The following is a 115,343-nucleotide window of genomic DNA, read 5'->3' on the forward strand; positions in this document are numbered from 1 at the left end:
AAGCATTGAGCAACATCTGAGATGAAGTCTGCTGAAATTTTCTTAGGTGCGACACAGTTAAGAATAAAGCTATTGTATGGTGTTTTATAAGTTGTCTCTTTTCCGACAATTGAGTACTCAAGCTTGAGTCCCATCTCGTGGGCCGTAAAGAGTAGTTCCTTTAAAACATTTTGATTTTCACTTTTTTCTTTTCCTACTTTGATAACAAAAGAAAGCGAAAGTAAATTATGGGTGATGGCCTGGTTGATATCTGTTATATCAGTTTTATTTTCGCTGATTACCTTCATCAGGCTTGCAGTAATACCAGGGCGGTCTTGTCCTGAGACAGTGATAATAATTTCTTTTAAGCTATCTTCCATGATAATTAATCCTTCACTTTTGTTTTCGCTCTTTTCTGACTTCTGAAATTTTCTTAAAAAGGCCAAAGGTATAGACGAGGGCCGAGAAGACTGAAAAGACGAATGAAAGGTAAATGAGTATTGTTCCCACTAGAGGAAAAGAAAAGCCAAATGGTTTATCCCAGGCCATTAGCATTGGAATGGCCATCATTTGAAATGTTGTCTTCCATTTACCAAGTTGGTTAACACTTACTTTAAGACCTTTTTCCATCGCTAGTAAACGAAGGGCCGTCATATACATTTCACGCAGAACTAGAACAATGACAACAATCACGTTGACGCGATCAAGGGCCTGTAAAAGAATAAGAGATGAAACAACGAGGAATTTATCAGCAATTGGGTCAAGAAACGAACCAAAGACAGTAACGATATTTCTTTTTCGGGCAATATAACCATCAAAGAAGTCCGTTACCGAGGCCAAGACAAATGTCCAAGCTGCAATATAGCCAAGTGTTTTTACTGTGGCCTTAAAAATATTTTCTTCGAATAAACAGAGGTAAAGAGTCAGACAAATGACTGGAATAAGTGCGACACGAAAGATTGTGAGGCGATTTGGTAGATTATCGATTTCCCATTCGCTGAGGATTTCTTTTTGTGAGACTGTATTTTGCGTATTTTTTTCTGACATATTTACTCAATGAAGATTTTTCCTATTTATTAAACTTTAAACCTTCGGCCCATAAACGTCTATAATAATTAACATAAATTACTTAAATCGAATAAAAGGATAACTCGAGTTATGAAAAAGCATCTCAATCTTATTAAGACAGGTCACCAATCTATTGAAAAGCGTGTGTTTCCACGTTTTCCGTTCAGTTACTTAGTTTTTAAAAGAGAAGATAATTCAAAAAATTATCAAGTTCGAGATATTTCATATGGTGGAATGAGCCTAACGCTAAGTGATGGTGATCTGGGTGCTCAGATGGATGAAAAGTTCTCTGGTGAGATCCATTGGTATGACCAAAAAGTAAAAGTAAAATGCCAAGTAAAAAGAGTTGAAAAAGACAATCTTGGGATTGAATTCATTAAAGATGATATCTTCGATAAAACCTTATTAAATTTTCTTTCAATAGCAAATGTGTCGAAAAATCTTAGACCGATTCACGAATATGACGAGCAGCTTGAGCTACCTGGTGGGCTTAAGACATGGCTGCGTTGTGATGGGCCATTTGAAATCTTTATTTGGCATCATAGAGACGGCGAAATCTCTAAGATCCAAATTCTTATGATGGATTCTATTCTTGAGTGGACTGATGGTGAAGGGATTCAAACTGGGAAAGTTCTCAATGTAAGAAGTTCTGATAAGCCGTTGACTCATGAAGAAGAATTCGAGTTCTTAATTGATACTCCAGTTGATCAAGACCGTTTAGACTTTGCTCGTGAGCTTGTTGCACATGTTCCAAAGAATCTTATTTCTGAAGGAGATCTTGAGTTTCTAACGCGAAAGGTTATTGGTTAATTTCCACTAAACTGCTTATTAGTTAGATTAAATTATTTATTTCAAAACGATGCTTTTCAATTGAAGTTTAACTCCTTAAAATAAAGCTAAATGTTTTGAATTAAAAGGATTGATAATGAATAGAAACCTCGCTTTGGAATTTGTAAGAGTAACTGAAATGGCCGCTATTAGCTCAGCTAGGCTAATGGGACGTGGTGACGAAAAGGCTGCAGATCAGGCGGCCGTCGATGCGATGAGAACGATGCTTGACTCTGTTGATTGCGACGCTACAGTTGTTATCGGTGAAGGTGAGCGCGATGAAGCTCCAATGCTCTACATCGGTGAAAAAGTTGGTTCTGGTAATGGGCCTGAGCTTGATATCGCCCTTGATCCACTTGAGGGAACAACAGTTTGTGCAAACGGTGGTTGGAACTCAATTGCTGTAATGGCCATTGCTGAAAAAGGTAACTTTCTAAACGCTCCTGATACATATATGGAAAAAATCGCAGTAGGTCCTGAAGGAAAGGGACTTATTAATATTGACGATACTCCTGCTGAAAATTTGAAGAGATTAGCAGAAGCAAAAAAATGTCGCATTCAAGACTTAACTGCCGTGATTCTCGATCGTCCACGCCACGAAGAATTGATTAGACAAGTAAGAGATGCTGGTGCTCGTATTCAGCTTATTGGTGATGGTGATGTTTCAGCTGCTATTGCTTGTTCAGAGCCAGATAGCGGTATTGATATTCTTTTTGGTACAGGTGGTGCTCCTGAAGGTGTTATTGCTGCCGCAGCACTTCGTTGTATTGGTGGAGACTTCCAAGGAAGACTTAAGCCAAGAAATGATGAGGAAATTGCACGTGCTAAAACAATGGGAATTGACGATATTAATAAGATCTACACAATTGATGAGCTAGCTTCTGGTAATGTTATGTTCTGTGCAACTGGTGTAACAGATGGAAGTTTCCTAAATGGTGTTAAGTTCAAGTCATGGGGTGCTGTGACTGAATCAATCGTTATGAGAAGTCAGTCGGGAACTATTAGAAGGATTACTGCTGAACATCGTTTTGATACAAAACCACGCTACTAATTATTTGATTACATACAAGGAAGTTGATTATGGCCAAGGCAAGCCGCACTGAAGTTTTTGATATTGATATTAATAAACTATATGACGTTATTGTTGACTTTGAATCATACCCAGAATTCGTACTAGGTGTTAATGATATCAAGGTTCATGATATGACTGATGAAAGTGGTGTTGTTGAATATTCAATTGATATGATAAAAAAATTAAATTATCACCTCGATATGGAAATGAGTAGGCCAAGCAAGGTTGCTTGGAGATTCAAGAAAGGTGATCTTTTTAAGATAAATGATGGTGGCTGGGATCTAAAGGATCTTGGTGATGGAAAGACAGAGGTAACTTATAGCTTAGAGATTGAAGTGAAGGGCTTTATTCCTGGATCTAAGATGATTGTAAATAAGTTAACTGAAACTTCTCTACCATCAATGATGAAAAGCTTCTACGAGCGTGCAAAAGGTCTGTGAGTCAATCATGAGCGAGTCTAAGAAAACAGATAAATCAGATGGAATTTTAGGTGATACGATAAAGAAAGTTGTCTCAATTGGTATTGGGGCAGCTTTTATGACTGAGGAATCAGTTAAGAAAGTCTTAGAAGATCTACCACTTCCTAAAGATATTGTTTCTGGGCTTGTAACTAATGCCAAGAAAACCAAAGAAGACTTTGTTGTTTCTGTTCGTGAAGAGCTTCGTAGTTACTTAAAGAACGTCGATCCGAAAACAATCGTTGAATCAATTCTTGAAGACTATGAAGTGACTGTAAGTTTTAAGAAAAAAGAAAATAAATCTGAAGAATGATCTCTGAAAATTATCAAAAAATTCTCGCGCAAGTAGGGGACAAGAATAAGCTCTTGGCCGTAACCAAGTATAGTGAATTTGAAGATATAAAAACAGTCTATGACCTAGGCCATCGAGACTTTGGCGAGAATCGTGTTGAGTCTCTTATGCCTAAGGCCCAAAGAGCGCTTGAGCTTGGCCTTGGTGATATTAGATGGCACTTTATTGGGCATATTCAATCAAATAAGATTGCAAAGATTTGCCAAGTTCCAAATCTTAAAAGTGTTCAGTCCCTTGATAACTTAAAGCATATGCGTCTTTTTAATGAAAAACTTAATTCCCCTTGTGACTTCTATATTCAAGTCAACACAAGTGGTGAAGAGCAAAAGGGTGGACTCTGGGAGCTTGAATCAGTTAGAGACTTCATTAACCAGGCCAAGGATATGGCCAATATTCGAATCGTGGGCCTAATGACCATGGCCGCTGCTGATGGCCTAGCTCCTCGTTTAAGCTTTCAAAAATTAGTGGATATTCGTGACGCTATTGATAAGGACTTAAAATTATCAATGGGCATGAGTGGTGATATGGACGATGCCCTTGAACTTGGCAGCGACTGTATTCGCGTTGGTAGCGCCATTTTTAAGGGATAATTATTGTATCCTTACTATCTAATTTCTAAAATTTACGCTCTATCTATCTGTAATTACAAACTGTATTAGCTTAAGCTTATAGCTAGCATTATTGACTTTAATTTATTCGAGCTGTAATTAATTTTTATCAACTTAATTAATCCGACTTGAACAATGGAGAGTCATTATGAGTACAGCAAATAATAATGAAAGAAAGGTTCCTGAATTAAGCCTAACTTCTTACACTCAAGGCTCAACTGCTGAGCAGATTAAATTTGTGGACGAATTAATGTATGGCCTTAAAGAGTACGGTTTTATTATTCTTGATAACCACACGGTTGATCAGAATAAAGTTGATGAAGCCTACGATATGGTTAAGAAGTTCTTTTCTCTACCTGTAGAAACAAAACTAAACTACCAAGGTCAAAATGGTGGTCAACGTGGTTACACTCCATTTGGAATGGAGCACGCAAAAGATAGCAAGCACCCAGACTTAAAAGAGTTCTGGCACGTAGGGCGCGAGCTTGCAGCAACTTCACAGTATAAAGGTATTTACCCTGAAAATATTTGGCCGGCAGAAGTACCAGGATTCAAAGAGAAATTCCTTTCTCTTTACGAATCAATGGATGCTACGGCAAATATTCTTTTAGAGGCAATCGGTAAGGGACTAGATGTTCCTGCAGGTTTCTTTGAAGAGATGGTTAATGATGGAAATTCAATTTTAAGAACGATCCATTATCCACCAACAACTGGTCACGATACAACAAATTCAATCAGAGCAGGTGCTCATGAGGATATCAACTTAATCACAATGCTTGTTGGTGCAACATCATCTGGACTACAGCTGCTAGACCGCGATGGAACTTGGCTAGACGTAGATTCTAAACCAGGACAACTTGTTGTTGATTCTGGGGATATGATGGCAAGACTTACAAATAACGTACTTCCTGCAACTACTCACAGAGTAATTAATCCAGATAACTCTGGTGAAGAAAGATACTCAATGCCATACTTTGTCCACCCACACTCAAAAGCATCTCTAGCATGCCTAGAAAGCTGTATCGGTGAAGGTAAGAAGTGGGAAGATATCACGGCAGGTGATTTCCTAAACCAACGTCTTAGAGAAATTGGTCTAATTAAGTAAAGAAATGGTTGGGGAACCAGAACAACAATATTACGAGTAATACGATTTAGAAGAGGCCTCGCATTGCGAGGTCTTTTTTTATTTTGATGTTCACTAAATAGCTGTATGTCTAAATAGTGAACACTTTCCATTCTCTAAATGCTTATAATTTAATCATAAGTAGTGGCACTAGCTTTGCATATTAATTGCCATGCTATACCTAAAGAAAACGACTTTATTAAAGTTTGTCTCTATTCTTTTACTCAATCTCTTGATTGTGGCCTCGCCTACAACAGAGTTTCACCGCGAAATTCTTTCCATGAAAAGGGCCTCGTCAAAAGTTCTTTCACGCCTAAGAAATATGTCCAGAGTTAACCACTCTGAGTTTCGTCGAGATGAGTACACTTCTGCGTATTATCAATTTGAAAATATTCATACGGCCATTAGAAAGTTTCATAAGAGAGTTTTAAAGAAGGGCCAATTAGGTCGTGATAAGAATGGTGAGTACTCAGATGAGCTTGCTTATAAAGAAACTCAAGAATTCATTAAGTACCTTGATGGCCTAATACCTATTTTTGTAAAAACCAAAGGCCATGACAAATTACCTTCATCTCGTAAGATCCTTGTTTCACAAATTTCCGCAAGTGCCCTTGCTCTTGTTGATTACTTAAAAGAAGAAGATATTTATGTCCAAGTTTCACGCTCGTTAAAAAATGTTGCAAAGACCTATCAGAAGCAACAAGAGTTTATTGCGCAAAAAGAGGAGCTACTAGCAGACTTCTATGATGCTCAAGATGAATTAGAAATTTCAATGACAAAAATGATTGATCACTTATCTCAATTTATTAGACGCAATCATATGTCCAATCATGATCGTCGTCACGAGCGCTATACTAGGTCATCTTATGATTACCTAAAGCATAGAAAGATTTTTGAAAAAGTAGAAGATATGCTTGAAGACTTTGATATTAACGATGAGGCCAAGTTTATAAAGCTTACACAGCTTATGTCAGAGACTAGACAGTTAGTAAATCTTACAAAGACCAATACAAAAAGCGCTCGCATCCTCCTATCTCGTGTATACAAGGCATTCAACTTATTTTCTTTAGAGGCGAAAGACCTAAATAGTAAATTAGTTGTAACAAAACAAGATCCAACACTTGGGCTTAAAGAGACTGAGTATAAGTTTTATCGCGCAACACAGGCATGCTCTCTACTTGGAGGGCCTGGGAATATTCTTTTGAGAAGATCGATCGAAAGCGATATTGATCTTTTCGAAGATTTTAGTCCTCGTACTTCTGGAGCGATCAAGCTTATTGAATTTTTAAAATTTAATGATCGCAGCCTTGAGTTTAGACACGCTGAGATTATTACAGAAATAGAAAGAGATACTCGTATCAATACAATGGGATTTTACCCTCTAAGCTTTAACTGGGGTAAGGATGAAGAAGATAAGATGCCTCCATTTGTTGAGATCAAAAAAGGGTATCGAAAGTGTCACTCAGATGGTTGTGATACTTATGACGATTACCGCACGAACTTTGCTTGGCTAAGAGTGAATGAGAAGAGTGCAAAGAAGATGACTCGTCGAAAAGAGAAGGCCTTAAAGAAGGTCGAGAATAAAGAAGATTATGGAAAACTAGGTGTGTGTTCGGATTTTGTAAACTGGGCATTTGGTAATGTGATTACTTCAAATTGGAATCAAATTCCAATTGTAAGAAATCTTATTCAAATTATCTATCCACCAGAAGGACTACAGACGCCGGATAACCTCTATGACTCATATAAGACAGATGTCATTTGTGAGGTTGAGCGTAGAAAACTTAAGTACCCACACTATGTGAATGCTCATCATTTAAAAGAGCAGGTCTTAAGAGATTTAAACTCGCAAAATATTGCAATTAGTAATCACGCGAAGAAGACACTAAATGAATTAATTAAGAAAAATATAATGGATAACGAATTAAATCTGAACTATGACGTTATTAATTTTGAAACAAAGTAAGAACGAAAAGGAGAGAAGAGAATGAACAACAAAAAACAAAAACTTCTAGTTGCTGCATTTCTAATGTCGCAAGCTCCAGCAGTAATCGCTGGTTATTACAATTCATCAATTGAAGGGATTTCTCTGGATGGGATTTATACTCCAGAGAACCTAAGTAATATCTCAAAGACTGTTTGTAAGAAAGTCTATGATGATCCAAATATGGATAAAGAACATACTCAAATGTGTGAGCGTGGAGTTCAGTCTGCTCAGCGTATGGCCGCTGTATACGCAGCTGGAGAAGGGACTCACCTTGGTTGTGTTGATGGTTACCAACAAGGTCTTTACCGTGGATTCAACATGACTTCAAATCCTTCAGTGGATATCCTTAGAGATGAGCAACGTGCACTAAAAGGTGTAACAATTGAAAACGCAGTAGCTCTTGGTAAGAATAAGGCAGCACAAGACTCTCGTTACTCAACTGAGTCGGAAATCATTTCTCGCTTCAGAGATAATGTTAGAGATGATGCTTCACAAACTGTGACAGCTCCTTCAAGAGATTATTCAGATGTGTTAAAAGTACCTCGCTTTGAAGGTTTCGATGATGGTTACTCAAGAGATGGTAAAGGTGGATCTTTTAATGATGTTATCAATGCTGGATGGGTTTCTTCTTCATCTGCAATCGGAAAGAGAATTCATGCTCGTGCAGTCGCTAGACAATTTGGTCTTAGATCAAGCCTAGCTGATAAGTGTTCTTCAACTCCTATTTTATTCGATAAAGGTCTTCACACTGTTTCAATGTGGGATCTCTTCTCTGCTTACGGAGAGTATAATTTTAAAGATTATGGTTGGAAGTCAACATCTCGTGCATGGAATAAGTTCAAGGCATCAGATGAGCAAGAGGCAATTGCTTATCGTAATATTCAAGATGTTAAGGAAGCCTACCAGTATAAAATTGGTTACCACCAAAAAAGAGTCATCGTTGAAGTTGATGTTCTTGACGCCAATGGACAACCGACTGGGGAAAAGGAGCCTAAGAAAGACGCCAACGGACAATATGTTTATGAGGAAGTTGATGATTTAAACCGTCCAATCTTTGAAACACGCTACCGTACAGTTTCTGGAAAATCTGCACAAGACCTAAAGAATGTTTACGCAGATGCATTCTCTGAGTCATATAGAAATCTTGCTAAAGAACACTTTGGTAAGGCGTTCGTATCAACGCATACAATGGCACGTAACCTTGGTGAAGACTCTGGTAAGGCAGTAGGTCTAATCGTTGCTCGTGATCTTGCAAAACAACAAGCATATGATGAAGTTTATAAGGCACAATCTGCAACTTCATTTGCTAAAGAATATGAAAACCTATTTGTTTCCTCTTGGAATAAGAATTTCGAGTACTTCGTAAATAATCCAATGGTTGAGATTACAGGTTTTGATCTATCAGGGGATGGAAATGGAATCTTTACAAGAGGTGAGTCACTTAAGTCTGTTCTTGGTTTAAGAAACCTTGGTCTTAAGTCTGGAAATATCAAAGTTTCTCTTGATTCTTCATCTTTTGAATCAGGTTCAGCTCGCTCTGAATATGTAACGGCACCAGCTTCACTGAACTTTACTCACAAGTCTGCAAGTGCTCAAGGTAAGCTTTCAAATAACCTAAGCGTATTTGATACAGCATACTTAACTGTTAGTATCGACGGAAGCGATATCAAAAAGGTTTATGAGCTTAAGAGTACTGACTCTAAGAGAATCGAGATCCTTGATGTTGCTCCAGTATATCAAGCAGAAACTCGTATCAACTCTGTAAACAGTGGGGATGCAACAGTATACGTTACAGTTAAGAACCCATCAAACTCAGAAACTTCAGCTTCAGTTGATATCTCTGTGGCAATGAACGATGGTAAGACTTATGCAGCTACTGCTTCAGCTCTAAAAGCTGGTGAATCAAAGAGAGTTCCTGTTCGTGTAACAGGAGTTGATCCATTATTTATCATCCAAAATGGGCTTTCTGGTAATGCAACATCAAAAGTTGGTGGAAGAGTTATGAATTCACGTAGAGCATCTGGTGCAAGCGTGAACTTTGATAAAGCAGTTGCAGATTACTTCAACTCAATCCTAACGAACTCAACAACTAACTTTGGTGATGATGGATACAAAGAAGATAGAGTTGAAACATTAATCTCTATCATCTTAACTGCTACTGAAAGAGAAATTAAAACTGATTGGGATAACAACGCAAAAGTTGCTAACACAATGATCGGTGCTCTTCAAAAAGAATATAAGGCCTCAGCAGCCGCTGGAAAGCTTAATGAAGAAGCAAAAGAAACATATAAAGTACTGGCCCAAGAGTTAGAGGCTTTATATGACTCAACATTTGGATACAAGGATTACATCAATCAACTTAAAGTATTCAATGGTGATCTTGAGACTCGTTCGAAGAAAGATCGTAAGAAAGACTAATCTTTAAAAATAGTCCAGAAATAAGAAGGGCCCGCATCTTGCGGGCCCTTTTATTTAGTCATAATTTTATTCAAATTATTGTGCTTCAACTACAGCTTGACCAGGCTTGAACCAACATAGTGGTCTTAGTCCAGTTGTGAAGTTCTCAGTTCTGTTACAAGTACCGATGTTAGCATCATTTTGATCTACATCTGTGTAAGCGTCAACAGTACATAGAGCACCTTGGAAGTAAGTATCTAGACGACACTGTGGTGCTGGGTGATTGTCATTAGTTTTAGAAACTACAGCTGGGTCTGGAGTGTCAAACTTAAGCTCAGTTGTCATGTTTCTTAGTGCTCTGAAAAGGTTAGCTAGTGACATACCTGCCATTGAACCTCTTAAACACATTGCATATTCATTTTCGTTAACAAAGTTTGTCTCACAGTTCTTAACTGCTACAGCTGGAACTTTAACTTCGCTCATGATTGAAGCGTTGTCGTCATTTTCCATAAACTTTCTTAGACACTTAGAAGTTGCGAAGTAATCAGCTTGACCTTCGTTTGAAGCCCAAGAAGATCCCCACCAGCTTGCTTTCTTTGGTGCTCCACCTAGGTGGTGACCAAGCTCGTGACATACAACAGATGCAAATCCGTCTCTAGTAATTGTTTCGTGTCTTGCTAGACCACCAAACATACTAACACGCCAAGTGTTACCAATTTGCTGAGCGTATGCGTTTACAGTTCCATCTTCCCATTTTCTTTCGATTTCTAAAGTCTTACCTTTAGCAGCGATAATTGGTGCATAGATCGCTTCAATCTTATCGATGATTTCATTGAATTCACCTTCAGAAATTGTGTTGATACTTTTAACATTTGAAGGAATCCATAGGTTGTTGTCTTCTACGATTCCTGTTGTTCCGTGCTCGTCACATGCGAAAGAAAAAGTCGATACACATGCAAGTAGTAGAGCTAAAATTCCTTTTTTCAAATCAGTCCTCCCTGAAAAGTATATTATTGATTTGCCAATTCTTTTTCTGGTTTAGCGTAGATATGATTTTTCTGAATTTTTTACACTATGTAAAAGTCTTTTTTTGATTTGGGCCTTAATGTAAGAATTTGTTGGTTTCTGAATGCTGTGATGCATTGTGAATGTGGTGGGATTTTTGCTCTGAATGTGTCTAACTTATTAAAATTATGATAAGATTTTATAGATATGAAGAAGCTAATTTTTATCACATTTTTTACACTCTCAGCTGTAAGTTATGGCCAAGGTAATGATCCGCTTGTTGATCAGATCATGCAGATGCGTGATGAAATGATGAAGCAGATGCAGGCAGGTGATAGCTTTGATTCTGAAATACAAAAGATGTTTGAGAGAATGCAGAAGATGGGACAGATCCAAGGTCTGCCTGATCGCTTCAATCGTCACGTCAATATGGTTGAATACTTTTGGCAGGATGCTGACACACTTGTTATCAAAGTATCTAAGGACGATGAGGTCAATATTGAAGTTAAAGAAGGACTTGTCATTATTAAAGGCCAAAAAGTTATCAAGTCGCCAAATGGTATTTCAAAATCATCTTTTACACAGTCGGTTCAAATACGTGCTGGCCTTGATTCAACATCTGTGAAGATGAATGTGAAGGATGGAAATATCGTTCTTGATTTTAAGGCATTAAAGAAAACTAAGCAGCGATAATCTCACCATTTAAATTTTCAAGAATTGAATAGAGCTTATGATTAAAGTCCTGAACGTTAAAAGGCTTGGTTAGGACTTCCTCTACATTTAACTTGGAAGCATCATGAATTTTTTCAACGTCAATATCGCCAGAGATTAGCATAATATGAGGGTAGTTCTCCTTCCTCTTTCCTTCCATGCTATTTACGCCGTAGAGCTGCTCGATATACTGAAGGACTTCTTGGCCACCCATTTCCGGTAGGTTTAGGTCAATGACGATAAGATCATAATTATCGTCTCTTATCATTTTGCAGGCATCGAGACCATTTGAGGCCATTGACACATTTGCGAAGTAGCCACTACTTGCAATAAGTGACTTTAATGATTCTGATATTGTTCTTTTGTCGTCAATGATGAGTGCCTTCATGTTGATTTCCTTGTCTTGATTTCCGTATCAATTAAAATCGCAAAGTTGCTCTTAAATCTATAAACAATATGTCCTTATTTTAGTGCCACCGATAATTTTTTATAACTAAATTAATTCATAAGATTTATTAACGTTCTTAAACCATTGAAATAACGACTAAAGTCCTCAGCTAAGTTTGAGTAGAGGACTAAAGTATCCCTCCTAAGTTACCGATAAATAAATTATGAAAAGCTTCGCTGTGACGTTAATTACATTGATTGTGACAACTTATGCCTTTGGAATTAAGGAGACTTATTTCCATAAGCAAGAGTTTGATATTCCAAAAAGAGACTTGTCGATTATCGCTACTGACAAAGGTTTTTTTCCTTCGAAAGTAACAGCATTTGTAGGTGAGAAGCTTAATCTCTATGTCACTTCAGCGACAAATTTACCAAGTTGTCTTATTTTGAAAGAGCACGAAGTATACGTTGAGGCCAAGAAGGGTGAAGTTAGGGAAGCTTCTGTTTTTCTTGATACCCCTGGCCGCTTTAAATTCTATTGCCCATCAGGACAGATAAGTGGGACTTTAACTGTCATTGAGCATCCACGTGAAAAGGCAAAGAAAGACGAACAAAAAAGAGAGATTGCATCTCGTGAAAGTGAACGAGTGCGCGTATGGCGTCCAAAAGACGACTAGAGTAATTTATAAAAAGTGATTGTGAGGGATTATGTCTTCGGTATTTAGCGATGCGATTAAGAATTTACTTTATCCAATTGGTGACCTTCTGGAAGATGAGGGTGTATCTGAAGTTATGATCAATGGCCCTCATGAAATCTTTGTTGAAAAGAAAGGACTTGTTTTCAAAGTTCCAAATCAATTTGAAGATGAATCATCCCTAATCTCAGCAATGCGTGCCATTGCCCAATCAGTAAACCGTACAATTGATGAAGACAATCCTCGTCTGGATGCTCGTCTTCCAGACGGTTCTCGTATTCACGTTGTTCTGCCTCCAATGGCAAAGAATGGAACAACTGTGGCCATTCGTAAATTCTCTAAAGACAGCTTAACACTAAAGGATATGATTTCATTCGGTTCAATGTCTGATGTTGCTGCAAGATTCTTAGATATTTGTGTTTACCTTGGAAAGAATATTCTCGTTTCAGGGGGGACTGGTTCTGGAAAGACGACGATGCTCAATGTTTTAGGGGGACGAATTCCTAAAACACAACGTCTTATCATTATTGAGGATGCGGCCGAGCTACAAGTTGATGCCGAACACGTTGTTAATTTTGAAACAAGAAAGGCAGATGAATTAAAGGGGATTGAAGAGGTTTCAATTCGTGATCTTGTTATCTCTGCCATGAGACTTCGCCCTGATAGAATTATTGTAGGGGAAGTTCGTGGAGACGAGGCCCTAGATCTTGTGCAGGTAATGAATACTGGTCACGATGGTTCAATGGGAACTGTTCACGCCAATAACCCAATTGATGCTTGTACACGTCTTGAGACGCTATGTCTTATGGGTGACACAAAGATTCCACCTGATGCCGTTAGAAAGATGGTAGGAAGTGCCCTACAGATTATCGTTCAATGTAGCCGTTATCATGATGGTGGACGTCGTACTTCACATATTTCAGAAGTTCTTGGTGTCGATAATAATGGAAATTATATTGTTCGTGATATTTTCCGTTGGGTTCAGACAGGTAAGGATCCACAAACAGGAAAGTATATTGGAGAGATGGTACCGTGTAATTACGTGCCAACTTTCTTTGAAGATATCGTAGTTCACAAGCTACCATTTCCTAAGTCAAATTTCTTGGCCCCTGACTGGGTTAAGGATATGGTTAAGAAGAAAGCAGCTTAGAGATACAGAAGAAGGCTTCTAGATATCGACTTCAATTCCGTCTTCATAGATTTCTACAATAAATCGATCCTGATCTAGCTCTTTAGTCTTTTCGACGATTTCTTTGATGTCATCTACCTCTAGTTCTGGCTCAAGCTCCATGTCGGCGCTAAATACCTTAATGATAGCAATACTCATCTTAAAGTCACTTAAGTCACTGAATTCAGATAGGGGGAATGTCACTTTGTAACCCCCTGAAAACTTGTCAATATCCACATCTATTTTCATATAATTAATTGTAATTACATTGGATTAAAATGCAATAAAATTTAAACTGCGTAGATTCCTGTAGGTGTGTCAAAAATTTAGTGCATAGAAAATGAACATGGCATTACTATTTTTCAACTAAGCACAAAAGAACACTTTCCACTGATATTATTGAAGGCGTCAGTTAGCCTAATTTTATTTTTGAGGGAAAAATTAAATGAGAAATAGAACGAAATCATTCATCAAATCAACTCTAATGATGACAGCAATTGCTCTTTCTGCAAATACTTTTGCAGTTGAAACAATTCAAGATGATATTGATTCAATTCGTTTTCAGCTTAAGTCTGAACAGATCTATACTTTCAAAAATTATGGACAAGGACAGTATAAGGAATTGGCCTTTACAAGAATTGAGCGACCGAGACTACAAGTTGGCCTTAAGAAGAAATCCTCAACAGAGACTTTAGAAGTCGCTATTGACGAATCTCTTTTAGTCGAAAAGAACTCACTCGTTAATATCAAATTAGAAAAGAATAACTTAGTTAATATTGAAAGTGCAGCAAACGCAAAGTCTTCAGTTTTGACTAAACTAAAGAATCACAAATTAGGACTTGATAAGAATCAGGCAGCAAAAATTCTTAAAAAAGATATTATCGCAAACCTTAATCGTGTGATTGCAAAAATTGGTTTTCGTGATAACACAAAGGTTCGTTATGAGATTAAGAATCTTGCTTTTAATTGTCCTTCTCTAAAAGGGCGCATTACAAATTGTCGTGGTAAGTATGATGTTGTTGCGACTTTAAAGAATGAAAAGAAGAAGACTTCAAATCTTTCTGAGATTCTTATTAACTCGACAAAGAACTTAAACTCTTTTGGAACGGAGATTGAAATTAACACTTATATTGGAGAGCTTCGTTCAATCAATAAACAACTTAATAAGCTATCTGAAGGAAAGCCTAAGGGCGTTGATCTTAAAAAGCTTTATGCTCTTAAAAAAGATGTACAGTCAGAAATCCTAGATTCTTACCAGTACACGGCCATTGCTACCACAAGTGCACAGGAATTTTTAACAAAGCTTAATTCTAAATTTAATTAGGAATTAATTGATACTTTGTTTTAAGCTAACAAATAAATTAATAACTTCATTTAATACATCATTATGAAGCTGACTGAAGTTGGCTTCATATTTTTTTGCCTGAGAGTCAAACTCTGCACGATTCTCTTTATTCTTAACTTCCAGTTTTAATTGATCCGCAAGAAAAGTTAATTTGATATCAAGATTATAAATCATCACTCTTAGGATAGGTGACTCTTCCCATTGTCCAAAGAAAACCTTGTAACTTAAGATTGTGCTTCTGTGATCAATGCGAGCAAGAGACTTTTTCAGAGTAAGTAGTGTTACCTTGAGCCACTCAAGTGACTTGTCTTCATTTAATCCGCTCTTAGGCGAAATCGTTTTAAGAGAATCAATTGAGCCATCGATCATGGCCTTAATTGCCAGGTGTTCGTATTTTTTTGCATCAAAGTCTAAGACTTCTTTTTGGTATTCGATAAATTCTTTGTCCACTAAGTTCAATATACTCATTTGATCGAAGTGCATTAATAAGTTGCTATCTTGTGCTTCAGTGTGGAGGTAGATATCGTGAAGGTTTTTACGATCCTCACGTAATGGAGACTTTTCAAAATTATTATGGGCCAAGCAGATTCGCACCGGATTTTGTAGTGAGTCTTGCATAGACTTTAAGATCTTGTCTCTGCTATCATCATTAGATAGACGATTTTTATTAATTCTAGTGAAAAAGTTTACAAATTTATTTTTAATACCCATATGAGATAAAATAACGACTTTTTTAGGGATGTCTAGCATTTAAGGTGAAATATTGAAGATAGGGATTTTTGATTCAGGCATTGGTGGGCTTAGCGTATTGCGTGAGGTCGCAAAACTTATGGATCGTTGCGAAATTTATTACTTTGCAGACCGTCTAAATGCACCTTATGGTAATAAGACAAAAGAAGAAGTGTTTAGCTTTTGTCGAAATATTGTTGATGACTTCATCTCGCACGGTATCGATACAATCTTAATTGCCTGTAATTCCGCAACGGCCATGGCCATTAATGAGTTACGCGCAAATTATCCTTCTATTCGATTCTTTGGAATTGAGCCATTTATTAATGTGATTAACCTAAGACCTGAGCTTAAGCAGCAAAAGGGAGTTGTTCTTACAACCAAAATTACGGCCGACTCGATGCGATTTCAGAGCTTAAAAGATCGTTATGATCCCGCAGGTCACTTGGTGTATCGTGTCTCAAAGAATCTTGCAAAAATTATTGAAGATAGCTTTGATAGTGGTCGATTAAATGAAGAAGAAATTTCTAAAGAGATTGTCGAGTCTATTTTTCCTTCAAGTGAGAAGGAGAGTTATGATTATATCATTTTGGGATGCACTCATTATCCATTCGTAAAAGATCTTTTTAAGGCCAGTGTTGGGGCCCATAGTATCTCTCCTTGTTATCATGTGGCCAAGCATATGGCCGATCAATGTGTCATAACTAATGATGGCGACATTGTTGATTTTTTCTACTATCGCGATAGTCGAAGTCCTGATTTATGGCGCAAAGTTAAAAAACAAAATTTAGAAGGTTTTCCCTTTTTCTAAGTGACGATCCTTAAAAGCGTAAGTTAAAATATGGCAAATTTTAAACTAACGAAGGATTGGTATATGTCTAAAATTAAATCTATAACTCCACGTCAAATCTTAGACTCACGAGGAAACCCAACTGTTGAGGTTGACCTAGTAACTGAAAATGGTTTCATGGCCCGTGCAGCGGTTCCTTCAGGGGCATCAACTGGCTCTAAAGAAGCTTTAGAGTTAAGAGATGGTGATAAGTCTTACTACCTTGGAAAGTCTGTTAGAAAGGCAATTTCAAATATCAATGAATATATCGCACCAAAAATCATCGGAATGGATGTTTTTGATCTAAGAGCGGTTGACCAAGTAATGCTTGATGTTGATGGAACTGAAAATAAAGAAAAGCTAGGTGCTAATGCGATCCTTGCTGTTTCAATGTGTGTTGCTCGTGCAGGTGCTCTTGAAAAAGGAAAGTCACTATACGCTTACTTAAGAGAAGACTTAGGTGTTCCAGTAGCAAGTGATAAGTACCGTCTTCCAACACCAATGATGAATATTATCAATGGTGGTGAACACGCTTCAAATAATCTTGATATTCAAGAATTCATGATTATTCCTCATATGAAAAAGTCATTTAGTGAAAACCTAAGAGCTGGTGTTGAAACTTTCCATGCTTTAAAAAGTGTTTTAACTGAAAAAGGATATTCAACAAATGTTGGTGATGAAGGTGGTTTTGCACCATCGCTTAAGTCACACGAAGAGGCCCTCGATCTAATCCTAAGTGCAATTGAAAAAGCTGGGTATAAACCAGGTCAAGATATCTCAATTTCTCTTGATGCTGCAGCATCAGAGTTCTTTAAAGATGGTAGTTACCAAATGCAAGGTAAGAGCTATTCAAGTGAAGATATGGTTGAATATTACTCAAATTTAGTTTCAAAATATCCGATATATTCAATTGAAGACGGGCTGGACGAAGCTGACTATTCTGGTTGGGTAAAGCTGACTGCTAAGTTAGGGGATAAGTGTCTACTAGTTGGTGATGACTTATTTGTAACGAATAAGAAGATTCTAGCTGAAGGTATTGAGAAGAAGCAAGCAAACTCGATCTTAGTTAAGATCAATCAAATCGGATCTCTAAGTGAGACATTTGATACGCTAAAGCTGGCCTTTGAAAATGACTTCAGAGCAATTATTTCTCACCGTTCAGGAGAAACAAGTGATGCATTCATTGCTGATCTTGCGGTAGCAACTTCAAGCGGACTAATTAAAACAGGTTCTGCTTCAAGAAGTGATCGTCTTGCAAAATACAATCAACTACTAAGAATTGAAGAGGCCCTTGGTAGTGAAGCAAAGTACGACGGATTAATCTAAGTAAGAAATAATAAGGCCTCTAAAAATAGAGGCCTTTTTATGTCTGATTCAAAATTAAAAGAAAATAATGAAGCTCTTCATTTCCTTCATGATCTTCTTAACCATACGCATGGGCTAAAATTATATCTGGAGTCTCGTGATGGGCAGATGGATCAGGCCGGCCTAGAAGTCATCTATAATGAAGTTGCGGCACTGGAAAATCAAATCACCTCACAATTTAATCGTTTAAAAGAAAATGGCCCCTATCGATTCGCCGACTTAATTCAAACATGTCAGACGCAATTTGAGATCTATCAGCTCAGTGTGGATTTAGTGATTGAGGCCTCTGGGCGTGAGCTGGCCCCTATCGAATTTTCTTGTGATAAACAAATTTTTGAACGACTCATAAAAAATATTTCAAAGAATATCTACCTATGGTCTAGGCCTGAGGGGAAGATTCACTGTCATATCAGTGATATTGGTGAAAAGATTCAAATCATTCTTTCCAATGAAATTGATCAGCATGCTGATTTAGATAAGGCCTCTAATGGTATTGGCCTTTTGTCGATGAAGCGGGTTGCAAGTGAGAATGGGATTGTCTTTCAAAGTTACTTGGCCGAGAAAAAGTGGTGTACGAAAATCTTGATTGATAAACTCGGGATAAGACAGCAAAATATCGCCTGCTAGGTAAAAGAATTCTATCTATATTAAAAAGTAATAAAGAAGGTTATTCTATATAACATATGGAATTTATAAAGATCTTTATTACGTTAACGACTTTACTTGCCGCTGGGCCGCTTGCCTTGGCAAATCCTCGTATCTATCAATCAGATGCCACAGCATTAAATAAGGGTGCATCGAGAGTTAAGATAGAGGGAAGTTTTTCTTCAACTCTTTCTCAGGTTGATAGCGATGGAAATGAAGTCGTTTATAATGATGACGTAAGCTACAATCTTCTTGATGCTAATCTTGATTACCAATATGCCATCATGTCAAAATTTCAGCTTCTAGCAGGTCTTAAAGGCCGCTATGTTAGTAGTGGCGATACAAATGAGACTCAAACCACAGCAGGACTTGAATCTTTTTATATTGGGGCCTTCTATGGCCTAGATAAAAAACGCGGAAGAGATTTTGCTCTTAGTGCAATCTATCGCTTCAGACCTTACACTGTCGATACATACTCTGGTTCAGCTCCAAGTGATGAGTTAATCCTAGGTGATGGTGGAAATGATATCAAAGTTAATTTCCTGGCAAAATTTGAATCAACTAAGTGGACGTCATACGATTTTAAGATCGGTTATCGTATCCCTGGGGCCCCTATTTCATCTGAAGTTACTTTTGATGCTCGTCTTGTTAAACACTATGTTGACTGGGCCTTCTGGTTTTCTGCTAATGGTGTTTATTCACTCGGTGGAGATGAATACACAGACAATCCTAATTCAAAACCTATTGTGGCAAGTGGCTACACTTCAAGATGGAATTCCATTAATCGTCAATTTGTAAATCTTGATGCTAGTGCACAAACGATATTTGGTAATAAGTACCTTGCCTACGCTACTGTTGGGACAAAGGTTTTAGGAACTTCAACAGATAAAGATTTCTATACAACGATTGGCCTAAGTTGGACCACTGGTGGTGTGACAGCACAACAGAAATTTGAAGAGAGTTTTAAAGAATACTCTGTTGAGGCCAATGTTATTAAGGTTTCACCAAGAGGTGTTTTTATCAAGATTGATCATGGATCTCTTGATGACATCCAGGCCGGAAATATTGTTGATATTTACAAGACTGACTACTTTGGTGGCAATATCTTAGTTGCCCAAGGAAAGGTTTATGAAGTCTCGAGTGCATCGGCCATTGTTAAGGTAGTAGCTCGCTATCGTAAGGTGCCAATAGAAAAAGGCTTTGCTGCTAGGATTAAGTAGCTGAAATGAGGAAATATTTAGTAATTGATATAATTGTAAGTTAAGCTAAAATATTGAATATAAACATAAAAAGGATATTATCGATGATGAAGCAAATTTTAATTGCTTTCTACCTACTGGCAACATCAGCTGTAATTGCGAAACCTTATACTTCTAACTTTCTTGAGTTCGAACTACCAAATGGTTGGGAATGTTCGATAGAGGGAAGTGAGTATGTTTGTCAGTCCACTAATGACAGAAGAAAGAAAGAGGCCATCATTATTTTCGCGGCAAAGCACCGTGGTAAGCAAGATGATCTTATTCAATACAAGGCATATCTTGAGCAGGCCAAAACATTTAAACTACCTGGTGGTAAAACACAAATCTCTGAGCCTTCATATACAAGAATGAAGAAGATTCAAGGTCAAGGTCACACTTGGGTAGACTCTCTTCACTTATCAAGTGAAGTTCCTGGCTTTTTTACTCGCTACCTTGCGACAGTAAAAGGAGAGTTAGGAGTTGCGGTAACATTCTCTGTTGCTAAAGAACACTACCAAACTTATAAGCCAATCTTTGATAAGATCATCGAAACAATGCAGGTGTTCTCTCGTATTAAGAATAATGCTGATGGGCTTAAGCTTGCAGGTAACAAAGGTGAAGCTGTTCCTGGTGCCTCGGGTGACTTCTTAGATAATGAAGCTGGCCTTAATGATATTGGTGTTGGTGGGCAAAGACAAAAAGGTAAAGGCTCTGGTGGCGATGATATGACACTTTATCTAATCATTGCACTTGTTGTTGGAGCTGGTGTCTTCATTGCTAAGAATCGAAAAAAGAAAGGTTCTAAAAAGAAGAAAGGTAAAAAGAAGAAAAAGAAATCATAGAAAATAAAAGCCTCTCAATTGAATATATGAGAGGCTTTTTTTTATTCTGATTTTAAACAAGCTTGAATGGCCGTCTTAAAATTAAGATTCGTGGCAACACTCGTACCGAGATTTGTTGCATATCCATAATGACTATTTGAACAACCCCCATGAGAGTGTACGCCAATAATTTTTCCTGATTTTAAGTTAATGATACTTGAGCCAGAATTCCCTCCTGTAGTATCAACTTTATGGCGGATAACTCCAGTTCTTCCGACACTTTCTAGGTAACCAATTCCATTTTGTTGAGCAAATGATCTTTCTACTTCTACATCGTAACCATGGCCGGTAATCGATATAAGGGCCTTGCTTTCAGGTACTGTATAGTCTAGCTCATAAAAGCCTTGGGCCGCTCCTGCGTATTTTTGTGTATGAGCATTTGGGAGTAGCTTCATAACGGCCCAGTCATTTCCAGGGCCAGCGTTACTATAGATCACAGAGCTCTCATCTACCTTGTAGACATCTTCCTTTGCTGAGTAATTAATTCCTTCTTCATCGGAGGCAGGCGTATTAAATTCAACGAGTTTAAAGTATTTATGACAATGTCCTACCGAGATAGCGCAGTCTTTAGAAATCATGGTTACAGTGCAGCCATCAGTTGCTGTTTCACTATAGAGTGCGCGACCTACTTTTAGATCATGTGAAGGGATTCGATCATCAATTCCGCAAATTGATTTTTCTAAGGCGAATATTGAAGGCGATAACAATAATAAAAAGATAGGTGTTAATCTATTCATGGAAATCCTTTGCGTGTTGCGATGGGTCAACTTAAGGGATTTCTGAATTCTTATCAATGCTTTGTGTAGACTTTATAGATAAAAAAAGGCCCAATGAGGGCCCTTTTCGATATAGTAAATATTAAGTATTTAATCTATTCACTTGCAAGGCAGTTCTCAACTGCTGCTTTAAATTCTGGGTGTAGTTGAAGTACCGTTCCAGCATTTGCATTAGATTCGTTACTTCCGTAACAACCACCATGAGAGTGTACACCAACAATTTCACCAGTGTTTAAGTCAAGGATACTTGAACCTGAGTTTCCACCCATTGTATCAACTCTGTGGTTTAAAATTGCAGGCCTATGGCTTCCATAGTAGTCACCACCAATTTCAGTTAATGGCCCAATATTATTTTGTTGAGCAAATTTTCTTTCAAACTCATTGTCATTTCCATAACCAGTGATTGAAAGAAGTGTACCTTCAGCTGGAGCTTCTTTTGCAATAGGGTAGAAGCCTTGTGCTTGACCTGGAAGAAGTCCAGTTGTTTTGTGTGGTTTAATTTTAAATACGGCCCAGTCATCACCTTGGCCATTGCTCTTATATTTGATTGTCGCTTTGTCAGCTTGATAGATATCTTTTGGATCAGGGTGTGCAATACCTCTTCTTGTTGAAGGAGGTGTATTGAATTCAATAACATTGAATGTGGCGGCACAGTGACCTACTGAGATTGCACATGAATTTGATACTAATGTAACTGTACAACCGGCCTTATCTCTTGCTCTTTCTAGAGAGCGTCCTACTTTTGGATCACTTGATGGTACGCGCTCATCCATTCCACAAATTGTCTTATCCATGGCAAAGATTGAGAATGGCAATAATGCGCTTATGATTAATTTTTTCACTATTCTCTCCTTAGTTCGTGAAGAAATATAGTAGGGCCTTGGAGAGTAAACGACAAATCTGTAATTGAGTTAGTAAGAAGTTGTTAGAAAGTTAAGATTTGAATATTTTTTTAAGAAGATTTAAATAATTTTCTTCATTCATGAAATGTATATTGTGTGAAGCATTCTCTACGATGTAGCTCTGGAAGTCGACGTGATCAGATGCAATATAGGTATCGCAATACGTTTGGTATTTCTTGTCTAATTCTCCACATAGGTAATGATAGAAGGTTCCTTGTGGTAATTCGTTCAAGTCTCTTAGATCTCTTTGATTGGCAACAGAAAGCATTTGCGAGACTTGAGACCAGCTCTCAACATATTTAACAAAATCAAATTCTTTTTGCTTTAACATTTTAGGTGTACGAGGTGAGAGCTTGATATTTTTAAAGACACCTTGGTCATACCATTTGTCAAAGAATGTTTCGGCCTGTGCATCTTTAAATAAATTTGAATCATGTTGTAGACGTTTTTGTCGTTCTTCTTGGTTGCCTGTAAAACCTGGTGCTCCCGATTCATTAACAAAATTCTTTATGGCCTTGGTATTTGCCAATTCCTTGTCACGTAGGATTTCATTGAAAAGGCGGCCAGACATTGAATACGTAATGAAGTGGATCTTTTTATCTGTCTTCTTATCAATTTCTACGATTGAAGTGATTAATCTTTCTTTAAAGAGATCAAGAGATCTTAGCTTTTGATTCTTTCCATGTCCTGGAAGATCGATATAAATGAGTAAGTAGTCATTGGCCAAGTGCTTTGTTACTTCTTCTAATTCAAGAGAATTTCCCATGAAGCCATGACTAATGAAGATAATATCTCCGTGAGGATTACCCTGGGCACTTATGTAGATATCTTCATTAAATTGCATGAAAAGCATATTCATGAGTAACTTTATTTTTTCTCGACCGATTTTAACACCGACTTGCAGCTCTTTTAGGTCACGGGCCTTGTATAGTAAGTGAGGCCTTTCAAATGAGATGAGTTCATCTTCTAGAATACTTTGGGCCTGTGCAAGAGAGTGATCATCGCAGAAGGTGAGAGCAATAAGGTTTTCATACTTATCATTTTTAATTGGGGCGATATAAGCATTGCTGAAATGCCTTGATAATTTCTCTTCAATAATTTCTGGATTTATATTTTCCGCGGCCTTTTGAAAAACAAAATCACTTCGGCCCAAGATTGTATAATTGCCATATTCATCAAGTTTTATAAGATCATTGGTAATGTACTTTTGATTGAAGTCATCACCGTTTAAGTATCCAATAGCGATACTCTTACCTTCTAAGACACACTTTGAATCGACAATACTTACGTTACCATCCATTGGCCTACCACATGTGCTTAGGAGTTTGTTATCTCTAGTAAAGGGCGTTGCTAGAAATTGTGCACAACTTTCACTGGCGCCAAAAGAGTTTGAGAGATTGATACCAGAGCTTGTGGCCTTTTGGATAAGAGCACTTGAAACCTTAGAACCCCCAAGAACAACTCCTTTTAGTTGACTCATTCTTTTGATCATTTTTTCAGATTCCATGAGCCTTGCAAGTTGCAGTTGAACGAGTGAGCAAATTGTGATTTGTGAGTTATTTAAGAGGTCATTTTCGAGTTGACCTGCATCGACAATTGTTAAAGAGCTTCCCGCCACTAGGCTTCGCCATGCAATCATGATCCCACCAATATGAAAGAGTGGGAGGGATAAGGCCCAGTTGTCTTGTTGATTAATTTGATAGTGATTAACAGTTGCTCTTGCACTATTTAAAAGTGACCCTAGGCTTAGCTTTACGCCCTTAGGTCTACCTGTAGAGCCCGAGGTGTAGATGACACTTGCACATGAGTTGAGTCCCTCTATACCAGTAAATTTGGCCTTGGCCAGGCCCTGTAGATCATAGTCGGATGCAGAGGACTCAAGTCTTCTGTGATCAACTAGAATTGGTGTTAGTCCATTCTCAATTAAACTAAAGTAATTAACGAGAAAAGAGATATTGTCATCTGGCAGCCATGAAAGAACTTTAAAATTTGAGGGATCGTTAGATTTCTTAGACTCTTTTGAAATCTCTTGGCGTAGTTCTTCGTATGTGAGAACACATCTGCCATCTTGATAGATAAATGGCCCACTCGCATCTTTAATAAGCTTAGAAATAAAACCAGATTTATTCATAACTGCGCATTAGCCCAACAACCACGCCTGCTATACGGAAGTCATTAGCTTCTGTAATGACAAAAGGTGAGAGGCGATCATTTGCTGGATGGAGCTCAACTGAGTTCTTCTTTTTAAAGAAGTTTTTAACAGTTGCTTCATTATCAACAAGGGCAATAACTGTTTGTCCTTGATTGGCATTTTCTTGGGCACGACAAACAAGGATATCACCTTCGTGGATACCATCATTAATCATTGAGTCTCCCTGTACGTTTAGGGCAAAGTACTTACCAGGACGGGATACCATGTGATTTGGTACAAGAGTGTGCTCACTTGGATTCTCAATGGCCTCAATAGGGTTTCCGGCCGCTACGTCTCCTAAAAGTGGGACTTCACTAAAGTGCGCATTTGAGTTCGTCATTGCTGATAGCTGCTGGTCAAGATCTTGTGATGAAAGCTGTTCTTCGTCTAAAATCTTAATTCCACGGCGAGCGTTCCAGTCGACCTCAATTTTTCCGGCCTCTTGAAGATAGTGCATATATTTATTTACGGAACCGAAAGACTTTAGTCCGAAGTGTTCCTTAATCTCTTTCTGAGTAGGAGCATAACCTTCTGCCTGAAAGTAATTCTTTATATAGAGGTAAACTTGGTTTTGTTTCTTTGTTAATGCCATATCAATATGTTATGCGTAAGATTTGCGTAAGTCAATATAAGTTTTATTCACATTATTTGTGAACATTTTTCACGGTTTTTGTGAAAAAAACTTACAATCAAAATTCATCCCTTTCCGCAATTGACGTAGGGCCTTGAAATAGCTACTTATAGGTCATCAAATTTAAGGGAGGGTTCATGAAATCGTTTACATGTTTAAGTCGTTTGGCAGTTATCGCTACATTACTATTTAGTACGAATGCATTCTCTCTAGATGCTGGAGCGCTGAATAAAGCAAAGTTCGAAAAACTCGATACAAGAGATCAAGAGCAGTATCTTGAAATTGTTGATCGTGAAGTAACTGAAGTTTATCCTCGTTATGATCTAGTTTATAACAAGCTGGTTAGTGAGAAGAGTAGCGCAGGACTTGGTGAAGTCTTTATGACAGTTGATAAAATCTTGGCCCTAGGGCAAAAGATTTGGAAAATTGTCGATGCTGGAAAGCCAGTTAGCAGCACTAAATTTACAAAGCCAATTAGTATCATTCCAAATATGGATGATGTTAATGGAACATTCTCTTCAATGTCTCACTGGAGAGCACCTATCGTTCGCTCATTTAAAGTTGCTTATCGCAATGGATTTGGATCAGAAGTTATTTCATTTGTTTACACTGTTGTTTTTCAATACGGTGGAAAGTTCGAAGGGAAGGGCTCTTATATCACAGGGCTTTTTGTAAGCGCTAGTAACGTAAGTGTTTCTTGGGGATTCAACTTCTCAGCTTCAAGTGAGATTATGTCGATTGCCAACCAAGGAAGCATGGATTCACCAGTAGCTTCAGCAGTAGTTAATATCAACTACAAAGCTTCATCAGTTCTAAAATCAATTGATGAAACGGATATCTTCTACGTAAATGGTGATGGCCTACTACAAAGAATGAATTAAGAATTAAAATAGAAAAGGCTTCCATTGGAAGCCTTTTTTTATAACTTGTTTGCCTCTTTCAAAGCATCCGTTAACATTGATTTAAATCGATCAAGTCTTTCTTCTTGCTGATTCTTATGCTTCTTAGATGATGCCGCTTCTGCACTTAAATTACGTCCTTCAATTGCAGGAGCAATAATCTCTCTAATCATATACTCTCGAGCACGAACGCCTGTTCTTGTTCTAGTGATTTTAGACCACTTAAAATCCTTCTTATCGATGATATTAAAGAGATCTCCCGCATTAATCGTAAACTCTCTAAAGAAACCTCGTAAACCTCGAGAGCGCTTCTTCATACGGTTAAGTTCAGTTTGAACAAGAGCATAGGAGAGTTGGTCTCCAAATGATCCGTCGCTTGTATCTTTCGTTAATGCATTTGCTAGTAGCTTTCTTAGATTTGGATCTTCGGCAATATTATCGATTGCTCCTTCTTCAACTTTCTTGAGGATATACTCTTTTAGTTCACGTCCCTCACGTGTTCTCATAATATCCGTTAATAGACGGTTGTTAGTGATGTCATCTATTTTATCTAGCACAAGATTATCTGGCCCATTATAAGTGGCCAGCTCTTTTTTAAAGACCTGGTTTAGGTTCATACCTAATTGGGAAGTGATAAGATTTTCTAACATCTCACTTTCCATGAGGGCCTGTGTGTTCTGAGCAGTCGTTGAGCTTGGGTTATCAAGACTATGTCTTTGCATGGCAATGGTTGTATTGTGAATTGCTTGATCACAGATTGCCGTATTATTATCACATGAATACTTAAGTGTTGATCCAACTAACTCAAGTGTTGAAATGAGTTGGGCATTAGGCATTCCGTCACTAGAACCTTCCTCTTTAAAACCTGTCTCTTGCGACTTTGCTGGAATTGTTAAAAGAATATCCATGACCTTGCCAAGCTGATCAGGGTTCTGATCACCATAGACTTGAACAAAGCGGCCCTTCACTTCTTCCTTGGCCTGCTCTTCAAGTTTAGTCACACACGTATTCATATTCTCTGTGGCCTCTTCAAGACTAGGCTTATTTGGCCTTTCAATACATCTTTCAAATTCACGGTAAGCTTGAGATTTTGTGAGATCTTCTAACGTCTCATTTGGGTTTGCAAATTTATTAAGATCAGTAAGTAGTGTTCTTGCAATTGTCTTGGCAATATTTCCGATCTCACCACTTAGGCAATCCTTAGCGTTTTCTTGTGCCTTCACATCGTCTTCGACTGAATCAAGACACTTCATTAAATTTCTTGAAGATGACTCTGTTAGTGCTTTCACCTTATTTGGCTCGCCATTAAAGAGGGGTGCAATCGTTTCTTCGATTATTTTTGGTGCAAGAGAGCGGTATGCATCCTTTACCGTAACTGACATACAGACACTTGCTGCCTGTGTTGCATTGACTTCATCATTACTTTCTTTTTCCTTGAGGGTTTGATCAAGACAAGAGTTTAGTTGTGTACTGATCTTATTCTTAGCATCTTCGAATTGTTCTTTCGTGAATTTAGATTTAAAGTCCTCTAAAGTTTTATCAATAGCACCTGGAGCGACACGCTTAATTAGAAGTGGCGTCAGTGTATCAACATTACTGTCAAGATTTTCTGGGCCGCTATTATTAATATGATTTTCAATAAAACGATTAAGAGAGCTCAATTCAGTTGCCGGCAAGTTAAAATCTTTTACTTGTCCATGGGCCATCTCTTTTGCAATTAGCCCAATTACACTTCTTTGGGTTTTGAATGTACAAGATGAGATCGTTTCATTCATATTTTCTTGATAAGAGCTTAGCTTAGTATGCTTAGCTAAATCATTTTCAAGACATGACTTCATACCGTTTTGAACACGTGTAAGCTCTTGTGAAGAGATTGCAGAGTTTACAACGCTATCAGCGATACCTTTATCACTTGTGGCCTTATAAATACTATCTTTTAAGATCGAGCCAGATAGGGAAGTAATGGCCCCTGTTAAACACTGGTTTATAAGATTCTCATTTACATCTTTTGTTAGGTCACGATAAATTTCACGCTTAGCATGTTCGATGCAAACCTCGTAATCTTTTATAATTCTTTGTGAAAGCTGAGCTCTTTTTACTTCATCGATACCAAGAGAGTCAAATTGTTTATCAAATTCGATGGCCAGTATAGACTTGGCCGCTTGTGCTGTTGCCATGGCCGTAATAAAGACAGAGCATTCATTTCCATCAGTTGTCTTCTTAGCACTCATACATGCCGGAAGATGCTTGGTCTTAATCTCTTCAATTAAAAGATTCTTCTCATCTTGCGATAAGCTCTCTGATATTTTTGGGTTTGTTAAGATGGCAATTTCAACAACATCATAAGTGGCACTTACTTTTAAGCTATCAATACATTCACCAATAGTTTTCGTAAATTGCTCGGTACTCATTTTAGCAAGAACCAAATACTCTTGAGGTGTTTGTCCTTTTGAGTTAACAATTGGAGCATAGCTACAGTTATTCGACTTTCTTAAGATATCTCCAACGATAGCATTATTCTCAGATCTTCCTGTATATGCCTTTATCGCATCATTAACACGTCCAGCACGTGTGCGATGATAACTTTCAAGGATACCTGTATAAACACAGCCTTTGACAACAGAAGTGGTATCGATGACTTTTTCAAACTTATTGAAGTTCTCATTCACACACTTCATATAAGCATTCGTTGATTTTGACTTTAGTGTCGGTAATCCATCTTCTGGTGTGAAGTTAAGTCCAATTTGTTTCTCTAATTCTTTTTCTCCAATTGAAAGAGCGATATTATTGGTGAAAACATTGGAACACTCAATTACTTGATCCTTACGAACTGCTTTTTCTAAACACTTATCAAGGTCTTTAAGATAGGGGGCAACGAATGCCTGCTTCTCTTGGGCACTACTGAATGTTTTCATATCGTCTAATAAGAGATTTACGACTTCTTTTGAATATGCACTTGCTAGACTTCTAATCTTATCAAAATTTCCAATATCTTGTTTATTGATATCATCAAAGATTTCTTTAATTCTAGCATCACTTAAGTTCTGAGAAATTGCACCAATATTCTTGAAAGTCGTATAGAGGAATTCTTCTTTATCAAATGGATTTATGCTGCCAAAGAAATTGAAGACGCCAATGGCCCCTCTTTCGATGACACCCATGGTTTTATCGCCAAGGTCTGCTTCTTCAATATTTGAATAACTTAATTTGGCCTGGAGAGACTTACGGTGACATTCTTTTTCTAGCTCGCGAAATTCATTAGTAAGCTGCTCTCTTTCTTTTGCGATTGATGTTCTTTCGTATCCATTTAATTTTGAGATAATTTCATTTAATTGCTCATTAAGCTCAATTGCAGGTGTGATAAGATTAGCAATACACTCCGAGGCATTATGACAAACCACTATAGCAGAGTCTTCACTATAAGCTGTATCTTCAAGTGTTGACACAAAATCTGATTCAAGTTGGTACTTCTCTTGTAATTCACTTATTGGGATAAATTTACCATCACTGGAAACAACTCCAGCGAGAAGCTCTTCTTTTGTATTCGATTCACTCTTGCAGATAATAGGTGCAGCGCTGGCCGTTTTAGAAAGACTAAGCTTTGCAATATCACTTGCTAGGTGAGTTGCTCTTATCTGCGCAGTTCTATTTGCTGATTTTATTGTACAGTTAGATAGCTTTTCATTTGTATGATGCTTTGTTGGAAAGTAGGCAATAGGCACATCAAGTTTTAAACTCTTATGCTTTGCATCTCTTTGGCTATATCTTGCTGCCGGGACTTTGTAGCTAATACTATCGTTATGACAAGAAACGAAGTAACTAGTTAGCTGTAGCGCTCGCGGGTTAGCGACTCGAGTACAGCTTTGCTCATAGATAATAGTGTTACGATCTAGAATGGTAGCACTGCATATCGGTTGGGCCGTTTGTGCTGTTGCTTGAATATTGCCACGCTTTAACACACAGGCCGACAGCTCGTCTGAAGCGTAGACTTGAATGGATGCTGTGATGAATATGAATAAAGTAACAATAAAACGATACATTTCATTGATCTTTTCGGAATATTCTTTTTAATACTTGAGGAAAATGTTGAGGTATTTAGAATAAATTTGGGCCAGAGATCGAATCTAAGTAGCTAATAATTCCTTTGGCCGAATACTTTGCATAGAGATGGTGGAACCAATCATCAAGAACGAGGGATGCTTCATTAGAATTTGTTAAAAATCCGGCCTCTAATAAGATGGAAGGTCTTTTTGAAAGGGCCAAAACATAGAATAGGCCAGGCTTTAGGCCTCGGTCTTTCATTTTGTAATTCTTTGTTAAAAGCTTACCAAGTTGATCATGGACTTGTGTCCCAAGCTTCTTCGATTCTGGTGCAACTCGCTCAACCACAAGGTCTGTAAGGATATTATTGATAATGACCTGCTTGCCTTCAAGGTCGCGGTTTTCAACAGCTTCAATCTTTGCAATGGCCGCATCTTGGTGATTATTTAAGTAGTAGGTTTCAAAGCCACTTGAGCTACTATCTTCGGCCGCATTTAGGTGAATCGAGATGAAGATATCGGCCTTGATAATATCGGCCATGTCAGCTCTTTTTTGTAGTGAAACAGTTTTATCAATTGTTCTTGTTAGGTAGGCACGATGCCTTTTAGTTTGATTGATATATTTCTTAAGCTTTAGAGCAATTTTTAAAGCGACATCTTTTTCGCAAATAATATTTAATTTCTTCTTTCTCCATACTTTTGCCTTGGCACCACAGTCCTCTCCACCGTGACCTGGGTCAATGAGGACAGTCGCTGAAAACGTCTGCGTTGTAAGTATTATGGAACAAAGAAGAAGTAAGTTTTTAATCATGTATAGTTATTATATGGATAACGTTCTAGCTGTGCAAATGGATTTTATAAAGCTTGTGTATCTTTTGGTCATGAAAGTCTTCGGGGATGCTCCATCTCGTCATATCCTTGACTTCAAAGCTTTGTTGAACACTCTCGCTGAGCTTGAAGCTACGTAAATTATTTGAAAAATAAAGGACACCACCATCATTTAATAGTTTTGAACAATGCTCAACTAACATTTCATGATCTTTTTGTACGTCAAAGACTACATCCATTTTCTTAGACTTAGACATAGAAGGAGGATCGAGGATGATGACATCATATTTCTGTTCTTGTTTTTGTGCTTCATCGTTTAAATACTTCAAAACATCTTCTCTGATAAAAGAATGTTTATTGATATCTATTTCGTTTAATTTGAAATTCTCTTTTGCCCAGTCGAGGTAGGTATTAGACATATCAACACTTGTAACCGAGGCCCCTGCATAAGCGCTTGCAACTGATAGGCTACCTGTATAACAAAAGAGGTTTAAAACACTCTTTCCTGAAAAATTTTCTTTTGCAAGAAGTTGCCTTAGTGGCCTATGGTCGAGGAAGAGCCCAGTATCGATATACTTATTTAAAAGAAGCTTGAATTTTAGATCACCTTCTTGAGAAACAAGTGGAGTTTCTCCTTTAGATTTTTCATATTGAAAGTCTTGTCCTTGAACCTTTCTTTCCTTAATAAAGATATTCTCTTCATTTAATTGGGTGTGTTCCTTGATTGCCTCAATTAAGAGGGGAAGGTGGTTCTTGTCAGCATCAATCTTATCAATACTTCGCTTATAGATAACACAATATTGCCCGTGAATATCAACGATAAAAGGGAAGTCTGGGATATCTCGATCATAGAGTCGAAATGAATCGATATTATTTCTCTTGGCCCATTTCTTCTTATGTCGATAAAGCTTTTTGATACGGCCGTTAATTGCGCTCATGAGAGATCCTTTATGAATTTTAAGCAACTGATATCACAACGATTATGCTTAAATTTTAATATTTTACAAGTACCCGATTAAAGTATTCGGTTAAGTTTTCCGTTAAGTATGACGATATTACGAAAGCTTATCAATTTTAACATATATATAATTGATTCACATTTTTTTCGTGAGGAGAGTTTAATGAAATTTATGGGAAGAAGTATGCTTGCGCTTTATGCGTTTGTAGCAATTTCTGGAAGTACTTATGCAAGTATCTTTACTTTTGGCGAGCTATTATTAAAGCCTGTCTCTATCAAATCTAAAATTGTAAAAGAAGGCGTTTCTGGTGGCTCTATCACTAGTTTAAAAGACTCTATTCACAATAGTGTTGCTTCTCTTTCACATGGCCATGTAAGCCTAAGTGATGGCCTTGCTGCTGTCAAAGCAGATGCAACAAAAGAAGATGCAGCAAAGATTGGCCGTATCCAGGCGGCGTTAAAAATGAATCATGACTCTGTTACGGGACAAGAATTCAAAGATATCGTTAACGACCTTGCTTATATCGCTTCTGTCTATGGAGAAGATTCAAGTAAGCTACTTAATTGTACTTATTGTAAGTCTGATCAATTAGCTAGTCTTGGTTTTAAGTCAAATATTACAGTTATTGCTGATCCTAGTTTGAAAAGACTAGTTTCTCGACTTCCTAAAAGTTCAACAGCGATTAGTCGTTATATAAGTAAAATGAGCCGAAAGGGGAATGCGAAAGATATTTCTCGCTACCTCGATTCTGGTGATCGTAAAACACTTGCTCTATTTTTTAGCTTCAATGATCGTGGTGCTAAGAAAGAATATAAGCAATTCTATGAGGCCGTGGCCAAGTACAACTCTGATAAGGGTGGCAATGTGACTTTTGCAGGCCCTACAGCGAAAGGTACTTTTTGGAAAATTATCGACGGTAAATTTTCTCCTCAAAGAGCTGCAAAACTTGCTAAGGCAATTAATGAAGCGGCCAAGAAGCCTGTCTCTAAAAGAGAAGATGAGTTTTATAAGCAACTTTACAAAATCAGCGACAAAACTCCTGAGACGGCAAATAGTATTGAAGAGCTAAAAGCTAAAAAGTGTTTTTTCAAATAATTAATTTAAATAATAAAAGATAAAGGTATAGCGTATGAGTGATACTAATAAAAAATTTAAAGATCTTTATTTGCCAGTTCTCGGAACTGTTGCAATTGGGACTGCAGCTTTCTTTGGGGTTTCTCAATTAAAGCATGGCGATTATCGAAATCCATCTTCAGATGGAAATTTTAAAACGGCCTATGAGGCATGGGCAGATCTTCAGTATTCAGGAGCATCTTATAGTGCCAAGGCGCTTCTTGTTGATGATCAAACACTTCCAGGAATGCTTGGAGGGGTTACTTACGGTGCGGAAAAAGAAGCCTCGTCTTCTCTTCTTACTCGTGTTATGTCCCCATCAACGGCCATCATTAAAAAGAATATCGATACACTTTCAGCTGAAAATAAGGAGAAATTCTTTCGTGACTTCTTAGAGAATTACGCAAAGGATTCCAATGGTTATCGTACTTATAAAGACGTCACAACAGGCAAGAAAATTGATCTTGCAAGAGATGTTGTAGACGCCGAAGGTAACCCTAAGGTTATTGACTTAACTGAGCTTAAGGCCACTGATGTTAAAGCAGCTGACTTAGCCACTTTAGAAAAAGTTTTCTATAATCTGTTTGAGCAAATGGAAGATCGTGCAATGACTTTCATTAAGCCGACTGTTAGGCGTAAGTTTTTTACTGGAAACCTTCCTGGTCTTCCAAAGATTGTTAAGCCAGAAGGTGGTGGTTGGTATAGTAAGCCACATAAATTTCTTGGTAACAAGCAAGACTACCGTGAGTGGAAGCCTAACTTTGGTAAGGCCGAAAAATTCCTAACAGATGCCCATGGCCACGGTGGTGGTAATGGCGGTTGGGAGATTAACTTCAAGGCCCAAGACACTTATGGAGAGTTTGAAGAGATGGTTGCATGGTTTAGAGAATCACTTTCTCAAGTCGTGCGTGATCCTTTAACTGGCAAGAATAAGGTTCAATTATTCCAAGCACCAGGGCATCAAAGAATTGTTTTTAGAAAACACCCTGATCTTGATGAAGGAAAGCTTTCTGAGTTCTACCGTGCAATTCAATCTTATATTGTTTTAAATGGTATTAAAGGAAACTCTGGAATCGAGTTTGCAAATTATAAAAATGTACAGACAGAATCAAACCTTACTAATCTCTACCACGGTGGACGTGGGGTAATTAGACCAGATGACCAGTGGAAGCCATGGGTACAAAATACTGGTGGTTTAGGTATTGAGTTTAGGGCAGGTACGAAAAACCTTGCACCAGCTAGATTCTATCAAACAACTCTAGCTGCTCGTATTGGGGCCAATGACTTTAGTGGCATTGCAAGTATTTCTGACTATAACTTAAATAGCCCTGCATTTAGAGAGCCTGAGAGTATTGCATCTCGCTTTGGAATTGAACAGGATATCGTTCAACAGGCCCTAGACAATATGCAAAAAGCCGGAATTAAGGCCGACTACCGTGTGATGTTCTGGGGATGGACTGAACCTGAAGTTGCCTTTATTGGTGATACAAAAAGAGAGATCATTAAAAATCTTGTTAAAGATTATACGCAAAAAGTTGCTCTTCTTGACCCGAATATGTCTCAAGACAAATTAAAACAAGAAATTCGTGAGATGAATCGTACATGGGTTTCAGCATCAAAACTAATTGATGATCTTGAAGCTTATATGCGTCCTAAAAAGATGGACTATAACGAGCTTACAATGGACTTTAAGGCCAATGTTGATGCTCCTAATAGAGTCGCAAATCCGGTTGATGTTAACAAAATTGACCTTGGTATTGAATACTCAGGTAAGTTTCCACTAAGGCTTAAGTCGATTACTTCTAAAGATCGTCTTGAAGATGGAAAACGCGCTTGGGTACAAACTGTTATCGACTTATCGTCTGAAGAGCGTGAAGCAATCATTAAACGAGTTGCTCAAGACCTCTATAATGAGATTGGTGGTGAAGAAGGTGAAGCCCCTGTTAAGTTAGAAGTTGACGGACACGGGCACGGCCTTGACGTTGCCTATGCAATCCGCGACAACCAAGGCCGTAAGTGGCAAGTTGAGTGGGATGGTATTGGACGCTCTTATACTCCTTCTGGTGAGATCATTGCTGATTCTCCGCGTGGGGGAACAATTGAGCTCATTACACCTAAGTTCACTCCAACAATCGATGAGGTTGCTGGTGTTTATAAGGCCTTTGAAAAGAATAATGTTCTACCTTCTCTAATGGCCGGTGGGGGTCACGTAAATATTGACCTTGCTGCCTTTGATGGAAACCCTAAGGCCCTTGCAAGATTCTTAACAATCTTCCACGAGCATAGAGGAATCATTTCATTAATGTTCCAGCATATTAACCGTACTCACACTTCTGAGCCTGTTGAAGTTAGTGAGACACTTAGAAAGGCACTAAAAGATTTTAATGGATCTGAAGAAGAGCTTAAGAAGCTTCTATACAATGAAAGGTACTTTAACACTCGCTTTGGACGTAAGACTCGTTACATCCAACTTGATGTTTCGGCTTACTTCCAGGATGTTATTCCAGAAGAGTTTGTAACAGATGACTTTGACATTTCTAATCCGACAACAGATTGGAGAAGAACATTTAGAGTCGATCCTAAAATCAGAAAGGGTGAGTTTAGAATGTTCAATGCTCCTCGTGATGCCGCTGAATCAGCAATGCAGATTCAGTTAGTAAGAGCAATGCTTGATAAGGCCCTAAATAGTACTGAAGAACTATCAGGTGAAGTTGATAAGACGACACATGTCGATTATGTGAAGAAGCCACAAATGGCAGAAGACGATCTGAAAAAGCTATGTGATGATTTAGGTCTTGACGTCAATCAGTTCCGTACTGCTGCAATGGAAGGTTTATCAATTTCTCAACTAGAGTCACAAAAAGTGTTCTTTAGAAGTATTGATGAGAAAATGGCCATTCATCCAAACCAACCAGGTTGGGGAAAAGCAGTTGATGCAAGAAGTGCAGAAAATGCTCTTAATTCAACAGGACGTGAGTGGACTCCTGGGCCTGCGGATGAGCTGAATACGATGAACAATGATCACCGTATTCGTGCTGCACTAGCTGCTCAAGAGATGAGACAAGAGATTGTTCCAGCTCGTGAACTACCAGGTGAATTTGTCCGAACAAATAGTTGTGAAGAATTATTAAACGAAATTTTATAGAAATAAAAAGGGCCTCGATGGAGGCCCTTTTTTTATGCTTGTAAATCTTGAATATAATCCATAAAGACTTGATGACGAATTGGCTTATAGAGAATGTCATGAGCACCTAATTCTTTAACTTCATCAAGAGAGACTTCTTGGTGGGCCGTCACAAAAATAAATTTTTTAAAGTCTAGGCCTTCGATAATTAAATTCTTTAAGAAGTCGATACCATTCATCTTAGGCATACGAATATCCGAAAAAATATAATCAAATTTTCCGTTTTTTACTTTTTCAAGAGCTTCTTCACCATTATAAGCGACTTCATAATCGAGACCTATGCGATCAAACATATATTGATAGAGCTCTACTAATTCAACTTCATCTTCGACAAATAAAAACTTCAATCTAAAAATCCTGTTGTGCTGTGCTGTGTTGTCTTAACGACAATACATCATAGTTAATTTTTATTTGTTTATCAAGCAATTTAGTTTGATTAGATTAACTACTTGAAATCATTTGTCTTGAAGAACTCAACATCCTCAAATTTTTCCGTAGCAAGTTTTAAATCCCATTCCGTACGGTAAATAAAGCACGGACGGTCCTTAATATCAAAGGCAATATTAGCACTATAGCGCGAGATGAATTCATCCTTAATCTTATCGCTAGGGAACTTAATCCATCTGATACCATTATATGGGAAGCCTTCGTATTCACCTTTTACATTGTATTCATCTTCAAGACGGCGTTGGACAACCTCAAATTGCAGGGCTCCTACGGCACCAAGAATTTTTTCAGTTGAATTATGACGTCTAAATAGCTGAACTGAACCTTCTTCTGAAAGTTGTTGCAGACCTTTATCAAGTTGCTTTCCTTTCATTGGATCTTTTAGGAGAACTCGTTTGAAAAGCTCTGGAGCAAAGCTTGGAATACCGGTAAATTGCATAATTTCACCTTCTGTGAAAGTGTCTCCAATTTGTAGCTTTCCTGAGTCATGAATACCGATGATATCACCTGGTATTGCGTATTCTGTGATTTCTCTATCTTGTGCTTGAAAGATAAGTGGCGTTGCAATTTTTAACTCTTTGCCAGTTCTTGCTAGAGTAACTTTTTGTCCTCTCTCAAAACGACCTGAACAAACGCGAATAAAGGCAACACGGTCACGGTGTTTCTTATCCATATTGGCCTGAATTTTAAAAACAAAGCCGCTAAATTTTTTCTCACTTGGATCAACTGTACGAGTTTCGCCGTTTTCAATTGGCGCAGTGATAACTTCACGTTTTCCAGGCCCTGGTGCATATCTTGAGAAAGTATCAAGAACTTCTTTAACACCAAAGTTATTAAGTGCTGAACCAAAGTACATTGGTGTCATAATTCCTGCTAGGAACTCTTCTTCGTTAAACTCTGGCATAAGCTCACTGATCATCATGAGGTCTTCTTCAAGTTTTTCTAAAAGGGCCTCGCCGACAAATTCTTTAATATGAGCTGCACTTAAGTCACTAGCATCAATGATATTAGGGCTAAATGGATCTTCAGCGTCTTTAAAGCTCATGATTGTTTTATTTCTAAGATCGTAAACACCCTTAAAGTCGACACCTGAGCCAATTGGCCAAGTCATTGGGACACATTGGATTGAACATGTCTTTTCAACGTCATCAATTAGTTCAAATGGATCAAGAGCATCGCGGTCAAATTTATTACAAAAGGAAACGATAGGTGTGTCACGCATACGACAAACTTCCATTAGTTTCTTTGTCTGTGTCTCAACACCTTTGGCCGAGTCAATCATCATAAGAACACTTTCAACTGCCGTAAGTGTACGATAAGTATCTTCAGAGAAGTCCTTGTGACCTGGAGTGTCGAGAAGGTGCATGGCACGTTCGTTATATGGAAACGACATAACTGATGATGTAATTGAGATACCACGCTCTTTTTCCATCTCCATCCAGTCTGATTTCGCGTAATTACCTTGCTTGCTCTTAACCATACCTACGCTGCGCACAACTTGTCCAAACCATAAAAGCTTTTCTGTCATTGTTGTTTTTCCTGCATCAGGGTGAGAAATAATCGCAAAGGTCGCTCTTTTTAAATCTTCCATTTAATCTGTATCCTAATCTTATAAATTTATGATGCGACACTGTAACACAGTGTGAATAAATTGAATAGCTTACTTCAAATCTTATTTGTTTTTTAAATTTACTTAATTGTGTGTTTTAGGCATACTTTTATCAACAATTTCTTTGTAGAACAGTTAATAAAATTAACAATTTAAGGAGAACTGATGAAAGGTTTTAAATCTTTAATTGGTCTTGTTTGTGTTGGTGCTATTTCATTTAGTGCTCAGGCCGCAAAAAAGCCAAACTTTTTAATTATCTGGGGTGATGATATTGGTGTTGAAAATATCTCGGCCTATAGTCACGGAATTATGGGGTATAAGACTCCAAATATCGACCGCATTGCTAAAGAAGGGATGATGTTCACTGACTACTATGCTGAACAATCATGTACAGCAGGTCGATCTGCTTTTATTACTGGTCAAGCAACTCTAAGAACGGGTCTTTCAAAAGTAGGACTACCTGGTGCAAAAGCAGGTCTGCAGGATCGTGATATTACAATTGCTGAAGTACTAAAGACTCAAGGATATGTGACGGGGCAATTTGGTAAGAATCACCTAGGTGATCGTGACGAATTTCTTCCTACCAGACACGGATTTGATGAATTCTATGGAAACCTTTATCACCTAAATGCTGAAGAAGAGCCAGAAGATCCAGACTATCCAAAAGATAAGGCATTCAAGAAGAAATTTGGGCCACGTGGTGTTCTTCATTCATTTGCCGATGGAAAAGTGAAAGATACTGGTCCACTTACTAAGAAGAGAATGGAAACAGTTGATGAGGATATTGTTAATCGTTCCATTAAATTCATCACAAATGCAGCTAAGAAAAAGAAGCCATTCTTTGTTTGGGTAAACACTACAGGAATGCACTACCGTACTCACCCTCGTCCTGAAGCAAAAGGTCTTTCTGGTCAAGGTGACTATAACGACGTATTTGTTCAGCACGATATGTATGTTGGCCGTTTACTTGATTCTTTAGAAAAGAATAAAGTTAAAGATAATACTTTTGTTATGTACTCAACTGACAATGGTGTCCACTACAATACGTGGCCAGATGCTGGTATCACAAAGTTTAGATCAGAGAAAAATACAAACTGGGAAGGAGCTTACAGAGTTCCTGCTCTTGTTATGTTTCCTGGAAAAATCAAGGCCGGTGAAGTTTCAAATGAAATTGTATCGACTCTTGATTGGATGCCAACAATTGCGACATGGGCCGGTGTTAAAAACTTAAAGAAAGACCTGCTTAAAGGTAAGAGAATTGGTAAGAAGAAAGCTAAGCTTCACCTCGATGGTTATGACTTATCGAGATACCTTGAAGGTAAAGAGAAGAAGTCACCTCGAAAAGAATTTATCTACTTAGATGATCAAGGGGTTCCTGTTGCTGTTCGTATGGGGGATTGGAAAGTCGTCTTCTCTGAGCAAAGAGCAAAGACAATGGCACTTTGGGCAGAGCCTTTTGTTGATCTTCGTGTTTCAAAAGTATTTAACCTACGTCGTGATCCTTATGAAAGAGCAGACCAGAACTCGAATACTTACTGGGATTGGATGCAGTACAAAGCGGCCTATGTTTATATGGCCATGGATGTAACAGCGAAATTTCTTGAAACATTTAAGAAGTATCCTGCAAGTCAAACTGCTGACTCATGGAGTATGAAGGATATTACAAGAAATATTCTTCAGCAAAATAAAAAGAAATAACTCACTTCATATGGCGAACCAAGTGTTCGCCATATTTATTTTTGGAATGATCATGTCTGTTTTAAATGAAGTTCATAATATCCAAGCTCAATTAAATAACCGAATTATTGGTCAGGAAGAGATTATCGAAAAGATTATTCTTGCTGTTCTTTGTAACGGAAATATTCTCCTCGAGGGGAACCCCGGTACTGGTAAAACCACAACTGTTAAACACCTTGCCGCTCTAATAGGCGCCGATTTAGGTCGTATTCAATTTACTCCTGATCTTCTTCCATCTGATGTTGTGGGTTCAGAACTATACTTAACTGATGAGAACGGTAAGGGCCGTTTTGAATTTAGTAAAGGACCTGTGTTTAACAACCTTCTTTTGGCCGATGAAATTAACCGTGCTCCTTCAAAAGTACAATCTGCTCTATTAGAGGCCATGGAAGAGAGACAAGTTACAGTCAATGGTGTGACTCATAAACTACCTCAGCTTTTTATGGTTTTAGCTACGCAAAACCCAATTGAGCAGGACGGTACATATCCACTACCTGAAGCACAATTGGATCGTTTCATATTCAAACTCATTCTAAATTACCCAAGTAAAGAAAATGAGATGAAGATTATGCAACTAATTAGGGAGCAGTATCATGCACCAGAAGTTAGAAGCATTACTAATGAAGAGACAATTTTTTCTGCACGTAATGAAATTCAAAAAATTAAGTCATCTGCATCTATTGATCAGTATATTGTCGATATTGTTGATGCAACAAGAAGTCATGAAAAACTTCCTGCAGAAACTCAAAAGTATCTAACGATGGGGCTAAGTACTAGGACATCACTATCTCTGGATATTGCAGCTAAAGCAAAGGCCTGGCTATCTGGAAGCGAGTTTGTTACTCCAGATCATGTGAGATCGATTATAAAACCGGTACTTAGGCACCGTTTATATATTAGTTATGAGGCAATTGCTGACGGTGTGTCGGCCGATAATATAATTGATCAAATAATCGATTCGGTTGCTATCTTATAAGTAAGAATGAATCAAGAAAACTCGATTTATATTTCCAAGAATTACCTAGTGGATCTTAAGTCTAAGATGGTTCATTTTCGTGCCTTCATTGATCGACCAATTCGCAATAAGTATGTCGGTCGCTTTGCTTCTAAAATCAAGGGGCAGGGTCTGATCTTTGAAGAGATGGATAATTATCGACTTGGAGATGATATAAGAAATATGAATTGGAAACTTAGCCAAAAGCTTGCTAGGCCAATTGTTAAACGATTCACTGAAGATAAGGAGAGACCAGTTTATCTTGTTGTCGATCAGAGCTCGACTATGTTCTTTGGCTCTAATTATAAGATGAAGTCTGTGGTTGCTTGTGAATTAGCAACAATTTCTTATTGGAGTGTGGTGGAGAATCAAGACCCGATTGGCGCATTCATTATTTCTAATGATGGCCATTCATTTATTAAAGCAACTAAGTCGACAAAAAAGTCTATGGCCATTTTAAATGAACTTGAGGTTGCTAATAAGAAACTTGATATTAACTCCTTATCTAATAAAGTAGCATATGTTGAAGGAGCACTTAAGAGGCTTAGGCATGAAGTAAAGCAAAACTCATTAATCATTTTTATTTCAGACTTCTTAGAATTCAACGATGAAGCATATTCTCAGCTAAAAATGCTTGCGAGTAAACATGAGCTGGTTATAGGTCATATTGTTGATCAAAATGAAGAAGAGCTACCTGCCGTTAGTAATTTTGTGATCTCTAATAGTAAGAGTGAAATCTCAATGAATTCTAGAGATCAAAAAATAAGAAAAAAATATAGAGAAAAGTGGGAGGCCCATATTAATAGGCTTCATGAATTATGTCGTAAATTATCATTTCCTATTTTTACGATTAATACTCATGAGGATATTTTTACTCAATTAAAACAGAGGCGTTTTCATGAGTAAGGCCACTGAAACGATTAATCATGAATATTTTGGAAACCTCTCAATTAAAGGGATTAAAGAAATCGAAGGAAGCGTAAAACCTACCGCGATGCTACCTAAGACTTGGGGGTGGCCAGTAATATTTATAATTGTTATTGGCCTTGTTTTCTATTTCATCTACCAAAAACTCATTTACATGAAAAAATATGGGCCTTATATAAGAGTTTATAAGCGCCTAACCAAAGAGGACTCGATCCAAGATATTTATCTTCTTTACAAGAGGATTTCAAAAATAAGTTTTGGTCATCGAATTGATGATCGTTTTCTACTGAACTCTGCTAAGGGAGAGTACACAAAAGCTGAACAGGAAAGTTTAAATAATTATCTCTATCAATCTCAGGCCCTAGACGAAGAATTAGAAGTAAGCTTAAAAAAAAGAATGCTCTCTGATATTGGGCATACGTTAAAAGCACGTGGGAGAGTTCGTGATTAGTTTTGACTATCCTATATTCTTCTTGATTGTACTGCTTCCAATTTTCGTACACTTTCTGATAAGACCATTTCAGATGCGCCAAACTTCAGTGAGGGCATCCTTTTACAATCTTGTTGCTCTAAGTATTGATGATAAACAAGCTACGCAAAATATCAGAAAAAGAAAGCACATACAAAGCTCACTGTTAATTGTGTCTTGGGTTTTGTTCTGTGTTGCTCTTGCAAAGCCTGTGATAAGCGGAAAGGAAATTGTTAAAAATATTTCATCTAAAAGTTTTTATATTGCTCTTGATCTGTCCGGCTCAATGAATTTTCAAGATACACAAAGTGGCCAGACAAGACTTGATGTGGCCAAAAAGAATATCATTAAATTTATTAATGAGAGAGGGGATGATTATCTCGGTCTTATTGTATTCGGTGATTCGGCCTATCTGCAAGCTCCATTATCAAATGATAAAGATTCTCTGGTCTCTCTTGTTCATCAATCTAAAGTTGGTATGGCAGGTCTTAGCACTCATCTCGGTGATGCGATTGGCCTTGGAATAAAGCGTTTTCGTGGCTCTAAAGTTAAAGAGCGTGTTCTTGTTTTACTAACTGATGGTAACGACACAGGTAGTGAAGTTCGCCCAATTGATGCTGCAAAAATTGCTCGCAATGAAAATATTAAGATCTATGTTCTAGGTTATGGAGATCCCAAAACGGTAGGGGAAAATAGTCTTGATACGAATACATTAAAAGAGATTGCTCGTCTTACTAGTGGACGCTTTTACCTACCTAAAGATGAAAAAGAACTTGAACAGGCCTTTAAAGAAATTAACTCGATTGAAGTACAGGAAATGACGACATTAACGTATCAACCCAAGTATGATCTCTTTTATATTCCAATCGTTATTATTTTATTTATTTACTTAATGGCCATTCTTATTATTCTTACTCGTCGCTCGATTTTACAAAGGGCCGCAAATGAATGAGATATTAGTGCAAATACAGGCATTCTTTCTAAGATTCTTTTCAAATATTAGTGACTTTCACTTTATTAGACCTTGGTGGTTACTTCTTTTAATTTTTGTTATTTTATTTTGTCTCTATTACCTTAGAAGTAAGAGGATGGGGGAATTGAATAACTATTTCAGCACTCATATCTTAAATACACTAGTCGTTAAGCAGAAGGGAGACTTTCTAAAAGATCCTCAACTATGGGCGCTAGCACTTGCTACTTTATTTATTATAGCTGCTAGTGGGCCAACTTTTGAAAAAGTTAGAACTTCCTTTGATGAAAATGAATCAAAAACTCTTTTAGTGGTTAACCTATCACAAAGCATGGATGCAATTGATGTGGCCCCTTCTCGTATTGAAAGAGCTAAGCTTAAGGTGATTGATCTTTTAAAACTAAATCAAGGCTCTTTCTTTTCTCTTGTTGTGACAGGAGGCGGCTCTTACGAGATTCTTCCTTTCACAAGGGACTTTAATATATTGGAAAATTTTATCTCGGCCCTTGATACTTCCTTAGTTCCAAACGATCTCTTAAATATTTCCACTCTAAGTGAAGGATTGACGAGGTCATTTTCAAGAGATGGCCAGGGACAAAATTTGATTTTAATTACAGATCAAGTGGATGATCACTCGATTCCGATTTTATCAAAAAAGTTAAATGAATTTGGAGTCAATCTTGTTGTCTACGGAGTCGGAAAAGAAGAAGTTGAATTAGATAGTAATACTTTTAACCCGGCCCTTCTAAAGAAATTAGCGGCAAGTAGTCATGGAGAATTTGTTGAATACACAAATGATAACGGTGATATTACACGAATTAGTGCTTATCTAAAAAAGTATTATCCATTGGATCGTGATAGTGATCTACCATGGCACGATTTAGGTTATTACTTACTCTTTTTCGCACTTATACCGTTTGTGATGTACTTTAGACGTGGATGGATTGCTCTTATTCATTGCTATATTCTCTTTGTTTGTGTGAGTCCCTCAAGTGCAAGAGCAAATATTTTACTTGATCCCTTTATGACTGCTGACCAGCAAGGTCACTTATTCTTTAAATTAGGTAAGTATAAAACGGCCGCTATGGAATATGAGGATCAATATAATAAGGCCGTTTCATATTACTTGGCAGAAGATTTTAAAAATGCACAACTCTATTTTTCACAACTTAGTGATCCCGCTTCAAAATTTGCCAATGCTAACTCTATTGCACATATGGGATATTATCTTTCTGCACAAGTTGAATATGAAAAAATAATCAAAAGTGGTGGGCCCTTTGCGAAAAAGGCCTTGGGAAATGCTGAGATCATGAAAAAACTCGTGGCAGAAATTGATGCGACAAGTTCCGCTCAAAGGGCCGAGGGCGATGAGAAAACGAAACTCTATCGTGAGAAATTTAAAATCTCACGTGGTGCCGAGGTACTCGATACGAAACAACAAGGTAATGGGGAGTCAAAAGAAGTTTTAAATGTTGATTTATGGATGAATAAGGTTCACTCGCCACTTCGTGAATTTATTGCACGAAAAGTCGAAATCATGTCTCATGATGATAAGGAAGTAAGTGATGATTAAATCGATACTCCTCATTTTCTTTTATTTTTTGCTTACTTTTAAAAGTCACATCTATGCTGCTGATCAACTTGAGAGTTATTTGGGTTCTGGTGAGATTTCTTTTAAGTTTTCTACAAGTGATGATCAGAATATTGTACCTAAGCAATTAGTCGTCTTTGATCTTTTGATCAATTATAGAAGAAACTTAGAAGTAAATGTCAGTGTTTTAGATATTCGTTATTCTAGAGGCATTGCAACTCAACAGACGACACGTGAATATTTCCTAAAGACTTCTGGAGACTTTTTACAGAAGTCGCAAAGTATACAAGTCTATCCTAGCTACCCTGGAGGCCAACAGGTTGAAGGAGTAAAGCTTGGTGTTACAATTCGAAATAAAGATACAAATCGTGTAAATCAAGGGGAAGTCTTGATTGATGGCCCTCGGTTTTCAGTTGATGACGTTGAGAAAAATTATGACTTTGTTGCAAGTGATGTCAAAGAAAGTCTAGTTTTACTAAGTGAGGAAACGACAGGACAAGATGCAATTGTCTATGAATATGAAATTGAGGCCAGTGATACAAGTATTGCTCTCATTCCAGAGTTTCGTTTTGAAAAACAAGACGACATCTCTTTCTACTATGACACACTTGAAAAGTCTGATCGTTTTGATCGCGGGAGCGCGAAGTCTATCTTAAGACAGAAGATTACTGTCATCTTTAATCGCGGTGGCAATATAAAACTTATTCCTTCTAAAATTCGTTTTTACGACTTAGATAGTAAGGAAGTTGTTTCAAGTGAGCTTGAAGAGTTAACGATTAAACTCGCAGGCCTCTACTTCTCTAATAAGCTTAAAATGTCGATTGTTACGATTGTTTTTGTGTCCGTATTCATCTTCTATCTGATTCGACTCAATCGAGAGTCGCTTTCTTATTTTTATCAGTCAATTCGCCAAGACTTAGAAAATCGTCGCGCATTAAGAAAAATTATTAATAGACGTGATTCTGTTGGTCTTATTAACTACTTATACCGATTTGCGCACGAAGCCAACGAACTCTCACTGATTTCATTCTTTGAAAAATATGGTATTGATGGGTCTAATATATCTAATGAAGAGGCCATTGTTGGTATCAAACTACTCTATACCGACCTATTTTCAGAGTGTAAGACCTCTGAGGATTATTGGCAGCACTTCAAAAAATTATCGCTAAAGAAGGCCTTTATTACGGCCGACCTTAAGTATGATAATAGAATAAGTGAGCTCAACTAGTGCATTATTTAATTAATCTATTGTTCTTTGTCTTTATAACTTTTTTAGTCTCTTCTTGTTTTTCAAATAAGTTAGAGGTGACAAACTTTGATCCAGGCAAAATTTCATATCAAGAGCTACAAGAGAATAATGATCCTTCTACCTGTTTTAAATGTCACGAAGGTATCTCAACTCTATGGCAGTCTTCTGATCACTTTCATTCCATGAATAAGGTTAGCGAGAAGTCTGTTAAGGGTGACTTTAATAATCAAAGCTTTAAGGCAAATAAGACAAAGTATCGATTTAAAAATAGTAAGGGCCAATATTATATATCAATTGATGGGGTTGATTTCAAAGTCCTCTATACATTTGGTCATTATCCTCTACAACAATATGTTATTGATTATGGAAAACAGGGGAAGTTTCAAGTTGCACCAATTGCGTGGGATATTGAAGCAAAGAAGTGGTTTAATACATTAAGTGAAGTAGAGCGACAAAATCCACATCTGAGGGATTCTTTGAAATGGGACAACCGAGTTAATAATTGGAATAATCGCTGTGCCAGCTGCCATTCTTCTGGCCTTGATAAGGCCTATGAAATCAAGTCTGATACGTATAAGACAAAATATTTGAGCGAAAATATCTCATGCTTCTCATGCCACGGCGATGCCTCAACACACTTAAAATGGGCAAAGATGTCACAAGACGATAGGGATGTGCATCTTACAAATAAAGGTTTTTGGCGTAATCCTTCTCAAGGTTATCAAGAAATTATTCCGGCAAAAGACGGTGGTATGCATACCTATATCTCTCAAGGTGATGCTAATACGACTTGTCTAACATGCCACAGTTTAAGAGAAGATATGACCACTCATGCTGACTTTGCAGGTGATTTCTTTAATCAATTCTCCTTAACAATTGTTAACGATAGTCAGTACCATCTTGATGGCCAACAAAGAGAAGAAGCGTTTGTTGGAGGCTCCTTTCTTCAATCTAAGATGTTTCATAAAGGTGTCAAATGCATCAATTGCCATAATCCTCATAGTGGAAAATTGAAGAAAGAAGGTAACTCTCTATGTCTGCAATGCCACGATTTAAGTTATGATAAATATGATCATCATAAGCATAAAGAGGCGAGTGCAAGTTGTGTTGATTGTCATATGCCTAAGAAAGCCTATATGGGAATTGATATGAGGGCAGACCATAAATTTGTGATTCCTAGACCTGACTACACTCTTAAGTACAATATTCCTAATAGTTGTACTAATTGCCATAGTGATACTTCTAAAGAGAAAATGAACACAATGTTTCAAACGAAATTCCCGAAGCTTAAAACTAAAGATACGCTTCTTGAGATCATTGGTGAAATGAAGAAGGGGAATTTTAATAATAAGAAGGAACTTCTTTCATATATTAATAATGTTGAGATGCCTGAAATGCGCAGAGCATCTGCAATCGTTTTGTTAAGAGAATTTCCTAGTATGAAAAAGAATGACTATGAAACTCTATTAACAAGCGACTCCCTTCTAATCAAGAAGGCCACTCTTGAGTTATTGCTAAATTTTCCAGATATTTCCCAAGTCCAAGATTCAATTGTTAAGATTGTTAAAAGTGGCCCAAAGTCCCTTTCTTTTTCGGCCATTTATTTACTCGCTTCTCATGGCCTCGACTTTAAGAGCTCTATTGGTAAAGAGTTAAGGCCTACCTTGGATGCATATCTTACTTTACTTGAACTCCATAGTGATGCTCCTGATAATATACTTAAGCTTGCAACTCTTTCTCGTTTTGGACTTTTTCCTAAAACTCCTGCTGAGCTTTTAGAAGCCTCGATTAAAAAGTATCCGTATTTTATCCCGGCATATATAAACCTTGCTGATCTTCATCGTTCAATTGGCAACGAGGCACAGACTGCTCATATTCTTAATCAGGCCCTCGTTAAAAGCCCTCAGGACACAAGTGTACTGACGGCCTTGGGGATGCATTACACGAGATTAGGTGATTACCCAAAGGCATTGGATTACTTTAGATCAGCAAGTGAACTCGATAGAGACAATGCTTATTATCACTATCTCTATATTCTTACTTATAAGCAAATTTATGGAGCTAAACAGGCCCTAAGTCAGGCCAAGGCACAAGAATCAAGCTATGAAGGTTCTTTTCTTTATAATCAGTTGTTATTTGCTCTAAGTGTTGAGCTACAGGATGTAGAGAATACGAAATATTATAGCAAGAAAATCAATCGCTTTAGACAGTAACTGAAACAAAAATTACTGTAAGATTAGGCTTGAATCTATTGAAATGTAAGTTTTAATAATGGGACTTATTAGGTCAACAAACTACTTTTGTAATATTTACACGTGCAAAAATGATAGGTTGAAACATCCGAAATCGCGTCGTATAAACCACTCATTAATGTAGCAGGGATTGATGAATAAACATATCGATAAAGTTGTGTTGTTGTTCTTTGTTCCCCAAATTCGTGTTAAATTTCGTGTTGTTGTTATTCTCGAATTATTCGTATGTTTTTCAATCTCTGCTACACCTAATATATATAAAGGCCTGCATTGCAGGCCTTTTTTTTCTTATTGCTTTAATTCTTTGTGCTTATCTTGAATCATCTTTACAACTTCTAGCGTGTCTTTATGACGTAACTTCTTAGGTGAGATTTCATCACTTGGTAGATCCCAAAGCTTATCGAGGTCGCGGTAAAACTTAAGATTCTTATTTGCCCATACTTCATCAACTTTGCTTACTGCTGTAAAGTGTGGAGCGGTTTGAAGAACTTCTGGCGAATCTGAAAGTACGTTCTTGATAGCTACTAGTACATCTGTAAAGTCATCTAATTCTTTCTTTGTAAAAGACTCTGTTGGTTCAATCATAAGTCCAAAGACTTCTGGGAATGCAACAGTCGGTGCATGGAGACCAAAATCAAGGAAGAGCTTTCCAACTTTTGCAATGATTTGGTTCTTTAGTGTTCCTGACTTTTCAATATGAGAAAACATATCATCACTTAATGTGATGATAAACTCGTGCATACGAGGTGTTTCATCTGCCCCATGTGGAAGCATTGGATAAACATCTTTTAACTTTTGGAAAAGGTAGCGCGCACTTAGAACTGCAATTTGTGACATGGCCACAACACCATCTTGGCCAAGGGCCTTTAGATAAGTGTAGGCACGTACTTTGTGAGCAACGTTTCCATCATGACGGTGAAAGTCACCAATACACTTTGGTGCGCGAACTTTCTTATATGTTCCGTCGGCTAATTTTTCAACCTGTGTTCCAGGAATGTAGTCAACGAGTTTACTACTTACCGCAACGATTGCATCTCCTGGGCCCCCTCCACCGTGTGGAATAGTCCAAGTCTTATGAAGGTTGTTGTGGCAAGCATCAACACCAAGTTTTTCAAGTGAAACAATTCCTGCAATAGCATTCATATTAGCACCATCCATGTAAACAAGGCCGTCTACTGAATGGATAAGCTCTGCTACTTCCTTAAAGTTTTCTTCAAAGATACCTGCTGTATTTGGGTTTGTTACCATAATACCAGCAATACGCTCACCGTCAGTTTTAATGATCTCTTTTAATTGCTCAAGATCAATCTGACCTCTTTCATCTGCATCTAAAGTGATGATTCCGACTTGTTTACCATTAACTTTTCCAGGAACAAATCCTGCGACTGCAGCTGTTGCTGGGTTTGTTCCGTGAGCAGAGCGTGGGATAAGAATAACATTCTTCGTATCAGCATTACCTCTGTCTGCATGGTAGGCCTGGAACATTTTGATTCCAACGAGTTCTCCTTGAGCACCAGCTACGGCCTGAGTAACGAGACCTGGAAGCCCTGTAATGGCCTTGAAATCTTCTTGAATATGATAAAGTAGCTCAAGTGTTCCTTGAGTGTACTTATCTTCTAAATCAGGGTGTGCCATTGTAAAGCCAGGAAGTCCTGCTGCCCAGTCATTTACATATGGGTTATATTTCATTGTACATGAACCAAGAGGGTAGATGGCGTCATCCGGAGATACGTTTAAACTTCCACACTTGTCATAGAATGCTTTGACTTCATCAGTTGTGAAATTTGCGATTCCTGGAGCATCCTCTCTTATATAAGTTTGAGGGATCTCTGGCATAAAGAATTCTGATTCACTATTTGCTGCGAAGTTTTCATTGAAGAGTGCAATTAGATTGTCTAGCTCGTCTTGTGTGTGTTGATCACCAAAAGAAACTTTTAAGAGGTTTCCTTCTAGGTTGTGGCGGCCACTAATGTCCTTACCTGCAACAAGCTTATCATTTGAAGCAAGAATATCGCTTACTTTCTTGTCTAGCTTAAGAACAACTTCATTAAAGTATGGAGCATCAAAAGCAAGATCCACACCATCTAGGTGTAAAATATTTGAAAGGAAGTATTGTGTGTTTTGGCGTGCTGTTGCTAGCTTGTCGGCCAATCCTTCATCTCCAAGCGCTAAAAGTGCAGCACCTGCAATTGAAGCAACAAATGATTGGTTTGAGCAGATATTACTTGTGGCCTTCTCACGGCGAATATGTTGCTCACGAGTTGATAGAACCATTGCAAGACATTCTTGGTTGTTCATATCAACTGCATTACCAACGTAGCGTCCAGCAGTTTGGCGAATTTGATTCTTATTAGCATCGTTAAAACGAATTCCGAAAATCCCAAGTCCTGGGCCACCGTAGTTGGCGTCTAGACATAGGTGTTGCCCCTCGCCAACGATCATCGTTGCACCGGCCTTGTCACTTCCGTATTCACTTGGCTTCTTTAAACCACCTTTAGCAAGTAGCACAGGATCAATGATGGCAATTGAGAATACTTCGTTATCACGACATAAGTCAGTTAAGGCATCAACATCTTCTAGTAGTCCAAGTGAGTTTACTTGGCCAAAAGCAAATGTTGCAATTTCTTTATCGGCCTCAAGTAGTTCTTTAACCTTATCAAAATCAGTTAAACCACTTTCTTTATTAATTGGTGCCCAAAGAATTTCAAGCCCAGTGTGAGCAGCATTTGTCTCTAAAACACTTCTGTCTTGTGGATAGATTGCTTCACTTACTAAGACCTTTGTTTTCTTACGTGCTAGGCGTACACCTGTTTTAAGAGCTTCAAAGAGACATGTTGATCTTTCGTAAAGAGAAGCGTTAATTGCTTCAAAACCTGTCAGTGCTGTAATGGCACTTGAATAGATCCAAAGAGTATTTAATGTTCCCTGAGATCTTTCAGGTTGATATGGTGTATAGGCAGTTGTTAGTCCTCTGATATTACAAACGTAAGGAACAATCTCGTGAATCTTAAATTGAGGAAGTCCGTCACCTAAGAAGTTTGTAGGGATTTTATTCTTCTTTGATAATTCATCAAGATTAGTAACAAGTTCGTCATAACTAAGTCCTTCTTTTAGAGGAATCTTCGATGAGAACTTCACATCGTCTTTAATATGAGCGAATAGTTCTTCTAGTGTCGTTAGACCTAGTTCGTTTAACATCTGTTTAATTTCTTCATCACTTGCACTGATATAATTCTTTGCAAGTTCACGATTCAGATCACCAGAGTTTACTTTTAAATTTCTTGGGTCAAAACCAAGTTTCTCAATAGTTGAGTTTGATACGTCTTGTGTGTGTGACATCTGTTCTCCGTGTGTGTTATATCTAGATAAATTAATTCTAAAGTATGTATTTACGAAAAGTATATATAGCATAGAAAGAACAGGCCATCTACTTGATTTTAATATGAATGAGACTTCACTAAAGACTAAAATTGATATTGTAATAGAAGACGCAGTTGATAAAGATATTCAATTAGAATCTCTGAATCAAGCGCTGCGCAATTACTTGCAACAGCTCTCTAGTCATGAGTTATCGTATCAACTACATAACTCGAACGCATCGCTAAGTGGTGTTTATTTAACTTGGAAAGATGATGAACTATGCCTCTTTGATCCACACAGAGAGTCATCTCTTAAGCTTGATTGGTCTGGGGATTTACAAACTCATTTGAAGAGAAACTATGCTGTGACAAAAGAGCCACTTTTTCGTGCCCTGAAGCTTAAGGGTGGCGATATTGAACATAATAAAGTTGTTGATGCGACTTTAGGGACAGGTAAGGATGCTTGCTTGCTTCTTAGTTTTGGCTGCCAGTTGGAGTGTTTTGAAAGAAATCCTTATGTTTTTGGACTTGCTCTTTGGGCCTATCAAAAGGCCTTAAATTGTGAAAATGAAAAGATTAGACTTATTTTTAAAAACCATATGAAGATCAATTTTGGACAGGCCGCCATTACAGAGACTCCTGTTGGTTTTGAACGTTGCTTCTATGACCCAATGTATGAAATAACAAAGTCAAAGGCCAAGAGTGCACTAAGTCGAAAAGAGATGGAAGTCTTTAAGGATTTAGTAGGCAAGGACGTGGATCAGGATCAGTATTTATGGTCTTTATGTGCCAAATTTTCTTTAGTTTGCTTAAAGAGACCAATCAAGGCAAGTGAGGTCAAGATACCTGCTGACTGTAAGCATCAAAAGGTTGTCTACACAGGTAAATCAACTCGCTACGAGCGCTACTTTCTTCCTTAATTATCTTAAGAAATCATAGTCTTTTAATAAAGTTGTTGTTATTATTTCAAGCGCTTAGTAACACAAACTCAAATTAAAGGAATTTCATGGATATCGTTATTTCTCCAGCGAAGAAACTTAATTTTGATCACTCAGAAATCAGTGTTGCTCAAGGTGTTAATCTTGAGAAACCTGCTTTTATGAAAGAGGCCACGCAGCTTGCCACAAAGATGGCAAATTTTGAAAGTGCTGATCTTTCAAAAATGATGAAATTATCTAAGGCCCTTGCGGACCTAAATGTTGATCGCTTTAATAATTTTAAGAAAACTGCTGACCTCGGTGCTGCAATCTTTAGCTTTGCAGGTGATACATACCAAGGTCTAAATGCAAGTGAACTTAAAAAGAGTGAGCTTAACTATGCTCAAAAACACCTTAAGATCTTATCTGGACTTTATGGGGTACTTTCACCATTTGATGAACTACGTGCATACCGCTTAGAGATGGGGACGCGAATTAATGGAGAAGGCCTAACTAATCTTTATAATTTTTGGGGCGAAAAGATTGTTGAGAAGATCAATGCTGATGCTAAGGCAAATAAATCAAAATATCTCGTCAACCTTGCTTCTGAAGAATATTTCAAGAGTGTAAAAAAAGACAAACTTGTTCCTGAGCTTGTTAACGTACGCTTCTTAGATTTTAAGAATGGCCAATACAAGGTGATCTCTTTCAATGCTAAGAGGGCCAGAGGGATGATGGCACGCTTTATTATCGAAAATAAGATTAAGGATATTGAAAGCCTAAAGACATTTGATTCTGCTGGGTACAAATATGCTGACTTTGATGAAGCAAATAATGAGTTAATTTTTAAAAGAAAAGAGTCATAAATATAAAGGATTAAGTATGAAGAATTTTGATGTATATGGAATGGGAAATGCCCTTGTCGATATGGAGTTTAAAGTTAAGGATGAATTCTTAGCAGATCACCTGATTGAAAAGGGACTAATGACTCTTGTTGAAAAAGAGAGACAAGATCACCTTCTTGCGGCCCTGAAGGGAAGCAATGTTGGTCACTCTCGTGCTTGTGGTGGTTCTGCTGCAAACACTATTATTGGTGCTACTCAACTGGGTGCAAAAACTTTCTACTCTTGTAAAGTTGCACAAGATGAAACAGGTGAATTCTATAAGAATGACCTGTTAGCAAATGGTGTAAAATCAAATATTGAAAATGGCCTCTATGACGGTGAAACTGGAAAGTGTCTTGTTATGATCTCTGAAGATGCAGAGAGAACAATGAATACGTTTCTAGGAACGACAGCAACTTATTCTGATGAGCAACTTGATCTTTCAATGCTAGCTGATAGTAAGTGGCTATATATGGAAGGGTATCTTGTTACAGGTGCCGCTGGGATTGCTGCTTGCCAAACAGCAAGAGATTTCGCTCGTAAAAATGATGTTAAAGTTGCGCTAACTTTTTCAGATCCGGGAATTGTTGGATTCTTCAAAGATGGTTTCAAGGAAATGATTGGTGAACAGAAACTAGATCTTCTTTTTTGTAACGAGGAAGAAGCTAAATCATTTACTGAAAAAGATTCGATTGAAGATGCCTTTGAGGCCCTTAAAGAAATTTCTCATGCATTCGCTATTACTGCTGGTGCAAAAGGTGCTTTTCTTTATAATGGAAGTGAGAGAGTTAACGTATCCGCTCCAAGTGTTTCGGCCATCGATACAAACGGTGCCGGTGACTTATTTGCTGGTGCATTCCTTTATGGAATCACAAATGGCCTAGACTTCTCTCAAGCAGGAACACTAGCATGTGCTTGTTCTGCAAAACTTGTGACTCAATACGGGCCAAGACTAGAAAAAGAAGAAACCAAATCAATCTTAAAAGATATTTTATAAGAAGGTATTTAAATGACACAATTAAAGCGTATTGAATTAAAAGAATTATTTGATCGTGCAAGTGATTACATCGGGACAGAAGTTGTTGTTAAAGGATGGGTTCGCTCTGTTCGTAAGTCTAAGAAGTTTTCATTTATTGTTTTAAATGATGGATCTTCGCAAGATCTTCTACAAATTGTTGCTGATGCTGGTATTGAAAATTACGAGGCCCTATCAACGATGCTAACAGGTACTTGTGTTTCTATCACAGGGAAAGTTGTTGAATCACAAGGTAAGGGACAGACAATCGAAATGCAGGCCGTAACAGGTGATATTATTGGTGCTGTTGATGAGTCATACCCTCTACAAAAGAAGGGAACATCTCTAGAGCACTTAAGAGATATTGCTCACCTTAGAGTAAGAACAAATCTATTTGGAGCAGTATTTCGTGTGCGCCACGCTCTTGCCATGGCAACACATAATTTCTTTAATGAAAAAGGCTTCTTCTACCTGAATTCACCAATTATCACAGCTGTTGATGGTGAAGGTGCTGGGGAAATGTTTAATGTTTCAACTCTAGATAAGCAAAACCCTGCTAAGACAGATAAAGGTGAAGTTGATTTTTCTAAAGATTACTTTGGGAAAGATGTTTCTCTTTGTGTAACTGGCCAACTTGAAGGTGAGTGTCATGCTCTTGGGCTTGGTAAAGTTTATACATTTGGACCAACTTTTAGATCTGAGAACTCAAATACAAAACGTCACCTTGCTGAATTTTGGATGATTGAGCCAGAGGTTGCTTTTGCTGATCTTGAAGATGTAGCAGAGCTTGCGGCCGACTATATTAAGTATATGATCGACTATGCTTTCACTCATTGTAAAAAAGAATTAGAGTTCTTATATAAGATGCCTTTTACAGATGTTGATGCATCTCACTTTGATACTCTCGCGGCCGTGCGTGATAGTGAGTTTAAGAAAATCACTTACACTGAAGCAATTGATATTCTTTCAGCTTGTGGACAGAAATTTGAATTCCCAACTAATTGGGGAGAAGAGCTACAAACTGAGCACGAAAAATATTTAACAGATGTACACTTTAAGTCACCTGTTATCGTAACTGATTACCCAAAAAATTGTAAGGCCTTCTATATGAAGCAAAATGATGATGGGAAAACAGTACGTGCCATGGATGTTCTTGTTCCTGGTATTGGTGAGCTAATTGGTGGGTCTCAACGTGAAGAAGACCTTGATAAACTAATTAAGCGCATGGACGAAATGGGAATGGAGAAAGAAGGGTACTGGTGGTATCTAGAACTTCGTAAATTTGGTTCAGCACCTCACTCTGGTTTTGGTCTTGGTTTTGAAAGAGCAATTATGTATATCACTGGTATGAGCAATATCCGTGACGTTATTGCATTCCCAAGAACACCTGGAAATTGTGACTTCTAATAATCGCGATCCGATTATCTTTATACCGGGGCTTAATCAGGCCCCGGCATCTTTCATCTTTTCAAACTCAAATGTTAAATTTCTTTCTCTTTCTTTTAATAAGAAAATGCGCCCAAATCTTACTCAGGATCAAGAGAAAATAAGAAAGATTTTTAAAAACAACTCAAGAAGTATCGTTGTTGCCCACTCTCTTGCTGCACTCTTAATTGAATGGGCCATTCAAAATGAAGAGTTAGAGATAAGAGATAATAAGCTTATCTATATGGCCCCGGCCTTCTATCCTCCTAATATAATGGCCAAGTTTGTGAAGGTATCTGCTAGGGGTATTTTAAATCATTTGCCGATTCTTTCGCTTGCTCCTTTAAAGTCGCGTGCACGTTCATATGTTGAACTAGGTGTTTACCGTGAAATACTTAACTTAAATGAGGATATTGATATAGCAAAGTGTAGGGCACGCGTGATCGTCGACGCGAGAGATGAGATGTTGAATATCAAATATTTAAAGGGGATTTCTCAGCTAGAAATAGTGAGGGAAAATCAATTCCCTCACCATCGCTGTTATACTTCTTTAAAAAGAATTATTGATTAGTTTTATTTCCTGAAGACTCAGGTTTTCCTTTGGCATCACCTGAAGGCTTTCGGTAGTTTCCGCTCTTTGGTTTGTTGCGGTTCCTATTTCTGTTGCGGTTCTTATTTTGAGGCCTGTCTTGATTCCTTTCTTGACTTCCGTCTTGCTTGCCTTCCTGCTTTGTGTCTGGTTTAGCGTCTTGTTGGCCAGGCTTTTTGTCATTACGTCTATTCGTTGGACGTCTTCTAGGACGACTATTATTATGACGCTTCTTTTCTACTTTTTGCTTAGGAATATTATCTGACTCATCTTCTGTCGAATCTAATGGGATCTTTTCAATTTCCTCATCGTCATCGTTGCTGCTGTCTTCATCATCAAATAACTCGTGCGCATCCTCATCTTCATCTTGATCACTACCATCATTTAGGCTTTGAAGGAAGGCCTGCTTTCTTAGGCGTAGCTCTTCTTCTAATTCCTCTATACCAATGATTGTTGAAGTTTCTTTTGTGATGGACTTAAATTCAGTAGGGAAGCTCCAGTCCTTAGGTGGACGACAACGTCTCTTCTCGAATTGGTTCTTATAATAGCGGCGAATATAGCCTCTATCTGTAAGCATTTCAAATTGCTCTAGTAGAATATGTAGTTTTAAAACCTTACCAATATCACCATTCTTCGTTCTAATATATGAGCCTTCACCTGGAAGGAATTCTCTTTTATTTGTATAAACATCATCTTCATACTTGATACAACATTTTACTTGTCCGCAGACACCGTTGATCTTTGAAGGAATAAGGGCAAGGTTTTGATTCTTTGCCATCTTAATTGAAACGTTTCCGTAATTTGTTAGGAAGTATGAGCAACAAGTTTGAAGGCCACAGGCCCCTGTTGCACCAAGTGCTGCGGCACGATCTCGTACTGAGATTTGGCGTAGCTCAATTCTCATTTTGATTTCTGCTACGAGGTCCTTGACAAGGTTTCTAAAGTCCACACGCTCTGGTGCTGTAAAATAGAAAACGGCCTTCTTACCAAATTGAATAAACTCAACGTGAGTAAGATTCATATTAAGATTATATTTTTCGATGAGACGAAGACAGACAATCTCTGCTTCATTCTCTTTTTTCATATAGCTTTTTTGTTCGTCGATATCTTCCTGTGTTGCCACTTTAGAGATTGAGCGAATTGGAAGCATCGACTTATCAAATGTGACTTCATATGGGAAAGAGTTGATATAACCAACTGTCATACCACGGTCACTCATGGCGATAACTTTTTGGCCATATGTGAATTTTCTCTTACCTAGTAAGAAAGGCTGGCTTTTTGCATTTCCTGGAAAGCGAACTCTTACCATTGTCAGAGTTTGACCTTCTTCGAATTTACCTTCTTGCTCTTTTGCTAGCTTGTCATCGTGCTTATTGAATTTATTAACTTTCTTCTTATCACCTGACTTATCATTGTCACGTGATTCAGATATATCTTGCTGATCTTGGTTCGTCATTTTGTCCCATCAATTTTTTTTGAGTAGCTTCAATTGTCGTATTATTGGTAGCTTATGTCTAGCCAAATTGCATTAAATCACAAGTTGAAGCAGGCGTGCTAGGCGTGATTTAGATGAGCCATTAAATGGTATCTCGAAAGTTGAGTCTTTGGTGGCCTGAAGGCAAATTTGAGCGTCTTCAATGCTATATTTACTGCTTTGATTGATATGTGATGCAATAAGGTGGTGAATATTGGCCTCACGCGTAGGGCCTTCTTTAATTAGCTCTCTTAATTCATCTAATTGTAAATTATTGCGCTCGATTTTAGTTAGGATCTCGACTAATTGTTCATCTTCACAGTTTTTAGCGACATAGTCTCTAAAGCTTAGCTCCTGCGTTACTTCGTTTTGTGAGTCTGTCTTACCAAGAATATTGATTTTGATTGTTCGAGAATCTATTGTTGGCAGAGTTTTCTCATCATTAGACTTAATGAAGATAAAAATATGGCCCTCTGGTGGCTCTTCGAGTGTCTTTAGAAGCTTATTGGCCAAGATTTGGGTAATCTTTTGCGATTGCTTAAAAATTGAGAATGAGTACTTGAGCTTAGATGGCCTAAAGCGGATGAAGTTAAAGAATTCTTCGATACTGTCATCTGTTACTTTATAGGTTTTTTGGTCAGTGGAAACAAAGAGAATATCTTCATGCCCACGCTCTAGGACTTCTTTTGCATGATCAATTTCCCAGCCATTTTCATAAGCTAGAATATTGATGATGAAGTCATTTGCCCATTTCTCAAGTAGAGTGTCTTTTTTAGAAACTTCACTGTGTCCTCCAGTTTGGAGAGTGTAGAAGTGGGCTAGCTTGCTTTCTTTGTAGCGCGCAAATAGTGCATTAAATGCAATATCTTTATTATCCATTTATAATCGTTTCAATTTCTTCGATTAGTTTTTGAGTCACGACTTCAAGTTGTGCGCTTCCGTCAATCGTTGCAATTCGTTTTGGGAAGATCTGAGCACAATAGTCATAACCTTCGATAAGATCTTGATGGAAGCTATTGTCACGTGATTCAAAATAATCTTTAGGCATATTTCTTAAGCGTTGTCTCTCAAGTGACTTCTCTAAGTCAATTCTTAAGTAGAAAGTCTTATGAGGAACAATATTTAAAGGAAAGCTTGAGTGGATATTTAAGATATACTCCGGTCCAAGTTTTCGGGCAACACCTTGGTAGGCGATAGAGCTATCAAGAAAACGGTCACAAATAACAACTGTATTAGGTGTTTCTAACTCTTTTAGAATAAGTGCGTGTAGATTTTGAGCACGAGCACTAGCAAAGAGATGAGCTTCGGCGGCCGGGTGTAGCTCAGTATTTGAAGTTAAGATAGCTTGTCTTAATTTTTCTCCAAATGCTGTCCCACCTGGTTCACGGATAACGATAACGTTAAAGCCTTTATCCTCTAGGTAGTCTTTAATTTTTACTATTTGAGTTGATTTTCCTGAGCCTTCAATACCTTCAAAGCTGAAAAAGAATGATCCAGGGAAGGCCGCTTGGCGAAAAACATTAGTTAGTTGTGAGATATCTTTAGTGTGTTCCATAGGTTAAAAGTAACATAAATAATCAATTATTGACTACATATTCTTTTAATTTTTATGGAGGCAACCTATTAGAATTGTTCACCTTCTACTGCATCTTCTGGCGTAAAGTCGTCATATTGGCCGTCGACATCGTCTGGCATTGACCCCGCTGCAGGTGAGCGATCAAGGTATTCATCTACGATTTCTCGTGCCGCATCAAGCTCATCGTAATTATTCAATTCCTGCTCTTGAGGATCAAATGTTTCTTTTGAGATTCTCTCGCGTACTGGGTCTAGTTCCAACGCTTCGTTTGCATCGTCAAAGATAACTTCTGGTGGAAGATCGGCCGGGTCCATCACGGCATCTTTCATCTTTCTGTCGGCCAGAAAGTCTGCTTTTCCAATTGGATCATTACCTTTTGAAATCTGACGCTTAGGTCTTGATTTCTTTTTGAATGCATTAGGTACTTCTCTTTTTTTAGTAACGGTTCTTGTTGTTCTCGTTGGTGCCTTCTTCTGCGCCTGTGCAGCAGGTGTGCGCTTTGTTTGAACTCTTGTTGTTTTCTTGGCCTTTGCCACAGGCGTATCTGGTGTTCCAGATAATTTGCTAAAGACAAAGAAGACTGCAACTACTAGCACAAAGCTTGCCGCAAATGTTCCTAGACGCATCATTGTCGCAGGATCAGATTTTTCTTTTTGTTCAAAGTCATCTATCGATGCCTTATTTGGATTTAGTTTTTGATTTCCAATATAGGCTAGATCGTAAATAAATTCACGATCATCAGAGTCTTTCTTTGCTAGGGCCATGGCCTTGTCTGCATCAAGAATTGAATTTTTGAAAATATGACCTTGAGGTGAGTCAGGTAAGCTTTCATTTGAGCGACTTCTTCGATCAAAGACTTCAAATTCATGAATCGTTCCCCAACTTTGCCCTTGATCAACAGAAATGAAGTCTGTGTATAATAGCTCAAGTGAGTCGAGCATTGCCATGATTTCACTGCTCTTATATGGACCATCTTTTTTATTATTCTTTAGGATGAAAAATTGGTCATCCTCATCAATTTGGAATTCTTTGATAATTTCAGGTTTTCTTCTTTGAAAGAGTGGGTGTGCAGTAATCATACTCCACTGTTCTTCAAGCATACTCTTAACAAATACAGATTGATTAAAGAGAGAGTAGTCTTCGATAAACTCTTTTAGATCTTCTTGCCAAAACGGTCCAAGTTCCTTGTCACCATCTTTGATAAAGTAGACTTCATTAGGTTCGTAGAGACCCCCTGAAATCTGTTCTTTTGTCAGTAGGTATTCAGTAATCTTTTTCTTTGTACTTGTGGCCATAATTCCTCAAACCCTGATTAGATTAATCACTTTCTATGTGGTTTATCGGAAATTTTTGCCTGTAGTTTAATAAAGACTTAAAAAAACAAAGCCGACTCATAAGGTCGGCTTTGTAAGTATTTAAAATGGAGTATTAAATTAAAAAACTGGGAAGAATGCTGAGACAACTAAAGAGGCATTCTTTAGAGTTCCATCAACGAAGTCTGGATCTTCACCTCTAAAATCTACTGGCTCAAGAGCTAGTGATGCTGAAAGTGAACAGATTGGGAACGAGTATCCAACTTCTGGTGAAACAGAAAGAGTTTCACTCTCTCTATTTCCTGTCTTTCTCTTTGTTCTGTAGTAGTCGATTGTTAGTGCTGTATACCACTTGTCATTGATGTAATAAGTAGGAGCAACTGCTGCGTAGTAATTTTCTACGAAACCTGAAGTTCCTGTATTTCTGATATAGCTTTCGTAGAAAGCGTATGTTCCAATTTTGAAGTTATCAGTAATTTTCTTTCCACCAATTAGGTATAGACGAGCTTTTGCATCGTATCCTGAACTTTCCTGAGTGGCCTTCGGATACCAGTAAAATCTTGTTTGTGCATAAAGGTCATATCCGTGCTTTTCGTCAGTTAGGATATTCTTAACATAGAGACGAGCTTGAGTTGCACCGTATTGTTGGTGAATTGTACGGCTTCCGTCTTTGTTTTCTTGTGCTTTTGTGAAGTCAGTCTTCCAGTAAGGAACTAGTTTTACAGCAAAAGTTTTATCGATATTGTAACCAAGGTATAAGTAGTTATAGAAACTGTAACCATTGATTGATTTTTTAAAGTTATTTGAACCTTCAACAAGGTATTGCATATTAAAAGGTGAGTCCTTTAATTTCTGGTACCAAGAAGTTCCTGTCGATGCTTCTGAAGTTGTTGCTGCGTCAGTAGATGATGCAGTTGTTGAAGCTGTTGAGCTTGAAGATGGCACTGATACTGAAGTCGATGACGTTGCGGCCATCGTACTCATTGCCACGAATGCAATAAATGCTCCCTTTAAAATTCCCATTTTTTCTCCCTCTTTCTTTTATAGACTAAAGATAATCGAATTTTTTTTATTGAATTGCAACAAATGATTGTAATTTAGGGATTTAATATTTCAGTTTGTAAGAACATGTCAGAAAAATATGTTGATTTACCTAATTTGGTGTCAAATGGACCTTATTTTGGCTTCAATATTAGGAAAAACCTCATTATAATATACCTATGTTATTGATTTTTCTTATTCAAGCAATTGTAAGAGTTGCACTGTATCCTGTCTTTATTGTGCTTTATCTCCTTAAAGTAGGGCCTTTTTACGATCGAATTTCATTTGAAAGACGAAATTATCGTGATGAAGGTTGTAGGCCCTTTATGAGATTTGGCAAAAAGGCCCACTGTGTCTTTCACTTCTCTAGTGAAGGAGAGTTTGAGCAGATTAGGCCCTTAAGTGACGAGTTAATTTCTTTAGGAAAAAATATTGAGCTAATCTTTACTTCACCAAGTGTTGAACATAAGGTAGTGGACTACTATCAAGCCAATCGTGAAAATATTCGCTACCTACGCTTGCCTTTAATGATCTATTTTCCACTTCTTTCTCGCCAAAATATTATCGCATGGTCTAGTGCTAATAAGATGATGATGGTTCGCTATGACTTCTTTCCAGAGCTTCTTTACTTAGGCTCTAAAATGAAAGAGTTTATTTTATTTTCTGCAACAGTTAAAAGCTCTCGCATGAAAGAAGCTCCTTTTGAACAGATTCGTTTACCGAGAGTCAAAGGCTATATTTACTCGATGTTTTCAAAAATCATTTGTGCGACAACAGAGGATTATGAGGTCATTAAAAAGGATATTGATGAGGATAGGCTAGTGCGCCCGATCGAGCTTAGGATGCTACAAATCAATGCTCGCCAACACTTCTTTAGAAAGCACTCTTTATATGATGAGTTAAATAAGGTTTTATCTTTATACGATTATGACAAAAGAATTTGCTTGGCCCAGACCTGGCCTAATGAGATGGACTTCTTTGAAGACACTCGCTTTTGCCAGCAAATGATGGCCGGTGAACTCTTTGTCTTTATGGCCCCACATGTTTTAAAGGAAGATAACGTTGAACATCTTGCTAAACTTGTTAAAACTCATTGCCCTGAACTACCTATTCACATGTTAACTAAGGAGACGATTGATGGTGGTAAGCTTGATGAATTCTTAGATCATTTCAAGGCCTCTCCTGGACTCATTATCTGTACCCTAAGAGGCATTCTTTGTGAGATTTACCCATACTTCTCAAAAGTCTTTGTGGGAGGTGGACATGGTAAAGGAATCCATTCAGTTCTTGAGCCCTTTGTCGCTGGGGCCCAGATATTTTGTGGGCCAAATGTTAAGCGCTCCACTGAGTATGACACGATTGTTAAATCAGGTGTCGAAGTTGGGGCCATTAATGAAATGAAAGATGGTTATGAGATCATGCAGACTTCAAGTGGCAATAAGATGGCCAATGAGTTGATTTCTGATATGATTGAAGAAAGCGAAATGGCAAAGCGTAAGCTAATTGCATTATTAACAAATTAAGATATCTACATATGAATAAAAAAATTAATACCCTTGTTATTGGAAATAATATTGCCAGTTTCTTAACGGCCACTCAAATTTTAAAAAGTGGCTTTGGTGCTATTTATTTAAAAGATAAGAGAATTAAGGCAAGTGACCCTTATTTCAAATTCTTTGGGCCACTAGATCTTGCCTTTATTAAGGCATGGGCAGAAGACCTAGAGTTAGAAACGAATATATTTGATGAGGATTCATTTGTTCATTCACCATTTTATTTAAAATATAATGGCAAGCAAACGTTATGTGCTAGCTTAAGCCCGTTTTTAAACTTCTCACAAGTTTGTCGTCATTTCCCTGAGCTTTATAATGAATTTATTAATCGCCTAAGAATCGAAGACGTTGATCAGGAAAAATTCGATCAAGACTTTACTTCTTCAATTAAGCGCCTTGGAGAGTCTCTGTGTCGTTATAAGACATTTCATCAGGTGACCGTAAGCACTCTGCGCTCAGATCTTCCAAATTATATCTATGATATTTATGCTCTTTTTAAAAAGCACCTTAGAGAGAATAAAGAGCTTGAGAAATTTACGAGCTGCTTTCGTTGTGTCTATACAAAGACACTAGAACAGACTTTTTCTGACCTTGAAAGTATCTACTTTTTTATTCTCATGTTGTCGCCACGCTACCGTTTTCAATGGCAAGAAAATAAAGAAGAGCAGGCCACGAAAACGATTGAAAGTCTTGGTGGTAATAGCTTTGAAGATATTGCTGAAGAGTTTAGTTTTGCAAGTAAAAGGCCGTGGGCAGTCCAGCTCTCTTCATTTACTGGAGTTGTGGCCCCGCAGAAAATTGCTATCTTTAGTTCAAACTTAGACAAGTTAAATATTTCTCACAATATCACTGACCTTTATCGCTGTGTAAAATTAGATTACAAACTAAGTGATAATCTCATTAGTGCAGACTATTATCATTTTAGTGAAAACTCTTTTGGTGGAGATATCGCTCTCATTAGAAAAGAGATTTTAAAAGACGAAACTTGCCAAATAAAAATCTTTAAACAATTTGATGACTGCCTTAAATATGATTTCTGTGAGCAGGAGTTGCATGAATTTCTACTGGCCAACGATATCATTGATGAAAATGACACTCTCATTAAAGGTCGACTAACAAATGAAACTTGTATGCTTCGTAATCATAGTGTGATTAATTCGAACTCAAGAATTAACCTTAAGTTTAGAATGGCCGACAGTGGAAAATATGATTCTGTAAAAGGGGTCTACTACCAAGGACCTCTGAAGAAGAATAATTTAGGAATTACACAGACTTTATTAGAGGCCCGCGACTTTAAAACATATATATGATGACGAATTACAGTGATAAGAAATCCATTCTACTTTCCCAACGCGGCCAAACCGCTGTTGAGTATATGTTACTTCTAGTAGCAGTGATCTCTATCTTATTTGCAGTCTTTAAAACTCTTGATGCACGCTTTAAGGCCGACCCCGAAGCGTGTCAGCAGGGGAGCATAAATCCCCTTTGTTTCCTTAAAACCATAGGTATTGATGGGACAAATGAGGTTGATGCTAATAAATTTCGTACCTTCCGTCTGCGCTAGACACTCTTAACTATCCGATATTAATAGGTTTTTTTCATTTTCATGAAATTATTTCATCAGCGTTCGCTTTTGAACAGAAATATCCCGCAATGTGTTATAAGAAACTGAACTCTATTTATTTTAAAAAGAGACAGGGAGAACATCATGAAAACAACAATGATTAACTCGGCCGTATTAGCTGCACTTCTATTATCTGGTGCTGCCTCATATGGACAACAAGACGATCCATTACTAAGTGAAACAGATCAAGTTGTTCATACTGACGAAATTAATATCGACGGGTTCTACAAAAAGAAAAAGAAACCATCTCAAGCTGACAAGATTCAGAAGCTACGTCGCCAATTAGAAGAAAAGCACGAGCAGATGATGAGAAAAAATGTTGAAGATATGCGTCTACAAGAAGAAAAGCGTATTGCAAACAAGATTCAAAAGGCCCTAGAGGGACAGCTTAAAGCAATGGATGAAATTAATAATCAGCAGGCCGCACCTGCTAGAGTACAAGCAGTGGCCCCAGTTATTGCAGAACCTGTTATGCCAGAACTTAGTAATAAGTTAACTGTTGAGACAGGATATAAGAGTATTACTGGTGAGCAGAAGGAATGGACAGCAGGAATTAACTTCCAAGCTTCTGTTGAAACTGTAATGTCTGAGCGAGTTTCAATTGGAATTAGCGCAGGATTTATGAATCTTACGATTCAAGGTAATGAACTTAGCAATTATAATAATTATGGTTATGGTTACTACGGTTATAATAATGGAAGCTCGTATTCACAAAATGATGAGATTTCATATAACGAGTTTAACTTTGGTGGATATGGTAAATTTTATTTCTCACGTTCAGCTAAGATTAAACCATACTTAAGTCTTGGAACTGGAATTCACTTTGGATCATTTGAAATCCAAAACCCAGTTGATACTTTTAACGAGACTAAGCAGTCACTTAAGTATGTATCAGGTAGTGCATCTCTTGGAGCAGAAGTTAATTTTGCTAAAGAATTTAGCGCACAAGTTGGCCTATCATACGAAAAGAATGTTTTTAGACTTGGAGAAGAGGCCCAATACAATGGTTCAAACAATCAGAAGGCCCTTGTTGACCAAGCAAAGAATATTGAAAATGCTGACACATTTACTTTAGGTGTTGGTCTTTCATACTTATTCTAAACAATTGTTTAAAAAACCCATGTTCTCATAAAAAGGCTCCGCTCAGGGGCCTTTTTACTTTTCATTGCCACTGATTATCCTTACAATATTAAGCAAGTAAAATAATTTGAAGAAAGGAATCATCAATGAAACCAGTCTACATTGTCGAGGCAGTGAGAACTCCTCATGCAAAAGCCGGAACTATTATTAAAGATATTCAAGCTCCTTACTTAGGTGCTTACCTTGTTCGCCATATTATGGATGGAACTTCTATCGGTGACGATGAAGTTGATGAGGTCATTTTTGGAAACACAGGAACTCCTGCAAAGTATCCAAACGTTGGGCGAGTGATTGCATTAGAGGCCGGCCTGCATAAGAAGACTTCTGGTTATTCAGTACATAGAAACTGTGCTTCTGGACTTGAGGCAGCTTCACAAGCTTTCATTAAAGTTGCTAGTGGACGTAGTGATGTTGTGATTGCTGGTGGTGTTGAATCAATGTCAAATATGCCTCTGATTTATGGAAAGCAAATGACTGAGCTTTTTGCTTCACTTATGAAAGCAAAGACAACTGGTGATAAATTAAAAGTTCTTTCGACTTTTAAACCTGCATACCTTTCTCCAATTATTGCAATTGAACAAGGTTTAACAGATCCTTTCTGTGGCCTAAATATGGGACAAACAGCAGAGCTTCTTGCCCGTGAACTTGGTATCACTCGTGAGCAACAAGATATCTATGCAAATGAATCTCACCATAAAGCAATTAAGGCCATTGAAGAAGGTCGTTTTGCTGATGAGATTGTTCCTCTAATCTATGGTTCAAAATTAGATAAGTTGCTTATGAATGATCATGGGCCACGTAAAGAGTCTTCAGTTGAAGGTCTGGCGAAAATGAAGCCTTACTTTGATCGTAAGTCAGGAACAGTTACTGTTGGTAATAGTTGTCCAATCACTGATGGTGGTTCGGCAATTCTTTTCTGTTCAGAAGAAGCCGTTAAGAAATATAACTTAGAGCCACTAGCACGTGTTGTTGATTATCACTTCCATGGACTTGAGCCAGAGCGTATGGGAATGGGTCCACTTCATGCAATGGATGGTGTATTTAGAAGATCAAATATGACACTTGATCAAATGGATCTCATTGAAATTAACGAGGCCTTTGCTGCACAAATTATTGCTGTTAAGAAGGCATTTACTGATAAGAAAGTTGCTGACTTCTTTGGTATTGATAAATTATGGGGTGAAATTCCAGCTGAGAAACTTAACGTTAATGGTGGTGCCATTGCACTTGGACACCCTGTTGGTTCAACTGGTTCACGCTTAATCGTAACTCTTGCTCATGAACTTAAGAAGAGAAAAGCAGGATTTGGTGTTGCTTCACTTTGTATCGGTGGTGGTCAAGGTGGTGCCATGATTATCGAGAACTTACAAAAGTAATTAATTTAGAAAATATAGGATATCGCAATGACATATAAGAGAATCAGTTTTGAAATCAAGGATAAGAAAGCATATATCGGCTTTGGTTATAATAACGAAGCTTCGATGACTGTTTTCGATGAAGAAACACTTAAAGAACTTCAAGATATTGTTGAAGATCTACATACAAAAGAAAAAGAGCTGGATGGAGCAATCTTCTTTTCACATAAAGATAGATGTTTCATGGCCGGTGCAGATATTAAGTTATTCGATACGATGCATACGGCGGCCGATGGACAAGCGGGTGCAGAAGCTGGGCAGACAATCTTTAACCGTATTGAAGATTTAAAAATGCCAACTGTTGCATGTATCCACGGAGTTTGTCTTGGTGGTGGACTTGAGTTTGCCCTTTCATGTAAATCAAGAATCGTAAGTGATGACAAGGCAACTGGTCTTGGACTTCCTGAAGTTAAGCTTGGTTTAATTCCTGGCTTTGGTGGGACATTTCGTCTGCCAAAAGCGGTAGGACTTCCAACAGCTCTAGATATGATTCTATCTGGTAAAACACTTAATGCTAAGAAAGCTAAGAGAGCAGGTTTAGCTGATGAGATTTATGCTAAAGAGCGCCTTGTTGATCTAGCGCCAAAGCATTTCAAAAAGAAAGTTGATAAGCGTAGCATGATGGATAAAATGCAAGACGCTGCAACTGATAACGTATTCACTAAGAAAATTATTTTTCAAAAAGCACGTGAGTCTGTTTTAAAGAAAACTAAAGGTTTCTATCAAGCACCTCTTAAGATTCTTGATGTGATGGAAGCTGGAGTTATGAAAGGTCGTACATCTTATTTAACTTCTGAAGCACAAGCTTTTGGAGAGTTATGTATTGGTGAACAATCGAAGAATCTCCGTCATATCTTCTTCCTAATGGAAGGTTCTAAGAAGATGGATGATGCAAAAGGTGTTGGAAGAAAACTACGCCGTGGAGCTTGTCTTGGTGCAGGTACGATGGGTGGTGGAATCGCTTGGCTTATGGCCAAGAATGACATGTTTCCAATCATGAAAGATCTTAATCAAGTTGGACTTGAGCTAGGACTTAAGCAGGCGTCAAGTAACTTTGCTGGTGCTGTTAAAAGAAAGCGTATGTCTAAAGATGATTTTGAGCGCAAGATGAGATCAATTAGTGCTCAAACAGATTATCGTGGATTTGAACACTCTGATCTTGTGATCGAGGCCGTTGTTGAAAATATGGATATTAAAAAGAAGGTCTTTGCAGAAACTGAAACTAAGGTTCGCAAAGATACGATTCTAACTTCAAATACTTCGTCTCTTTCAATTCAAGAGATGGCAAGTGCACTTGAAGACAATTCAAGATTTGCAGGTCTTCACTTCTTTAACCCTGTTCACATGATGCCTCTTGTAGAAATCATCAAACACGATGGTGTTTCTGATGAAACGATCGAGTCTCTATATGATTGGGTTGTTAAAGTTAAGAAAACTCCAGTCGTTGTTAACGATGGCCCAGGATTCCTTGTTAATAGAATTCTTATGCCATATATGAATGAAGCTGGATTCTTACTTGAAGAAGGTGTTTCAATTAAAGATATCGATGATGCTTGTCTTAACTTTGGTATGCCAATGGGCCCATTTAGACTTCTTGATGAAGTTGGAATTGACGTTGGGGATAAGGTATCGAAAATTATCTATGATGGTCTAGGTGAGCGCCAGGCCTCAAATGCTATTGGAAAGCAAATGCTTGAAAAGGAATTCTTTGGTAAGAAAAATGCTAAAGGGTTCTACCTATATGATGAAAAAGGTAAGCCAACTGGCCCTAACCAAGAAGCATGGAATATGCTTCCAAAAGCATCTAAGAAAATGAGTGAAACAGAGATTCAAATGAGAATCTTTCTGCCAATGATTAATGAAGCGGCGACAACTCTTGAAGATAAGATTGTTGCAAAAGCAAAAGATGTCGATCTAGGGCTTATTTTTGGAATCGGTTTTCCTCCATTTAGAGGGGGGCTTCTAAGATATGCAGATACTCAAGGTATCGCTCGCCTTAGAGATGAGATGCTTAAGTTTTCAGAGAGTGTAAGTAAGGATCGCTTCACTCCATGTGCGCTTATGAATAAGCTTGCAGATGAAAATTCAACTTTCTATGAGCTATAGATTAAATGTTTCTAAGCTTTTTTAGATTCTTTCTAAATTACTTATTTAAAGCTAAGACTCGCCAAAGGCTACTTATCATGGCCTTGGCGAGTCTTATCATATCAAGTTTTTCACTTCTAAGTGTCCAGTCTGTCCTTAAGGGGCTGCAAACAAATCGTATTGAACGAGGAAAACAGACCCTTGGCCGCTACATTATTGATCTGCCTAAAGATCTTAGCTTTGAAAAGACACAGTCCTACTTAGATGATAAGAACTTGAAATATTCTTTTGAATATGAAATTGAAGGCCTTATCCGTCTTGAAGGCTATTTGGCCCCTGTTATTTTTCACGGGCTAACAAAAGAGACTTCAACTGTTCTGCCTCAGGCCATTGATCATTGGCCCCAGCGTGAAGAGATTCTCTTATCACCATACTTGGCCAGAAAAATTTACGCCGGTCTTGATGATAAGATTCAATTTATCTCACCAGCTCACACTGATGTGTTCTTTGGAGAGTTGCCACGCTTTAAGTCTCTTATGATTGAAAACTTCACTGATTCTATGGACCCGGATATTGATGAGCTTCATGCTTGGGGCCATGCCTATAGTGCATTTTCAATTGCTAAATCTCGTCGTTATAACAAACTTAGGGTTTATAGTGTTCTGGGTGCCGCTGAAGTCGGGGAACTTAAGCAGTATTTAACTTCAAAAGGTGCCAGCTTTAAAACTTGGGAAGAGTTAAATCAAAACCTTGTTTACGCGCTTGCTTTAGAAAATAATGTGGTTCTCTTTTTATTTTTAGCGACAATTGTTCTCGTTACTTTTTCAATTATTTCAGGCCTTTCAATATTCTACGCAAGAGTTAGAAACGACTTTGCTTCTTTTTGGATTCTTGGCATGAGTATGGACCAAATCAAAAAGTATGGAGGCCTTAATATTGCCATTATCACGATTTGTGCAATTGGGATTGGGAACCTTCTAAGCTTTATTGTTCTTAAACTTTTAGCACAGTTTTCACCAGTTATTATGCCGGCGATGTTTGTGGATCGTTCACTTCCAGTGCGCTTTACTGGATCGTCGTTCGTTTTCTCATTTCTAGTGCCTGTGATTATTACAGTGATCTTCACTCTTTTCTCTAATTGGAGATTTTTCAAGGATAATGGGAACTTCATTAGTTTTGTTAAAAAAGTAGGAACTTAATGTTTAAGCATATTCTTCTATTAGCTTTCTTATTAAATTTATCTGGATGTACAGCTATGAGTAAAGTTGCTTCTGTATTTATGTCTTCTCTTGGGGCCCACCCTGATAAGAGTGAATTAAGAACATTTGAAAAGTCGGAGAACTTCGATGCTTCAAAGCAAATCTTTGTTAACCGTAGACCTAATATTACAAAAGAGCAGCCAATTCAAAAAGATGGTTTTGGCCTTTCTAAATTTATAGAATTCTTAGGAAAGGGCGGAGGACGTTATCCAGAAAAACCGCTTCCTTCAATAAGGCCAGATATGGAAAAGTTTCTGGAGAAATCTGATCATGTTAAGTCGATTTGGTTCGGGCACTCAACGATCCTTTTAAATGTTGATTCAAAGATCGTTTTAATTGACCCAATCTTTTCAGGTTCATCTTCACCTGTTCCTTTATTCGTAAAGCGCTTTGCACCTCCGATTCTCTCTTTAGAAGAGCTTCCAGAAATCGATTATATTATTATTTCTCACGATCACTATGATCACCTTGATATGACGACGATGAAATTTTTCGCTAAGAAGAAAGACGTCAAAATTATCACGCCTCTTGGCGTAGGTTCACATCTAAAAAGATGGGGATTTGATGACTCTCGTATTACTGAACTTGATTGGTGGCAAGACGTGGACTTTGAAGGCATCAAGTTTACTGCTACTCCTGCACAGCACTTCTCAGGGCGAGATCAGGCCCATGAGAATACGACTCTGTGGGCATCATGGGTTGTAAAGACTCAAAATAATAATCTCTACTTTAGTGGAGACACTGGCTACGATATCCATTTCAAAGAAATTGGAAGCCGTCTTGGGCCATTTGATGTGGCCTATATGGAATCTGGCCAATATAACCCTGATTGGTTTGCGGTACACTTACTTCCTGAAGAATGGCCTAAGGCCTATGCTGATATCAACGCAAAATACTACTTCCCAATTCACTGGGGTGCTTTCTCTCTCTCATTTCATACATGGGATGATCCTATCTTGAAACTTAATGAATATGCTCAGCAAGGCGTTCTTAAGTTAATGGCACCAAAGTTAGGAGAAATTGTCTCTTTTGATGAACGAGACTATGTTACAAAGAAGTGGTGGTGATCTAAATAGTAGGAGGCCTTTTGAAGTTTCTTTTCTTAATCCTATCTTTCTTGCTCTTAAGTTGTAGCTCAACTACTTACCATAAAACTGTGGACTATGTTGATATTGATCGCTTTATGGGGGATTGGTACGTTCTTGCTGCAAGAGGAACATTCCTAGAGGATGGTCAACATAACTCTGTTGAGACTTATTCGTGGAATGAAAAAGAAAAGCGTATTGATGTTAAATTCGTTTTCAATAAAGATTCATTTGATGGTGAAAAAGAAGTCTTAAAGCAAAAGGCCTGGATCGAGGATACGAAAACCAATGCCCATTGGAAGATTCAGCTTTTTTGGCCTCTTAAATTTGATTACCTCGTTATTGCTCTTGATCCCAAGTACGAGTGGGTGGCCATCGGCGTCCCTGATGAAAAGTACTTGTGGATCATGTCGCGCAAATACTCTAAGGATAACGCCTCCAAAATCGTCGCAAGGGCCATCAGAGAGCTAGACTCCCTAGGCTACAACACTCGTGATTTAATTCTTATACCTCACCACTAAAAGGGGCGCGGGTACGAATCGAGATTCCCAGTAGTTAGCGTTGTTCACTTTTTATCCATAGAGATAAATATTTCAACTTTTCACATTTTTCTCCACAACGAAGTATTCTGAATTTGTTTAGTTAAAGATTTATGAAGAAGAAAAATAATGGAGGACATTTATGAAAAAATTGTTACTAGTACTTTTATCACTAACTGCAATTTCAGCTCATTCTGCAACTTATAAGGGACAAAATGAAATGGATCAGGCCCTTGTAGGTAATGAGAATGTTGAAGTTACAGAAATCGTAGCAGGTGAGAAGTATAATCTTAAAATGAATTATGCTGGTCAGCTTCAAGTTGATACAACTTGTGAAAAAGACCGTGTTTCAAATGGCTCTATTGTTTTCAGCTGTATGATCTATGAAGAAGAAAACCACAAAGTTGATCTAGTTTTTTGGAAGCAAATGGGTATTCAGGATATGATCACAATCGATCTTAACACTGGAATGGGCCTAAGAGTAAACCTAGAAAGAATTGATTAATAAATTTGTATAAGGATAGTTAAGATGAAATATTTTATAAAGTCATTACTAGTATTAACTTTAATCTCTAATGTTTTTGCAAGCGATAGCTGTCACAACTACTTAGTTATGTCTGAGTTAGATGGACGTGTCGACATTACAGAAAAAGTTCTAAAAGTTTTTGAAGATAAGGGTTATACATTTACAGAAGTTAAGAGTATCGATGATTTACCAACTAATGGAACTGTAAATTATATGACTATCTTTTCAGATCTTCATAAGTATAGAGGTGCATATACTAGTATTTCTATGCATGAGTCTTTTCTAAGAGATGGTGAAGCTGAGTATTCACAAAAGAGTTCGATTCAACTTACTAAGAAGCCTTTATTTGGTTCTTGGGTAAAAAGCCTAATTCGATCTGTTAAGAAAAAAGTTCCTGATTGTGAATAATTAAAAAACAAGCAAAGCAAAAAAAGGGCCTCTCATTAGGCCCTTTTTAATATTTCTTTATTTGAAGACTAACTCTTTAAAATCTCGATTGGTACCCGTGCTCCTTTATAAAAGTAGCATGTTTCTTTAGCTAACTTTCCCATCGCTCCTGAGGCAACAAAGCCTGCAGAAACGCAGGCTTGTTGAATATTGTTTTTTAACTGAAGTGTCTGGGTGCTATAGGTACGTCCAATAGTCTGCCTTTGGGCAGACAATGCCACACCTATTTAACTTTAAAACCAGCAAGTGCAGCAAATGCGTTATTCTTTAAAGGTGCATCGTTCTGCTTTGGCATCTTTGGTTTTCCACCACCACGTGGTTTGCTTTGACGAGGCCCTCCTGAAGGACGCTCATAAGTCTTTGCTTCTTCTGCACCATCTGATTTTAGAGAGAGTGCAATACGTTTTCTGTCCATATCAACATCAAGAACAACAGCTGAAACCTCTTGTCCTACTTTAAGAACATCAAGAGCATTATCAACAAAGTGATCTGCCATTTGTGATACGTGGACTAGACCATTTTCTTTAATTCCAATATCGACGAAAGCACCAAATTGAGTGATATTTTTTACGATACCTGGGTAGCGCTCACCAATTTTGATATCTTTAATTTCACGTGCATCTTTTCTAAATTCCGTTGTCTTAAATTCTGTACGTGGATCTTGAGAAGGTGCTGTTAGTGACTTATAAATGTCGTTTACAGTGAATTCTCCAAGTTCTGCGATTAGAGACTTATCTGACTTAAGTTGGTTTGCAACAGCGTTGTCAGTTGTTAGTTGCTCTAAAGTGAAGCCTTTTGATTGTGCCCAGTTCTCTAGCATATCGTAGTTTTCTGGGTGAATAAATGTTGCATCTAGTGGGTTTGCACCATTGTAGACACGAAGGAAACCAGCAGCTTGTTGGAAGACCTTATCTGTAAAACGTGAAACTTTTAGGATATCGCTTCTATCTGAGAATAATCCGTTCTTATCTCTGTGCTTAACAATATTTCCAGCTACCGTTGGCCCGATACCAGAGATAAATGAAAGTAGTGGAGCTGAAGCTGTGTTAATATCAACACCTACAAAGTTCACACAACTCTCAACAACACCATCTAGTGACTTCTTAAGTCTAACTTGGTTTACATCGTGTTGGTATTGACCAACACCAATTGATTTAGGATCAATTTTTACAAGTTCTGCAAGTGGGTCTTGGAAACGACGTCCAATTGAAATTGCACCTCTTACCGTTGCGTCTTTATCTGGGAATTCTTTCTTAGCAATTGGTGAAGCTGAATAGATTGAAGCACCATCTTCAGAGATCATTGTCGCTTTAACTTTTCCGTCTTTAACTGCTGTTACGTTATCTTCAACAAATTGAAGAGTCTCTCGTCCAAAAGTTCCATTACCAATTGCGATATATTCAACATTGAATTGTTCAATCATTGCATTAAGGATTGTTGCCGACTCACGAACCTGATTTCTTGGTGGGTGAGGGTAAACAACAGTATCAACAACAAACTTACCTGTGTTATCAACAACAACAGTTTTACATCCTGTGACAACACCTGGGTCAAGAGCAAGTACTGTCTTAGAACCAAGGTATGGTTGAAGAAGGAGGTTTTTAAGGTTTACACCAAATACATCAATTGCTGATTCATCAGAAAGCTTTTTAAGCTCACCTTTGATTTCTAGATCAAGTGAAGAATGGATATAATTCTTATATGCTTTTGAAGCACAGTCGACTAGTGCCTTGTAGCTTGTCACACTTGTATCAGCAAAGTGCTTTGATAGGATCATATTATTTGCGTATTCTTCATCAAAGATGATTTCTACTTTAAGAATCTTTTCAGTTTGAGCACGACGGATAGCCAGGAATCTGTGGGCCGCTTTTGGATCACGAAGATCTGCTACTTTTTGCTCGTACTCAAAGTAGTCTTTATATTTTTGCCAATCTTTGATTTCTTCATAACCCTTTCTCGGAGAAGACTTAATCATCGCCTGTGCCCAGTAGTCATTACGAAGAGTTTCTTTAAGTTCTGTATCGTGAGCGATTTCTTCAATAATAATATCGCATGCACCTTTTAAGACATCTTCAAAAGTTGCAATCTTCTTTTCTTTATTGATGAACTTAAGGGCCTCTTTTGCAAGCTCAGGCATTGGAAGCTTAGAAGTCTTCATAAGGATGGCAAACGGCTCAAGTCCTGCTTCTTTAGCGATCTGTGCTTTTGTTTTTCTCTTTGACTTAAATGGCGCGTAGATATCTTCAAGTTGGTTGATATTTGTTGCGGCCTTAATTTTCTTTTCAATCTCAGGAGTCATCATCTCTTGTTTAGTGATGGCCTCAAGGATGAAGGCACGGCGTTTTTCACGCTCAATATATTCGTCGTATTTTTCTTGGATTAGACGGATTTGTTCTTCATCTAAACCACCTGTTTTATCTTTACGGTAACGTGTGATGAATGGGACGGTACAGTCTTCTACAAGTAACATAGCCAGTACGGCCATGATTTGTTTAGCTGTGATATCTGTGTTGTCGACACAAAATAGGACGGCGTTTTGATCAATAACGTCCATTGGGTTCTTTGCTGCTGTTGTCGTCTCTGACATAATTCATACTCCATTAACTAAATTTGAATTAAAATTGTATAGTTATTGAATTTGGAATGACAATTAAAAACTTGAGTAAATTCGACTGGTTAACTTAAAAATATTGATGTAAGAAGTTATTATGATAAAGAATTACGATTATATTGTGGTTGGTGACGGTATTGCAGGCCGCGCCATTTTATATTTTTTAACGATGAAATACCCAAATGCTAAGATCGCCCAAGTGTTCGATGATGAAGGCTTTCCAGCATGTTCCACTCGAACGACAAGTGTTGTTTCCTTTGGCCTATTTGAAGAAGGGATCTCAAAGCTTGGGGACATCCTTTATCATGCTCATGAATTCTTAAATGACTTTGTTGAAAAAGAACAACCTCCAGGAGTCTATTCCTGTAAACAATATTATCTACCGCCTAATATTAAAGAAGACCCTTTAAAATTTAAGCAATTTGAGGCCCGTTATGGAACTGATTTTGTTGAATTTAAGAATCAAAGGATGGTTGCCAAGGATGCATTCGTTATTAATCCACATAATTTCCTCGATTTTTTTAAGACTGATGTTGATAAAATCAATGCGAGAGTAACTGCAGTTAATAAAGGTGTCGTTCAAACTAGTGCTACTGAGCTTAAAGCTGAAAAGATCATTCTTGCAACCAGCGCTTATACATCATTAATCTTCAAAGATAAGAATCTACCTGAAGGTAAGCCTGTTAAGGGAACTTATTTTACATGGGATATTGATTTAAATGAAGATTCATTTGTTCTTTCTCGTGGCCACTATAATTTAATTTACCGCGCTCAAGATAATCTTCTGCTTTTTGGGGCCAATTCTATAGAGGGACTTAGTCATCTTCATTCTCCTAAAGAGGTGTATGAAAAGCTAGAAATATTCCAAGACTTATTTCCAGAATTTTCAAAGCTTGAAAAACCAATGATTCATACTGGAATCCGTCATAAAGGAAAAAGACGCACTCCATTTTGTGGCGAGGTAAGTGAAGGGATCTACGCTCTAAACGCACTCTATAAGAATGGCTGGAGCGCTGGAGTTTCTCTTGCTAAAGATTTAGTGGATAGGCTCTAAGTTCTCGCAACGATTTGCTCTTATTTCTTCAAGAACATAATCCCACATTTGTGATCGTAGCTTAAGGGAATCAAGGGCAATTTGAGTTGCTTGATCTTCTTTTTCCTTAGAATCACAAAGTTGTGAAAGTAGCTTTCCTGCAAGGTCTCCGTGTTCGTCACCATCAAGTTCAATATGGCGAACTAGGTAGTGCTTAAAATACGGAGCATCGATATTTTTTTCTTCTAAAACATTAACAAATGGTTGAAACAGATCAGGGATCAGGTTTTCTCTTCCATAGAAGAATGCTGAAGCAACAGCACTTGGGTGCGCATTTGTTACTAGGTTTAAGTTAAATGCCGTAAATTTTGCGATCTCTTGTGGCAGCTCATCAAAAGAAAAATCCTTAAAGAAGTTTTCGATTGGAGCAGTGTCTGCACCAACTTCCTTCATGGCATTTAAGTACATTGTGAAGTGATCAATATGACCGCCGTTTAAGTCCTCGTCACTTTCTTCACCAAGAACGATTTCATTGATAAAGCGTACGCATTCTTTGTCGTACTTAGAAGGCATCCACGGAGTTGTTACACATGTAACTTCACGCTGTAGGCCTTTTAGAAGTGACATAAAATCCCACACAGCAAAGACATGCCATTTCATCAGAATTTTTACATCTTCAATATCGTTGATATTTGTATAAAGTGGGTGAGCACATAGCTCGTTATGGGCGTTTTGAATTGCTATATTGACCGTTTTCATATGCGGCCAATATAGCTTAAAATATCTCTTTCTTAAAGCTTAGATTCTTAATTGTGAAACAAGTGATGGAAATCAGGCCTAGTTAATGAGCGACGTCTACGTGGACCATTGCGTCGTCCGCCTTGCATCTGTAGCCTCTGATTATATTTCTTGTCTTCAATATATTTTATATACTTGGCTGCGTCTTCTTTGCGGTAGGCCTCAAGCTCGTAAAACATTTCATTAAATGACAGAATTCCACCGGCCTCTTTTTCTGCCTGAGCGATTCTCTCATAGAGTCTTTCTCCAACTTGGTCTAGCACCACAAAGAGATCAATTTGCTTTGAACCTAGATTTAGAGGGAATTTTTCTTCAAGATTTACACCTGCTACAAATTTGATAATCCCGCGACTGATGACAGAACGACGAGCAAGCCAAGCAAAGTCATTTCCTAATTTTGTGCCAAAGCTTGGATCAAATTCATACTTTTCTTTTTCCATCCATTCAAAGATCTTTGATAGAATCGCGTCCTTATAACGTGTGTCTTTTAGCTTATCTGGGTTTCTCCATTCGGCCACTAGATCAAAACGTGAATCAAATTGAATCTCACCAGGTCCAAAAGTTTTAAATTTTGAGATATTTTCTTTTGTTACCTTTAGCCCAAAGTCTTGTAGGAAAGAGAGGAGGGCCGGATTAAATGTTGTTTTAAATTCTGGAATATCCATTTCAGTGCCACTTAGTTGCGAGCTTGCAACTTTATAACCATGGTAAATAACTTCAGAGCAAAAGATTTGAGAGTCATCTGTGTAATCCATGGCAAAATCATAAGGGATATTTTCTTCATTCTTCTTTGTGAATTTCGTGAATCGCTCGTGCATCTCTTTGGCCGCAAGGTGTGCTAGCTTGGCGTCTTTGTGACGAAAGACCACGGTACGAGAGTTTGCCTGATCAAGGTGAACTTGAAATGGAGCGGCGACATTTCCGACTTCAATATGGGCCTCTGACGTAAAAAGCTCTCCTGTCTTCTTATCTTTGTAAACTAATGTTAAGTGTGAGAATTGATGGTCATCATCTCCGATTCTTGCAATGGCAGCACTTGAATAGGCATTACCACGAGAAAGGATAATATCTCCTGACTTGAGATCGGTAGGGCCTGCAAAACTATATTCTGGGTTAACCATGAAATGAATAGGAGAGTCACCATCAAAGTTTAGTGTCGTAAATTGGCGAGGGACTTTCCCTTTTGGCCTTGATGCGTAGTACGACTCAATAAAGTAATCTTCAAGATAACGAAGGGCCCTAAAGATATCCTTAACGCCTTTTAGACACTCTTTCTCGTCTTGATCAAGTTCATTTGAGCTATTGAGATCTTTGAGTTTCTCTTTGAGGTCCAGGCGAATATTGAAAGATGCGTTCACAAAATCCTGCATCTGATATTGGGAAAATTCTGAAAAGTCGATATCCGTTGATTTTATCGAAAAGAGCTTGTTGTAGTAATGCTTAGTCTTTGTTGCACATTCAGCAGGGGATTTAACGCCTTTTGAGACTTGGGCATGCATCTCGTGCATCAGGGAGTCAAAATTAGAGCTCTTTAGAGAGCTGGGCATTCGATAGGACTTTTGATTACAGGAAACTAGTAGTGTCGAGAAGAGAAATGCTCCTGCGATACCTGTAAGTTTCTGATTTTTCATACTTTTCCCCCATAAATCTGAAAATTCTAAAGAACTAAATAATCAAAATTGAACATGACTCAATAAATTTTTATCGGATTTTACCTTTTAAAACTTAAGTATTATTATCAAGTATAGAGAGATTTATTTATGACAAGCAATAAAAGTGAAGAAGTACATTATCGAATTTTAAACGCAGTAACCAAGTTAGAAGTTGCTAAGGGACACCTGAATTGGAAAATCGCCGAGGTGGCCAAAGAGGCCGACGTAACTCGCTCCCTCATCTATTATTATTTAGGTAAGGAGAAGGACGTTATTCTTAAAGAAGCTGTGAAGTATATGATTTCTCGTATCTTCAATCTTTCTCAGGAAAACTCAGTCGGAATTCGCGAGCGTATTAAGATTGTTCGTAAACAAATCATTCAAATGCCATATCTGCTTGCTCTTTATATGATCAATAAAGGTGCCGGCAATGAGTTATCTGATATTATCGTGGAGGCCGAGGCCGAGTTATTTGAACTTCTAAAAAAGAAGTATCCAAATGTTGATCCTCGTGAGCACTTAAAAATTTATCTAATGGAATTAGGGGTGTGTCTTTACCGCGATGTTGATGACGACACTCTTGATTATATCTTTTCGAAATACGATAGCTTTGAAGCAAAATAATTCATATAAAAAAGGCCGCTTAGATAAGCGGCCTTTATATTTCTAGCAAAAATCTACTGATGCATGATTATATTCATCTGGTGGAAGCTCACAATTATCTTCAGAGAAGTTGTGGTCTCCGCCGTTTTTGATAGGATCATACTTCTCAACCGTACCTGGAATAGCTTGGTCATCAATTAAGTCATGATTGCTATCAAATGCTTCTTTATAATTCTTGTATACATCTAGCATATATACATCTGGTGACTGAGTCTTTCTTTCTTTGATGTTAAACATCGAGCTTGAAGCTTTTGATAAGAAGTCAGTAAATTTATAAAGTGTCTTTCTTCCTCTAAACATCATCGTGTATTGGTTTTCAGTCATTCCAAGTCTATCTCTTAGGATTGAGTTGAATTGGAAACCTTCACCAGTAAAGTACCAAGTTTCTTCTAGTCTTTCTTTTCCGGCCTTTGGCTTACAAACTTTGTAACGAATTGGGTTGTTCTCTGCTACGTATTGTAGAGATCCACCAAGTCCGTGATTACCTGATCCATACATTTGTGAGCTTACCCATTCAGCTTTAAACTTAGAAGTCCCTTCAATCATAAAACACTGGTGTGTTCTTGCTTCAAAGTTAAGTGTAATTGCTTCAGCGTATAGATCAATTGATTGTCCGCTGTCACTTCTATTATTATCACCATTTGACTTATCTAGTGACCATGAAGTTGACCAGTCATATCCTGCTGATACACCAACTCCACCACCTACTGGTGAACTTTCACCAAAAGGGATTTTAAAGTCTAGTTTCGCACCAACACCTGTTTTGTATCCGTGTGAGAACCCAACTCTTCTGTTTTCAGTAAAGTAAGTTCCGCTTCCTGTTGATTTAGAAATTCTAATTGTATTAGAGTGGCTAACTCTTGGCTTAGATAGAATCTCTTGTACGTGACTTACTGGAGTAATCATCATGAATTCCCATGGAGACTCAATACATTTTCTCATATTGTAGTCTGAGTATGTCTTCCAGATTAGTCCTGTCTTTTCTTGGTTAAAGAAAGTCCCACATAGTTTTGCAAGTGTTGCAGCATCGTACTGGTCTTCATAAAGCTTAGAAATTTCTGTTGCAGTTAGCTTATTTTCTTCAATTAGTTTCTTATTAAGTCCATTGTGATCAACTTTGATTGTTTCATCATAAAGCTCGTGCTTCTTAAGTTCATCAGAGAAGATCGCTTCAGAGCTCTTGTTGTATCTAGGAGCAAGTTTTGCTGCAATGATATCTTTCTTAGTTACACCTTTAACATCGTTAGATAGTTTTTCAAGGTAGTTTTCTAGTTGTACCATCTCAGTCATTTTCTTCGAGATTTTTGTATTTGTGTAATCCTTCGCTTCAAACTCATCCGTCACTTGTAGTTGCGTGTGTAGGATTGAATGAAATGTCTTTGATGAAGCGTGGAATGTACCTGCTGCCCATGCTGGACGAGGTGCAGTTCTTGGATCATCTCCTTCTCTTAAGATTGGTGATAGCTTAATTGCCGCATAAGTTCTTGTGTGGATATATGGCATGTCCACAAACTTGATTGGCATATCAATTCTTGCCTTAAGAAGGTTGTTTTCAACATCGACTTCACGTGAAGCTACAGAGATTAGCTTAAACTTGTGCTTGTTCTCATTTGTTAAATCAATATCACCTTGAAGTGGAGCTAGGAAGTAAACTTCAAGCTTAAGCTTTCCTTGGTAGAAAGGCTCAATTGGGTTCATGTGGTGTACGTAGTTTCCGTAGTTAACCTTTGGGTACATCTTAACAATGAATGACTTCTCAATTACTAGGTCAAGGTTCTTGTTAAGGTGGAAACCATTATTATTATCGTGTCCTAGGAAGCTATAGTTAACTTCATCGACAAATAGTCTTGCTCTTTGATTGTTATTATCTTTTTCACACTTTCCTGTTCTTGAAACTTCTGCAAAGATCCAACCATTGTTTGACCATGGGTATAGACATAGTCCACGTGTTACTTTTGCATTTTGAAGTGTTTCATTTTGTACTTCAATTTCAAGATTAAAAGGGATACGACGAGTATTTGTGTATCTTTCGTGCTCAAGGTAGAACTTGATTTCACCACATCCAGACTCATCAAGTTGTCCATCTGTGATGTCATACATTTCAGTTACTGCGTGCTCTTCACCATTTTCTTGTTTTTCAAGGTTAATAAGTCTTGCCTTAACAAATTCATTTGAAAGTGAACTTCCGTTGGCCTTAAGGTTAAGACAACCGTTAACAACTACTTTTTGATCGATAATTAAGTTGTCGTTTCTTGGATCAACTTGACCAAAACCTTTTGGAGTGATCTTAACATTCTTAACATTGATGATCTCGTTTGAACTTAGACGAGACTTGTTAAGTGAAGTTTTCATTACATAATTATTTCTGTGAATAATGCTATTTGTGTATTGGTTCATCGACAGTTTTAAGTCATATGAAATATTAGCACTTGTTCCAAGAGTAATAACTCGATCACCCATTGGAAGGTATGTATTAGGAAGAGAGTAGTCCATAGTGATTGGCTCATCCCAAAAGATACAGCTATTGTTATCAGTAGTTCTTTCTACAGTTTGAAAGTTTTCTCCTGAAACGTAAAATGTTTGATACTGAAGGCTTTTTCCAAGTTTTGAACTTAGACACGCTTTTACATGAAAAGTCTTACCGTAAGCGATTCTAGACTTCATTGATGTCTTATCTTCAGTAACACCTTCTACAGTGAAACGTGAAACAGACACAAGAGCACTTTCATTTGCAGAAGCTTTAAGCTGTCTTGCAAGTTGCTGTCTTTCGTCGTTGGAAGTGTCACTTCCACAACTAACAAGTGACGTTAGTGCAAGCATTGAAATGCTTAGGAGAGTGATGTTCTTCATGTTCTTACAAAATGTCATATTCTTTCCTTAGGGAGATTGTGTAAACTTGTTCGTCACTGTAACCATCAATTAAGTACGCTGAGTCAAGGTTTCCAAGTACAGTGCGATTAATATATGTAAATTCAGTACTAAAGCCTTTTTGAGTTTCTAGTTGAAATCCTGCTGCATAACCTTTGTAGTCATTTGAAAAGATTCCACCACGGTAAAATGCTGGAGCAGTATCTGCTTGATTTTCAAATGCTAGCGCCTTAAGAGTTAGCTTCTTGTCACCCATATTTGTTTTGAAATCGATTCTGTATGAGTAACCAGTGTTCTTATCATCAGGAATAACTGTTTCAGTGTTTTTAATATATGATCCAGAAAGCTTAAGAGTGTTATCTCCTAGAGCGATCTCTGCACTTGCGTTTGCAAAGATTCCTGTGAAGTCATAAAGGTAAAGACTTTGATCAATTGGTGTACCGATGCTAACCGAGTTACCCCAGTAGTAGTCTTTATTTGCAAGATCACCTGATAATTTCTTGTAACGATAAGTTCCAACAGCACCACCCATTCTTAAAGCTTTTGATAGGTAAGTGATGTCTGCAGATTCAGAGAAGAATTGTGGATCACCTGAATCATCAATATTAAAAGTTTCTCTTAAAATTGCATTCTGTGGCTTTGCTTGTGTTGCTTGAAGACGGAAGTAGAAATTTCCAACTTTCGTCGTAATAACTTCTCTGGCACCAATAAATGAAGTTCCACCGTTAATGAATGGTGAGATATATTGACGCTTAGTTGAGTTATCAAGAGCACCAGCACTAATTTTTACAAAGCTTAGTGGCCTAATATCAAAGTAACCATAGTCATAAGTAAACTTTGGCTTATAAGTTTTTACTCTCTCAGCTTCTTGTGAAGAAGAGTTACCTGACTGATAGCTAAAACCACCACTAAAGTTGAAGTCGACACTGTCTACTACTTCAGCTTCTAGCTCAAGATTCATCTTAGTCTGATAAACACTTCCCTTATCAGTTCTAGAATCAAGAGCACCATAATCAGCACCAAGCTCTAGTCCCACATTCTTAAATCCAGCACTTTTTAGAGAAGAACTAAGTCCTTCTGTAAAGATTTTTGCCGAATCATTCTGTGCGAAAGCATGGCCCTGGCTTATTAATGCCAGTAAAATTAAATGTTTAGTTACGTTTTTCGCTTTAATCATGTCATTCCTATTTGTTTTGATACTAAAATAGATGCAGGAATGATGCCATGTATCATGAAACAAGTTCATGGGTGTAAAAAGTTTAAACTGCTGAAATGTGGTGTAAGTATTGAAATTTAGTTTAGTGACTTAGTGTTGAAGAGCTGAACAGTGTTTAAAACTTGAACAAACACAGGTTTTTAGTGTTTACTTAGTTGTTGTTAATTTATTGGAATTAGATAAGAGAAGAATGGTGCGAAAGGGCAGATTTGAACTGCCGACCTACGGGATATGAATCCGTCGCTCTAACCAACTGAGCTACATTCGCACATTTCGATTGATTAGGATATTAATAACTTGCGCCTCGTATGTCAATATTATAATTTATCAAAAAGTTAAATTTTGTGAAAAAAATAGCAATGAATCTAAAACCTAAACAAAATAAATCACATTCTCTCTTAACCAGAATGTTGTCCCACTTCAAAAAATTCAATCTTGAAATGGGCCTTGATTTTGATTCACCCATGGCCGTGGCCTGTAGTGGAGGTGTTGATTCCATGGTTTTGGCCCATTTATTGGTTCAGGCCGGGGCCAAGAAGCTAAGACTTTTACATATTGATCATGGCACAAGAAAAGAGATCGTCGAGGAAGTTAATCTAATCTCGAGTTTTGCTGCAAGATATGACCTAGAGTTTCAAAGCTATAAAATTGAACACCTAAGCCTAAAGACAAAGAATTTTGAATCTGTTGCACGCGCAAAGAGGTATCAACTACTTTTATCGAATCTAAGAGGCAATGAAATCTTACTTACTGGCCATCATCTGGATGATTGTTTTGAGTGGTCACTTATGCAGCAATTTAAATCATCTGCTAAGCATATTGATCTAGGGATGCCATATCGTAATGGCATCATTTATAGGCCACTATTTGCTTTTTCTAAAAATCATATCTTGAAGTATGCAAAGCTATCGAAAATCGCATGGCTAGAGGATAGTTCAAACGAAGATACTCGCTATGAGCGAAATTTCATCAGAGACTTAACTAAGGCGTCTATTGCTACGCGCTTTCCAGGCTACCTTAAACACTATTGTAATCGCATGAATCGTCTAAAGGCGATTAAAGATGAACAACTAGATGCACATAATTTCAAGGTGTTAAGACGAGAGTGGGGAATACTCATTAAATTTGACGGTGTTATCAATGAGGCACTAGAGCAGGTGATCTTATCTCAGTCTGACTCATCTAAAGGTAAAACACATTCACAATTTGAGAAACTTCGCTCACTGATAAAGTCATCAAGTATTGGCCCGTTAAGTTTTAGTGGTGGGCTTCGAGTCTATAATTTCAAAAACCACTTGGCCGTCGTAAGAAAGGGCCAGCAGATGAGCTTTAGTTTAAAACATTCGCAGATTCCTGAAGGCGTTCCATTCTTGTCAAATAACACAAGTGCGAAGCATTCACTTAAGAAATGTCCCATAGCTGATAGGGATGGTGATCTAAACAAGAGCTTTTCGCAAATTCTCCTGCCAGTTCATTATTCATGGCGTAAAAAGGGTAAAGTTTTAGTTTGGCTTTAAATTACTAGGCTTGACACCACCGAAAATGATACCATTTTAATAACTATAAGGTTACAATGTAGCTTTATATTTTATTAAGAATTGTAATTAGTTAGTGAATATTTGATTAAATAGTTAATGTGAAAATTAATTAAAAAGGATTTTAATGAAAGGACAAAACAAAACACTCCTCCTATGGATTATCTTAATCCTTATGTTTGCGGCCATCGCTAAAATTTCTTCTGAAAGCCGCCAGGTTTATAAGCCTGTGACATACCCGGACTTCGTAAGTGCAATTAAAGGTAAGCATGTTGATAAGGTTGTACTTAAGGGGAAGGACAAGATCTTAGGTAAATTTAAGGACGGCTATGAGAATGGTGCTTGGTTTGAAGCAACAGGAACGACAGGGGCCGAAACTTTTAAAATTTTAGAGTCGCACGGAATCTACCCAGAGTACGAAGCAGAAGAGAAACAAAATGTTATCACGACATTCTTGCTGCACTGGGGACCGATGATTTTCTTATTCCTCATTGTCATCTTCTTCCTTCGCCAACTGCAAGCTGGTGGTGGAAAGGCCATGAGTTTTGGAAAATCTAAGGCGCGTATGCTTTCACCACATGACAAGAAAGTAACTTTCTCAGATGTCTCTGGTGTTGAAGAAGCAAAAGAAGAACTAGAAGAAGTTGTCGACTTTCTTAAAGATCCAAAGAAATACACTAACCTAGGTGGTAAGATTCCTAAAGGTGTTATCCTTGTAGGTCCTCCAGGTACTGGTAAGACTCTTCTTGCAAGAGCTGTTGCTGGTGAAGCTGGTGTTCCTTTCTTTTCGATCTCTGGTTCAGACTTCGTTGAAATGTTCGTAGGTGTTGGTGCATCTCGTGTACGTGACCTATTTGAACAAGGTAAGAAGAACGCTCCTTGTATTATCTTTATCGATGAGATCGATGCTGTTGGTCGCCACCGTGGACACGGTATGGGTGGTGGACACGATGAGCGTGAACAAACTCTTAACCAACTTCTTGTTGAAATGGATGGTTTTGAATCAAATGAAGGTGTTATCCTTATTGCGGCAACAAACAGAATTGACGTACTTGATAAGGCCCTTCTAAGACCAGGTCGTTTTGATAGACGTGTAACGGTTGGACCTCCAGATGTTCGTGGACGTCTTGGAATCCTAAAAGTTCATACTAAGAAAACTCCACTTGATACAGCTGTTGATCTTGAAGTTATTGCAAAGGGAACTCCTGGTTTCACTGGTGCAGACCTTGCGAACTTAGTTAACGAAGCTGCGCTATTTGCTGCTCGTTACGGTAAGAAAGTTCTTCAAATGATCGACTTCGAACAAGCTAAAGATAAGGTTCTTATGGGGCCTGAGAGAAAGTCGATGGTACTTTCAGATCTTGAGAAGAAAGTAACTGCATATCATGAAGCTGGTCACACTCTTGTTGGGATGAATCTTCCAAAGACAGATCCTATTCACAAGGTATCAATCATGCCTCGTGGTGGAGCTTTAGGTGTAACTCAAACTCTTCCTAACGAAGATATGCACAACCTAACTCTTGAAAAAGCAGAAAACTTCATTGCTTTCCTAATGGGTGGTCGTGTTGCTGAAGAGATCGTATTTAACGAAATCTCAAATGGTGCTTCAAACGATATTGAACGTGCAACTCAGCTTGCTTCAAGCATGGTTTGTTCATGGGGAATGAGTTCTAAAATGGGACCTCGTAACTTCCATCAGCCAGGTAGCTCTCCATTTGGATCAACTGCTCCAAGTGAAGGTGTTGGCTACTCTGAGGAAACAGCTCGTGAAATCGACACTGAAATCACTCGCTTCCTTGATGAGAACTACAAGCTTGCTAAGAAGATTTTAACTGATCATCGTGATGCTCTTGATAGAATTGCTGAAGGCCTAATTGTTTGGGAAACTCTTGATTCTAAGCAAATTCAAGCATTAATTGCAGGTGAAGATATTGGTGTACCTCTTGTTGAAGAAGTAAGTACTCAACAATCAGCGGCCCAAAAGCCAGCAGGTGAGGCCAACGTTTCAAAGCCGATTGATGACCCAAAATTAGCATAATCAAAAATGACTAAAATATCTTTTTTAGGGGTAGTGAACGCTACCCCTAATTCTTTCTCTGATGGCCATTTAAATCTCAATCAAGACTATCAGGACAAGCAATTACAAAAATTTAAAACGGCCAATTATTCATTGGATATTGGCGCAGAAAGTAGTGCTCCTTTCAATGATCCAATTTCTTTTAATGAAGAATGGCAGAGACTAGATCATTACTTCAAAGAACACATTGAACGCCTTAGAAGTTTTAGAACAATCTCTATCGATACTTATAAACCTCAAACGATGAAGGCATTCTTGGAAAAGTATGCGCATCAATTTGAACATATTATTTGGAATGATGTTTCAGGTGTTATTGATGATGAGTGTCTTAAGCTCTTACTCGATTTTCCATCAGTGGATTATGTCCTGTGCCATACGCTCGTTCCAAGTCGCGATAAGACTTTAGATCATATGAAGTATCTTGATCCTGGATTAGGTGTTGAATCTTTAAAGCTCTTTTTTGAACAAGGGCTTAAAAAGTTTGAGAAAGCGGGAATTAATCAAGGGCGCATTTTTTTGGATCCATGTTTTGGCTTTTCTAAAACCACTGAACAAAACTTAGAACTTCTGGAGAGTCTGCATAAGATTGCGCAGATTTCTAAGCGGTGGCTTATTGGAATTTCGAAGAAGTCATTTCTAAGACACCTTGTTCTACAAGAGTCGCCTGAGATGGATGGTGATAAACAAGCCCTTTTGGCCGCCAGTGAAGTGCCTCACTGGAAGTTTCTGAATCAGTTTGCACGTGATTTTAATAAGGTAGAGGAGTTGATCTTTCGCGTTCATGAGGTTGGAAATATTACAAAAATCACCTAAAGACTCGTGTTTATTAGCATTTTGGCCTATATATATGAACATTGTTTTATCAAGGGCCAAAATGAACAGATTAAGATTTCTTCTTTCACTTACTACTCTTTTCATCTCACTTAATGTGTCTGCTTATTTTTCGCCGACCTTAGGTCAAATGTCTGAATTCATCAATAACTTGGACAAGGCCATCTATGGAGAGCTTGATATTGTGGATGTTGCCTCGGGCACACTTGTTCACAATCCTGGCGCTAAGGTTAATTCACATTCAAGTGCTATTATAGTAAATCGCTGGAGTTTAGAAGAGGTTATAGATGACCGCTTATTTTCTGTCACTGGTGTTGATTTTAAGAAGACAGCTAGACTTTGTGAGGGCGAAGAAAAGTTCTTAAGTCAAAAGGCATACGGAAAGTGTAGTGCAGTATTAGTTGGGCCTAAGCAGGTTTTAACGGCCGCTCACTGTATTCAAAACGCTCAGTTAGCATGTGATCGCAAAAGTTTTATCTTTGATGCAAGATCTGATTTAGGAAGTGATGGAGCGACTCAGTACTTTGTTAAGTCTCAAGTTTATAATTGTAAGAATATCCTAGCTTATCATCAAAGCCGTGATAAGACCTTTGATTATGCCCTTATTGAGCTTGATCGCCCTGTTGAGGGTGGAAGAAGGCCTGTCGAGGTTCAGCAAGAAGAGCTAAAGGTTTCTGATGAAGTTTATATGATCGGGCATCCAAATGGCTTCTTATCAAAGTATTCATATAATGGTTTTGTTAGAGATATTGATCCTCTATTTTATATAACTAATCTTGATGCCTTTGGTGGCAATAGCGGTGGCCCAGTTTACTCAAAAGAGAGTAATCAGATGGTGGGGCTTCTTATTCGTGGCCATGATGATTTTGAATGGGATACTGAGCAAAGCTGCAATCGTGTTGTTCACTGCCAAGATGATAAATGTGATGGGGAATATGTCCTAAAAATCGGTGCTATCATTGACGATATCGAAAAGGCCCGCGATAATTAAGAGATGAAATTAGGTCATATCGTTTTATTTAGCTCAAATGCTCATTTAACTTCCACTTTTTTAAGTGAGGTTTTTGATCTTGAAGTTGAAGGTGCGTCTGACTCAGTAGTTGTCTTTAATGATGATCTTCGTTTCCTTGTCGTTGAACGTCCAAAACTTGCGCAAGTTGGAAATAATATTGTCTTTGATTTTGTCGTTGATAATTACGATGAATTGATCGAGCTTCAAAAGAAAGTCGAATTCGTAAACTACCGACTAGAAAGCTCTGGCGAAAATCTCAATATTCTTTCAAATGAAAAAATCCCTGAAATACTTGTGCACGAAGGTGTGCAATTCTTCTTTATAACTGATCCTGACAATCGTCGCTGGAAAGTTACCTTAATAGAATCCAATTAAATTTAAGCTAATTTAAATTTTATTTAAGTCACAATTCTGACACCTAAATCTTCGCAAATTGGCCCTAGTGTGTGTCATTTTGACAGGTGAATCGTGGGATGTAGCTGATATCCTAACATGAACAATTGGCACGGTTTGTGCTTATTATATGGCAGATGCCTCAGGCAGGATGCCAAGGGCCTATCTTTATAAACAAGATAAAAGAACTCAAGGATTGAGTATGCGACTTTTAGTACTTGCTTTGGCCGCCTTCTGTGCGGCCAATATTTCGGCCAACTTCATCATCAAATACAAAGACGGCAGTGTCGAAAAATCAAAAATTAATCCAAGCTCACAATTTACTTCTTACGCTCTTAGCGACGATGTTGAATACGTCGAAGAAGACTTAAGACTCTTTGCTAATGGTGGAGAGTACAACGACACTTACTATCCGAGTCAGTGGCATTTCTCTAATTATCTGGACAATACTTTCTATCATGCTCGCGAGTATGCAACTTCTGAAAGTGATGCAAGAGTTAATGTCGCAGTCATTGATACTGGAATTACAGATCACTTTGATCTCAATTCAAATGTGGTTGGGGGTTATGACTTTATCTCTGATCCTGATAATTCAAGAGATGGTGGCGGGCGTGACAGTAACCCAAATGACGAAGGGGATTATGGCTCTCCTTCGACAGCTTGTAACTCTGGTACAAGTCCTTCAACTTGGCACGGAACTCACGTGGCCGGAATTATTGGAGCTCGTGCCAATAATAGCTACGGTGTTGTCGGAGCTGCTAAGAATATTAATCTAGTACCTGTGCGAGTTCTTGGAGCATGTGGTGGGCTAACTTCAGATATTGCAGATGCTCTAAGATGGGCCGCTGGAGGAAGTGTTTCAGGTGTTCCTGCAAATCCAAATCCTGCTCGTGTTGTTAATATGTCACTTGGCGCACGAGGAAGCTGTAGTCGCTATATGCAAGAGTCAATTGACTTTGCTCGCTCTAAGGGTGTTGTGGTTGTTGTGGCAACTGGAAACTCAAACGCTGATGCCTCATTCTACACACCATCTAATTGTCGAGGTGTTCTAAGAGTTGGTGCCGTTGGTACAACTCGTGCTCGTTCATCGTATTCAAATTATGGACGAATTGTCGATATCGCCGCACCTGGAGATAGTATTCTATCGACAGTTAATAGTGGACAGTCAACACAGGGGACAGCAGTCTTTTCTCGTATGAATGGAACATCGATGGCCGCAGGATTTATTTCAGCAACTGCTGCCATGATCTTTCAAGCAAATCCTTCTCTCTATCCAGATCAAGTTAGAGATATCATCACAAAAACAGCAGTGAGTTTCTATTGTGATCGCAGCTCTTGTGCTAAGGGTGCTGTTGATGCCTATGAAGCAGTATCTCTGGCCTTCTCAACAACTGCAAATGCTAATTTTCGCTATAGTGATCCTGTCTTAGTTGGTGGTACGGCCGCTCTTAATGACAGCTATAGTAGTGGTAAAAGTAGTGGAGGAGCTTGTGGGACAATTGAAGATGTTAATAATGGAAGTGGCGGCAATATGCTTGCAGGCCTTTTCTTAATTATTGCGATTGTCATTGGCCACAGAGTGAGACTTATGAGGCCTTAACGGGGCTGCATTCAACTTCGATATTATTTTCAACGATTTTACAACTATCGACTTTATAGATTTGGGCACGAGAAGAGTGCCCTTCTAGTTTTATGATGGCATTCTTTGGAATTTCTTCCTTTGTTAAAAGCTTTAAGTGTTTATGATCCTTTTCAATGACCCGATACCCCTGGACAATATCACTCACCTCAAAGACCTCAATGATGTCACGGCCTAGTCTATTTTCATCATTAATAATTTTATTAATTTGATTAATAACGACATCAAATCCTTGTTGTTTTAAAATAAAAAGATCGATTCCTTTACGTGCGGCCTCTTCGATAACTTGGCTATCATTTTCATTTGTTATTAGTATAAAACTCATTTCCTTATCAAGTAGTGAGATCTCGTCGTAGAGCTCGATACCATCCATTTGTGGCATCATATAGTCACAAATAATATAGAGCTTTTCTCCACGATTAAGCTTAATTGTTTGTATATCTTCAATGGCCTTAAAAGGATTTGTATGAAAGCGAACATGTGAATTAAATGTATTCTCGAGGCTAGTGGCAAGGAGCTTGGCAGTTTCGTAGCAGTCGTCAATAACCATGATATGCTTTTTCATAATGACAGTATAGTTGACTTAAGTACTTGCATAGGGACAAGTCGTCTAAATTTTACTTAATTTCAATTAAGTAAGATGTTATTTGAGGAGCCTGTAAGTCGATGCGACTTACAGTGATACCTCTTGAATTTTATAGCCTTCACCGTAGACGCTCCTAATAATGAAATTAGAATTCTTAATCTTCTTTCTAATGGAGCTAATATAAGTGTCTATCATACGATCGTTAACCTTGTGATTATCAGGTGCGATATGATTAAGTATCTTTTCTCGTGCAAGAACACTTTGTTCATTCTTCAAAAGAAGATGAATGATTTTAAATTCAGAAGAAGTGAAATGAATTCTTTCTCCACGAATCTTTACTTCTTGTGATGGGATATTTAATGCAATATCCCGGTAATTGATCACCTCAAGAGCATTCTCATTGTTAACAGATTTAAGTGTTGTGCTAATAATACTTTTCACTTCTGAAGGTTCAAATGGTTTGCTAATAAAATTTATTCCACCTAGTTGGTAACCAGTAACTCTAGTATTAACATTATTCTTTGATGAAATGAAAACAATTGGTGTATCTTTAAGCTCATCATTCATTTTTAATTGCGAGCAAATTTCAAAGCCGGATTCATTTTGTAAAAGAATATCTAAGAGAATAAGATCTGGTTTTTCTTGCCAGGCCGTTGCGATGGCCTCATCCTGATTACTCGCTTCAACGATATTGTAATTGCTTTCTAATAAGGCCCTTAGAAGGTCTCTGATTTCTTGATCGTCGTCGATTATTAATATTTTTTTCATGAATAACTCCTTTATATTCATGAATATAATGTATAAATATATCAAAAAATCTTCAGCTTAATTTAGGTAAACCTTATATAAAATTCTTAAACACTTGTTCTTAAATCTTTGCCATTTGCATAGTTTTGAATATTATCAAAAATGAGCTGGGCCATATCAGAACGAGCAACATCATTGGCCGAACCAATATGCGGTAAGATAAAGATATTATCGAGTTCACGTAGGGGAGAGTTATCACTTAAGGGCTCATTGCAAACGACATCGAGCCCCGCACTTGCTTGTTTATTCGATTTAAAGAAATGATACATGGCCTCTTCATCAATGATTTCACCTCTGGCCGTGTTAACTAATAGAATATCTTCTTTCATCAAATTAAAAGCGTCTTGATTGATAAGTTGATGGGTCGCTTCGCTATATGGACAGTGAATTGAAATGATATCGCTTTCTTTGAGAAGCGTTTGTAAGTTGACGTACTTTGCTTCACACGTCTCTTCGATTTCTGCTTTTTTATTTGGCCCAGTGTAGATGATTTTTTGATTAAAGGCACCTTTACACATTTTTGCAAATTGAGTTCCAATCCTTCCTGCGCCAATTACTCCGTGTTTTATGTTAAATAGTGACTTACCAATGAAGCCTGCTGGCTCCCAAGTTTCCCATTTTTTATCGATGACATTTTGTCTTGCTGCTTCAATTTTTCTTGCACTACAGAGCATAAGGGCCATGGCCAACTCTGCTGTGGCATTGGTTAGAACATTTGGTGTGTTTGTTACACTAATGCCATTTTCATGACAGAAGTTAATATCAATATTATTGAAGCCGACAGCGTATTGAGAAATTAATTTTAACTTCGGAAGTTGCGTTAAAGTTTTTGCACTCAATTTATTACTAAGCATCGAGATAAGAACATCACAATCTTTTGCGCCACTTACAATATCAGCTTCTGAAATTGTGCCATTTTGCGTGCGATCCCAAACTGTGACTTGGTGGCCTTCTTTTTTAAGATCTTCAAATAGGGGACCTTTTATGACATCTGTGGCGAAAATTGTTAAATGACGCATGTTTTCCTCTGCTGTAAGTCAGTGTTTTCTTCTATTCGTTCTATGTAAGACGTTGTAAGCTAACTTCATTTTACATATGCAATCTAAATTTTAAAATAGATAATAGTCTTAAATTAAATTCAAATATATTTCATTGGAGGAAATTTTGAAAATATTAGCAAATATATTAGCAGTGGCACTTCTATCAAGTGCAACAAGTGCTGCAACAATCGCAATTATTGATTCTGGTACTGATATGATGCACGAGCAAATTGCTCCTAAAGCATGGATCAATCAACTAGAGATTCCTGGAAATGACCGTGATGAAGATCGCAATGGTTACCAAGATGATGTTTATGGATGGAACTTTGCTGAAAGCAATAATCAAGTTATCGACTATAAGTATCTTGGTACATTAAATGACGATATGGTTAAGTTCTTTGAGCTACAAGAAAAGTCGATGCGTGGAACGGTTACACAAGAAGAATTAACTTGGATGAGAGAAATTATTCAAGACCAAGACTTCATTAAAAGAATGACTGTCTACGGAAACTTTATGCACGGAACTCACGTTGCTGGTATTTCAGCGCAAAAGTCTGACGATGCAAAAATTCTTGCTGTTAAACTTATCCCAACAGAAGTTAAGCTTCCTGGACAAAAAGTTGCCATTAATTCTTTCTTAGGTGGTTTTGTTGAAAAACTAATTAAGGCGGGGATTGATCAATTAGCAAAGGCACAAACTTCGACATTTAATGAAATTGCTTACTATGTTGCTGACCATGGAGCACGTGTTGCTAACGGATCATTTGGTACTGGTTATCCACAAGCGAAGATGATTGTTGAAACAGTTATGAAAACTTTTTCGAAGAAAGAACCAAATCCTGAAACAGTTGATATGTATGCAAAGTACTTTCTAAGTGCTCTTGTTAAGAACTCTCAATCGATGCTTGAGGCAGCTCCAAATACTCTTTTCGTATTTGCTGCAGGTAATGATGGCCTAAATAATGATATTTTTCCAACATCGCCAACAAATATCCAAGGTAATAACGAAATCTCAGTTGCTGCAACAATTGACTATGATCAATTAGCTCCATTCTCTAACTACGGTGAAAAGATGGTTGACGTTGCTGCTCCAGGTGTAGGGATTCTTTCAAGTGCTCCAGGCAATAAGTACATTAAAGTTTCTGGTACTTCACAAGCTGCTCCGTATGTAGCTGGTGTTGCTGGTAAGGTATTTGATATTAACCCTGAACTAACTCCATTTGAAGTTAAGAGAATTATTATGGAAACTGTTGATGTGAAATCGTTCCTAGCTGGAAAGGTAAAGACATCTGGTGTTGTTAACTCTGAGCGTGCCCATAGAGCTGCGATTCTATCTCTTTCAGCTTCTGTTGATCATGCAATTGCTGCTGCTAAGAGTGAGGTACTTGATATGGAATCTCCTCGTTTAGAGAAGGGATCTAAGAGACCTATCTATATTAAAGGATCTGTACTTCCACTACCTTCAAACTTTGTTATCTCAAAGTAATCAATAAAAAGGCCGCTAATTTAGCGGCCTTCTTTTTTTATAATGTATCTTTTAATTCTTGAATTGATCCTCTTTTGGCCGTGCCAAATTCTGGCCTTTTATTTTTTTCATTTAACTCTTTCTTATTAAGTCCTTTCATATAAACCACAAGACTTAATTGTTTCTCACGTTGCGGATCTTCTTCTTGGTTGATAAAGGTTTGGACAAGATCAAATCCATACATTGCAGGTTTTCCCATAACAAGATTAACATCCCAGTCGATTCCGTTCTTATCTTCATTTGGATTCGTTTCATATGAGTATTGGATTAGCTCTGTACACACAAATCGTGAGTATGAGTTACCATTAAATGAGTAATCATACTTTTTACCAATACTTTTAAAAGTACGCTCTAGGGCAAGTGCCTTGTCTTTCTTTGAGAGGTTAGGGCGTAGAATAACAAGATTATCCCATGCCATTGATGGGCCAAGCTCCATAAAGACAACACCTGGCTTTAGCCCTTCAAGTGTTACGTAAGGTCTACCCTCTTTTTCACTCTTTTCGTATTCATCCATTGACTCAGGATATTTTTCTTTTAGATATGACATATAGTCATGACACTTCATCAGTTCGACAGCGCAACGTTTTGCAAAGACTTCGTTTGTTTCAACGTCATCTTTGAAGTAATTATTAAACTTTGAATACTTGCCAATAAACATAAGGCCATGGGTCCAATTACCTTTGAAGACAAGATTAGATAACTTTCCATAACGTTGGATCGCACCAATATCTCCAGGCTCAAACTCTCTTTCAGATACCTTCTTGAGTTCATCTACTTTGATAGCATGCTTAATTGGAAGGGCAACATAGCTAAAACTTTTTAGTATAAATTCTTTGATATTATAGAGAATATTGTAGCGGCCAGCATTCCAACTTGTTTCTTTTAATAAGCTTTTGAAAGACGTTAGCTCTTGGCGTGATTCATCAATATCATCTTTAATATCTTCCACAAGTGCCTTTAGGGCCTTATCACTTCCTGCAAGCTTAGTAATTTCACTGTCAAGATTATAAAAATCTGTAATTGTCGGGGCCTTAATAAAGCGCAGGTTATAGCGATTATACGGAGGGTCCATATGATCACGGCCACCTTGATTATGAGAACGATTTGAATCGTTTAATTGGCGCTTTGTTTCTTTAAAGTCTTTTTCAAAGTGTTTTGAATAATAATCAATGTCTTCAAAGTCATCAGAGAAGACAGAAATAAAATTCTCCCCAGACATCATCATATAATTCATGAGAGATAGCATTGCTTTATATTTGGCCGTACGAATTCGTATTAACTCTAGGGCCTTGGCATTATTCTTCTTTCTTATATGATAAGTTATCTTCTCCAGTGCCTCATCATGTGAGTGAAGAAGGTAATCAAGTTTTTCGAACTCATTTATTAGCTCTACTCTTTCGTGATAACGAACAATATAGCGTGGAGTAAATGTTGTTTGATAAGATATGTCTTTAGTTGCGAAAACAAAATTCATAAGGGCATCTTGTAATTGTTTATCAAATGAGGCTGCAGACCTTTGAAAGTCTGAGCTTTGATACTCCTTGGCCATGATAGATAAAGGCAAAGACGTGGCAATTAGAATTGATACAAATAGAGTTTTCATCCTCTCTTTATAGCAAATTTATTGGGACAGGAGGGCCTGGCCTGTAAAGCTTACAGGCCTAGTATCAATAGGTTAGTCACTTACCATTAGTGATGACATTGTGGCGATAACGGTTATTAATCCAGTTACTTACATCACTTTTGTAGTTCTTTGAAAACCTGCGGTCACTAAGTCCTCCAGGTAATACGGTATAGACATCTGGAGATGAGTGATTTGTCACCATCTTCCACGAAGGGACAAATGATGTTGTTCTTCCGTGGGCCTCGTAGACTGCTCCTTGAGTGATTGTCGAGCGATTGCCTGGGATTTCGACATTATCAATATCAAAACCTAGAAATAGTGGGAGTTTACCATCAAAAAGAATATGCTTCATTTTATAACGATTCTTATCTCCCCAGCGCATATTCTTTGGGGCATCTGCAAGGCACTTATTTAGGGCAGCTTCAATATACTGTTCTTTTTCCTTGCTATCTTTAAACCAGATATGGTCAATATCACTCGTTAGAAAGATTCGATCAAATAGACCGTAGAAGTCAGCAATGATTGAGGTTTCATCCATACAATATGTCGTCACTTGCTCACCGAGTAAGTGATCACTAAAGAAGTCCTTTAGTAAGGTACGATAGAAATTTTCAAAGATTGTGGCATCACAATTATCGACATCATAATTTCTCTTCCACGCTAGAAGTCGTTTTCCAATTTCATTCTTTTCAAAAACACTATGAAAGACATTTATATAGAGATCAGCTTGTCTTGAGAAGGTATCTGATTGCATCGTTTTAAACATCTCAACACTGTGGTCTTTGTTACCAATTAAAAGCTCCTCAATCCTATCCTTACGATATGATGCCATTGGTGCATTGATTGCTGTTGGGAACTGCTCATTTTGAATACGGTTATTGGCCGTTGCAATAATTTTGATATCAGGATTTTTGAAATGATAGAGTTGGTGACCTTCGTAATAGCCTTGCCAAATATTTTGTTTAAAGAAACCTTCAACAGGGTATAGGCCTGAGTGGGCCCTCTTTGGTAGAACCCCTGATTGGTGGTAGGCGATATTTCCACTTGAGTCCGACAGGAGCCAATTACAGCTGATGGCAACGTTTGAAACACAACCGAAAAGATCATCGACATTCTTAGCATACAGAAGGTCCATGATGGCCTTTAGAGTCTTTGCACCACCTCTTTTTCGACATGACCATGCCATCGATAGGTAGTGGCCATCGACGATATTTTTATTTTCACTATCGACTTCAAGAAAACCTGCATGAGTTTCTCGAATATAGAGTTCGACATCTTCTTTCTTCTTTCTTTTGATGAGGTCTCGTCTTACTTTGAAATCAAAGAGATTCGATTCAAAGCGATACTTATTATCACGGACTTCTTCAATAAAGTGGTCCACCATATCCATGAAACCATAGGTGAATGAGAAAGCTGTGTCATCACTTCTACCCATAACAAAGCCCGGAACACCTGGCATCGAGATACCAAAGAAATTTCCAACATTTTTGATATTGGCCTTCATTTCATACCAAATGGCCGGTAGGCGATTACACTCTAAGTGTGGATCGCAGGCGTGAATGGCCTCTCCCTTCATATTTGACACCCAATTATTTGAGGCCTGAATCTTTGGGATATTTTTTAAAAATTTATAGCTTTCAGGAATTAGAGGATTATAAACTTTGACCTTGCTGATAAGATTAATTTCACTATCTGTTATCGTATCAAGTGCACCCTTTGCAAGTGATTTAATACGCTCTACTTGAGTGTCTTGATCAACTTTGTCATTTAGTTTTTGAGCATTCTGTAGCAACTGAATAATTAGCTTTTCTAGGTCCTGCTGCCCTTGAGCGAGTCCTAGAAAGCTCATGGCCTTAATTGTTAGAATCGTATCACTGATACGCCACTCGCTAGGCCTGTGACCTAGAATCTTAAATTCAAATGGGTGGCCTTCACCGATGGCCTTATTAATTCCATCTACGTAGTGTGTTAATAACGTATTTGTCTCTTCATCGATATTTTGAATTTCTTCTTTTGCAAAGTGGTTAATTCCCAGCTCACGCATATATTTATCAATGGCGAAAGTCTCTTCACTGTCCTTTATGCACTCACACAGGCGTCCTTGAGCGATAAGACGCAACATCTCCATTTGCATCAAACGGTCCTTGCCGTGGTAATATCCTTGTGCGAAGAGAAAAGATTTGACGTTCTCGCATGAAATATGTCGAGTGACATTATCTAAAACATCTGAGGTATAATCTAAATTAGGTTTTTCCATATCTTAATAATGACACGTTTAGCGTTTCCTAAAAAGGAATATTTTGGGATATAATATGTAAAATTACATTCAAGGATTATTTTATGACGACGACTGATCTATCAACTGATCACTCTCAAGATCACATGAAGATACCAGATCTTGAGCACAGAAATTTTAGAAATGATGACTTTTGGAAACAGATCCCAGCATGGGCAAATGTAACAAGAGGTGAGTTCTCAGATCACCTATGGCAACTGAAGAATTCCATTCGAAAAATTGACCAAGTTAAAAAAGTTCTTGGTGATAAAATCTCAAAAGAGTTCTTTGAAGACCTACAACAAGGTCAACATATTACTCCAATGAATATCAGAATCACTCCATATGTTTTTGCACTAATTAATTGGGATGATCCTGTTAACTGTCCACTACGTAAGCAATTCTTACCAATTGGCTCTCAGTTCTTAGAAGATCACCCTATGCATATGGCCGACTCTCTTAGTGAAGATGTTGATTCACCTGTGCCAATGCTTACTCACCGCTATCCTGATAAAGTTCTTTTTCTTCCACTAACAATTTGTCCAGTTTACTGTGCTTACTGTACACGCTCTCGTGTTATTGGTGGTTCAACTGAAACAGTTGAAAAAGAATCTTATGGTGCAAATCAAAAGCATTGGGATAATGTTTTTGCTTACCTTGCAGCTCACCCAAAAGTTGAAGATGTTGTTATCTCTGGTGGGGATGCATTCATGCTTAACCCTAAGCAGATTCAATATATTGGTGAAAACCTTTTAAAGATCCCTCATATTCGTCGTATCCGTTACGCGACAAAAGGGATTGCAATCTTTCCACAAAAGATTCTTACAGATGATGCGTGGATGGATGCCCTTATTAAAGTTAATAATCTTGCCAAAGGTTTTGGAAAGCAGATGATGATTCATACTCACTTTTCTTCACCACTTGAAATTACGAAATGGTCACAAATGGCCATGGATCGTCTTTTCAGTGAAGGAATTCTTGTTCGTAACCAAGCGGTACTACAAGAAGGTGTAAATAACCACGTCGATACAATGGTTCTTCTAACTCGTAAGCTTGGGTATATGAATATTCAACCTTACTATGTTTATATGCACGATATGGTTCCAGGCTGTGAACACTTTAGAACGACACTTGCTGAAGGAGAGGAGCTTGAAAAGGCCGTTCGTGGAACGACTGCAGGATTTAACACACCTACATTTGTATGTGACCTTCCTGGCGGTGGTGGTAAGCGCCACGTAGCTTCTTACGAATACTATGATCAAGAAAATGGAATCTCTGTTTGGCGAGCTCCATATGTGAAGCCAGATAAGTTATTCACTTACTTTGATCCTATTCATAAATTAGCACCTGATGCTCAGGAGCGCTGGAGAGATGCGGCAACTCGCAAGGCCATGATCGATGAAGCAATCGCTAAGGCCTAATAAATCACTAGTACGATAAGTATCTAATATTACACTTATGTGTGGCATTAAGTTGGCACACATAAGTGATTGATTTCTCATTTATTCAACCTAAAATTAAATATTTATATTCTGCTTGAGTAATTTACTCATTCTTCCGATAAAATATATATAAATTTAATCTTAAGAAAATTAAGAGGGAAATATGTTTCGTCTCATAATATTAATCACTTTTACCACTCTGTTCAATATGCACTCTTATGCTGCAAATGAAACTGATGCGTTCATTAAATCAGAGGCCAAGAATCTTGAAGCGGTTGTTGGGAAATCATCAAAAGTAGATGCCAAGGCCGTTGATGCCTATATCAAGAAAAATCTTGAGGCCTCAAGCGATGAGTATGTAAAAGTAATTATAAATAAACTCAATAAGACTTCAGTTAACTCTAGGCCACAAATGATGGCCCAACTCCTATATTCTGATAAGAAATATTTAAAAAGGGGACAGGCCTGTTACTCAGCAACAAACCAATGCCATAAAGGACTGATCTGTGGACTGCCACTATATTCAAAAGATAAGAATTATTATGAGAAATGCTTAGTTGCAAAAAAAGCTAATCAAGCATGTTCTCCAGAAACTGATATGTGTGAAGCTGGCTCTTGTAAGAAAATGAGACGCCTAACTAATATCAACACTTGTAGTATTGAAAAGGATTCTTGTTCAAAGGATAGCGAATGTTGTTCAAACTCTTGTGATAAAAGAAGAAAAATTTGTCGTGCAAATTATAAGTGTTCAAGCTGTTTTGGTATGGGACAGAGACCTGATAAAGGTGGAGAGTGTTGTGAGTCACTTTTTAAAAACTCTAATGGTGTTTGTGCCCCAATTCTTCCAACTTTTTCATCACTGCTTGAATTTATCATTCCAAGTGCACATGCTTTTACACGCGCAGGTGACTCATCTGAAATTCAGTCAAAGGTTTCAACTCTTAAGTCAAAGCTTGAGGCGCTCTTATCAAATAATCAAGTATCCTCAAGTAAAACGGCCACGTATATGTCAAGTCTAGATAGTCAGGTTAACTCTTGTCTTTCAAAGCCTGAAAGAGATCATGATCGTGACGCTTCAACTCGCTACCCACGAAAAGCATGTCTGGAAGAAGTTTATGCAGGTATCTCTACCGAGTATACTCACCAACAAGCTGTTGGTAGTAAAATGAATGAGGCCACAAAACTAATTGATAATTTTAAGAAAGAAACGCAGGCCAACCCAAAACACCCACAGCATTCAAGTGATGCTTTTGATAAATTTGCGGCCCCTTATCGAAATGCTATTACTTCATGTGCCAATAAAGGTTCTGCCTTAGGCACTGATCACAGCACTCGTATGAGATTAGTTAAGCAATGTGTGGATAATGCTAAAATTACAATTAATGATGGTGTTGTTGAGGCCAATTATATTTCAATGATGACAGGGAAAGAAACAACAGACCCTGACTATACTCTTTATAATGGACACCAAGACGCTTCTCCTTTATTTGAAGATGTTTATATCTCTGATATGAAGTCTTGTCGCGTAAACCTATTTGGTGACTTTCTATCGGCACAATCAAATGACTACTTCGAAGTTATGATGATGATGTATGCAATGGACTATACAACAGGTGGAAAGGATGAAGGTGACTTCTTTCACATCAAGTCGCAATATAATACATATAAAGCGGCAAGTGGTTCTTATACTGGAACAGATAATCAGCCTTATAATTGGAACGTCCAAACAAACTCAATGCGTGGCTTTAACTTCTCTCGCTTCGATCCTTCTATTGTTGGCCGTGGAAGACCGCTATGGGATGAATTTGATTACTCTGTAGGTGAGGAAGCACTAAAAGAAATTACTAATTATATAGAAGACCTTCCAAGAAACGAAAAGAAGATCTTTCTACACCTTTTCTACAACGGAAAGCTTACTCCTAAGGATCGCAATAGTATCGTAAATTACTATATGAAAGACGATGACAAATTCCTTGAGGGATTTGATGGACACGATCCTAAGTCAGGTGCTGGACGCTACAATATTCGTGACGTTGTACGCTTTGAGGCCATTAAGTATAAGCACTCACAATTTAAACTCTATTCAGTTCTAAAGAAGAGGTCTCTTGAGATGATGTGTCGTTGTGTTGATACAGTGGGGCCAATGAGTCCTGAAGATTGGCTACAACCGGACGTCGAGGCAAATTATATCGCAAATTGTAACGGCCTTGGTAAGTATGACACTTATGTTCTTAATAATGAAAAAGAAGTCTGTGATGAAACTGGCGGTAATTGTAAAAAAGTTTCAGATAAAGACTATATGAAGACAATTACAGATAAAGAAAAGCAAGGTGTTGAGGCCCTTGGTGGCGATTCTGCAATTGAGGAAAATTCTCTAGGAAATGCAGTTGTTAAAAATGATGGTTATTCATTAAAAGATCGTGAACAAGACTACTTTGTTCAAACTCTCGATCAAGTTACTGCCTGTATCGGAAGCGGAGAGTGTACAAAATCATCTCGTTACGGCGAGTTTGTTCAAGATGGAAAAGTTAAATTTACTGATGCAAGAAAAGAGACGGCAAAGGGCCATGGTATGGACTTTACGCTCTTTCTACGTGATATGGCACTTATGAAGATTAAGGCCATTGAAGATGCTACTCTACAAAATATCAGCGCTGGTACGGCCCTTTTTGAATATACTGTCCAGTGGCTTAAGGAATATAATTGGAATTATATTAAATACAATGGAAAGAGGTACACACTTGGTAAGAAGTGTCTGTATCCAGTTTGTTGGATTATGAAGTTAATGAAATTCTTTGGACTTCATAAGAATAGCCTTATTGGAAATCTCGTCAATATTACAACTGGAGGAATTCTCTTTGGTAGTGACTACGACGTCGACCTGGACCCTGAAAGAGGGCCAGAAAATATTTGTGGGCCAAGGACAAGCTCGACTTGGAAGATTGCTCGTGTACCTGTTGGGCGAAAATACAAAATTAAATGTATGAGCTTCCACTCCCAGAATAATGACGTCTGTAATAAGGAATTGGCGGCCGGTGTTTGTACGCGAAATACATATGCTAAGAAAGAGGGAAGTGTTGCTCTAAAGCTTCTTGATCCTTTCCTACCAGATATGTCGAGTCTATATTCAACGAATTACTCTTCTCGTACGAAGATTCCATTTAATGCTGGAAAACACGATATTCATAATTACTATGTATTCAATGATCGAATCACAAATTTTTACCGTGACCATGCTAGAGGATACTTCTTATCGACTCTTGTCTCAGAAGATAATGGTGACGAGAAGGAAACTGAAGATAGAAAAAGAATGGCCGACGAGTTTGCCCAATATGCTTATCGTTACCATTTCTATGCGCCAAAAGTGAGTCGTTTAGACTACTATATTACACCAGGGCTTATCCCTTATTTTGAAATGCTAATTGCTAAGCTTAATAATTTCATGGGGCAAACTCTAGCAAACTTATCTGGAACGGCCGCCTATGCGCTAAAAATGCATAATTTCTATCACACTGTAAATGATGGGATTAATACTTCCACAAATGTCGAGCGCAAGCAGACTCACCGTGGGATACCAGATGTTCAACTAAGTAATGGCTTTGGTCAGTTTACAAATTGGTTAAGTGGTTTCAGTACTGCTGGGGCCAATTTCCAAGATGCCTTAAATGGGAAGAAGACCCTTAATTCAACAGTGAGTGGAAAGTTAAAAACAGGGGGAATTTCAACGAACTCTGCTATTTCACGTCTAAGTAAAGGAATTAGAAAGCAGCTAGACCGTAATGCGAAAAGACGCACGGACACACAGCTTATGAAAGATACTCTTGCAAAACGTGGAAAGAGTGGCGAATTTGCTTCCCTTCAACGTATTGCCGATAACAGAAGCGCTGAGCATAGTGCAAACCTTTCATCACTTACGGACTCTTTCCTAAACTCAACTCTTGGAAGCTCGGCCGCTTCTCGTATTAGAAATCGTATGGCCAATGGTGGGCAAAATGGGGACGGAAGTCTTTCTGGTGAAGGCCACTCACAAGGTGAGATTAACCCTGATGCTCTTTCTGCAAGCTCTAAAAGAGGGCGCGGTGGAAATGGTATTGGTGATGGAGTTGGCGGTGATGGACTTAATGGTGGTGCCGGTGGCGATGGCCTAGGTGCTGATGGTGCAATCCCAGCGATATCTTTTGATAACCTAGAAGATACTGATGGACTATTTGATATGGATGATGGTGCCATGGTTATGCTTGGGGATCAGAAGATGACTGCAGGTCAACTTAAGAATTATATTTCAAATATTAAAGATAAGCGTGCAAGACAAAATCTCTTCCAGAAACAAGATAAGGAATGGGAACGTGATGGAGTGACTTTATTTGAGCTCATCTCTCAGCGCTATCAGCAAACAGCTTTTCCTAAAATGCTTAAGTAGGGTGCCATGCACTTTTGGTTTCGCACTTGCTAAATAATGTGGAAGCTTCGACATTATCACGCATTTAATAAATGGAATAAGAGTAAAAAAAAGAGGTGCAGCACTTTTGATTTAGCAGTTGCGAAACCAAAAGTGCATGGCACCTTATGATGGCACCTTATGAACCAGCAATCATTAGGTCTTTAAAGAGAATCTTTGGTGTAAAGAGTGAGTGATCACTTGAAGATTCAATTTTATCTCCAATTAACTCAATTTCACTTAGCATTTTAAAGAAGTTTCCACTTACTGTTACATCTTTAAAATAACCTTCAATTTCACCATTATTCCAAACACGTCCACTAACACCTAGTGAGAATTCACCACTAATTGGCCTAATCCCACTATGAAGTCCTTGAGCTGTTAGAATTTCCACATAACGACGAGAATTGAATTCGTCTTGCGTATTTGTACCGGCCTCAATAATGAAATTTGAAGTCGTTGCACCTAGTGCAGATTTTGCTCCACGAGTTGCGCAGAAATTATTTTCAAGCCCTAGCTCTTTTGCCGTGGCGCTGTTGTGTAGAAATTGTGCAAGCTTACCATTTTCTAAAAGAGTGTTAACCTGCTTTTTCTTACCTTCGCCGTCAAATGGACAAACACTATAGCCGCCAGCAAAGAAAGGATCATCCTTAAATGTTAGGCGAGAGTCTGCAACCATTTCTCCTAATTTATCACGCCACGGATTTGACTTATCAATGGCCGCACGTGCACTAAAGAGAAGCATAAAGCTTGATAGGATATTATCAAATAAATCGATTTCAAAATTTACATCGTAGTCACCAGTTTTAATCTGGGAAGCATCGATGAAATTATTGGCAACTTCTAATGAAGTATTAATAACCTTATCGTAATCAAGCTCTCTAAAATCTCTTTTAGTATCAGCGAAGTAGTGCATAGCATTTTTATCGCCTTTTTTAACAAGAGCAGATGTGTATGCAGTATATGCCTTTGACTGGTGCGTACAAAGAACGCCTCTTGAGTTACCAATGGCAAAATTTGAAACACCTTCAGCAATTCCATTATAAGGAGCACTTTGGCAGTTTTCGTCACGACGTCTAACTTCAGATTCAAGATAAAGTGATTTTTCAATCATTTCATTTGCATCTGGAGCATGTTCGATATTTGCCGCAGGGTTAGCATCATCAAGAGTGATACCTTCTTGAATCGTTTGGTACTCATCAACCTTAGAAAATTTTGAGTTTTGAGAAGCATTGTAAAGTGTCGTGCGAATCGCTTCATCACTTAAGTCTTCTGTGAAACTTAGGCCGACTCTCTGATCCTTAATGACACGTACACCTAGTGCACCAGTATTAGACTTCTTGTATTCACTTAATTCACCTTGTTCGGCCTTAAGTGAAAATGATTCAGAACCAGAAATGATAACATCAACATTATCAATTCCCATGTCCTTGGCCATATCAAGGGTACGGTTAATATAATCTTTTTGTAATTGTGTTTTTGTCTTACTCATTACTTACCTCCACCCACAAGAATTTCATCTACTTTTAGGGCAGGTTGTCCTACAGTTGTGTTAACGCCACCTGATACTGAACCACAGACACCGGCCGCAAAATCAAGATTATCTGAAACCATTGAAATTTGCTTAAGTGTTTCTGGGCCTGTTCCAATTAGAGTTGCACCTTTTACTGCATCACCAATCTTTCCATCTTTAATTTCATAGCCTTCGATAACTGAAAAGTTAAACTCACCAGTTCCTGGACTTACTGAACCACCACCCATTTGCGCACAGTAAATACCGTGGTCAATTGAAGCGATCATCTCTTCAAATTTATCTTTTCCGGCCTCAATATATGTATTTCTCATACGAGATGTCGGGGCGTACTTGTAAGATTCACGACGGGCAGAACCTGTTCTTTCATAACCAGTCTTCATTGAACCTAGTTTATCAACCATAAAGCTCGTTAGCTTTCCGTCTTTAATAAGTTGGGTTTTTTGCGACTTCATCCCTTCATCATCGATATTGATTGAACCCCAGTAGTTTTGGTTTGTTCCATCATCAACGGCACTAACAGCGCTTGAAGCAATCATTTGATCCATCTTGTCCCAGAAAACTGAAGCTTTCTTAGCAACAGAAGTTGTCTCAAGAAGGTGACCACAAGCTTCGTGGAAGATAACTCCACCAAAACCATTATCAATAACAACAGGCATTTTACCGGCCGGACAAGGCTTGGCCTTAAGCTTTGTTAAAACTTCTTTTGCAAGCTTTTCAGAGATATACTTAGGGTCTTGGCCTTGAATAAATTCCCAACCAAGCATCGCTCCTGGAGAATATCCTGCACTATCTTGAATCGTACCATCACTCGCAATACAGCTTGCTCTTAGACGAACATAATTTCTTTCATCAGTTACGTGTAGGCCCTCAGAGTTGAAAATCTCAATCTCTTGAAAACGTTGACTTGTGCCAATTGGAACTTGTGTGATCTTATCTGTTGTCCCACGAGTTAGGCGATCAATTTCTAGAAGTAGAGGGATTTTCTGATCGAGAGAGATATTATTCTTTAGCCCTGTTTGCACAAAGTGATTTTGTAGCGGCTTTTCATAATTAAAATTCGTTGCAGTTACAATCGGATCTCTTAGGTCTTTTGCACTCAAAGAAGAAACAATATCGAGTAATTCTTCTTTCTTTGTTGAGTTTGTATAACCATAGAGAACTTTTGTTCCATAAAAAAGACGGATACCAATTCCGAAGTTAATTCCGTTTTCAATATTTTCAACATTAGAACTTTTAATGCTGATTGATTCAAACGTTTGGCGATCGACAAAAATTTCTGCAAAGTCAGCGCCGCGAAGAAGTGCGTAGTCGATAACTTCCTTTGCAATTGTACTATCTAACATCATTGTGTTTCCTCCAAAATATTAGGATATGTTAACAAAGAATGAGGGTGATTAAAAGGCAACAAGCGTTCTAGGGCCGAGTTTATGCCGCTTCTGGCTCGTTTTTTTCCTGTTCCTTAAGCTTTTGCTGAACTCGTTTCACGCTTGGGCTGTGACGCTCTGAGCGATCTGTGGAGCGACGAGTTGTAAGACTTGTGATACTTACCAGAAGGTCATTATGTCGCGATGAGATCTCATCGAATTGCTCTTTATCAAGCTTATAAAGTTCACAATAACCAAGGGCGCGGACATTTGCGTTTCGCTTAGTATCGTGTAGAAGGGCATTTTCACCGAAGAATTGTCCTTCATGAAGGGTTGCTACAACATTTCCATCACTGAGGATAACTTCAACACTACCGTGACCAATAAGATACATTTCATGACCTGTTTCACCAATATTAATAATGGTTTGTCCTGGCCCGTAATATTTTTGCTCAAGGGCACCAGCTACTTCTTTTAGACAACTTGATGTAAGCGTCTTAAAGATTGGAAGGTTTCTGATGAGCTTAATATTCATATAAACTGTCAGCTCTCCCTGCAGGGCCTGAGGCAGTTCATTAATGATCTTATTATCATTTTCTGTAAGCCTCTTTGTCACGAGGTGATTATAGTAACTATAAACATTCTGCTGCAGACGCTCTGGAACATTATAGTGCTTCATAAAGCTTACGAGATCATGCATCTTCTCTCTATTTTGCTGCTTATAGCGCTCGCCATCTTGTACCATCTTGTTAACTGTACCAATAACGAAACCGTAAACACCAACCCCTAAGATCATGATGACCATCGTAAAGAGGCGGCCTTCATTTGTTGTCGGGGTAATATCACCATAACCAATTGTCGTAAGTGTAGTTACTGTCCAGTACATGGCCGTAATATAGTGAGTGGCACGATCTTGAATCAGTGATTGATCAATAGGTGTGATCATAATCCAGCAAAGACTAATCCAGTGAACGGCAACCATAAAGAGGGTCAGAACAGCTGTGAACTTAATCATCTTAGGCACAAAGGCAAGATTTGAAACCATTTCAAAGAGACGAGCAATTCTTACAAGACGAAATAATCTAAAGTATGTGAAGGCATGGAATCCTAGCGCATAACTTAGAATGTCGTACGGTACAGATGCAATGAGGTCGATACCAATTAAGGCATACCACTTATTCTTATGGGCCTTTGAAGTAAAGCTCATATTTTGTGCTCTCTTTTTTCGGATTCTTAGAAAGAGGTCACTAACAAAGAGTGAAGAGACAATAAAGTCGCAAATTAGTTGCCATCCTTGAATCTTCGTTTGAAAAATAAAAGAGAAAGGGGCCTCAATGGCCGTAAAGATAACTGCTGCAAAAATGATCGCATTCCATAAAATCTCTTTCTTTGTAATGTGCTTATTGTTGATCATTTTGCTCTTTTTAAATGAAAATCGTTAACAGTTTCTTATTAAATACTCGGTTATTTATTAAAATTCTTTAAACTTTCTTAAATCCTGAGAAGAATTGTTAATTTTTTGTAAACAATAATTCATCTTATTGACCAAATTTAGAATTAATCTCTATCATATTGGGAATATTATTTTTTAGGAGTTAATCTAAAATGCTAAGAATTGGTTTATTTTTACTTACAAATATCTTGGTTGTTGCAACGATCGGTATTGTGCTTAATCTACTTGGAATCCGTGGCTATATGACGGAAGCGGGAATGAATTACAATTCCCTTATCATCATCTGTGCTGTTTGGGGACTTGGTGGATCATTTATTTCTTTGGCCCTATCTAAATTTATGGCGAAAATGGCCTATCGTATGACAGAGATTTCTCCAAACGATCCAAATTATGGATGGGTTGCTCAATCGGTTCACCAATATGCTCGTGCTAGTGGAATCAAAAACCCTGATGTTTATATTTATAACTCAAATGAAGTCAATGCCTTTGCTACTGGCCCTAGCCGTAATAACTCGATGGTTGCCGTCTCAGCGGGACTACTTCATACGATGAGTCGTGATGAGGCCGAGGGTGTAATCGGTCACGAAGTTGCTCACATTGCTAATGGTGATATGGTAACGATGGCACTCGTTCAAGGTGTCGTTAACGCTTTTGTTATGATCCTATCTCGTATTGGAGCGATGGTTATCTCAAATGCGCTTCGTTCAGATGACGAGGAAGGACCAGGACTTGGGCCTTTTGCTCATATGGCACTTGTGTTTGTCTTAGATATTATTTTTGGCCTACTTGCAATGCCTATTACGATGTGGTTTTCACGCTTTCGTGAATATCGAGCAGACGCTGGAAGTGCGAAACTTGCAGGGCGTGACAAGATGATTGCGGCCCTTCAAAAATTACAACAAAGTACAAAAATGGTTGATAACTCAGATCCTAATCTTACTGCATTTAAGATCTCTAGTGGGCCATCTTTTGCTGAACTTTTTAGTTCTCACCCAAGCCTTGATAAGCGTATTCGTGCGCTTCAGTCAGGCCTATAAGATTACTTTGACGTAAATTGCGTAAAAGCTTCTAATACATTCATGCCCCTTTTCACATTTGAACTTGGGGCATGATTAATCACAATTCCATCACAAGGTGCTATGATAGGGGAGATCACTTGCTCTAGGCTTTCAAGTTTATCGAAATGATAAACACTCATGATCTTTTCACCTTTTTTAAATTTCTCTCCAGGGGCCTTGTGGTACTCAATAAAGCCTGCACTTGGAGAAAAGAATCCCTTATAGTTTTTCAATTCACAAAAATACTGTGTGTTCTTCTTTGTGTTGATCTCGTCTGCATCGATGACACCTCTTTTAACAAGGTAATTAAAGATATTGATGGCATCTGTTTGGCCGGCCTTTGAGTCGATGACTTCTTCACTTCCTAATTCAAGAGTGTAGGCCTCAAAAGAATTCTCACTCTTATGAACTTCATGAAACTTTACCCACGGATAGAAACTTGCTTCATCCATTGCACCACCAAACTCTGGTGGAATGACTAAGTGGAATGGAAAGTTTAGCTGTGCCATTTTCTCTTCTAAGAAATCTGGGCCATAGATATAGCGACAGCCAACACCAGCAGTATGAAGGTCTAAGACAATATCGGCATCACTTGCTAGCTCTTGCAGGGTTATAAAGAGATTCTTATTTTCATCAATACCATAGGCCTTGTGAAAGTTTCTATATTCAGTAATCTTTGCTTTTAATAGTTCTTTGTAAGCTTTTTTATCTTCACACGCCTTAATTTCTTCTTCACTAATTAGGCCTTGTCCTTCTTTTTGATCAAAGAAGTTTAGGTACATGCGATTCCAATTGTCTCCGGTAATAGGGTTAAAGCGCCCGTAAGTATAGGTTCCCATTTTGACTGAGGTTGCATAAGGGTTTGCATTTGGAATCATTCTAATTCTTGCGTTGATATGTTCATCTTCTAATAAGTTTAGAAGCTTAAAAATGGCCATATTTCCTTGCAGTTCTGCGCCGTGAACATTTGCTTGGATATAAATTGTCGGAGCATTCTCATCAATTTTATCAGGAACTAAGTCATAGATATTAAGCTGGTACTTGCCGTGATTTGTTTCATCGATATTGATAATTTTCTTTTCTAGGTTCCAATTAGACATGATCAACTCCACAGTGCCTCTTTTATAAGTCACTAAATATTCGAATTTTGACAGATAACCTCCTAATTATACATTAAAACCTGTAAGTTGTTTGAATTAATCAAAATTTAAATAATAATTAAGTAATTCTAGGTGGCCAGACGATAAGGTAGCGATGGTAAAAATAAGTCGACTTTTATATTCAGCTTTTCTTGTTCTAGCAGTAGTTCTATCGACAACTGTGAATGCGAAATCGAGTCAAAGAGTTTATACTCTTGATTTAGTTAAACCTGAGTATAAGAATCTTCTTACTCTACAGTACTATCATAATTCAATTGTCGACTTTCACGAAAATATTGAAAATGCTCGTAAGTATAAGAACCGCTATACTTTTCAATTCTTAATTGAAGAAGCCTATGCGGCCTCAAGTGACTGCTTTCTTGCTGGACATAAGTCAACTTTAGTTAGTGGAAAGTGTCAGATCCCAAGAAAGATCTCATGTGAAAAAAGTTTCTTTGGTAATCGAATCCTTAAAGTGAGATGTAATCCTTTACTATTTGGCCCTGGTCAAGATGGACGAGGTGCATGTGTGAATGCACGCCAAAAGGGAAGTAATAGCTCTAATTTTGGAACGAGTGCATGTAAGAACTCAGCAAGTGAATACACGACACCGCAAATTGTTAAGGATCTCTTATCAGATGATAAGAAGATGCAGGCCTTTGATAAATTAGCTTCTGAAGTAGAAGAGTTTTGTCGTCATAATGTTGCCGATGCAGCATGTATCGCACAAAAAGAAAGAATTGCTAAGATTAAGGATTCAGTAGCTAAGGCAAAGGAAAATCAAGAAGGTGTTGAAAAAGGTGTAAGTCTAGGGCTTTCAAAGGGGGTCGGAATTCTTTCACGTTGTGAAAAAGACTACCGTGCAGAAGCTGAAGATAATATGCTTGGAACATTCTTTATGAGTTCACGTAATATCGGTGACACTCTTGTTCAAGTAGCTTGTAGTAATGACCAAGTTGTTCAAAGTGTAAGTAGTTCTGAACTTGACACTCTTTCAAAGGATTTTGATCGTATTAAGAGACATTCATCAATTAAGTCTCTTTTAGATGATGGGCTAAAAATCGGTAGCGAGCTTTCAATGAAGAATTATATTCTTCATAAGCTAAAGTCTAACGGTGTGAGTGAGGCCAATCTTGATCGCGCAATCGATGACATTCTTAAGGAAACACAAGACTTTGGTCAAGAACCATTCTTAAGCATTCTTAATAGTGCAAAGGAAGAATTTAAGAAGGCAATTGCTGAAGGTAAGATTAAAAAGACAAATAAAGGAGAGTTAAGAACTAAGGTTAACGAACTCCTTGATGGCATTAATAATCAATGTGATAAAATTAGAAATAAATTTCCATGTGTGACATCTTCACAGGCCGGTAACTACTATATGGGTGAGATTCCATATTGCACGGTTGTAAGACGCTCTAAAGATTATAAAGATTTTATAGCAAGTGAACAGAATAGCTATATTTCTAATATGATGAATTTTTCGAATGAGAATCCTGATTTTAGAAAGTATTACGCAACAAATGAATTCCGTTCAAAATTTCATGCACCATCAAATGACTTTGCAAAAGACTGTGCGGAGAAAACTCCTTTATTTGGGACAAGTAAGCCAGCAAGTGCAATTTCGACAAGTGATTTTGAAGATCTTGAAAAGACAGTAAGTGAGAATATGCTTGAGGATTTAGAAGATCTAGAAGACAAGATTCCTTCTTCTTCAAAAGATATTGACGATATGGATGATGACCTAAAAGATCTTCTTAAATATAGGCCTTATCTTATTGCACAAGCTTTTAAAAATAATCGAGTTATTCCTGGGCTTCAGGATATGCAGGCATCATTCTTATGTGGCCAAATGCGCGATATATATTCAAACGATGAAACATGGAAGCTTGCAAATGTTACGATGGCCGGAGCAGGTATGGCCTTATCTGGTGCCCTTGTTATGACAGGAATCGGAAGCCCGGTGGGAATTGCACTTGCTTCAGCAAGTTCAGCATTAATTGTTGGTGAGGCCGCCGTAGGTGTAAGAGAAATTAATGATGCTAATAAGCAGCTTGATACAACTGATTCGAAGCACTCACTTGGACTTTCTTCAACTGAAGAAAGTATTGAGGCCATTGCAGCTGCCGAGTCTCAAAAACTTAGTGGTCAGATTGCCGTTGGTTTATCACTTGTTAGTGTTGCAACCGATAGTGTAGCTGTTGCAAGATATGGTGCTGAGGCCCTGAGCGCAACAAGAGCTGGCCGAAGTGCAGGTTCGACGACTGGTGCAGCTGTCGCTAAAACAGCTAAAGGTACACAGGTCGCGACAACAACGACAAATGCATCTCCTTCACCAATTGGAATCTTAAATACTAGAACATCGCTGAACGCACCAAAGCCTCAATCTGTTATAGCACTACCTCCACCTAAGGTTCTTGGACTTCCGGCACCAACGACGACGAGTAAGGCCGTTGCTGTTGTTGATGATCAGTCACAAGTTCCAGCGATGCTAAGAAGACTGGAAAACCAATCTGGTGGTAAATTAACTAATGCAAGATTCTTATCTGATAAGGTTATTCCAGAGGTGAGAAGCTATATTAATGGATTTGATGAAGCCGCTAACCCAAATGTTGTTTTCTATACGCGTTTAGGAAAGCGTATGGAAACATTAAAAGAAGGAAAACTACTTGAGGATGGAAGTGGCCTAATTATCAATAAAGGTTCTGATAATTATCAGGCCATCATTGATTCAGGACTAGGAACAGTAACTGATAAAGGTGTTGTCCTTAAGTTTGGTATTGATATTGATAATATTAAAATTCTTTCTGATGCTAAGACTGCTCAAGG

The 115,343-nt window shown here is 37.9% G+C and carries 92 protein-coding genes and 1 tRNA gene (2 of these 93 cut by a window edge); 57 read left to right on the forward strand and 36 right to left on the reverse strand.

Features of this window, described 5'->3' with window-relative positions:
- Together serB and pgsA are read right to left on the reverse strand one after the other, a co-directional pair.
- On the reverse strand, positions 1 to 359 hold the 5' portion of the coding sequence (gene serB / locus ABMA72_RS00985; protein ID WP_393055501.1) for a phosphoserine phosphatase SerB. The gene continues 835 nt to the left of window position 1, outside the view; only the first 359 of its 1,194 coding nucleotides appear in the window; the start codon lies at positions 357 to 359; its stop codon lies off the left edge, out of view.
- A 13-nt stretch (positions 360 to 372) separates the two neighbouring features.
- Complete coding sequence (pgsA, locus tag ABMA72_RS00990) at positions 373 to 1,026, reverse strand: CDP-diacylglycerol--glycerol-3-phosphate 3-phosphatidyltransferase (protein WP_392860525.1); 654 nt, start codon at positions 1,024 to 1,026, stop codon at positions 373 to 375.
- A 111-nt stretch (positions 1,027 to 1,137) separates the two neighbouring features.
- On the opposite strand from pgsA, the gene ABMA72_RS00995 reads away from it, so the two are divergent.
- From ABMA72_RS00995 to ABMA72_RS01030, 8 genes are all read left to right on the forward strand, one after another.
- Positions 1,138 to 1,857, forward strand: coding sequence for a PilZ domain-containing protein (locus ABMA72_RS00995; RefSeq protein ID WP_393055504.1), 720 nt, complete (start codon positions 1,138 to 1,140; stop codon positions 1,855 to 1,857).
- A gap of 115 nt (positions 1,858 to 1,972) precedes the next feature.
- Positions 1,973 to 2,926, forward strand: coding sequence for a class II fructose-bisphosphatase (gene glpX, locus ABMA72_RS01000; protein WP_392860527.1), 954 nt, complete (start codon positions 1,973 to 1,975; stop codon positions 2,924 to 2,926).
- 29 nt (positions 2,927 to 2,955) lie between these two features.
- Positions 2,956 to 3,387 (forward strand): type II toxin-antitoxin system RatA family toxin, encoded by a 432-nt coding sequence (locus tag ABMA72_RS01005; RefSeq protein WP_392860529.1) that lies wholly within the window; start codon positions 2,956 to 2,958, stop codon positions 3,385 to 3,387.
- A gap of 7 nt (positions 3,388 to 3,394) precedes the next feature.
- The gene (locus tag ABMA72_RS01010) at positions 3,395 to 3,718 is read left to right on the forward strand and encodes a hypothetical protein (protein ID WP_021267294.1); all 324 of its coding nucleotides are present in this window, start codon (positions 3,395 to 3,397) and stop codon (positions 3,716 to 3,718) included.
- Positions 3,715 to 4,347 carry a YggS family pyridoxal phosphate-dependent enzyme gene (locus tag ABMA72_RS01015; RefSeq protein WP_393055507.1) on the forward strand — a complete coding sequence of 211 codons (633 nt, stop codon included), beginning with the start codon at positions 3,715 to 3,717 and terminating at the stop codon, positions 4,345 to 4,347. The genes ABMA72_RS01010 and ABMA72_RS01015 overlap by 4 nt, the downstream gene beginning before the upstream one ends.
- Before the next feature lie 166 nt (positions 4,348 to 4,513).
- Positions 4,514 to 5,470, forward strand: a complete 957-nt coding sequence (locus ABMA72_RS01020) for an isopenicillin N synthase family dioxygenase (protein ID WP_392860531.1) — start codon at positions 4,514 to 4,516, stop codon at positions 5,468 to 5,470.
- Between the two features lie 298 nt (positions 5,471 to 5,768).
- Positions 5,769 to 7,454 carry a hypothetical protein gene (locus ABMA72_RS01025; protein ID WP_393055510.1) on the forward strand — a complete coding sequence of 562 codons (1,686 nt, stop codon included), beginning with the start codon at positions 5,769 to 5,771 and terminating at the stop codon, positions 7,452 to 7,454.
- A gap of 21 nt (positions 7,455 to 7,475) precedes the next feature.
- Entirely contained in the window at positions 7,476 to 9,893 is a 2,418-nt protein-coding gene (locus ABMA72_RS01030) for a hypothetical protein (RefSeq protein ID WP_393055513.1), read from the forward strand.
- Positions 9,894 to 9,968: 75 nt separating this feature from the next.
- Here ABMA72_RS01030 and ABMA72_RS01035 read toward each other — a convergent pair whose 3' ends face one another.
- A complete protein-coding gene (locus ABMA72_RS01035) occupies positions 9,969 to 10,859 on the reverse strand; it encodes a hypothetical protein (protein WP_392860534.1) in 891 nt (296 codons plus the stop codon).
- Positions 10,860 to 11,084: 225 nt separating this feature from the next.
- On the opposite strand from ABMA72_RS01035, the gene ABMA72_RS01040 reads away from it, so the two are divergent.
- Positions 11,085 to 11,570 carry an Hsp20/alpha crystallin family protein gene (locus ABMA72_RS01040; protein WP_392860536.1) on the forward strand — a complete coding sequence of 162 codons (486 nt, stop codon included), beginning with the start codon at positions 11,085 to 11,087 and terminating at the stop codon, positions 11,568 to 11,570.
- Here the strand turns inward: ABMA72_RS01040 and ABMA72_RS01045 are convergent.
- The gene (locus tag ABMA72_RS01045) at positions 11,557 to 11,976 is read right to left on the reverse strand and encodes a response regulator (protein WP_392860538.1); all 420 of its coding nucleotides are present in this window, start codon (positions 11,974 to 11,976) and stop codon (positions 11,557 to 11,559) included. The genes ABMA72_RS01040 and ABMA72_RS01045 overlap by 14 nt on opposite strands.
- A gap of 223 nt (positions 11,977 to 12,199) precedes the next feature.
- Here ABMA72_RS01045 and ABMA72_RS01050 point away from each other — a divergent pair, with 223 nt between their 5' ends.
- A complete protein-coding gene (locus ABMA72_RS01050; protein ID WP_392860539.1) occupies positions 12,200 to 12,652 on the forward strand; it encodes a hypothetical protein in 453 nt (150 codons plus the stop codon).
- Positions 12,653 to 12,683: 31 nt separating this feature from the next.
- Entirely contained in the window at positions 12,684 to 13,820 is a 1,137-nt protein-coding gene (locus tag ABMA72_RS01055) for a CpaF family protein (RefSeq protein WP_392860541.1), read from the forward strand.
- Positions 13,821 to 13,838: 18 nt separating this feature from the next.
- Here ABMA72_RS01055 and ABMA72_RS01060 read toward each other — a convergent pair whose 3' ends face one another.
- Entirely contained in the window at positions 13,839 to 14,087 is a 249-nt protein-coding gene (locus tag ABMA72_RS01060; protein ID WP_392860543.1) for a hypothetical protein, read from the reverse strand.
- Positions 14,088 to 14,283: 196 nt separating this feature from the next.
- Between ABMA72_RS01060 and ABMA72_RS01065 the strand changes: the two genes are divergently transcribed.
- Entirely contained in the window at positions 14,284 to 15,162 is an 879-nt protein-coding gene (locus ABMA72_RS01065) for a hypothetical protein (protein WP_392860544.1), read from the forward strand.
- A gap of 3 nt (positions 15,163 to 15,165) precedes the next feature.
- Here the strand turns inward: ABMA72_RS01065 and ABMA72_RS01070 are convergent, their stop codons facing one another.
- Entirely contained in the window at positions 15,166 to 15,894 is a 729-nt protein-coding gene (locus ABMA72_RS01070; RefSeq protein WP_392860546.1) for a hypothetical protein, read from the reverse strand.
- Positions 15,895 to 15,946: 52 nt separating this feature from the next.
- On the opposite strand from ABMA72_RS01070, the gene ABMA72_RS01075 reads away from it, so the two are divergent.
- The 5 genes from ABMA72_RS01075 to ABMA72_RS01095 all read left to right on the forward strand — a co-directional run bounded on the left by ABMA72_RS01075 (position 15,947) and on the right by ABMA72_RS01095 (position 20,831).
- The gene (locus ABMA72_RS01075; protein ID WP_392860548.1) at positions 15,947 to 16,723 is read left to right on the forward strand and encodes a glutamate racemase; all 777 of its coding nucleotides are present in this window, start codon (positions 15,947 to 15,949) and stop codon (positions 16,721 to 16,723) included.
- 63 nt (positions 16,724 to 16,786) lie between these two features.
- Positions 16,787 to 18,067 carry a phosphopyruvate hydratase gene (gene eno / locus ABMA72_RS01080; RefSeq protein ID WP_392860549.1) on the forward strand — a complete coding sequence of 427 codons (1,281 nt, stop codon included), beginning with the start codon at positions 16,787 to 16,789 and terminating at the stop codon, positions 18,065 to 18,067.
- A 39-nt stretch (positions 18,068 to 18,106) separates the two neighbouring features.
- The gene (locus ABMA72_RS01085) at positions 18,107 to 18,733 is read left to right on the forward strand and encodes a hypothetical protein (protein WP_392860551.1); all 627 of its coding nucleotides are present in this window, start codon (positions 18,107 to 18,109) and stop codon (positions 18,731 to 18,733) included.
- A gap of 56 nt (positions 18,734 to 18,789) precedes the next feature.
- A complete protein-coding gene (locus ABMA72_RS01090; protein WP_392860553.1) occupies positions 18,790 to 19,971 on the forward strand; it encodes a hypothetical protein in 1,182 nt (393 codons plus the stop codon).
- A gap of 83 nt (positions 19,972 to 20,054) precedes the next feature.
- Positions 20,055 to 20,831, forward strand: a complete 777-nt coding sequence (locus ABMA72_RS01095; protein ID WP_392860555.1) for a hypothetical protein — start codon at positions 20,055 to 20,057, stop codon at positions 20,829 to 20,831.
- 41 nt (positions 20,832 to 20,872) lie between these two features.
- On the opposite strand, the gene ABMA72_RS01100 is transcribed toward ABMA72_RS01095, so the two are convergent.
- The 4 genes from ABMA72_RS01100 to lexA all read right to left on the reverse strand — a co-directional run bounded on the left by ABMA72_RS01100 (position 20,873) and on the right by lexA (position 25,331).
- A complete protein-coding gene (locus ABMA72_RS01100; RefSeq protein ID WP_393055516.1) occupies positions 20,873 to 21,607 on the reverse strand; it encodes a trypsin-like serine peptidase in 735 nt (244 codons plus the stop codon).
- Positions 21,608 to 21,741: 134 nt separating this feature from the next.
- Positions 21,742 to 22,488: a trypsin-like serine peptidase gene (locus ABMA72_RS01105; RefSeq protein WP_392860557.1), complete on the reverse strand. Its 747-nt coding sequence runs from the start codon at positions 22,486 to 22,488 to the stop codon at positions 21,742 to 21,744.
- A 91-nt stretch (positions 22,489 to 22,579) separates the two neighbouring features.
- Complete coding sequence (locus ABMA72_RS01110; RefSeq protein ID WP_393055519.1) at positions 22,580 to 24,679, reverse strand: AMP-binding protein; 2,100 nt, start codon at positions 24,677 to 24,679, stop codon at positions 22,580 to 22,582.
- Complete coding sequence (gene lexA, locus ABMA72_RS01115; protein ID WP_392860559.1) at positions 24,672 to 25,331, reverse strand: transcriptional repressor LexA; 660 nt, start codon at positions 25,329 to 25,331, stop codon at positions 24,672 to 24,674. Before lexA ends, ABMA72_RS01110 begins: the two co-directional genes overlap by 8 nt.
- Before the next feature lie 176 nt (positions 25,332 to 25,507).
- On the opposite strand from lexA, the gene ABMA72_RS01120 reads away from it, so the two are divergent.
- A complete protein-coding gene (locus ABMA72_RS01120; RefSeq protein WP_393055522.1) occupies positions 25,508 to 26,251 on the forward strand; it encodes a hypothetical protein in 744 nt (247 codons plus the stop codon).
- Positions 26,252 to 26,289: 38 nt separating this feature from the next.
- On the opposite strand, the gene ABMA72_RS01125 is transcribed toward ABMA72_RS01120, so the two are convergent.
- Genes ABMA72_RS01125 through ABMA72_RS01135 form a run of 3 tightly spaced genes read right to left on the reverse strand, consistent with a single transcriptional unit; the run spans position 26,290 to position 32,075 of the window.
- Positions 26,290 to 30,309, reverse strand: coding sequence for a hypothetical protein (locus ABMA72_RS01125; RefSeq protein WP_393055525.1), 4,020 nt, complete (start codon positions 30,307 to 30,309; stop codon positions 26,290 to 26,292).
- A gap of 55 nt (positions 30,310 to 30,364) precedes the next feature.
- The gene (locus ABMA72_RS01130) at positions 30,365 to 31,120 is read right to left on the reverse strand and encodes an N-acetylmuramoyl-L-alanine amidase (RefSeq protein WP_392860565.1); all 756 of its coding nucleotides are present in this window, start codon (positions 31,118 to 31,120) and stop codon (positions 30,365 to 30,367) included.
- 25 nt (positions 31,121 to 31,145) lie between these two features.
- The gene (locus ABMA72_RS01135; RefSeq protein WP_393055528.1) at positions 31,146 to 32,075 is read right to left on the reverse strand and encodes a class I SAM-dependent methyltransferase; all 930 of its coding nucleotides are present in this window, start codon (positions 32,073 to 32,075) and stop codon (positions 31,146 to 31,148) included.
- A gap of 183 nt (positions 32,076 to 32,258) precedes the next feature.
- Between ABMA72_RS01135 and ABMA72_RS01140 the strand changes: the two genes are divergently transcribed.
- Together ABMA72_RS01140 and ABMA72_RS01145 are read left to right on the forward strand one after the other, a co-directional pair.
- Entirely contained in the window at positions 32,259 to 33,191 is a 933-nt protein-coding gene (locus tag ABMA72_RS01140) for a hypothetical protein (RefSeq protein WP_392860569.1), read from the forward strand.
- 34 nt (positions 33,192 to 33,225) lie between these two features.
- The gene (locus ABMA72_RS01145) at positions 33,226 to 36,354 is read left to right on the forward strand and encodes a hypothetical protein (RefSeq protein ID WP_393055531.1); all 3,129 of its coding nucleotides are present in this window, start codon (positions 33,226 to 33,228) and stop codon (positions 36,352 to 36,354) included.
- Positions 36,355 to 36,386: 32 nt separating this feature from the next.
- Here ABMA72_RS01145 and ABMA72_RS01150 read toward each other — a convergent pair whose 3' ends face one another.
- Together ABMA72_RS01150 and ABMA72_RS01155 are read right to left on the reverse strand one after the other, a co-directional pair.
- On the reverse strand, positions 36,387 to 36,740 hold the full coding sequence (locus ABMA72_RS01150; RefSeq protein ID WP_392860572.1) for a response regulator: 354 nt from the start codon (positions 36,738 to 36,740) through the stop codon (positions 36,387 to 36,389).
- Between the two features lie 98 nt (positions 36,741 to 36,838).
- Complete coding sequence (locus ABMA72_RS01155; protein ID WP_392860574.1) at positions 36,839 to 38,431, reverse strand: peptide chain release factor 3; 1,593 nt, start codon at positions 38,429 to 38,431, stop codon at positions 36,839 to 36,841.
- A gap of 183 nt (positions 38,432 to 38,614) precedes the next feature.
- Between ABMA72_RS01155 and ABMA72_RS01160 the strand changes: the two genes are divergently transcribed.
- The 8 genes from ABMA72_RS01160 (at position 38,615) to ABMA72_RS01195 (ending at position 48,599) form a co-directional block, all read left to right on the forward strand.
- Positions 38,615 to 40,147: an arylsulfatase gene (locus ABMA72_RS01160; protein WP_392860576.1), complete on the forward strand. Its 1,533-nt coding sequence runs from the start codon at positions 38,615 to 38,617 to the stop codon at positions 40,145 to 40,147.
- Between the two features lie 52 nt (positions 40,148 to 40,199).
- Entirely contained in the window at positions 40,200 to 41,162 is a 963-nt protein-coding gene (locus tag ABMA72_RS01165) for an AAA family ATPase (protein ID WP_393055534.1), read from the forward strand.
- Between the two features lie 6 nt (positions 41,163 to 41,168).
- The gene (locus ABMA72_RS01170; protein ID WP_393055537.1) at positions 41,169 to 42,086 is read left to right on the forward strand and encodes a DUF58 domain-containing protein; all 918 of its coding nucleotides are present in this window, start codon (positions 41,169 to 41,171) and stop codon (positions 42,084 to 42,086) included.
- A complete protein-coding gene (locus ABMA72_RS01175) occupies positions 42,079 to 42,558 on the forward strand; it encodes a hypothetical protein (RefSeq protein WP_392860582.1) in 480 nt (159 codons plus the stop codon). The genes ABMA72_RS01170 and ABMA72_RS01175 overlap by 8 nt, the downstream gene beginning before the upstream one ends.
- A complete protein-coding gene (locus ABMA72_RS01180) occupies positions 42,551 to 43,528 on the forward strand; it encodes a VWA domain-containing protein (protein WP_393055540.1) in 978 nt (325 codons plus the stop codon). Before ABMA72_RS01175 ends, ABMA72_RS01180 begins: the two co-directional genes overlap by 8 nt.
- Positions 43,521 to 45,119, forward strand: coding sequence for a VWA domain-containing protein (locus ABMA72_RS01185; protein ID WP_393055543.1), 1,599 nt, complete (start codon positions 43,521 to 43,523; stop codon positions 45,117 to 45,119). The genes ABMA72_RS01180 and ABMA72_RS01185 overlap by 8 nt, the downstream gene beginning before the upstream one ends.
- Positions 45,112 to 46,365: a hypothetical protein gene (locus ABMA72_RS01190; protein WP_393055546.1), complete on the forward strand. Its 1,254-nt coding sequence runs from the start codon at positions 45,112 to 45,114 to the stop codon at positions 46,363 to 46,365. The genes ABMA72_RS01185 and ABMA72_RS01190 overlap by 8 nt, the downstream gene beginning before the upstream one ends.
- A 77-nt stretch (positions 46,366 to 46,442) precedes the next feature.
- A complete protein-coding gene (locus ABMA72_RS01195) occupies positions 46,443 to 48,599 on the forward strand; it encodes an ammonia-forming cytochrome c nitrite reductase subunit c552 (RefSeq protein ID WP_393055549.1) in 2,157 nt (718 codons plus the stop codon).
- Positions 48,600 to 48,926: 327 nt separating this feature from the next.
- Here ABMA72_RS01195 and gcvPB read toward each other — a convergent pair whose 3' ends face one another.
- Positions 48,927 to 51,977, reverse strand: coding sequence for an aminomethyl-transferring glycine dehydrogenase subunit GcvPB (gene gcvPB / locus ABMA72_RS01200; protein WP_393055552.1), 3,051 nt, complete (start codon positions 51,975 to 51,977; stop codon positions 48,927 to 48,929).
- A gap of 103 nt (positions 51,978 to 52,080) precedes the next feature.
- On the opposite strand from gcvPB, the gene ABMA72_RS01205 reads away from it, so the two are divergent.
- The 5 genes from ABMA72_RS01205 to ABMA72_RS01225 all read left to right on the forward strand — a co-directional run bounded on the left by ABMA72_RS01205 (position 52,081) and on the right by ABMA72_RS01225 (position 56,809).
- Positions 52,081 to 52,917 carry a class I SAM-dependent methyltransferase gene (locus ABMA72_RS01205; RefSeq protein WP_393055555.1) on the forward strand — a complete coding sequence of 279 codons (837 nt, stop codon included), beginning with the start codon at positions 52,081 to 52,083 and terminating at the stop codon, positions 52,915 to 52,917.
- Positions 52,918 to 53,003: 86 nt separating this feature from the next.
- On the forward strand, positions 53,004 to 53,780 hold the full coding sequence (gene yaaA, locus ABMA72_RS01210; RefSeq protein ID WP_392860594.1) for a peroxide stress protein YaaA: 777 nt from the start codon (positions 53,004 to 53,006) through the stop codon (positions 53,778 to 53,780).
- 16 nt (positions 53,781 to 53,796) lie between these two features.
- Positions 53,797 to 54,795, forward strand: a complete 999-nt coding sequence (locus ABMA72_RS01215; protein WP_392860595.1) for an adenosine kinase — start codon at positions 53,797 to 53,799, stop codon at positions 54,793 to 54,795.
- A 12-nt stretch (positions 54,796 to 54,807) separates the two neighbouring features.
- Entirely contained in the window at positions 54,808 to 56,220 is a 1,413-nt protein-coding gene (asnS, locus tag ABMA72_RS01220) for an asparagine--tRNA ligase (protein WP_392860597.1), read from the forward strand.
- Complete coding sequence (locus tag ABMA72_RS01225) at positions 56,210 to 56,809, forward strand: hypothetical protein (RefSeq protein WP_393055558.1); 600 nt, start codon at positions 56,210 to 56,212, stop codon at positions 56,807 to 56,809. Before asnS ends, ABMA72_RS01225 begins: the two co-directional genes overlap by 11 nt.
- Here the strand turns inward: ABMA72_RS01225 and ABMA72_RS01230 are convergent.
- The 5 genes from ABMA72_RS01230 to ABMA72_RS01250 all read right to left on the reverse strand — a co-directional run bounded on the left by ABMA72_RS01230 (position 56,799) and on the right by ABMA72_RS01250 (position 62,213).
- Positions 56,799 to 58,283 carry a stage 0 sporulation family protein gene (locus tag ABMA72_RS01230; protein ID WP_392860600.1) on the reverse strand — a complete coding sequence of 495 codons (1,485 nt, stop codon included), beginning with the start codon at positions 58,281 to 58,283 and terminating at the stop codon, positions 56,799 to 56,801. The two genes, ABMA72_RS01225 and ABMA72_RS01230, sit on opposite strands and share 11 nt — an antisense overlap.
- Before the next feature lie 72 nt (positions 58,284 to 58,355).
- Positions 58,356 to 59,180 carry a hypothetical protein gene (locus tag ABMA72_RS01235; protein ID WP_393055561.1) on the reverse strand — a complete coding sequence of 275 codons (825 nt, stop codon included), beginning with the start codon at positions 59,178 to 59,180 and terminating at the stop codon, positions 58,356 to 58,358.
- A complete protein-coding gene (gene tmk, locus ABMA72_RS01240) occupies positions 59,173 to 59,856 on the reverse strand; it encodes a dTMP kinase (RefSeq protein WP_393055564.1) in 684 nt (227 codons plus the stop codon). Before tmk ends, ABMA72_RS01235 begins: the two co-directional genes overlap by 8 nt.
- Positions 59,857 to 59,924: 68 nt before the next feature.
- Positions 59,925 to 61,172: a hypothetical protein gene (locus ABMA72_RS01245; protein WP_392860604.1), complete on the reverse strand. Its 1,248-nt coding sequence runs from the start codon at positions 61,170 to 61,172 to the stop codon at positions 59,925 to 59,927.
- Positions 61,173 to 61,310: 138 nt separating this feature from the next.
- Positions 61,311 to 62,213 (reverse strand): hypothetical protein, encoded by a 903-nt coding sequence (locus ABMA72_RS01250; RefSeq protein WP_392860606.1) that lies wholly within the window; start codon positions 62,211 to 62,213, stop codon positions 61,311 to 61,313.
- Positions 62,214 to 62,410: 197 nt separating this feature from the next.
- On the opposite strand from ABMA72_RS01250, the gene ABMA72_RS01255 reads away from it, so the two are divergent.
- The 11 genes from ABMA72_RS01255 to ABMA72_RS01305 all read left to right on the forward strand — a co-directional run bounded on the left by ABMA72_RS01255 (position 62,411) and on the right by ABMA72_RS01305 (position 73,865).
- Complete coding sequence (locus tag ABMA72_RS01255; RefSeq protein WP_393055567.1) at positions 62,411 to 63,754, forward strand: hypothetical protein; 1,344 nt, start codon at positions 62,411 to 62,413, stop codon at positions 63,752 to 63,754.
- 11 nt (positions 63,755 to 63,765) lie between these two features.
- Positions 63,766 to 65,094, forward strand: a complete 1,329-nt coding sequence (locus ABMA72_RS01260; RefSeq protein ID WP_393055570.1) for a hypothetical protein — start codon at positions 63,766 to 63,768, stop codon at positions 65,092 to 65,094.
- A complete protein-coding gene (locus ABMA72_RS01265; RefSeq protein WP_392860610.1) occupies positions 65,091 to 65,348 on the forward strand; it encodes a hypothetical protein in 258 nt (85 codons plus the stop codon). Before ABMA72_RS01260 ends, ABMA72_RS01265 begins: the two co-directional genes overlap by 4 nt.
- A 144-nt stretch (positions 65,349 to 65,492) precedes the next feature.
- On the forward strand, positions 65,493 to 66,509 hold the full coding sequence (locus ABMA72_RS01270; RefSeq protein WP_393055573.1) for a hypothetical protein: 1,017 nt from the start codon (positions 65,493 to 65,495) through the stop codon (positions 66,507 to 66,509).
- Between the two features lie 125 nt (positions 66,510 to 66,634).
- Positions 66,635 to 67,924, forward strand: a complete 1,290-nt coding sequence (locus ABMA72_RS01275; protein ID WP_392860613.1) for a thiolase family protein — start codon at positions 66,635 to 66,637, stop codon at positions 67,922 to 67,924.
- Between the two features lie 27 nt (positions 67,925 to 67,951).
- Positions 67,952 to 70,069: a 3-hydroxyacyl-CoA dehydrogenase NAD-binding domain-containing protein gene (locus ABMA72_RS01280; RefSeq protein ID WP_393055576.1), complete on the forward strand. Its 2,118-nt coding sequence runs from the start codon at positions 67,952 to 67,954 to the stop codon at positions 70,067 to 70,069.
- Positions 70,070 to 70,074: 5 nt separating this feature from the next.
- The gene (locus ABMA72_RS01285) at positions 70,075 to 71,247 is read left to right on the forward strand and encodes an ABC transporter permease (protein ID WP_393055579.1); all 1,173 of its coding nucleotides are present in this window, start codon (positions 70,075 to 70,077) and stop codon (positions 71,245 to 71,247) included.
- Positions 71,247 to 72,374 (forward strand): MBL fold metallo-hydrolase, encoded by a 1,128-nt coding sequence (locus ABMA72_RS01290; protein ID WP_392860618.1) that lies wholly within the window; start codon positions 71,247 to 71,249, stop codon positions 72,372 to 72,374. Before ABMA72_RS01285 ends, ABMA72_RS01290 begins: the two co-directional genes overlap by 1 nt.
- 20 nt (positions 72,375 to 72,394) lie before the next feature.
- Positions 72,395 to 72,913: a lipocalin family protein gene (locus tag ABMA72_RS01295; RefSeq protein WP_392860619.1), complete on the forward strand. Its 519-nt coding sequence runs from the start codon at positions 72,395 to 72,397 to the stop codon at positions 72,911 to 72,913.
- 160 nt (positions 72,914 to 73,073) lie between these two features.
- A complete protein-coding gene (locus ABMA72_RS01300; protein ID WP_392860620.1) occupies positions 73,074 to 73,436 on the forward strand; it encodes a hypothetical protein in 363 nt (120 codons plus the stop codon).
- 24 nt (positions 73,437 to 73,460) lie between these two features.
- The gene (locus tag ABMA72_RS01305; protein ID WP_392860621.1) at positions 73,461 to 73,865 is read left to right on the forward strand and encodes a hypothetical protein; all 405 of its coding nucleotides are present in this window, start codon (positions 73,461 to 73,463) and stop codon (positions 73,863 to 73,865) included.
- A 262-nt stretch (positions 73,866 to 74,127) separates the two neighbouring features.
- Here the strand turns inward: ABMA72_RS01305 and ABMA72_RS01310 are convergent, their stop codons facing one another.
- Positions 74,128 to 76,491, reverse strand: coding sequence for a Tex family protein (locus tag ABMA72_RS01310; protein WP_393055582.1), 2,364 nt, complete (start codon positions 76,489 to 76,491; stop codon positions 74,128 to 74,130).
- Positions 76,492 to 76,612: 121 nt separating this feature from the next.
- Between ABMA72_RS01310 and ABMA72_RS01315 the strand changes: the two genes are divergently transcribed.
- The gene (locus ABMA72_RS01315; protein WP_393055585.1) at positions 76,613 to 77,569 is read left to right on the forward strand and encodes an FAD-dependent oxidoreductase; all 957 of its coding nucleotides are present in this window, start codon (positions 76,613 to 76,615) and stop codon (positions 77,567 to 77,569) included.
- On the opposite strand, the gene ABMA72_RS01320 is transcribed toward ABMA72_RS01315, so the two are convergent.
- Together ABMA72_RS01320 and ABMA72_RS01325 are read right to left on the reverse strand one after the other, a co-directional pair.
- Entirely contained in the window at positions 77,552 to 78,307 is a 756-nt protein-coding gene (locus ABMA72_RS01320; RefSeq protein WP_392860624.1) for a DUF3050 domain-containing protein, read from the reverse strand. The two genes, ABMA72_RS01315 and ABMA72_RS01320, sit on opposite strands and share 18 nt — an antisense overlap.
- A gap of 47 nt (positions 78,308 to 78,354) precedes the next feature.
- A complete protein-coding gene (locus tag ABMA72_RS01325; protein WP_393055588.1) occupies positions 78,355 to 79,977 on the reverse strand; it encodes a YiiX/YebB-like N1pC/P60 family cysteine hydrolase in 1,623 nt (540 codons plus the stop codon).
- 129 nt (positions 79,978 to 80,106) lie between these two features.
- Between ABMA72_RS01325 and ABMA72_RS01330 the strand changes: the two genes are divergently transcribed.
- The gene (locus tag ABMA72_RS01330) at positions 80,107 to 80,622 is read left to right on the forward strand and encodes a TetR/AcrR family transcriptional regulator (protein WP_021266649.1); all 516 of its coding nucleotides are present in this window, start codon (positions 80,107 to 80,109) and stop codon (positions 80,620 to 80,622) included.
- Positions 80,623 to 80,664: 42 nt separating this feature from the next.
- Here the strand turns inward: ABMA72_RS01330 and ABMA72_RS01335 are convergent, their stop codons facing one another.
- From ABMA72_RS01335 to ABMA72_RS01345, 3 genes are all read right to left on the reverse strand, one after another.
- Positions 80,665 to 83,529 carry a hypothetical protein gene (locus ABMA72_RS01335; RefSeq protein ID WP_393055590.1) on the reverse strand — a complete coding sequence of 955 codons (2,865 nt, stop codon included), beginning with the start codon at positions 83,527 to 83,529 and terminating at the stop codon, positions 80,665 to 80,667.
- Complete coding sequence (locus ABMA72_RS01340; RefSeq protein WP_393055593.1) at positions 83,516 to 84,706, reverse strand: hypothetical protein; 1,191 nt, start codon at positions 84,704 to 84,706, stop codon at positions 83,516 to 83,518. Before ABMA72_RS01340 ends, ABMA72_RS01335 begins: the two co-directional genes overlap by 14 nt.
- Before the next feature lie 230 nt (positions 84,707 to 84,936).
- Positions 84,937 to 85,013, reverse strand: a tRNA-Met gene (locus ABMA72_RS01345).
- Between the two features lie 172 nt (positions 85,014 to 85,185).
- On the opposite strand from ABMA72_RS01345, the gene tilS reads away from it, so the two are divergent.
- The 6 genes from tilS (at position 85,186) to ABMA72_RS01375 (ending at position 92,193) form a co-directional block, all read left to right on the forward strand.
- Positions 85,186 to 86,262, forward strand: a complete 1,077-nt coding sequence (gene tilS / locus ABMA72_RS01350; protein WP_392860632.1) for a tRNA lysidine(34) synthetase TilS — start codon at positions 85,186 to 85,188, stop codon at positions 86,260 to 86,262.
- Between the two features lie 145 nt (positions 86,263 to 86,407).
- Positions 86,408 to 88,318 carry an ATP-dependent zinc metalloprotease FtsH gene (ftsH, locus tag ABMA72_RS01355; protein ID WP_392860634.1) on the forward strand — a complete coding sequence of 637 codons (1,911 nt, stop codon included), beginning with the start codon at positions 86,408 to 86,410 and terminating at the stop codon, positions 88,316 to 88,318.
- Positions 88,319 to 88,351: 33 nt separating this feature from the next.
- Positions 88,352 to 89,170 carry a dihydropteroate synthase gene (locus ABMA72_RS01360; RefSeq protein WP_392860635.1) on the forward strand — a complete coding sequence of 273 codons (819 nt, stop codon included), beginning with the start codon at positions 88,352 to 88,354 and terminating at the stop codon, positions 89,168 to 89,170.
- A 61-nt stretch (positions 89,171 to 89,231) separates the two neighbouring features.
- A complete protein-coding gene (locus ABMA72_RS01365; RefSeq protein ID WP_392860637.1) occupies positions 89,232 to 90,179 on the forward strand; it encodes a trypsin-like serine peptidase in 948 nt (315 codons plus the stop codon).
- Between the two features lie 3 nt (positions 90,180 to 90,182).
- Positions 90,183 to 90,575 (forward strand): hypothetical protein, encoded by a 393-nt coding sequence (locus ABMA72_RS01370; RefSeq protein WP_392860639.1) that lies wholly within the window; start codon positions 90,183 to 90,185, stop codon positions 90,573 to 90,575.
- 220 nt (positions 90,576 to 90,795) lie between these two features.
- Positions 90,796 to 92,193: a S8 family peptidase gene (locus ABMA72_RS01375; protein WP_392860641.1), complete on the forward strand. Its 1,398-nt coding sequence runs from the start codon at positions 90,796 to 90,798 to the stop codon at positions 92,191 to 92,193.
- Here the strand turns inward: ABMA72_RS01375 and ABMA72_RS01380 are convergent.
- The 3 genes from ABMA72_RS01380 to ABMA72_RS01390 form a co-directional block, all read right to left on the reverse strand.
- A complete protein-coding gene (locus ABMA72_RS01380; protein ID WP_392860642.1) occupies positions 92,180 to 92,797 on the reverse strand; it encodes a response regulator in 618 nt (205 codons plus the stop codon). The genes ABMA72_RS01375 and ABMA72_RS01380 overlap by 14 nt on opposite strands.
- A gap of 108 nt (positions 92,798 to 92,905) precedes the next feature.
- Positions 92,906 to 93,586 (reverse strand): response regulator transcription factor, encoded by a 681-nt coding sequence (locus ABMA72_RS01385; RefSeq protein WP_392860644.1) that lies wholly within the window; start codon positions 93,584 to 93,586, stop codon positions 92,906 to 92,908.
- An 86-nt stretch (positions 93,587 to 93,672) separates the two neighbouring features.
- Complete coding sequence (locus ABMA72_RS01390) at positions 93,673 to 94,644, reverse strand: 2-hydroxyacid dehydrogenase (RefSeq protein WP_393055596.1); 972 nt, start codon at positions 94,642 to 94,644, stop codon at positions 93,673 to 93,675.
- A 145-nt stretch (positions 94,645 to 94,789) separates the two neighbouring features.
- On the opposite strand from ABMA72_RS01390, the gene ABMA72_RS01395 reads away from it, so the two are divergent.
- The gene (locus tag ABMA72_RS01395) at positions 94,790 to 96,151 is read left to right on the forward strand and encodes a S8 family serine peptidase (protein WP_392860647.1); all 1,362 of its coding nucleotides are present in this window, start codon (positions 94,790 to 94,792) and stop codon (positions 96,149 to 96,151) included.
- 37 nt (positions 96,152 to 96,188) lie between these two features.
- Here ABMA72_RS01395 and ABMA72_RS01400 read toward each other — a convergent pair whose 3' ends face one another.
- The gene (locus ABMA72_RS01400; protein WP_393055599.1) at positions 96,189 to 97,793 is read right to left on the reverse strand and encodes a hypothetical protein; all 1,605 of its coding nucleotides are present in this window, start codon (positions 97,791 to 97,793) and stop codon (positions 96,189 to 96,191) included.
- A 76-nt stretch (positions 97,794 to 97,869) separates the two neighbouring features.
- A complete protein-coding gene (locus tag ABMA72_RS01405; RefSeq protein ID WP_393055602.1) occupies positions 97,870 to 100,071 on the reverse strand; it encodes a penicillin acylase family protein in 2,202 nt (733 codons plus the stop codon).
- A gap of 83 nt (positions 100,072 to 100,154) precedes the next feature.
- On the opposite strand from ABMA72_RS01405, the gene ABMA72_RS01410 reads away from it, so the two are divergent.
- Together ABMA72_RS01410 and ABMA72_RS01415 are read left to right on the forward strand one after the other, a co-directional pair.
- Complete coding sequence (locus tag ABMA72_RS01410) at positions 100,155 to 101,510, forward strand: KamA family radical SAM protein (RefSeq protein WP_392860652.1); 1,356 nt, start codon at positions 100,155 to 100,157, stop codon at positions 101,508 to 101,510.
- Positions 101,511 to 101,694: 184 nt separating this feature from the next.
- Positions 101,695 to 105,951: a hypothetical protein gene (locus ABMA72_RS01415; protein WP_393055605.1), complete on the forward strand. Its 4,257-nt coding sequence runs from the start codon at positions 101,695 to 101,697 to the stop codon at positions 105,949 to 105,951.
- A 157-nt stretch (positions 105,952 to 106,108) separates the two neighbouring features.
- Here the strand turns inward: ABMA72_RS01415 and ABMA72_RS01420 are convergent, their stop codons facing one another.
- From ABMA72_RS01420 to ABMA72_RS01430, 3 genes are all read right to left on the reverse strand, one after another.
- A complete protein-coding gene (locus ABMA72_RS01420; protein ID WP_392860655.1) occupies positions 106,109 to 107,461 on the reverse strand; it encodes a TldD/PmbA family protein in 1,353 nt (450 codons plus the stop codon).
- Entirely contained in the window at positions 107,461 to 108,846 is a 1,386-nt protein-coding gene (locus ABMA72_RS01425; RefSeq protein WP_392861020.1) for a TldD/PmbA family protein, read from the reverse strand. Before ABMA72_RS01425 ends, ABMA72_RS01420 begins: the two co-directional genes overlap by 1 nt.
- 82 nt (positions 108,847 to 108,928) lie before the next feature.
- Complete coding sequence (locus ABMA72_RS01430; protein WP_392860657.1) at positions 108,929 to 110,281, reverse strand: cyclic nucleotide-binding domain-containing protein; 1,353 nt, start codon at positions 110,279 to 110,281, stop codon at positions 108,929 to 108,931.
- Positions 110,282 to 110,472: 191 nt separating this feature from the next.
- Between ABMA72_RS01430 and htpX the strand changes: the two genes are divergently transcribed.
- Complete coding sequence (gene htpX, locus ABMA72_RS01435; RefSeq protein WP_392860658.1) at positions 110,473 to 111,357, forward strand: protease HtpX; 885 nt, start codon at positions 110,473 to 110,475, stop codon at positions 111,355 to 111,357.
- 2 nt (positions 111,358 to 111,359) lie between these two features.
- Here the strand turns inward: htpX and ABMA72_RS01440 are convergent, their stop codons facing one another.
- Entirely contained in the window at positions 111,360 to 112,478 is a 1,119-nt protein-coding gene (locus ABMA72_RS01440) for a succinylglutamate desuccinylase/aspartoacylase family protein (RefSeq protein WP_393055608.1), read from the reverse strand.
- A gap of 154 nt (positions 112,479 to 112,632) precedes the next feature.
- On the opposite strand from ABMA72_RS01440, the gene ABMA72_RS01445 reads away from it, so the two are divergent.
- Positions 112,633 to 115,343, forward strand: the 5' portion of a protein-coding gene (locus ABMA72_RS01445; protein WP_393055611.1) for a hypothetical protein. It continues 1,462 nt past the right edge of the window; only the first 2,711 of its 4,173 coding nucleotides appear in the window; the start codon lies at positions 112,633 to 112,635; the stop codon falls past the right edge of the window.

The organism is Halobacteriovorax sp. CON-3 (genome assembly GCF_043196995.1).
Lineage (GTDB): Bacteria > Bdellovibrionota > Bacteriovoracia > Bacteriovoracales > Bacteriovoracaceae > Halobacteriovorax_A.

Excerpts from the sequence above, each read along its gene's own strand:
- pgsA (WP_392860525.1), bottom strand. The coding sequence starts at position 1,026 with ATGTCAGAAAAAAATACGCAAAATACAGTCTCACAAAAAGAAATCCTC.
- ABMA72_RS00995 (WP_393055504.1), top strand. The coding sequence starts at position 1,138 with ATGAAAAAGCATCTCAATCTTATTAAGACAGGTCACCAATCTATTGAA.
- glpX (WP_392860527.1), top strand. The coding sequence starts at position 1,973 with ATGAATAGAAACCTCGCTTTGGAATTTGTAAGAGTAACTGAAATGGCC.
- ABMA72_RS01005 (WP_392860529.1), top strand. The coding sequence starts at position 2,956 with ATGGCCAAGGCAAGCCGCACTGAAGTTTTTGATATTGATATTAATAAA.
- ABMA72_RS01010 (WP_021267294.1), top strand. The coding sequence starts at position 3,395 with ATGAGCGAGTCTAAGAAAACAGATAAATCAGATGGAATTTTAGGTGAT.
- ABMA72_RS01015 (WP_393055507.1), top strand. The coding sequence starts at position 3,715 with ATGATCTCTGAAAATTATCAAAAAATTCTCGCGCAAGTAGGGGACAAG.
- ABMA72_RS01020 (WP_392860531.1), top strand. The coding sequence starts at position 4,514 with ATGAGTACAGCAAATAATAATGAAAGAAAGGTTCCTGAATTAAGCCTA.
- ABMA72_RS01025 (WP_393055510.1), top strand. The coding sequence starts at position 5,769 with ATGAAAAGGGCCTCGTCAAAAGTTCTTTCACGCCTAAGAAATATGTCC.
- ABMA72_RS01030 (WP_393055513.1), top strand. The coding sequence starts at position 7,476 with ATGAACAACAAAAAACAAAAACTTCTAGTTGCTGCATTTCTAATGTCG.
- ABMA72_RS01040 (WP_392860536.1), top strand. The coding sequence starts at position 11,085 with ATGAAGAAGCTAATTTTTATCACATTTTTTACACTCTCAGCTGTAAGT.
- ABMA72_RS01045 (WP_392860538.1), bottom strand. The coding sequence starts at position 11,976 with ATGAAGGCACTCATCATTGACGACAAAAGAACAATATCAGAATCATTA.
- ABMA72_RS01050 (WP_392860539.1), top strand. The coding sequence starts at position 12,200 with ATGAAAAGCTTCGCTGTGACGTTAATTACATTGATTGTGACAACTTAT.
- ABMA72_RS01055 (WP_392860541.1), top strand. The coding sequence starts at position 12,684 with ATGTCTTCGGTATTTAGCGATGCGATTAAGAATTTACTTTATCCAATT.
- ABMA72_RS01060 (WP_392860543.1), bottom strand. The coding sequence starts at position 14,087 with ATGAAAATAGATGTGGATATTGACAAGTTTTCAGGGGGTTACAAAGTG.
- ABMA72_RS01065 (WP_392860544.1), top strand. The coding sequence starts at position 14,284 with ATGAGAAATAGAACGAAATCATTCATCAAATCAACTCTAATGATGACA.
- ABMA72_RS01070 (WP_392860546.1), bottom strand. The coding sequence starts at position 15,894 with ATGGGTATTAAAAATAAATTTGTAAACTTTTTCACTAGAATTAATAAA.
- eno (WP_392860549.1), top strand. The coding sequence starts at position 16,787 with ATGTCTAAAATTAAATCTATAACTCCACGTCAAATCTTAGACTCACGA.
- ABMA72_RS01085 (WP_392860551.1), top strand. The coding sequence starts at position 18,107 with ATGTCTGATTCAAAATTAAAAGAAAATAATGAAGCTCTTCATTTCCTT.
- ABMA72_RS01090 (WP_392860553.1), top strand. The coding sequence starts at position 18,790 with ATGGAATTTATAAAGATCTTTATTACGTTAACGACTTTACTTGCCGCT.
- ABMA72_RS01095 (WP_392860555.1), top strand. The coding sequence starts at position 20,055 with ATGATGAAGCAAATTTTAATTGCTTTCTACCTACTGGCAACATCAGCT.
- ABMA72_RS01100 (WP_393055516.1), bottom strand. The coding sequence starts at position 21,607 with ATGAATAGATTAACACCTATCTTTTTATTATTGTTATCGCCTTCAATA.
- ABMA72_RS01110 (WP_393055519.1), bottom strand. The coding sequence starts at position 24,679 with ATGAATAAATCTGGTTTTATTTCTAAGCTTATTAAAGATGCGAGTGGG.
- lexA (WP_392860559.1), bottom strand. The coding sequence starts at position 25,331 with ATGGCATTAACAAAGAAACAAAACCAAGTTTACCTCTATATAAAGAAT.
- ABMA72_RS01120 (WP_393055522.1), top strand. The coding sequence starts at position 25,508 with ATGAAATCGTTTACATGTTTAAGTCGTTTGGCAGTTATCGCTACATTA.
- ABMA72_RS01125 (WP_393055525.1), bottom strand. The coding sequence starts at position 30,309 with ATGTATCGTTTTATTGTTACTTTATTCATATTCATCACAGCATCCATT.
- ABMA72_RS01130 (WP_392860565.1), bottom strand. The coding sequence starts at position 31,120 with ATGATTAAAAACTTACTTCTTCTTTGTTCCATAATACTTACAACGCAG.
- ABMA72_RS01135 (WP_393055528.1), bottom strand. The coding sequence starts at position 32,075 with ATGAGCGCAATTAACGGCCGTATCAAAAAGCTTTATCGACATAAGAAG.
- ABMA72_RS01140 (WP_392860569.1), top strand. The coding sequence starts at position 32,259 with ATGAAATTTATGGGAAGAAGTATGCTTGCGCTTTATGCGTTTGTAGCA.
- ABMA72_RS01145 (WP_393055531.1), top strand. The coding sequence starts at position 33,226 with ATGAGTGATACTAATAAAAAATTTAAAGATCTTTATTTGCCAGTTCTC.
- ABMA72_RS01155 (WP_392860574.1), bottom strand. The coding sequence starts at position 38,431 with ATGGAAGATTTAAAAAGAGCGACCTTTGCGATTATTTCTCACCCTGAT.
- ABMA72_RS01160 (WP_392860576.1), top strand. The coding sequence starts at position 38,615 with ATGAAAGGTTTTAAATCTTTAATTGGTCTTGTTTGTGTTGGTGCTATT.
- ABMA72_RS01165 (WP_393055534.1), top strand. The coding sequence starts at position 40,200 with ATGTCTGTTTTAAATGAAGTTCATAATATCCAAGCTCAATTAAATAAC.
- ABMA72_RS01170 (WP_393055537.1), top strand. The coding sequence starts at position 41,169 with ATGAATCAAGAAAACTCGATTTATATTTCCAAGAATTACCTAGTGGAT.
- ABMA72_RS01175 (WP_392860582.1), top strand. The coding sequence starts at position 42,079 with ATGAGTAAGGCCACTGAAACGATTAATCATGAATATTTTGGAAACCTC.
- ABMA72_RS01185 (WP_393055543.1), top strand. The coding sequence starts at position 43,521 with ATGAATGAGATATTAGTGCAAATACAGGCATTCTTTCTAAGATTCTTT.
- ABMA72_RS01190 (WP_393055546.1), top strand. The coding sequence starts at position 45,112 with ATGATTAAATCGATACTCCTCATTTTCTTTTATTTTTTGCTTACTTTT.
- gcvPB (WP_393055552.1), bottom strand. The coding sequence starts at position 51,977 with ATGTCACACACACAAGACGTATCAAACTCAACTATTGAGAAACTTGGT.
- ABMA72_RS01205 (WP_393055555.1), top strand. The coding sequence starts at position 52,081 with ATGAATGAGACTTCACTAAAGACTAAAATTGATATTGTAATAGAAGAC.
- yaaA (WP_392860594.1), top strand. The coding sequence starts at position 53,004 with ATGGATATCGTTATTTCTCCAGCGAAGAAACTTAATTTTGATCACTCA.
- ABMA72_RS01215 (WP_392860595.1), top strand. The coding sequence starts at position 53,797 with ATGAAGAATTTTGATGTATATGGAATGGGAAATGCCCTTGTCGATATG.
- asnS (WP_392860597.1), top strand. The coding sequence starts at position 54,808 with ATGACACAATTAAAGCGTATTGAATTAAAAGAATTATTTGATCGTGCA.
- ABMA72_RS01230 (WP_392860600.1), bottom strand. The coding sequence starts at position 58,283 with ATGACGAACCAAGATCAGCAAGATATATCTGAATCACGTGACAATGAT.
- ABMA72_RS01235 (WP_393055561.1), bottom strand. The coding sequence starts at position 59,180 with ATGGATAATAAAGATATTGCATTTAATGCACTATTTGCGCGCTACAAA.
- tmk (WP_393055564.1), bottom strand. The coding sequence starts at position 59,856 with ATGGAACACACTAAAGATATCTCACAACTAACTAATGTTTTTCGCCAA.
- ABMA72_RS01245 (WP_392860604.1), bottom strand. The coding sequence starts at position 61,172 with ATGGCCACAAGTACAAAGAAAAAGATTACTGAATACCTACTGACAAAA.
- ABMA72_RS01250 (WP_392860606.1), bottom strand. The coding sequence starts at position 62,213 with ATGGGAATTTTAAAGGGAGCATTTATTGCATTCGTGGCAATGAGTACG.
- ABMA72_RS01255 (WP_393055567.1), top strand. The coding sequence starts at position 62,411 with ATGTTATTGATTTTTCTTATTCAAGCAATTGTAAGAGTTGCACTGTAT.
- ABMA72_RS01260 (WP_393055570.1), top strand. The coding sequence starts at position 63,766 with ATGAATAAAAAAATTAATACCCTTGTTATTGGAAATAATATTGCCAGT.
- ABMA72_RS01265 (WP_392860610.1), top strand. The coding sequence starts at position 65,091 with ATGATGACGAATTACAGTGATAAGAAATCCATTCTACTTTCCCAACGC.
- ABMA72_RS01270 (WP_393055573.1), top strand. The coding sequence starts at position 65,493 with ATGAAAACAACAATGATTAACTCGGCCGTATTAGCTGCACTTCTATTA.
- ABMA72_RS01275 (WP_392860613.1), top strand. The coding sequence starts at position 66,635 with ATGAAACCAGTCTACATTGTCGAGGCAGTGAGAACTCCTCATGCAAAA.
- ABMA72_RS01280 (WP_393055576.1), top strand. The coding sequence starts at position 67,952 with ATGACATATAAGAGAATCAGTTTTGAAATCAAGGATAAGAAAGCATAT.
- ABMA72_RS01285 (WP_393055579.1), top strand. The coding sequence starts at position 70,075 with ATGTTTCTAAGCTTTTTTAGATTCTTTCTAAATTACTTATTTAAAGCT.
- ABMA72_RS01290 (WP_392860618.1), top strand. The coding sequence starts at position 71,247 with ATGTTTAAGCATATTCTTCTATTAGCTTTCTTATTAAATTTATCTGGA.
- ABMA72_RS01300 (WP_392860620.1), top strand. The coding sequence starts at position 73,074 with ATGAAAAAATTGTTACTAGTACTTTTATCACTAACTGCAATTTCAGCT.
- ABMA72_RS01305 (WP_392860621.1), top strand. The coding sequence starts at position 73,461 with ATGAAATATTTTATAAAGTCATTACTAGTATTAACTTTAATCTCTAAT.
- ABMA72_RS01310 (WP_393055582.1), bottom strand. The coding sequence starts at position 76,491 with ATGTCAGAGACGACAACAGCAGCAAAGAACCCAATGGACGTTATTGAT.
- ABMA72_RS01315 (WP_393055585.1), top strand. The coding sequence starts at position 76,613 with ATGATAAAGAATTACGATTATATTGTGGTTGGTGACGGTATTGCAGGC.
- ABMA72_RS01320 (WP_392860624.1), bottom strand. The coding sequence starts at position 78,307 with ATGAAAACGGTCAATATAGCAATTCAAAACGCCCATAACGAGCTATGT.
- ABMA72_RS01325 (WP_393055588.1), bottom strand. The coding sequence starts at position 79,977 with ATGAAAAATCAGAAACTTACAGGTATCGCAGGAGCATTTCTCTTCTCG.
- ABMA72_RS01330 (WP_021266649.1), top strand. The coding sequence starts at position 80,107 with ATGACAAGCAATAAAAGTGAAGAAGTACATTATCGAATTTTAAACGCA.
- ABMA72_RS01335 (WP_393055590.1), bottom strand. The coding sequence starts at position 83,529 with ATGACATTTTGTAAGAACATGAAGAACATCACTCTCCTAAGCATTTCA.
- ABMA72_RS01340 (WP_393055593.1), bottom strand. The coding sequence starts at position 84,706 with ATGATTAAAGCGAAAAACGTAACTAAACATTTAATTTTACTGGCATTA.
- tilS (WP_392860632.1), top strand. The coding sequence starts at position 85,186 with ATGGGCCTTGATTTTGATTCACCCATGGCCGTGGCCTGTAGTGGAGGT.
- ftsH (WP_392860634.1), top strand. The coding sequence starts at position 86,408 with ATGAAAGGACAAAACAAAACACTCCTCCTATGGATTATCTTAATCCTT.
- ABMA72_RS01365 (WP_392860637.1), top strand. The coding sequence starts at position 89,232 with ATGAACAGATTAAGATTTCTTCTTTCACTTACTACTCTTTTCATCTCA.
- ABMA72_RS01370 (WP_392860639.1), top strand. The coding sequence starts at position 90,183 with ATGAAATTAGGTCATATCGTTTTATTTAGCTCAAATGCTCATTTAACT.
- ABMA72_RS01375 (WP_392860641.1), top strand. The coding sequence starts at position 90,796 with ATGCGACTTTTAGTACTTGCTTTGGCCGCCTTCTGTGCGGCCAATATT.
- ABMA72_RS01380 (WP_392860642.1), bottom strand. The coding sequence starts at position 92,797 with ATGAAAAAGCATATCATGGTTATTGACGACTGCTACGAAACTGCCAAG.
- ABMA72_RS01385 (WP_392860644.1), bottom strand. The coding sequence starts at position 93,586 with ATGAAAAAAATATTAATAATCGACGACGATCAAGAAATCAGAGACCTT.
- ABMA72_RS01390 (WP_393055596.1), bottom strand. The coding sequence starts at position 94,644 with ATGCGTCATTTAACAATTTTCGCCACAGATGTCATAAAAGGTCCCCTA.
- ABMA72_RS01400 (WP_393055599.1), bottom strand. The coding sequence starts at position 97,793 with ATGAAAACTCTATTTGTATCAATTCTAATTGCCACGTCTTTGCCTTTA.
- ABMA72_RS01405 (WP_393055602.1), bottom strand. The coding sequence starts at position 100,071 with ATGGAAAAACCTAATTTAGATTATACCTCAGATGTTTTAGATAATGTC.
- ABMA72_RS01410 (WP_392860652.1), top strand. The coding sequence starts at position 100,155 with ATGACGACGACTGATCTATCAACTGATCACTCTCAAGATCACATGAAG.
- ABMA72_RS01415 (WP_393055605.1), top strand. The coding sequence starts at position 101,695 with ATGTTTCGTCTCATAATATTAATCACTTTTACCACTCTGTTCAATATG.
- ABMA72_RS01420 (WP_392860655.1), bottom strand. The coding sequence starts at position 107,461 with ATGAGTAAGACAAAAACACAATTACAAAAAGATTATATTAACCGTACC.
- ABMA72_RS01425 (WP_392861020.1), bottom strand. The coding sequence starts at position 108,846 with ATGTTAGATAGTACAATTGCAAAGGAAGTTATCGACTACGCACTTCTT.
- ABMA72_RS01430 (WP_392860657.1), bottom strand. The coding sequence starts at position 110,281 with ATGATCAACAATAAGCACATTACAAAGAAAGAGATTTTATGGAATGCG.
- htpX (WP_392860658.1), top strand. The coding sequence starts at position 110,473 with ATGCTAAGAATTGGTTTATTTTTACTTACAAATATCTTGGTTGTTGCA.
- ABMA72_RS01440 (WP_393055608.1), bottom strand. The coding sequence starts at position 112,478 with ATGTCTAATTGGAACCTAGAAAAGAAAATTATCAATATCGATGAAACA.